Raw genomic sequence first — 99,159 nt, forward strand, 5'->3', positions numbered from 1 at the left:
CATTTGGGTTAAAACGTACCAGTTGGCGCACGTCAACAGTATCAATAACTGTACTATCTTTTAACTGTCTGCTTGGTTGATCATAACGGCGAGACAGATAATACTTGAAGTTTCCCGATGCTATAATCTTATTATTAAATGCATATATTTCTGTAATAGCTGCATCCGTTCCACCATTAAATGTTGGAACATATATCAGTTTTTTTGTATAAGTCTCAACCAACATGGTGTCAACAGTTCCCTGGTTACTTACCCTGGTTATGTTATTAATGCCCCCTCTCTGTGCATAGCCGCTAAAAGCACCCCCAAGATACCATTGGCTATTTACAACGGCCATGCCGTAAAGGTCACCATTTGCAGCGCCTCCGCTCAGCAATGAACGATCCCAGGTTCCATCCGGAAAAATCCTTACAATACGGTTAATTGGCTTCACTATCCCCTTATTATCATAGTTCGTAAAACCACCCAACAACAATAAATTACCTCCCGCTACCTGATAAAACTTACTAATAAAACCATTTGTACCGGCTACTACTTTAAAGGTAGGGTCCTTTTTAACAAATCCGGTAACTGTAAAGTTCGGTCCAAAAACCAGCTGTCCATCAATAACAAAAGACGTAACTCCCGAACTGGCTCTTCCAGGCACTTTCGCTTTGATTCCGGTTTCAGTGATCTCCGTAATCTCTGCCTTTTCACCATTAAACAGAAACTGAATCTTATCTTTATGAGGCACTAAACCTGTCGCTTTAAAGGTAATTACAGTTCCTGCCATTCCAACTGCGGGAACAGGTATTTGCTGGCGATCAATCTTAATTCCCAAAGGTGCTATACCACCCTGATACGGATCTTCAAATGAAGTTTCCTTTTCTTTACAGCCACTTAACAATGCTGTTACAAGGATCATTGACAGACTTATATATTTAAAAAATTTCATATGCTTATCTTAAATTATTTCTATTAATATTTTAACTATTATAAATCTATCTGCTAAACATTACGTCATTATAAAAGTCAGCATTAAACCCAAATATATTTGCAGTAAAGTCATTCGGAGCTTCTCCTATTGGAGTACCTACACTAACAGCCAGTACATGTACAACACCATTACTTGGTTGTATATCCGATGATGCAACTGCCGCAGTCGCAAAATTATTAGGGTTTGATGGATCCCATAAATAAGAAATAGTTAATTGGCGGTATCCAACATACTTAACTCCATTTACGGAATTATATACAACACCGATGTTTGCAATATCTCTATCGTATGTGTAATAGTATGATCCCGGAAACAATTCCCTCAAATTAAAATCAACCTGAGGATAATCTTTTAACCTATATGAACCTTTAAAAATGTATCTTCCTAAAAATTTCCTCCATATTTCAGGCTGTACATCAGAAAGGGTTTTCAAAGTATCTCTTCCCGTATCGAACAACAATTGATTTAATCCACCCTGCAATTCGCGAATGGGGGTATTTACCAAACCAATAGTGCGTCTGATCACCTCATCTGTTGGAGCAAAGAAAGTGATGTTTTCATTTTTGAAAACATCTTCCATACCTGCCAGCTTAACAATTTGAGCGATAGTGTCAAATTTGTTGTTCGACTCCAAATACTGCATTATATTCCCATTAAAAACCGGGTTGGCTTTACCACCATCATTATAATAGTCGTCTTTTTTACAGGAACTTATTACCATTGCCAGCAAAATCAATAATATTGCCGTCGGTTTAAAGTATCGTTTAATAATATTTTTCATGTATTTATCTATTATTTAAAATTAAAGACCTGAACCAATCCAATAGTTATTTAAACTCATCTTAGGATTATTGAACAATGCGTTTGGATGAATTGGCCAGGTCCAACCACCCCTGTTAAACTTATCTGAAGTCAATGGATTATCTGTCCACTCTTTACTTAATACTCTTTTAGTTCTTACCAGGTCAAAATAACGACTTCCTTCTCCCATCAGTTCTTTAGATCTTTCCAGAAAAATTGCATCTTTCAAATTTGTATCTTTACTTCCGGTTGGGTACGGCGGAGCCACGGCCCTTCCCCTTACAATATTTAAACACTCTATTGCTATCGGATCTTCAGGATTAAGATTAGCCAACGCCTCTGCACGTAACAAAATAGCATCGCTATAGCGCATAATTAAATATGTATTGTCTGGATTCAAATCCAAATTAGGATTGTTTGCATCTGCGAATGTATTTAATGCAAATTTCCTTAACTGAAAGGTTGAAGCATTTTGATCAAATGGAGCAACAAACCAGATTGTTAATCTTAAATCTGATTCATCCGGATAAAGTTTTCTCATATATTCTGTTGAAAATACAGAGTAGCTATATCTGTGAGTATACTCAGGTTGCTTGTATGGGAAATGGATAAATGCATCTCCAAAGGGCGAATATGCATTAGCCTGCGCAAATGGGTCATTCAAATCCTGATTGTAATTCAGTGTTCTGAACAATTCAAAAAGACTTTCCTCAGAACGGCCCTTTACAACTTTAGCCCATTCACCTAGAGGAAGCAGACGAAAAGCTTTACTGTCCATAATCTCTTTTCCCAATGCAGCTGTTTCCTGATAATATGAAGTTCTATTAGCAATATCAAACCCTGCATTCCACATATTCATATTCATCAATAAACCTATTGCTGCACCTCTGTTTGCCCTCACACCCCTCAAAGATGGATCAGTAAAAGTTAACGGTAAATCATTTCTAAAATCTTTAAGATCAGCAATGCAATTATTTATAACAGTTACCATATTTTCTCTTGGCAAAGGATCTTTTTGAAAGGCATCAGTATAATAAACTACATCCCCAAATAAGCGAACCATCTGAAAATAACAAAAACAACGAATAAATTTGGCTTCAGCTTTATAGCGCTTAGACTCTTCAGCCGTTAGTGCAGCAATACCATCGTCGATTTTACTAATCATCAGATTAGCCGATTGTATCACTCTGTAATATTCATCCCATTTGGTTAAATCGCTAAAATTATAACCAGACCAAGCTGGTGGTGGTGGTCCGGTAGATATCGCGGCCAGCAGGTACCTGTCATTAACAGTAGTTAAAGGAACATTCTGCTTATCGGTACTTCCCTGAGGGTTTGGCGTTTGCCTGGTGTGCCCCCCGATTAATCCAGATGCAGAACGACCGGCGCCACCTTCTGCCGCAGGAATTACCTCTCCCGAGCGAAATTCACCTGTTGCTCCAGCAAAAGCTGTTCGTGTATATTTATCAAATAACTCACCATACATATCGGTGATATTTGCTTCCATATCCTCCCTGGTCTTGTAAAAATTATTTCCTGTAAGTTTATCTATGGGAGTAATATCCAAAAATTTCTTACAGCCATATTGTGAAGCGCTTACAACAATAAATAAGCAAATAATATATTTTTTCATGTCTTATTAGTTTTGTGACTTCAATTAAAATTCTACGTTAAAACCAAGATTATATACTCGGGGAACCGGGTAACCATTTGAACCATCTCTACCAATTGCAGTAACCCCCTCCGGATTTGGACCGGTGTAAGGAGAAAAAGTAACAATATTACTTGCCGAAAGGAAGGTACGTATATTGTTCAAACCAATACGTCTGGCCATTTTTTTAGCAAATGAATAAGAAAGTGTAATCTGGTTAATTTTGAAGTAACTTCCGGTTTCCATCCAAAGCGTTTGTTCATATCTGTAATTATTCGCAAAAGCGTTGTGTGCATAGTCGTAAGCATTGGCAAATCTGGCGTTGGTATAACCAGGGCCTGTCCACATATTTAAGTCATTAACAGGAACAACAGTAAGTGGATTTTTGCCATAAACACCATCTTTGATACCAAACGGATTGTTCAGCAACCTTAACCTGTCTGCAAGGGCATTATTCAAAATAGAACGTTTTGCAGTATAAGTAGCATAAATATTAAGGGAAAGGGTAGAACCCGATGGCATAGTATAACTCAAAGTATTAGATAAACCACCTGTCAACACGGGCTGTGTATTACCAACAACTTGTAAATCTCTTGAATCCAATACATAATCACCATTGGCATCATAGAAACGTGCATCGCCACCCTGGAAGGAATTAAGAAAATCTCCGGAATCATTATTCCTGTATCTTAAACCTGTAACAGGATCAATTGGTACATCGTTTGTTGAATCGTATACACCCTGATTTACATATAAGTAGTTAGCCAATGAATTTCTTCCAATTCTTTTTGCTAAATGCTGTGAATAACCAGAATTAAAATCAAACTCAATAAACTGTCCGTTATACTCTTCAGGAAGTTTTGTTAAAACGTCATTATTCCAGGCTCCGTTTACGGATATAGTCCAGTTAAATTTGCTGTCTTTAGCTAAAGGCCTGCTTGTAAACGATAGCTCATATCCATAATTTGCAAGTGCTGCATCATTACTTGTATATTTACTAAAAGCAAGGGTATTAGATAATTGACTAACAAACAGTTCATTATCAACCTTTTTATAATAAGTATCAAAAATAACATCAAGTTTTCCGTTGAATAGACCTAAGTCAAAACCAAGGTTAAATTGGGTTACTTTTTTTGGCCTAAGCAAAGGGTTAGGTACATATTCATAATCTATTCCTACCCGTGGATTATTGTTATAGAAACCACGTGGGATGTACTTTCCATAAATATCGATCAAATTTCCAACCGGAAAAATGTTTCTACCCGCCGTTACCCGAATATCTCCATAATTTAGCCATTTAAGATCTTTAAGCCAATTTTCTTTATTAAAGTTCCATTTCAAACCCACTGAAGGATTCTTAGAATATGGTTCTTTATTTCCGTTATTGGAAGTACCGTCAATACGATAAGTTAAATCAAAAATGTATTTCTTCTCAAAATCATAAGTAAAAGCCGCCGCAAATGAAATTTGATTCTGATCGTAAAAAGAAGTTAAAATACCACCGCCCCTAGAGTAATAACCATCATATCCTAATGGTCCTTGAAATTGATCATTTGGCGATCTTTCTAATCTTGTAATACTTGATTGTCCCTTTTTAATATACATCTCACTAAAAAGGTTAAGAAAAAAGTTATGCTTCTCATTTAAAGATCTGGTATAAGAAACGTTATTTCTATTATATAGCTGCGAGGTATATCCATAGAAAGAGTATATCTTAGCAAATTGATCGTTAGCAGCAGCAGGCGTAAAAGTATCTTCAGTATCTACATTATAATCATAACTAGCCGCAGAAGTTAAATTTAATCCCGGGATTAGCTCATAACGTCCCTCAATATAAGTATTTAGGTTCTTAGGTCCTGCATCTGTATTTGTTTGCAGGGCTGATAATACACTACTGGTTGCCTGAAAGAATGAAGGCCCGGGCAGTAATGACGATTTTTGTCCGTCGGCTGCAACACCCGTTTGTAATAACCCTACTCCATTTGCCTTTTTGATCTTACCTACGTTACCTCTTATGGATCCAAAAAAACTAATTCTTTCAGTAGGTTTATAGTCCATATTCATATTCAAACTATACCTGTCAAAACCAGTATTTTTGATAATACCCTTATCAGAAAAGTAACTCAGGTTCGTCTTATAACTAAACTTGGTATCACCACCATCAAGCTGAACGTTATGTGTTTGATTATAGGTATTTTGATAGAAAACGCCCTGCCAATCGGTTGAATTGTTGTAATAAGGATTCAAACTATCAGCTAAGAAAGGTGTATTTGAAACCATATACTGATCTCTGAATCTACCATAGGTATTGATCTGATATAATTTTAGCTCACGTTCAGCATTCCCACCCAAAATACTGCGGAGTTTAGGAATTGCATTCATGTAAAAGTTACCGGTATAACGGATACGCGGAACAGCTGAATTTCCTCGTACAGTTTGTATTAAAATTACACCATATGCACCCCTTGAACCGTACAATGCCGTAGCTGTTGCATCTTTCAATACCTCAATACTTGCAATATCTTCCTGAGGGATCAATGAGATTGGACTCACCCCAGGGCCTTGTTGTTGAAATCCATACTCAGAAGCTTTATCTGCATCCATGGGAACGCCGTCAATAACATATAGTGGCGAAGTAGGTTGAAGAAATGTTTCATTTCCCGATCCAGTTGTACTGATAGTTGATAAACCGCGAATGTTAATTGTACCACGTAAACCAGGAGCACCAGTATTTAACTGGATATTTAAACCCGCCACTTTACCTTGTAACAATTGCTCCACATTTGATACCGGAACATCCTGAACTTCTTTACCGGAAACGATAAAAGATGAACCGGTTGTTACCTCTCTTGTTCTTTTTTGGTAACCACGAATTACTACCTCCTCCATCGTTTTATTATCCTCTTTAAGAGTTACGTTCAATGTGGTTTGCCCGGCATTTAATTTTATAGTTTTTGTTCCATAACTTACATATGTAAATACTAAAGTTGCACCATCATCAACACTTACTGAATAATGGCCTTTACTGTCAGTTTGAGTAAGTACTTTAAGTGGCTTACCGGTGGCAACACTAACACCTACCATTGTATCGTTAGATCCGCCATCTTTTACTGTACCACTAACAGTTACCTTCTTTGTTTGCGCCACCAAATCCTTGCATAGAAAAATGCAGCTGAAAAAAATCGATAGCAGAATTACTTGTTTTCTCATTGTATTAATTTTTATCATTAACATTTCTATTCGTCTTCAAATTTTGGATTCACAGTTTTAAAGTGAAATACAATTTCCCAATCACCTTTTTCATAAATGGCAAACTGCTGTGAAATCACACCTTGCTCTCTGGCACCGCCAAATCCTCTTCGCGAATAAACAAACTCAACATATGCTGTAGATCCGCCAAATGTGTTTGTTATGCCACCCGCTGTAAACCTTGTCGGAATTCTGGCAACAGGGATTGGGTATGCAACATCAAACTTTACGTATTCGCTTGTTCTTTCCATATTAAAACCATGCACCAGTTGATCCCATTTAGTTTCATTAAACTTGGCCGGATTTATCGCTACTGAATCTTTATTCAAAAACTTAAATCTTAATGAATTGCCAGTTCCACCAGGTACTTTTCTGATATATGTATATACAACTCCTTTTAACCCGCCTCCATTCGCAAACAAATCATCATTGGTTCCCTCACCTTTCATCCCGGAAATATTGGGATAATTGTGTTGTAAAGTAGTTCCATTTGCTGTGGTGGTATTAGGCTTACCGGTAAATTTGTTAATATCTTCTGCAGGAAAATATGGTATCTCTCTGTATGGAATTATAGAAAGGTTTTTAATAATTCTCGTTCCTCCTGAATTCTTAACCTTCACATCGAAATATCTGATATCCTGAGGATAAGTTACAGAATCCCGGGGCTTAAAGACTTCACTTGTAGCAGAAGGCCAAAGAATAATATCACCAGAAGGTCTTACCTCAAGCATCGGGCGCTCTTCAATTTTCCTTTTTGCGTCAATTTCGGCTACACTCTTTTCATTTCCGGTATACTCCTGAGTCCACACCAGTACCGGTTTTTTGGCCAGCATATCTTCAGCCGACCTTCCATCTCCAAACCTTGCATTTACAATTTCAAAGGTCATAGGGGCTGAGGAATTATCGGGATTAAAAATGCCCTGATATAAATTTAGCCTACCCAAAGTCGGAGGAAATTCTGTCATGGCATAAGTCATTTTAGTGCTTAAATAATCCTTTTCTTCAGGCAGATCAAAAATCTTCCTGCATCCCGAAAAAGCAATTATCATGGCCAAAAATAGAACTACTCTATATTTTAATATGTTGTACATAACATTTATTAATTTAAATTTATCTGTCCTCATCATTTGTAAATTGTCCTAAAGTTCATAGTCCATTCAGACAACTGGAATAAATCATCACCGGTATTACTCAAGAATACTATACGGTAGTGTTGCCAGGCAATCTCATTATTAAAATCATAAACCTTATTCTGGAAGTTAGATTCAAATACCATATCCTGTCTGGTATCTAATACAGTCCAGTCTGTTCCATTTTGAGATCCTTCAACTCTCCAGCTCTTCGGATTACGAGAATATTCTTTCGAGTCATTTGCAGATGTCAATGTGTAAACATTGGATACTACAGGTAAGCTAGGGTGCCAAATGAAGTAAACTGGTTTAACATTCTGAACATTAAAGTGACAGATAAACTTAGTTAACACATTATCATCAAACAACTTAATGAATTTCTCTCCCGGATTTACCGTTCCATCCTTGTAGTCAGGGTTATTAAATTTAACCTCCATTGTACCAGTAACCGTTTTAAATAAGTTTGTTGGCGGTGGAATAAACGTAAGTCGTCTTGCAAATTCATCGTATCCAAACACATGATCTGGCTGTATTAAATGTACAATTCCATTTTTCGCCTGAATGTTAACTGAACTTGTATAAGCAAATGCCCAGTTCGGAGTAAATACACTTCTTTTAGTATTGGCAAACTCAATCACTTCGGGACCGCCATTTTGCATACCTTGAGCATCAGCGTATTGGCGTTTTCCATGCATTGGATAATTTCCACGTACACTAAAAAGCTCACGGCCATCTCCCAAAGAAAAATCTGTCGATTTAAAAAGTCCCTTTACAATATACCTGGATACCATCGTATCCAAATGAGCACTATCATTTTTTGCTTTTTCCAGATCAGCCAAAGCAGGTGCAAACCCAGACGCTAATTCGGTTAAAAAGATAGCTCTTTTGCCATTAGCCCTTCTTGCATCATTTAAATTTCTAATTGCCAGCTGAAAACTTGGGTTAGAAACCGCAAATACAGACACGCTACTATCGGTAAGAATACTTTTCATTTTAAGTTTATCAATTACCAGCAACAATGAATCATAAACTCCTGGTTTACTTTTCAGGTAATCATAAATATTTAAGGAAGTACCTGGATTGATATCCTGAGTAGAATAATAGCCTTTTTCTTTCTTACAGGCCACTTGAAATATTATGGCACTAAACAAGAATGCTATTAAATATCTACTATATAAATTTGATTTTTTCATATCTATTAATGTTTAGTTATTTCCAATAAGAGTTTTGTACCAACTCAGGATTTTGGTCAATAAGAGATTGAGCAATAGGCCAGTAAATTCCACCAGAATTAATTAAAGCAATAAACTTCGGATCTCTTTGCACAATTTTATGATACCTAACCAAATCGAACCATCTGTAACCTTCACCCATAAATTCCTTATTACGCTCATTAAAAATCGCTTCAATAAGATTCCCACTGCGCTCGGGCGAGTACGGCACATAACTACTATTAGTAGCTCCCACATTATCAACGTTATACCTAAATGCTCTTACTATATTTAGCGCATCGATCGCTCCTTGTCTTTCCCCTAATACAGCCAAAGCCTCAGCTCTCAACAGTGTAACATCTTCCAGCCTTGTAAAGAGTATAGCACTTGAAAATATTCTGAAAGTTGGGTCTGATGATCCATCCTGCATACATTTTATCTTACTAAAAATTGGATACTTACCTAGGAAATTTGTAAAATAAAGCTGAGAGTGAGTAACACCATTACTATCGATATTAAACCTGCCATCATTAGCTTCTTTAAATATGGATAAGATTGAATCCTTTGGTACAAAAATATCCGGTAGATTTTTATTTACAATTGGCTCTGCAAGTGTAAGTGATTCAATATTACCTACGAATGTGGCATCCTGATGTCCAAAGATAAAACCAAATCCCAACAGCTGATTATTATTCTTATCAAAGAAAAGTCCTCTGCGACCTGTAAGATAATCGGTTGGATTATAAGCCATTGCCGCTTTACCAAAATTATCAAGCACAATTTTGGTATAAACAGTTACGTCAGCATATTTCCCTTGCCATGCAGCCGCCTGAGCAGCAACAGCATAGGCACTTAATTTTCTAACCAGGGTTCCATTCCATCTTCCTTCTCCTTCATTATAGTACATCCCCGGTTGCTGAATATCGTTTACACTGTATCTATATGGTAACTGTTCAGCAGCTGCCACCATTTCGGCCTGAACAAACTCCATAATCGCGTTACGATCTGATCTTTTAACATTTTCAAATTGTCCGTCACGAGATGAGGTAATAAAAGGTACATCACCCCATATTCTCACCATGTAGAAGTAAGCAAATGCGCGCAAAAATCTTATTTGCGCTATATCTACAGTCATATTGTTATCCGTATACCTGGCATCTTTCGCTTTAACTTCTTGGATACGCTCAAGGAAAATATTTGCAGCATTTACAATTGCATAAAATCTTCTCCAATTAGAAAGTTCTTGAACCACTGGATAAGCAGCCTTCAGGTCATTTCTTATAATGGCTTTCAGATCCTGACGTAAAGGGCTATCAAAATTTCCCATACGCACATCACCATAAATCCAATGGCCATTGTTATCTGCTAATGCTGCCCTGGTTAACCCATATACCCCAAGCAGTTTAGCTCTGGAATCTTCCATATTGTTCCAGGAGTTCTGTTCATTTACCACACGGGTTGAGTTTATATCTAATGCTTTTTTACAGCCACCTGCTACCAGAGCAAAAAAGATAAGACTCAGCAAAACTATTTTTTTCATTTCGTCTATTTTAAATGGTACTTAATGTTATTTGTCTATGTGTGATATTAATTAAAAATCCATTTTTACACCTAGCATATACGTTCTAGGAATTTGCATTCCGTAACCTGTATCGTAACCAGTATAGTTTACGAGCTCTGGATCTTGTCCTGTATATTTAGTAAGGGTGAAAATATTATGCACACTACCATAAACATAAAATCTTTCAAGTCTTGGCATTTTCTTTTTCATCAATTTCGTTAAATCATAACCTAACGACACAGTTCTCAATTTTAAGAATGAAGCATCTTCAAGGAATAAATCCTGATTGGCCTGATAAGGAGCCGACGAACTCCATGGGTTATACAAAGGGTATTTTGAATAATCTCCCCTTTTTTCCCAGTAAGTAACCTCTCTAACAGAGTTGATATTATTTAACCCTTCGCGATTAACAAAATCAAAACGGTTTGCCATTTCCTGATTTATTAGATCTCGTCCTAAATTGAAATACATATTTACACTGAGGGTCCAGTTTTTATAACCGAAATCGTTATTAAAGCCTCCGGAAACAAGCGGAAGGGCATGTCCGGTCAAGGTTCTGTCGCTATTATTGATAGTATTATCTCCGTTAAGGTCTTTCCAAATCGGATCTCCAGCCTTTAATGTAATGGCATTATAGCTMATTTTTTGACCGTTTGCTCCCACCGGAACTTCCGCATCGGTATTAAAAATACCTTCATTCTTTAATAACCAATAGCTATCTATCGATTCGCCGACTTTTAAAAGTCTGTCACCAACAATCAATTCAGATAAACCACCCGGCAAAGCTTTCAATTTATTTTTATTGAAATTTAAGTTAAGTGAAGAAGTCCATGAAACCTTTTTTGTTGACGGTAAGATATCAGCACTAATTGCAGCATCAATACCAGTATTTGCAATAGACATACCATTTCTAATAACGGTAGTGTATCCGTATTCAGCAGCGCCAGGTACACCTAGCAATTGATTTTTATCTTCTTTAGTATATACATCAACTGAAGCTCTGATCCTGTTTTTCAAGAAAGCAACGTCAACTCCAACATTTAACTGATCCTGATAAGCCCATTCCAGGCCATAAGGAATAGCACCGGCATTATATGGTCTGGTTAGTGTTCCGAAACCGTTATATCCAGGTGCAATTAAATTACCGGTAAAACCAATAAAGGCGGTATACTGAGGGCCCTGAGCATAATTATCAAATAGCTCGGCCCTACCCATACGACCTACGCTGGCACGTAAATTCAAATCTGAAACAAAATCGTTCGTTCCAAGAAAATCTTTCTTCATATTCCAGCTTCCAGAAAAGATCGGTGAATAGAACCATCTATTAGTCGGTTGCTGATTCGAAGATGCATCAGCACGTAACATAGCAGAAAAAGTATAAATTTCTTTATAATTGTAGCTTGCTTTTCCTGTAAATGAAACCTGATTGTTTCTGGTTTTATCTAAAAATTTCCAAACAAGTTCTCTCCTGAACACAAATGGCTCTAAATAATCACCTCTATTCGGATCAGATTGCAACAAATTAAGTTTTACGAAATCGTTAGCTCCTTTATAAGCATATGCATAATTGTATTTATAAGTATCATACTGAAATGAAGAACCTACAACGAAGTTAAATGTATGTACATCATTAATCTTCAGATCATACGTTGCCGTATTATCAAAAAACACTCTTCTACTGTACCCATAATAATTTGAGGCATAGTTTGTTGTTTGCAGCAACGTTCTTGGATAGAATATATCTCTGTAGCCCTCATTATGATCCAATCCGAAAGTAGAATTGAATTTAAATCTGCCCAGATCTATACCCAGACTAACCAATCCTTCTACAATATTAGACCTGTTGTCATCAAATCCTTTGTCAAATTGATCCAGATATTCACCATATTTTAACTTATTAGGGGCAATTGGCGAACTTAAATCAGGTATGTAGTTCACTTGTGACAACCTATCTCTAACATTCTTATTTCGTTGACGGTCAACACGGTTCGCGTTAATAATAGCCGTAAACGCCATCCATTCAGTTGGCCTCATGTTAATCTGAAAACGAGTATTATAGCGATCTGCACCAGTATTGTCTGCAACGCCCCCGCTGGTAGTTGTACCCACCCCAAAACGGAAGTTAGCTCTATCACTACCACCCGAAATTCCGGCGTTCACAGAATAAGCAAGTGCATTACCATAATAACTGTCGTTCCAGTTAGATGGTCCATAAAAGTCATTGTTTAACGAGTCACTTAAATAAAGAGGATAAGAGTCGTTATCAGAGTAACTACCATTGGCAGTATACTTATTGTAAAATTGTCTTCTAAAGTCGTTCTCGAACTTACCGTTTATAGTAGTTACCGCACTAGGCTGTGCTAAACCTATATACGATTCGAAGTTTATTTTTCTAATTGTCGAGTTCCTTTTACTCGTTAGCAAAATTACTCCGTTAACTCCTTTTGGTCCGTAAACAGATGTAGCACCAAGATCCTTCAATATCTGCACAGATTCTATATTATCCATGTTGATATTGGCAAGTGTATTTGTTGCCGGACCTATTCTGTCAAATTTAAATTGTTGGATGTCGTAAGCAAAAGGATGCTCACCAACTAACGGTATCCCATCAAGAACAACTAGCGGCTGCGTAGCAAATTGTTCACGTGGCGATACAAGCGGCTGTGATGTTCCGCGGATAAACATGTTCTGAACTGTACCTGGCTCACCAGACGATTCCTGAACATAAAGGCCAGCGGCCTCACCTTTTAAATACTGCTGTAATGTAATCGCAGGAAAAATAGCGAGCTTTTTAGGATCGATATCATTTCCTTTAGATTCTAAAGCCGAAAAAACGGTCCTCTTGGACTTAGGCTGGAAGCGTGTAGTGTCTACTTTAAGTTTGGCAGAATCCTCTTCAGCAGAATCAGTCTGTTGTTGGAAACTCATCTTAAAAGAAGAAATATCCGACACACAGGCAGACCTAGCGGCATTGCCAAAAGAACATGTTGATGAACACAACAAACCCAGGAAAGTTATATTTGCAATAAAGCGCATAACAGATAATTAAGTATTAACTGATTGAAAACCTTTTTTAATTTGATTTTATAGAAACTAATAGATTAAATTTTAGATACACGTACGCCAGATCGCCTGCCAATCGAGCAGATTGAACAGCAACAAGTAAAAAATTTAAAATATTTTTAAAACGATTTAGCTAGGTATCTCCGCAACCAATAGATTGCATAGCCCAGCTTCAGCATTTAAAATTGGCATGTTATGCCCAAGAAAAAATTTGTGATTATGTCGTGAGGATTCACTACATAGCTTTTTAGTAAAAGTTTGATTCATAGTTTGGCTTATTAGGTTAGTATTTGGTTTCCCGACAATGACTTATGGTGCTAAATCGATTATCTATAACAATAATACGAAAGAAAATTTAAATTCCAAATCTTTTACATCATTTTTTTTACACAAAATCACATAAGTGCATTCGATTGCCAAATAAGCCCTATTTAACCCATACGCCCATACTATAACGTTATCGTAACAATCGTTTACGTAACAGCATATAGCCATCATCCTCAGGCATATGAAACCGCAAACTTTATACATATATATTACATGTATGCTGCAATTATCACGTTGTAGTAATTATTAAAATATAAATACATAAACATGTCCTTTTTAATGAATGAAAATTTGTTATTTTGAATTATATTAAAAACAGGCCCCTTACACAAAACAGATATGCCAGTTAAGCAAAAAAAAGAAAGCGGAAACAACATTTTATCGATAGATATAGGTGGCACCAGCATCAAAGCCTGTATATTAAGTTCAAAAGGAGATCTGCTCTCTGAATTTAAAAAACTTCCTACCCCAAAAAACTCAACACCGGAAGAAGTTATTAAAACCATTAAAGAATTGGTATCATCGCTCGAAGACACCTTCGACAGGATATCAATCGGCTTTCCCGGATATGTTAAATGCGGTAAAGTAGAAACAGCTCCAAACCTGGCCAAAAACAAATGGACCAATGTTAATCTTGCCCAACAGGTAAGTAATTTATTTAACAGACCTGTAAGGCTTATTAATGATGCCGACCAACAAGCACTTGGAATTGTAAGTGGCATAGGCTTCGAAATCGTATTTACAGTAGGTACCGGTTTTGGTACTGCGCTGGTATTTGACGGCGAACTACTCCCCCATTTTGAGCTTGCTCATTTACCGGTAACAAAAACAAAGGACTATGATGATTACATAGGAACCAAAGCTTTTGAAAAAATTGGAAAAAAAGACTGGAACGAACGTTTAGAACGTATCATACAGATCTATAAAACAGTATTCAATTACGACACATTATATATAGGTGGTGGAAATTCAAAGCACATTACCTTTGAGCTTGATCATAACATTCATCTGGTAACTAATAAAGATGGCATCAAAGGCGGTGCTAAACTTTGGGAAGTTGCCGAAAAATATCACGTATACACAACTCGTCCTAACGACAAATAAAATAATGAAGAATAAATACACTTTAGGAATGATCGGTCTTGGAACCATGGGCCGAAATTTATTGCTTAATATGGCCGATAATGGCTTTCAGGTTACAGGTTATGATAAGGATGCCCGCATGCTTAAAAAGCTTGAAGAAGATGGTAAGGCCCATAACTTAAAAGGATTTGAATCATTAGAGGATTTTATACAAAGCCTTGAACTTCCAAGAAGGATTATGCTTTTAGTACCTGCTGGTAAAATTGTTGACAGCGTAATTCAGGAACTTGTTCCTTTACTTGATAAAGGCGATATGATCATCGACAGTGGAAACTCTCACTTTACTGACACAAGCAGAAGAGCGATTGAGCTTTCAGACCAGGGCATCCACTTCTTTGGAATGGGTATATCTGGTGGCGAAGAAGGTGCCCGTTTCGGACCAAGCATGATGCCTGGTGGAGATAAAGCTGCTTACAACGCAGTAAAACCTATTCTAGAGGCTGTTTCTGCAAAAGTTAACGGCGATCCTTGCGTAGCATATATTGGCCCCGGTGCTTCTGGTCACTTTGTGAAAATGGTTCACAATGGTATTGAATATTCAATGATGCAAATTCTTGCCGAGACTTACGACCTTTTAAAGAACGTACTTGGCTATAACAATGAGCAGATATACAACACATTTGAAAAATGGAACAATGGCAGGTTAAAATCTTTCCTACTGGAAGTAACCCGCGATATTTTTAAAGTTAAAGATAAAAAAACCGGAGGCTACCTGATTGATGTCATCAAAGATCAGGCGAAATCTAAAGGCACAGGAAAATGGACTTCGCAAGTTTCTATGGACTTGCAATTACCTATTCCAACTATAAATGAATCGGTAAGCGCACGCGATCTGTCAAAATTCAAAGAACTCCGTGTTGCACTGTCACAAGCATTACCGCATCAGCAAATTAAAGTTGAAAATGCAGCAGCGTTTGAAGTACAGTTAGAGCAAGCGCTTTATTTTGCTATGATAACCTCTTATGCTCAGGGACTTCATTTATTGGAACAGGCCTCAGCAGAATTCAAATATGAGCTTAACCTGAAAGAAATTTCTCAAATCTGGCGTGGCGGATGTATTATCCGTGCGGTGCTACTTGAAGATATTTATCAGGCCTACAAAAAACAACCGGAGTTACCACATCTATATTCAGATGAGAGCATCCAAAATCAGTTAAAAGAAATTATTCCGGGCACAAGAAATGTTGTGATCACAGCATTAAAAAATGGCATTGCAATTCCTTGCTTCGCCTCTGCACTTACCTATTACGATTCCCTTAGAACTGATAAATCACCATTAAATCTAACCCAGGCACAGAGAGATTTCTTTGGCGCACACACTTTTGAGCGCATTGATGAAGAAGGTATTTTCCATGCCGATTGGAACGAGAACAATTAATTAAATCACAACCCACACTGGATATAATAACATTCTAATGAAAACTAGCCTCAACGTTAACCCAACCATTGTAGTAATTTTTGGCGGTACCGGTGACTTAAATTTGCGCAAACTTGCGCCCGCTCTTTACAACTTATACACAGACGGCTACATGCCTGAAAAGTATGCCATCATTGGAACTGCCCGCAGGCCGCTTACTGATGACAAATTCAGAGAGAACCTAATGGACGGCGTAAACAAATTCTCAAGATCAGGAAAAGTAAAGCAGGAAAAGTGGAACAAATTTGCAGAAAATGTTATTTATAATTCTGTTGATGTAGAGACTCCAGAAAGCTTTGGTTTGCTTAAAAAGAGCATAGAGAAACTTCAGAAAGAGTTTGGTCCTAAAACACAGGTTATCTATTACCTTGCTGTAGCACCAAACCTGTTCCCACTTATTGCTAAGTGCTTGTCAGATTATGGATTAGCAGGAACTGAAGACAACTGCCGTATTGTAATCGAAAAACCTTTTGGAAGAGATCTTGAAACAGCTAAAGAACTAAATTGTATTCTTACCGGCATATTTACCGAGAAACAGATCTATCGTATAGATCATTATCTAGGTAAAGAAACCGTGCAGAACATAATGGCCTTTCGTTTTGCAAACTCATTTTTGGAGCCGCTTTGGAACCGCACTTATATAGATCACGTTCAAATTTCTGTAACAGAGCAACTTGGTGTTGGCGATAGAGGGGGCTATTACGAAGGTGCTGGTGCGTTAAGAGACATGATTCAGAACCACTTGCTTCAATTACTTTGTTTAATTGGTATGGAAACACCAGTAAACTTTGATGCAGATGAGATCAGAAACAAAAAGGTGGATGTATTAAAAGCAATGCGTCCGTTTAGTTCTGAAGACATTCGTTTCAGCACAGTTAGAGGTCAGTATACTAAAGGTTGGGTAGAAGGTAAAGAAGTACCTGGATACAGACATGAAACTGGGGTAGATGCCAATTCAAATACTGAAACCTTTGCTGCAATTAAGTTTTTTGTAGACAACTGGAGATGGCAGGGAATTCCTTTTTACGTACGTACAGGAAAACGTTTGTTCCAGACCTCTTCATTAATTACCATTCAGTTTAAAGATGTACCTCATCATATTTTCCCTTCCGGAGTAACCGAGCACTGGCAACAAAACAGGTTGATCATCAGTATTCAGCCTGAGATGAGTATCCGTTTACAGGTACAAGGTAAAAGACCAGGATTAGACATGGTATTGAATCCAGTTGACATGGTATTTGACTACAAAGGAACCTATAGCTCAGAAACACCCGAGGCTTATGAAACCCTTTTATTAGATGTTATGACAGGCGATCAGACCCAGTTTATGCGTGCCGATCAGGTAGAAGCTGCATGGGAGTTGTTAATGCCGGTTGTTAACGCATGGGAAAGCAAAAAATCTTTAAGCTTCCCTAATTACACTGCAGATTCATGGGGACCAGAAGACGCCGAAGCGCTGATTGCCAGAGACGGTTTCCACTGGTTTGCATTACCACTAAATAAAGAATAATGAATTTATTAATTTATAAAACTCAAAGCGAATTATTTGAGGATCTGATAGACTATATAGTAACTATTGCCAATCAGTCAATTGCAGAAAACGATTGCTTTAATTTTGTACTTACAGGTGGTAACTCACCTAAAGCCTTATATGAATTACTAGCTACCACATACCGCGATAAAATTGACTGGTCTAAAGTATATTTCTTCTTTGGCGATGAGCGCAATGTATTGCCAAATCACGAAAGTTATAACGGTTTAATGGCTAAAAGAGCAATACTAGATCCTTTAAATATTGCCGCTGATCATATATTTTATGTAGATACCACCCTTGCTCCCGAAAAGGCCGCAATTGAGTATAACAAAGCTATATCTGCACATTTTAATGGTGCTGACATCATTTTTGACCTGATCCTGCTAGGAATGGGCGATGATGCACATACTGCTTCATTATTCCCTGGAACATCTATTCTTGACAACAAGGAAGTAGAGGTAGATTCAGTATTCGTAGAAAAACTTTCTACCTACAGAATCAGTTTTACTGCACCGCTAATTAACAAAGCTAAAAACATTGCTTTCCTTGTTTTTGGTGAGACCAAAGCACAAGCTGTAAAACACGTTATCGAAGCGCCAAAAAAGAATACAAAATTGTATCCTTCACAATTAGTCAATCCTGTTGATGGTAGTGTAACCTGGTTTCTTGATGATGCTGCAGCAAGCCTGTTAGATAGTTAATAAGATTCTAAGAAAAAAAAAGGTGTATCATGATTTATGATACACCTTTTTTTGTAAAAAATACAAGTATGTTACAAAACAGAAATATTCCAATTTAGTATCTTGCCATCAAATACTCCCTATTTGTTATGGAAAAAGAAATCAATGCATTACCCCGTCGTCAGTTTCTGGGCAATGTATCAAAAGCAGGAATACTAGGATCATTAGCTGCCTTTTTACCAGGCAGCAGTTCTGCCGAAGTACTTAAATCCTTTACCGCCATCCCAGAAGACGGGCATGTCTTTTTAACAAAACCCTATTTGCAATTACCTTCGGCAGACGGCATGACTATAAGGTGGGTTACCAATAAACTTTGCTACAGCTGGATTGAATATGGCGAAGGGAACAATCTAAACCTAAAAGCCCACAATGTAACCGACGGTCTGGTTGACGCCCACAACAGAATAAACTTTGTTAAATTAAAAGACCTTAAACCAGGCACAAAATACAGCTACCGTGTATTATCTAAAGAAATCACAGACTTTCAGCCCTATTCCTTAAAATATGGAGAAACCATCTCTAGTGAAACCTATTCCTTTAGCACACCAAAAGCAAATCCTGAGGCAGTTTCATGGCTTATACTAAACGATATTCATGATCGCCCGGCATCAATCCCGCATCTGCTAAAATTAAACAACGAGGATTACGATTACGTATTTTTCAACGGCGATATTTTTGATTTTCAGAAAGACGAACAGCAGATCATAGACCACATGCTTAATCCATCTACAGATGTATTTGCAAGCACAAAACCGTTTATGTTCGTCCGCGGCAATCACGAAACCAGAGGCAAGTTTTCTCGTGAACTGAAAGATTATTTTTCTACTAAAAACGACAAAGGATATTTCGCTTACCAATGGGGCCCGGTTTTCAATATCGTATTAGATACTGGCGAAGACAAGCCTGATGATCACCCCGTTTATGCCGGAATAGTAGACTTTGATGGCTACCGCAAAGAACAGGCGAAATGGCTGGAAGAAATCATGAAATCAAGCGCTTACAAGAAGGCAAAATTCCGTGTGGTTATGATGCATATTCCCCTATATCATTCCGGTGATTGGCATGGACCAATGCATTGCAGAGAACTCTTTGCGCCGCTGTTTAAAAAGTATAAGGCAGACATTGTAATTTCCGGACATACACATACCTACGGCGTTTGGCCACCATCTGCAGAACACCCCTACCCTGTTATCATAGGCGGCGGGCCACAGGAAGGAAAGCGTACGCTTATTAAAGTAAAAGCCGACAGTAAAACACTGGATTTAGTAATGCTTAAAGACGATGGATCGGAAGTAGGAAAGTACAGTTTAAAGAGCAGCTAAACTTTAATTCTTTCTAAAACCGCAGCATTATTTTCTGTATTTATGCCTTTTAATTCCACATATTTAACATTTGGCAACCAAAAAGAACCACCTTCAATCCTCACAAAAATCCTGTCGAGCTGAATCTTTTTGTTATTAACCGTTACATAAACGTGGAACTTCTTGTCGTTCTCAGATTTAAGCAAATACATCGGCAGTTTTTTATGCGAAACAAACCTTAGTTCATAGTGGTCTTTACCTATCTCTTTGGCCTGAATACCATATGCAAATTTCTTTTGGATGTAGCTTAAATCCTTTTTCTCGCCCTCATCCCCATAACGAATCCAGTACACTAGAATAGGTTCTTTTCTGTCTACCTCTCCATTTTTATCTGCATTTAACTCACAGATGATTGTGTTGGTGTTAGGATCTCTCTGTAAATAAAAAAGCAGATTGGCAATTCCTTTTGGAGTTGGAAATTTTAAAGGTGAAGGATCACTTTTATCAACTACCTGAGCATATGCAGGTACAGGATTTACTATTGCTGTGATTAATAAACTAAAAAGCAACAGTATATTGAGGGTTAGTAATTTAGCGGTTCTCATTGGTAAAGTATTAGGGTTCAAAGATAAAAAGAGAATTCTAAACTCTTGATATTCAATTGTCAAATTGCCGACATTATCTTTCACAATAACACCTATAGTATAATTCTGAACCAGAACTGGTATATTGCAACAATTATGGGTTACGCGAAAGAAAGAGGAAAGCTTGAAAAGCTATCAACAAAAATAGTCGGCATAAGCATTTATGACGAGAAGAATTTAGGAATTCTAATCGATATTCATGAGCAGTACTCGCATACTGTAAGGATTCTAAAAAATAAAGAGCCGGAAACATTTAGTGATCTATACACCAATGAATTACAGGAAGTAAAAGCTGGCAAAAGGTCTCTTAGAGAGAGCGATTCAGACGAAACTCGCCAGGCTAATTTCATTGCATACAAAGAATCAATACAGCGTGCTTTAGAGAAAACGATTAAAGCTACAATAGAATCTTTATAATAATAGACTCTTTATAAGAAGAATTGAAAGTATAAAAAGACCCGATTGAAAATTCGAGGGCACTGAAAAAGTCCTTTACAAAAATGGGGCAGTTCATAAATCATGAATTGCCCCATTTTCATTAAGTTGTAAGAAGTTTTTCTAGTTAAAATTTTCTGTAGCCGACCCTGAGAGGGTCAAATTCAATTATTTCATAATTTTATTTGACCATAACCTTCGGCAGATAAACGCTTGGCATCTACACCTAGTTTAATCAACGCCTGCATTGCAGTATTCGCTCTTTCATTAGATATCTTCTGATTTACAGCGGCATCGCCTATATTATCAGTATAACCACCCATTTTTAGCTGCACATTTGGATAAGCTTTTAAAATGGCAGCTATATTTTTCAATTGCTCCTGAGATTCTGCTTTTAGCGTACTCTTTCCAGTCTCAAAATACAACCTATCAAATGTAAACCAGGTTGTTTTATCAACAGGTTTATTCTTATCCTCAATAAATGAAATAAGGCTATTCTCTACAGAATTCTCAGCAATGCTAAGTTCAGTACCATCTGGCAATTTCTTGCTAATTTTAGCACCCAGATCCTTAACAAAATCTCCTGCCTCGTTCAATTTACCTGCAACAGTAGATACCGCGGCATCCGCGCCCGCTTTCACCGCTCCGGCAGCAGAATCCATTGTGGCACCTGCCGAATCAATATTGGCCGATAAAGAATCTGTAACAGTGGTCATTTCTGTTTTGTTGCATCCAGATTTACCCATAATCCACCAGGCACCTAGCAAAATAACAAGCAACGGTATTAACCATTTTAAAAAGCTACCACCCGCTTTAGGCTGTTCCATAGGAGTAACATAGTTTGTTTTTGGTATTTTTACATCAGCAGGAATCTCAACCTTTGGAATATCAACTTTTGGGATATTAATACTAGCCAAACCTAAAGAATCACTTAAACCACTTGGTAGTGCAGCAGCGATAGCCGATTTGCTTTCAAAGATCTTACCTAATAAATCGGAGATATTCCATCCTTTACTGGCCATTAACTTAGAAATATAACCTGTAATTAATGGAACAATCATGGCCAGCAAACCTGTAGCTTTTGCACCACTTAAACCACTTGAAGAGGAAACCGCATCCGTTACTGCTCCTGTATCGCCACCAAATAAGCCACCAAGCAAAGATTTGCCTTTCTCCAATAAAGAATCCTGATCATCATTTAATAAATCTGCAGGGTTACTGCCGGAACCGGTAACACCGGATAAGATATTGCCTAGAAAGCCTGTATCACCGCTGGCTCCATTTTTCAGGATGCCCGCTAGAATAGCTGGGATACCTGCTGAAAACCCTGTTTGAACCTGATCTTCGGTTACGCCAGCTTTCTGACTTAAAGAAGAAATCGCATCACTGCCTATTTCATTCTTTATCATTTCAATTAAATTCATGTTTATAGTTTTAAGTTAGTATTCTAAAATAAAAACAAACACCCGCTCCTTTAATCTCCAATGGTACATAAAAAAACAGAACGTACCTACACGTTTATTAAATCTAAGATTAAGCTGTTATAAATACAAATCTAATAGCCTAATAGAAAACCACTTAGGTGTAGTTCATAACATCTTGTCTCCTACAACAATTATTCATGATAGAAGTTTAGATTTGTAGAATAATAAATTTATTTTGGAGGAGCACACTACGTCAAAAATTTTTCATGAAGAGTTTTATGAAACAGGAAAAGAACTGTATGCCAAATATGGTGCTGAACTTAGGACAATCAGTTCAAGAGAAAGTGCAGACTACGGGGCACGCAATTTTAAACTACCAGGAAAAACTATTGAATTTAGAGTCTCTAAAGTTACCCCTAAAAAAGTAGGTCAATTTGTTGCTATTTGGAGAAGAAATGAACAAGGTTTAACCCAGCCTTTTGAAGAAACAGACGAGATAGATTTTATGGTAATCAGCTCAAAAACTGAGCATAATTTTGGACTATTTGTTTTTCCAAAATCCATTCTTATTGGGCAGGGAATTATCACAAGCAAGAATAAAAACGGGAAACGAGGAATCAGAGTTTATCCGCCCTGGGACAAACCAACAAATAAACAGGCTCAAAAAACTCAAAGCTGGCAAATAAAGTATTTCGTCCAAAACTTGACGTAAATAGATCAGAGTCCTAGTAGGCGACATAGTTTTAAAATGATTATCTCATGGTTTACTACATCCCCAAAGTTCCATACATAATAATCATACACAGTGGTCTGAACTCATTACCCTCACGTTGTCAAAGATCGACAAGCTGATAAACACTGGTTTTAAGGCTTTTGTAAAAAACAACACACCTGTAAATGCGGCTTATAAATACAACTCAGACCATCCTTTTATTAAGCAAGGCGAGCATTTTTTGCTCAACTAACCTAAGTTGGTATATAGCAGAGGGCATGTAGTTACTCCCGATGGTATACAGATCTCATCAGCCGAAGGGAAGATTACTTTTACCTGGCTGCCACAAAAACAGTCAACATATTGCCAATTTACCGATCTGGCGAGTTTTCTGGTGTACAATCCAGAAAAGGAAAGGGCAGTTATTTCGCAGGGCAAAGTGAATAGGTATGCGCAAAACTTTGTAATGCAAATGCCTGCAGATCATCTGGGCGATACGGTGCATTGCTATATCAGCTTTGCCTCGGCCAATGGAAAGTTGCAGGGCGATAGTTTGTATGTAGGCGAGATAACGGTGGGGTAACGCTCTCTATTTCGCTATATATGATGGGCGCAAAAAGCATTAAAAGTTGCTGTAGTTACATAGCAACAAGGCATCCATATCGCATAAACCATTTATCAGCAAGTAAATTTGTGGATTTTTTTGACAAAGAGATACTAAAGTTTTGGAGAGCCCTTGAGGAGTATTGCTGGACAGATTGCCACTACGTCTAGTAAAACACACAATCCACTCCTCACATTAACTGTCGATTAAGAAAAAGACAGTTTTCGTTGTTATTCAAGAATCGTAATAAAGCCCCCTATTTGTGTTGATATGCGGATTTGGGTTTTTGAACGAAAACTCACTTCCCCTAGTATACTTTAGGAAGAAAATTCCTCAACAGAATATGCAAGTGCATAGCACTTTGTTTATGCTCGAATATTGAATAAAATGAACAAAATCAAAACTTATTCAAAACAAACTGTATTACAATAATTTAAGAACAAAAACCTCTCACTGACTTCCATTTCCCTCCGTTAAATAGTAACCTAAACGAAACTAAAACTGAATATAATGAACAAAAATCATTGAAAGAACTGTAATAAGTTTGCTATACCATACATCAAGGTAATTTTTTGTCCTAAAAATTATTCACTGATAGTATAGATTAAACTAATTTACCGCTCATAACCTTGAAAGCTTGTCGCTCATATGTTCAACTTTTGGGATTACTGTTAACAGTGATGTTGATGGTTTTTGGGGGCGAGGTGAAGGGGCAGACTTCGAACATTTATGCAACTTATGTAGGTCCCCCACCAACCAATACAGGTGGAAGTGCAGGGGCAGGGGGAAACGGTGGCTTCGGGGGGAGTAATGGAGTTATCGGCTCTTTCACCATAACTGGCCACAGCAATATTAACGATGCCGACCTGACCAATTTTGCTACACTAGCTCCCATAAGTGGTCAGGGAGGGGGACTGTTGGGAAGCACCGGGGGAACATCCTCTGCATACATCAATTTAAATTTCTCAGGGGCCATTTTACCAAAAACCGGCACGTCCATAATAATTAAACTAACAGCTGGAACTTTAAGCGGAGTTCAGGTACAGGCTTATAATGGTATTACTGCCCTTGGCAGTGCACAGTCATTTTCATCCCTACCGCTAAAAGGTACAAATGAATATGTATTTATTACTCCAGCAGATTGTAACAGCATAAGAATTACATCCACCACTTCTGCTGGTGCTCTACTAGGTGGGATCTCCACAAATTCAACAAATATTTACTACGCTTATATCCTTGATCCAAATTGCAATCCACCCGTTTATACAGCTATCAGAAAAACTACAATACTTGATCTGGGCTCTGCAATTAGCAACGAAACAAATGCCATTGATGGAAACCTGAATACCTTCTCCTTGTTTTCAAATGGTTTAGGTGTGGGAACAACATTGTACCAGACTGTTTATTTTTCCCAACCCTCACCTACGGGCAGCGTAGCCACATTAACCCTTTCCATTCCTCCGGCTGTCATATCTGCTGGTGTACTGGGCTACATAAATATCAACACCTACAACGGAGCAACGCTGGTCAGTAATACTTCATTCAGTGKATTATTGCTTGGAACCGATCTATTAACATTATTGAATTCAGGTGGAAAAACCACAATTTCCATTGCCCCTCCATCAGCATTTGACCGTGTAGAGCTCTCAGCAAGTTCCCTCTTAAACCTAGCAACAAGTCTAAACCTATATGAGGTACAGATAACCCCTCCAAAACCAACTTTTACAGCCCCCGGTTCAACCCCTGCTGTAATAATTTGTTCAGGAACATCCGTAACGCTTAAACCTGATGCGCCAGATTCAGGAAATGAATTGCGGTGGTATGATTCTTTAACTTCAACAACATTATTAGCCAACACCAATACTTATACGCCTACTCCATCACTTACAGCAACCAAAACCTACTATGTGGCAACCGCAAGAACAAATTGTAATGCTGAATCAGAAAGAGTTCCAATAATCGTTACCGTAAATCCTCTCCCAACTGTTTCTGCAATTATTGGTAACGCAAATATTTGCGTGGGTGTTGGTTATACATTTACCAATACGAGTGAAGATCCAGGTGTTTGGAGTACTAATAACTCTTCAGTAGCCACTGTTGATGGTACTGGATTTGTAAAAGGTGTTTCTGTTGGAACAGCTAGCATCACATATACTATTACCAATACAACTACACATTGTAGCAATTCAACTTCTTTCACTGTTGATGTATCTCCACTCCCAACAATATCTTTAGGAAATATTCCAGCCATATGTAAAGGGACTACAGCAGCCACCTTACCTTATACTGCTGTTTCTTCCGGTAGTCTTAAATATGACATCATTTGGAATACAACAAGTTTAACCAATGTTAGCGGAGCTGATCTTCCTACGAGTCCAATTCAATTGAGTATCCCTTCAAATGCACCTGTTGGTACATATACAGGAACTTTTAGTATCCGGAATACAACAAGCAATTGTACTAATTCATATCCAATAAGTTTAATGATCAACCAATCACCAGTCATTATTGTAATCACAAATCCAACTGCTTGTAAAGGAATAACAAACGCAACATTAACTTACACATCTACATATAGTCCAACCAGCTACAGCATCAATTGGGATTCCGCAGCAATAACAGATGGTTTTGTGAATRTATCATCTGATACTCCCTTACCAGCTTCTAATATAAGCATTATTGTTCCCACAACAGCAAATGTAACTACTTATGCTGGGACAATAAGTGTTAAAAATGCGAATGGTTGTATAAGCCCCCCTGTAACTTTTAACATGATCATACACCCTAAACCACCTCTTCCACAAGTAAACATAACTTCTAATTAATAAACAATTAACGTAAAACTTAAAATCAAAAAGACATGAAAACAAAAATTACATTTTTAAAAATGAGCTTCTTATTAGCTTCATTTTTAATCACTTCAACATCTGCAATGGCAGCGACATTTTATACTTGCTCTGGAACAACCCTAAATTTAGGTGTAACAAATTTACCAGCAGGAACTTCAGCTTTGTGGGATGTCAAGAAAGATGGAACTCAATTCGCTGGTTATCCCTCTGCCACCGCACCAACTTCGTTTACAGATCCAGGAAGTTACGAAGTGATACTAGTTTCGCAGACAGATGCAGCCTCAGGGCAATGTTCTTCCGATCCTGTAAGCAACACAATAATCATACTCCCTCCATTGGCATTTTCATTAAACGCACCTTCTGTTCCTGCCTATTGCCAATCCAACAACACGGTTAATTCTTCTGATATCACTCAAACAGGAGCTGCATTATCTCCAGTAAGCGGATCAGATCTAGTTTTAGAATATACTTATAGCGTTAATAATGGAACCACAACTGTAGATGGGAGTACCGTTGGTACTATTGACCAAGCTACTGGAAAGTTTACACTAACAACAACTACTCCAGGTGTCTATGTAATTACAGGAAAGGTAAAATATAAACAAGCAACAACGTTTACGAATACACTTCTAGGTACAGGTTGCGAGGTTACAGCTACAACAACTCAAACAGTCACAGTAACTCAAACTCCTGGTCAACCTACAGTTACTATTACAGCACCATAATTTAAATATTAAGGTCAGAGCTTTATGTCTAACAGAAAAATAAGTTTTGTGTCAAGTATGCTGTTGCTCAGTGCAACGGCATGCTTTGCGCAATCTTCTGGTCCGCAAACGGTGAATCTCCCGCAGGGGGCTTCTTTAAAGTTGCGGGCAAATTCTGTTAACGCATCAACCTATCAATGGCTTAAAGACAATCAAATTGTAAGTGGCGCTATTGGCCAGGAATTTACAGTATTTGTTTCTGGAACATACACTGTAATATCTTATAACACCGAAGGCTGTGCTTCCGATATTTCAGAGGCTGTCATCGTTGTAGGCGGAACAACTCCTCCTATTATTCTCAAAGCTGATATGATGGTTACCAAAACATCAGAAAACAGGGCTTTAACACTTAACGACTCATTCGATTACACCATTAATGTAAAAAACAATGGGACCGATAAGGCAACCAACATTAAGGTTACAGATGAGCTACCTCCCGAGGTCGAATTTCAGCAACTAACCCCTACTGCCGGTAGTAATGCAAGGTATAGCTTTGCAACCAGGACTGTGCTTTGGGAAATTGATAGCCTGCAAAATGGCGAATCTGCAGATTTAAGGATAAAAACTAAAGCTCTTAAAGCCGGTGTTATTTACAACACGGCAAAGGTCTCGGCTGATCAGTCAGATCCAAATATGGCTAATAACGTTTCCACTGCCAGTACTTCGGTAGCAGGTATTATTATACCAAACGTGTTTACGCCAAACGGAGATAATAAAAATGAAACCTTTGAAATACCAGGTGTACAAGCGTTTGAAAATGAAATCACCATCCTAAACAGATGGGGAGGAACTGTATACTTCAAAAAAGGCTACAATAATGAATGGACCGGACGAGGGCTTAATGAAGGTACTTATTTCTATGTACTAAGACTAAAAATAGGCACCAAATGGGAAATCTATAAAGGCTATATCACTTTATTAAGGGGCAAACAATGATGAAAAGAATCATACTTCTGTTTTTAGCATCTATTGGAATTGTGTGTAGCTCAAGTGCACAGCAAGACAGTCAGTTTACACAGTACATTTTCAATACAATCCATATTAATCCTGCTTATACAGGATATAAAAAAGAACTATACATACAGGCTTTTTATCGTGCACAATGGGTAGGCGTAAGAGGTGCACCAACAACAGTTTCAGTAGCTGTAGATGGTGCTATTGACGACGGAAATGTTGGTCTTGGATTCATCGCTTCAAACGATAAGATCGGTGCGCAAAAAAACCTTTCTGCATATGCAAACTATGCCTATAAAATTCAACTGGGTTATGATGAAAATTCCAGACTCTCTTTTGGTTTGGCAGCAGGTGTAATGCAACTTGGCCTTGATGGAGATAAATTAACCAGCATAGATCCCGATGATGAGGTTATCCCTACTGGAATGCAAACCAGATTTTTCCCTGATGCAAGGGCTGGTATTTACTACTCTAATGAAAAATATTTCGCCGGACTTTCGGCAAGTAACCTGATAGCAAGCTGGGCTGCAAAAAACTATAGCAACAATCTTCTTGTTCCTGTTCCGCAGCCGCACATATTTTTAACTGCAGGCGCTTTAATACCCATTACTTACGGATGGGCGTTAAAACCTGTTATTTTATTAAAAGACGACATAAAGGGTCCTACTTCTTTGGATGTTAACGCCTTCCTCCTACTCAATGAAAAGGTATGGATAGGTGGTTTTTATAGAACCACGGTTCCTTTGTACAACAAAAAATTCCTGCAAAAAGACCTCACTAAAAAGAATGCGCTGGGCATGATGTTCGAACTCTTTGCTACAGACAACCTAAGAGTCGGCTATTCTTACGACTATTCTCTAAACAAACTTCAGTACTACAACTATGGCAGTCATGAGTTTTCAGTAGGCATTTATTTAGGCCCCAGAAATATGCGAAAAATCAGATCATCCAGATGTTATGATTTTTAAAAGGACTATTCAGGTATTATTTTGTCCGTTTGAGCACTAAACATCTTTAATTCAAATGCCAAACCCTTCATTTTTGTAAGCACATAATTTCATGTGAACTTTGCGAGCTTTGTGATAAAATAAAAGTTCTTCGTTAATCATGAATATATTTGTACTAAATGAAAACGAAACTTCCTCTTAAAAATTTAATAAAAATAAGCTGCTGTTTTACTACAGCCGTCAGTTTGTTTTTATTTCTTTCTTCTTTTATTCAAGAAGGGGAACTGTATGGCTCTCTGGTAAAATGTTTATTTTTCCAACTGCTGCTCACGTTAATGTGCTTATCTAACATTCGTCTGTTAGTGGTTTTTGGCGATGAGAAATCGCCTCCGATAAGCAAAAGCACCAAAAAGTTTTACCTGGCAAGTTTTGTGATGAGTGCGGTAATAATTATATGTATTTACTGGCTTGGGCAATACCTTACTTTTCGCGGTATTATAGAACAACACGAACCATTTAGGGTTAGAGGTAATGTAATTTATCTGTACCTCAGTTTACAGGGATTCTTTATCAATGGTATTGTTTTGCTACTCCAAAACTTCATTATTGTACAAGATTCTAATAACCAGGTACAATTGGAGAACTCACGTTTAATTGCAGCAAGGTCTCAGGCGGCTAATGAATTATTACTTCAGCAAATACATCCGCATTTTCTGTTTAATGCCCTCAACATATTAAAATCTCTAATTAAAAGAAGTCCCGATAAAGCTGAGGATTATTTACTCCGTTTGTCTGACTTCTTACGTGTCTCCATATCGGGCAACAAAAGCGGAATAGCATCACTGAATGATGAGCTGAAATTATGTGCAGATTACCTGGAGATGCAAAAAGTAAGGTTTGGTGAGGCCCTGAGTTTTAATTTAGACATACAAGAGAAAGAAAGCTCAGGATTAGTACTTCCGGTTTTTTCGCTTCAACCGCTTCTGGAGAATGTGATTAAGCATAATGAACTAACGGATGCTGCTCCGCTGAATATAAATATCAAACAAAATGGCAACTGGATCAGTGTAACTAATAACATCCAGCTTAAGTCGAACCTGGAACATTCTACCGGTAGTGGTTTGGCTAATCTTGCAGAAAGATATAACCTGTTATCTGGTGATGAGATTGATATCAGAGATGATGGACTTACCTTTTCTGTTAGCTTAAAAATATTAAAACATGAAGATTGTAATTATAGAAGATGAACAAATAACAGCTGAGGATCTTGCTGATCTAATCATCAGATTACAACCTAATGCTCAAATTGTTGCAAGCCTAAGATCGGTAAAGGAATCACTGCATTATTTTAGAACGCATGGCATGCCTGATCTTATCTTTAGTGACATTCAACTTGGTGATGGATTAAGTTTCGACATATTTAAAGCTGTTGAGGTTACAGCTCCTATCATTTTTTGTACCGCTTATGATGAATATGCATTCAACGCTTTTCGCACAACAGGTATAGATTATATATTGAAACCAATCGTTTCATCAACAGTTGAACAGGCGCTAAAAAAATATCAAACCTTACGCAAGGAATTTACCACTTCGGCGGTTTCTTATGATTCTATTTTAGATCTGTTTGCAAACAAACCTGTGCAGAAAACATTTTCTATTTTAGTTACCCATAAAGACAAGATCATTCCTGTAAAAATGGAACACATTGCTCTGTTTTATATTAAACATGAAGAAACCTGCTTGTTTACTTTTGACGACAAAACGTATGCGGTTAGCAAGAAAATGGAAGAGCTGGAACGTATTTGTGGTGACGATTTTTTTAGGGTAAACCGACAGTGCCTGTTAAACAGAACAGCGGTTAAAGATGCCGCTCATTTTTTCTCTCGTAAGCTGATTATAAACCTCTTAGTTCCATTTAAGGAAACCATCACCATAAGCAAAGAAAAAACTCCTCAATTTTTAGACTGGCTTGCCAGAAAATAAATACGTTTACAATTCAGCTTCAATTTTGTCCGTTTCGGTGTAAATTCTCTTTTCTTAAATTCACAAATCAACCATCTTTATATGTGTTAGGTTGAGGCAATAAGGATTGCAACCTGATAATTGTTAGACACAATCAATGAAGAGTGATGAACATAATTATTTTTAAAACCTCGGTACGGGACAAAAATGATCTTAGTACCATTAGGCGTAAGATGGACAATCTGCTTGGCACAAAAAACTGGACTTTTGCATTAGAGGATGAAGATAAAATCCTTAGGGTAGTTAGCGCCAGTTCCTATGTACCTGCCATCAGAAAAATTTTAATGAAATATGGCTTTATTTGCGAGKAATTGCCCTATTCTTTAGATGAGTTTAAAGTTTAGGTCATAATGCACACTACGCCCACTTCCGGCGGCTATTAAAATTTCTAAATCACTTAGTTCCTGCAAATCGCGTGTGGCTGTGGCTTTTGATGTTTTTGTAATTGAGATGTATTTTTTTGCTGTCATCCCTCCTTTAAATCCTTCGGTACCTGCATCTAACATTTTGATGATCGCTTTCTGCTGACGACTATTTAATTGTTCTTTATATTTATCAAAGAATCTGGTTTTCTGCAACGTAAAATTTACTAACGTTTTAGCTTTCCGTTGAGCAGTTAATGTTACTGAAACAAAATAGTTTATCCATTCAGAAATGTCATTACTTTGCTGGGCTTTTTTAAGAGCTTCATAATAGGCAGCTCGATCTATCTCAATCGCTTCAGAGAGACTAAGTAAAACCGGCCTTCCAAGAGTTTGAGAAAGTGCTTTCTCGGCAATTGCTCTTCCTATTCTCCCATTTCCATCTTCAAGTGGGTGTATTGATTCAAAATACAAATGGGCAATTGCAGATCTAACGGGCGCACTGTTAATTTCCCGAGATCCTCCGGGAGCTGTTTGATTAAACCATTCTATAAAATGCTCCATTTCTGCTGGCACCCGACTTGAAGGCGGAGCTTCAAAATGAACCGTTTCACTTCCAATTCTACCAGATATAACCTGCATTGGTTCGTCACCTTTTCTCCATGCTCCAATTCTTATTCTATTTGATGAACCCAAAAGGGCTTTATGCCACTCCCATATTTTTTTTTGAGTAAGTGGTTCTTTAAATGAATTTCGAACATCAATCATAAGTTCGCCAATCCCTGATGCTCTTCTGTCGTGCACAACATCAGATGGAATATTAAGTCCAAGATTATTACGAATGGAGGACATAATTTCCTGTCGGCTTAAAAACTCGCCTTCAATTTCAGAAGTCTTCACCGCTTCTGATATCATAATCTGCAACAATGCTTCTTGCTGAATGTCTGGTGGCAAAGTTTGTAATATGCCGTTCACTTCACCTGTTTCCAGTGTAAAGGCGTATAACATAGCCTCGCTTTTATTAAGCTGAATCTTAAAATCTGGCCACTCCGGTAGTTCCCAATTATATTTCATGAGCCAATTATTTTTACTAATCGGCTCAAATATAGTGAATTTATGAGCCGATTAGTAAAAATAATCGGCTCATAAATTCACTATGACTTTTAACGAACAATAACGAGTTTTATACTGTTATGTAATCACTAAGTTCGTTACCTGCTGTGAAATCAGAAAAAAATGACATAATTATAGTTGGTGGTGGCTTAGCTGGATTAACCTGTGCAATACATTTACTAAAGTCCGGATTTGGCGTTACCCTAGTAGAAAAAAACCATTACCCGCAGCATAGGGTTTGCGGCGAATACATTTCAAATGAGGTTATTCCGTATTTGAAATGGCTTGATGCTGACCCGGCCGGGCTAAATCCAACAGAAATTACCCGATTGTCTATTTCTTCTGCCAATGGCAAAACAATAAACACAGAATTGCCGCTCGGCGGTTTTGGAATTAGCCGCTTTGCACTTGATCATTTTCTTTACCAAAAGGCGTTGCAAAATGGATGCACTTTCATAAATGATACTGTAACCGCTATTGATTTCAAGGATGATGTATTTAGCATTAGCACAGCCAAAACTGGTTTGCTTAACGCAAAAATTGCAATTGGCGCTTTTGGAAAAAGATCATCATTAGATCAAAAAATGGAACGGGGATTTATTCAAAAAAAATCGCCGTGGCTCGCAGTAAAAGCACACTACAAGGGCGATTTTCCGGATGATCTGGTTGCACTTCATAATTTTAAAGGAGGGTATTGTGGCGTTTCTAAAGTTGAAAACGACCGCATTAACATCTGTTACCTAACAGATTACCAAAGCTTTAAAGCGCATAAAAACATTACAGATTTTCAAAAACAAGTACTTTACAAAAACCCTCATTTAAAAGAAGTATTTGAAAACTGCATTCCATTATTTGATCAACCGCTAACCATAAGTCAGATTTCTTTCGAGAAAAAAGAGTCTGTTTATAACCATATTTTAATGGTTGGAGATACCGCAGGTTTAATCCATCCTTTGTGTGGAAACGGAATGGCGATGGCCATCCACAGCGCCAAACTTTGTGCAGAATTAACCATTCAATTTTTGAATGGCAATATCTCATCAAGAAATCTATTAGAAGAAAAATATGAAAAAGTATGGAACCTGAATTTCAAAAATAGACTGACCGTGGGGAAACTTCTGTCGGGGATTATAAGAAAAGGAAAACTCTTCGCTCCATTGTTAAATCTATTGATTAAATTCCCTTCTATATTACCTCAAATTATTAAAAAGACTCACGGAAAACCAATTATTTAAATGCTTGTAAACACCAGTCGAAGAAGCGAAGCACCTGAAATAATGGATAATTTCTCYATGGAAGGAGAAATACTAAGAGACGCTTTAGACAAAATTGCAAGCATAAACAGGTTGCTGGGCGGAAACAAAGTAACCTTGCAGGGCGTAACAACCTTAATAAAAAACACCGGGACTTTTAGCAATAATACCGCAAAAGAGATTAGCATTTTAGATGTAGGTTGTGGGAATGGTGATATGCTGAGAACCCTTGCAGATTATGCTGCTAAAAATAATTTAAAGTTTAAACTAATTGGAATTGATGCCAACAATTATACCATTGGCTATGCGCAGCAGTTATCCAAAAACTACCCAAACATTAGCTACGTATGTACAGATATTTTCAATGAAATTGAACAACAAAGCTCTTACGATGTTATCCTTTGTACATTAACCCTTCACCATTTCAAAGATTCGGAAATACTGAAACTGATGAACGGTTTTAGAAATCAGGCAGAGATGGGTATTGTGGTTAACGATTTACATAGAAGTGCTATTGCTTATTACCTGTTTTTGGCGATATGCTTTGTTTTCAGGCTCAATAAAATGTCTAAAGATGATGGATTGGTTTCGATACTTAGGGGTTTTAAAAAGGCCGACCTCCAATCTTATTCCAGGGAACTGGACTTTAAAAAATATACGGTAAAATGGAAATGGGCATTTCGTTATCAATGGATAATTCCAACTTCCAATTAACAAAAACCATTTATGAGCGTAAAGATCAAAACCATTGCTAAGCTGCTGCCCCGGTATTCAAGAAAAACTGAAGAAATTATACCTTTTTTAGATTCTTGGTTAAGCGGACAAGATGAACGTTTCATTAGAAAAGTAAAAAAGATATTTGAAAACGCAGGCGTTKACCAGCGCTATTCAATCATGTCGCCTGAAGAAGTATTCAGCAACCTGACTTTTGAAGAAAGGAATAACATTTATGTAAGAGAGGGCATAAACCTTGCTACCGAATGCTTAAAAAAAGCTTTGAAAAAAGCGACATGGTTACCTGAAGATCTGGATTATATAATTACAGTGAGCTGCACGGGTATCATGATTCCTTCGTTAGATGCATACCTCATCAATACCTTAAATCTGAAACAAGATATCGTTCGCTTACCGGTTACGGAAATGGGATGTGCGGCTGGTGTTTCGGGCATGATATACGCCAATAATTTTCTGAAAGCCAATCCTGGGAAACGGGCTGCTGTTGTGGCATACGAATCGCCTACAGCAACATTTCAGGTAAATGATTTTTCTATGGCCAACATTGTTAGCGCGGCAATTTTTGGTGATGGCGTGGCTTGTGCGTTACTGTCATCTCATTCTGATGATGAGGGTCCGGAAATTATTGCGGATGAAATGTATCACTTCTACAATGCAGAACAGATGATGGGTTTTAAACTGGTAAACAGTGGTTTGCAAATGGTTTTGGATGTTGCAGTGCCTGATACGATAGAAAGTCATTTCCCTGATATAATCCATCCGTTTTTAGCGAAACACGAGTTAACGATAGATGATATCGATCATCTGATCTTTCATCCGGGGGGAAAAAAAATTGTTCAGCTTGTTGATGACTTATTTGGTAAATTAGATAAGAATATAGAAGATACTAAAGCGGTTTTAAGATTGTTTGGAAATATGTCGAGCGCCACGGTTATGTACGTTTTAGAACGCTTTATAGAGGGTGAGCAAAAGGCCGGAGATTTGGGGCTGATGTTAAGCTTTGGCCCGGGGTTTTCTGCGCAAAGAATATTGTTGAAATGGTGATTTAAAGTTAGTTTTGCGTCATCTCGAACGCAGAGAGATCTCTCTTGAAATCGCAATCATAAACAAGAGATCTCTCTGCGTTCGAGATGACAAGACGAAAATAAAAAAGATATAAACATAACATGAATAAAGAAGAAATTTTGGCCCACTTGCCTTACTCCAAACCGTTTTTATTTGTAGATGAAATACTTCATATTGATGAAAACGGATCAAGCGGAACTTTCACATTTGATAAAGATCTTGACTTTTACAAAGGTCACTTTAAAGATCATCCGGTTACACCCGGTGTAATTTTAACTGAAACAATGGCTCAAATTGGTTTGGTTTGTTTGGGGATATACCTTACAGGAAGTGCTGAAGGTGGTGTACCGGGACATGTAATGCTAACTTCTACTGCTATTGATTTTATGAAACCGGTATTCCCGGGAGAAAAAGTAAAGGTTGTTGCAGAAAAGGTGTATTTCCGCTTTAAAAAACTAAACTGTACTGTACAAATGCTAAATGATCAGCATGAAGTGGTATGCAAAGGCACAATAGCCGGAATGGTAACCAATAAAATGAATGGATAACAGAGTTGTTGTAACAGGATTAGGTGTTGTTGCCCCAAATGGAGTTGGCTTAACTGCATTTACCGATGCCATAAAAAACGGTACTTCGGGTATTAAACACGATCCTCAGTTAGAACAACTGCAGTTTTCTTGTCAGATAGCTGGTAAACCTGAACTGTCTGATGATTTTATTGCGCAATATTTTACAGCCTTAGAACTAAGGAATTTTAACAGTACAGGCATCCTGTATGGCGTTATTGCCGGTATGGATGCCTGGAAAGATGCAGGCTTAACCATTACTGAAGGTGATGAACCTGATTGGGACTGCGGAACAATATTTGGAACCGGCACTTCGGGTATTGATAAATTCAGAGAGTCTATCTATAAAGTTGATGACCTGCAACTCAGGAAACTTGGCAGCACTGTAGTGGTGCAAACGATGGCTAGCGGAATCAGCGCTTACCTGGGCGGCAAGCTTGGATTGGGAAATCAGACAACCACAAACTCATCGGCCTGCATTACCGGCGCAGAAAGCATTTTAATGGCTTATGAGCGAATTAAAACCGGGCAGGCGACAAAGATGCTCGCTGGCAGCACAAGCGACAGCGGGCCTTATATATGGGCCGGATTTGATGCAATGAAAGTTTGCACTTACAAACACAACTCGTCTCCAGAACAAGGATCGCGACCAATGAGTGCCAGTGCAAGCGGCTTTGTGCCTGGAAGCGGTGCAGGAGCGATGGTTTTGGAATCGCTGGATAGTGCCCTAAAGCGAAATGCAACAATTTATGGGGAAATAATAGGAGGCCATATCAATTCAGGCGGACAAAGAGGCACCGGAACAATGACAGCTCCAAATAGCATTGCTGTTCAACGCTGCATAAAAGGAGCCTTGCAAAATGCAGGCATTAAAGCCAGCGAAGTAGATGCCATTAACGGGCATCTTACAGCAACCTCTAAAGACGCCACAGAAATCCAGAACTGGAGTATCGCCTTGAATAGAAAAGGTTCAGATTTCCCCTATATCAACTCTTTAAAATCTACAATCGGCCATTGCCTAAGTGCCGCCGGAAGCATTGAATGTGTCGCTTCAATTTTACAATTGCATCATGATTTTATATTCCCGAATATCAATTGTGAAGATCTAAATCCAGAGATTAGCGACGCGATAGATTTCAATAGAATTCCGCAACAATTGTTGAACACAAATGTTAATATTGTGGCTAAAGCAAGCTTTGGATTTGGAGATGTAAATGCTTGTATTATCTTAAAAAAATACGTTAAATAATATGGACAGAGCAGAATTAATAGCGAGGCTTACGCCTATTATTGCTACCTATGCACAAGATAAAGATGCAGTAGCCTCAATAAATGAAACCACTGATTTCATTAAAGACCTGAAGATCAATTCTGCAAACCTGGTTGATGTAATTTTAGATGTTGAAGAGGAGTTTGATATCGAGATTGACAACCTATCGATGGAACGAATGCTAAATGTAAGTGCTGCAATGGAAATCATTGAGGATAAACTGAAAACAAAATGATAGGCAACGATATAGTAGATCTTGTACAGGCCGCGATAGATAGTAACTGGAAACGGAAGGGTTATCTGGATAAGATCTTTAACTCTGAGGAGCAATTTATGATCACCTCCGGCATTCATCCTTCTATGATCATATGGTTGCTATGGAGTATGAAAGAATCGGCCTATAAAATATATTCAAGGGAGGCTAAACTCCGTGAGTTTGCCCCGCTTAAACTTCAATGCAGCAACCTGATCATTCACAACGATACAGCCACCGGAAATGTTTCTTATGAGAATGAGCTATACTATACTGAAAGCTATTTTGATGAGCATTACATTCACACTATAGCCTCAACAAAACTGGAAGAACTGGGAAAGGTTGAAATTAAGATAACCGACCATGCACTGTTTGATTACAAAAAAACTAAACCGGCATCGGTAAGTCACCATGGTGCATACCTTGCCTTAGTTTATTTATAAATTCTCTTCTATCAGCAGGTTAATTATTCCATCTACCAATCCAACTTTAGGTACGTAGATCTGTTTAATGCCTGTCCACTTCATTAAAGTAATGTAGATTTCACAGGCTGGAATAATTACGTCGGCCCTATCCGGATTAAGACCAAACACGCTAATCCTTTCCTTTAAAGAATGTCCGTTCAGTTGGTTGTACAATCCTTTTAATTTCAGGAATGATAGTGGCATCCCGTCCTTTTCGTCCGACATTCTGAACAACTTATTGATGTTTCCACCAGTTCCAATACCTGCCACATTTTTAAGGTTTTTTGTATTCTCTTTGACCCACAGCCGCATATCTTCCCAGGTCTCGTCCTTGTCCTGGTTGTCGAGGATTCGGATAGTACCTATATCGAAAGATTTAGACGCTACCGGCTCTTTGTTTACAAAAACCGAAAGTTCAGTACTACCTCCACCTACGTCTATATACAGATAGCTCTTTTTAGCATCCAGGTTTTCTTCGATATGGTTAGCGTAAATGATGTTTGCTTCTCGCTGGCCTTCAATAATTTCCAGATCAAGATCGGCAACTTCTTTAATCCTTTTTATCACCTCAGCTCCGTTCTCCGCTTCGCGCATTGCAGATGTAGCACAAGCAAGATATTCTGAAACGTGATAAACATCCATCAGATTTTTAAAAGCACTCATTGTTTTAACAAGGTCTTCTACTTTACGATCTGATAACCTGTGATCTAGAAACGCATCATCTCCCAGCCTTAATGGTACCCTTACCAGGGTATTCTTTTTATAACTATAGCCTTTTTCTGTTTTTGAGATATCAGCTATCAGTAACCTTACAGCGTTTGACCCTATATCTATTGCAGCGTATCTTAACATTGCTCTATTGGTGTTTATTTTTTAAGTAATTATAGGTTTGCACCTGCGCCCTAACTTTTGTTGTGAGTCTGTTTTTATGGTATTTGTTGTTGTTTAAGCGAGTAATATCCCGGGCCTTTACATTATCTTGTAGTTGAAACTCAATGATATCTCTTATTTCCTGTCGCACTTCTTCATCTAAAACCGGGAAGCCCACTTCTACCCTATGTTCAAAGTTCCTGCTCATCAGATCTGCAGACGAAAGAAACATTTCCTCTTTATTATTATTGCCAAATATGAATACCCTGGCATGCTCCAGAAACTTATCGATGATGCTTATAACAGTGATGTTTTCACTAAAGCCTTCTATGCCCGGAACAAGCGTGCAAATGCCGCGAACAATAAGTTTAACAATTACCCCTGCATTACTCGCCTCGTAAAGTTTCTCTACGATCCCTTCGTCCGCAAGGCTATTTACCTTTAAGATTAGGTAGGCTGTTTTGCCTTGCTTTGCAAACTTAATCTCTCTATCTATCAAACCATATATCTTGGTTCTGGATTCGAGTGGCGATACGATCAGGTGCTTAAATCCTTTTATGACCATCCTCTTGTTCAAGGCATTAAAAAGCTTAAGCAAATCCTGTGTAATTTCTTTTTTAGCGGTAAAAATACTGTGATCGCAATAGAGCTTAGCTGTTTTCTCGTTAAAATTACCGGTAGCAAGATTGGCGTAGTAAACGGCTCGCCCCTTCTCCATTCTTTTAACCAGACAGATTTTTGAGTGCACTTTATAATCCGTTAAKCCGTAATTAACATGTACACCTTCCTCTTCTAATTTGCTTGTCCAGAATATGTTTGCCTGCTCATCAAACCTGGCTTTTAATTCAACCAGGCAATGAACCTTTTTACCATTTTTAGCTGCATTTATCAGGGCATTTACAACTCTGGAGTTTTCTGCCAATCGGTACAGTGTAATATTGATTTCTGTTACCTTAGGATCAATTGCGGCCTCACGTAAAAACAGAATGATATAATCGTAGGACTGATAAGGTAAATTGATCAGATAATCACGTTCGCTTAGTTTATTAAAGATGCTTTCGGTACGGTGTAGACCCGCTACTTTCAAAGGTGCATTTTTTGCATATTCCAGGTCTTTAGAACCTACGTTTGGAAAGGCAATAAAATCTCCGAATTTATGATATCTGTTTCCGGGAATTAAACTTTCGGCCTCTATCTTAAGTTTAGAAATCAAAACCGTAAGCATCTCAAACGGCATCTCAGTATCGTAAAGAAGGCGCATTGGTTTACCCTTTTTACGTTTATCCAGACTGGTTTTCAGGTCTTCAACAAATTTATCATTGATGTTTTTATCTATATCCAGCTCCGCATCTCTGGTGAGCTGAATAGAATATGCATCTATAACATCATAATTAAAAACATAGAAGATATCATCTAAACAGTACTTAATTATATCCTCGGCCAGGATGATAAATTTAAGTCCATTTGTTTCAGGCAGAACAAGGAACCTTGGCAAATCCGGAGGCAGCTCTATTAGTGCATACTTCTCGCTTTTCTTTGATGTTTTTTTTGAAAGCCGAACAAAGAAATATAAATATCKATCTTTAAGTTCCGGAAAGGGCTTATCCAGATCAATCATAATAGGAACAAGAGTTGAAAGTATTCTGTCTCTGAAATGGTTGCGAACAAATTCTCCACGTGCAACGTTAAGTTGCGTTTCGTTTAAAATAAAGATCCTGTTCTGTGCTAATTCATTTATTAGTGTTGCCTGAAAAAGCTGCTCAAACTTACGCTCCTGCTTTACAACAATGTTCTTTATCTCGTTTAAAATCTTTTTAGGGTTAAAGCCCAATAATGCTTTGGCCTTATCATTTAGGTTAGATAACCGGCTTAATGTGGMTACCCTTACCCGATAAAATTCCTCAAGGTTCGACGAGAAGATAGATAAAAACTTGATCCGTTCTATGAGCGGTACGGTTTCATCGGCAGCTTCTTGCAAAACCCGTTCGTTAAAATACAACCAACTGATCTCTCTGTTTAGAAACGGCGCCTTTTTTTTCATTAAATATTATTGGTCCTCAAAACTGCAAATTCTATTGTTAAGTAATTGTTAATTATTACTCAATTAATAGGTTTAAACTTAACTCTTAATCTAACCGGCCTTATTTAGTCTTTTGGGGCGGTGTTTTTGGTGCAGCAGGCTTTGTGGCTTTTTTAACAGGAGTCTTACTTGCAGCAGGTTTTGCGGGTGCCGCCTTAGTTACGGGTTTAGCTGCAGTTTTAGCTACTGCTTTAGCAACAGGTTTTGGTACAGTTTTTTCCGCTACTTTAGCAACAGTACCTTCTACTGATTTAGAGATTGCTTTAGCTGCTTTTTCTTCTGTTGCAATTGCAGCTACTTTAACACTTTGGKCCACTGGCCTTGCTTTTGCAACCGCTTTTTTGACTACTTTTTTTGCAGTTTTAGCTCCTTTAACTGTACTTTTCTTTACTTCTTCAACCTTTTTGCCTATAGGTTCTTTTGATGAAGTTGCTTCGTCAATTTTATTTTCTACAACTGTTTTTACATCCTTAAATTTCTTCGATAATTTTTTGGCAACAAACTTACTGGCAATCTCAATATCCTTACCTATTCTTTCTGCATCATGTCCCAGATGTTTTACCGCTTCCAGAAATTTCTCTCTTAAACTTTTTTCTAATTCTTTTTTAACCGCCTTTTTTGAGTCTTTTTTTTGCACCTTTGAGTTATTGGTTTTCATATGTTATAAGTTTTAGTTTAACAGCTTATGAATGGTTCATAATAATTTCGTTTTTTTGTACAGAGAAATCAATATTTACTTAAATCTAATATATTTTTTACTATAAAGCTATAATCATGCCCACTTTCGATATTGTAAGCAAAGTAGATGCTCAAACATTTGATAATGCGATGAACAACGCAAAAAAGGAAATCCTTAACCGTTATGATTTCAGCACTTCAAAAAGCACCATTGACCACGATAAAAAAACCAATGTAATTACCATAGTTACGGAGGATGATATGCGCTTAAAAGCAATTGAAGATGCTATTATTTCCAGGATGGTAAAGCAGAATCTTGATGCTAAGAGTCTGGATTTTGGTAAAGAACAATATGCATCAGGCAACATGATCCGTAAAGAAATTACGGTTAAGGAAGGCATAGACAAAGAGACTGCAAAGAAGATAGTCGCAAAAATAAAAGCAAGCGGACTAAAGGTACAGCCATCTATGATGGATGATCAGGTTCGTGTACAAAGCAAAAGCATTGATGACCTGCAAGCTGTGATTTCACTTTGCAGAAAAGAGGATTTCGGACAACCTTTGCAATTCATAAACATGAGGAACTAATGGAAATTGAAGATCATGGTTTTATCTTTTCAGATGATAAGAATAAAATAGATCCTATTGCTATTCATCATTATCTGAGCACCCAATCTTACTGGGCAGAGAATATTCCGTTAGACATTGTTGAAAGATCCATAGAAAACTCATTGTGCTTTGGAATTTACAAAGACACTAAACAAATTGGCTTTGCCAGATGGATCACAGACAAGGCTACTTTTGCATACCTTGCTGATGTTTATGTTGAAGAAATATATAGAGGACAAGGCTTATCAAAAAAGCTGATGTCGCTAATGCTTTTCCATAAAGACCTTCAGGGATTAAGAAGATATATGCTGGCAACCCAGGATGCCCATGGCTTATATGCTCAATTCGGTTTTAAACCCATTGAACATCCCGACAGGCTAATGGGAATAGCAATTAAAAACCCTTATAAAGACTTGTAATATTTTGTAAAAACAATTTTTAAACTGTTTTTACATCATCGTCGCTATAATCCTGAATATCTGTAATATATCCATTTAGGATCAGAAAATCGAACAAAGGTTTGGCATCGGGAGTTACCGGCATATTTGCCGAAGTAACTACTTCATTTGTTTTCTTATCAAGGAATGGATAGGCAAAAAGTTTTACATTTTTGCTAAACATATCGCTCACATAACTTAGCAACAGGCTGCTGTAATCTTCGCCAAAGTTATTTGAGTTAAATACAAATTTCAGGTTATTGATATTGGTAGATATACCTACACTTTTTGGCCTGCATCGATCCAGGTATTTAGCTAGTTTATTGTGTCTGGAAAAGTTTGATACGATTACCTTATTTCCGGTTTTACACATCTCTTCTGCTCTTTTTGCAACGGCCCTCAAATCTACTTCATGCAAGTCATCGCCGGTCGACAATAAGTTAGACATCAATACCTCTATAAGAACACTCAGGTTGTCTTCCTTTACATTTTCTGTCTTTACAAACTGATCAACAGCTTTGTTGAGCATGCTAAAATTTGGATGAGATTTTTGCGCATACTTTGTACGCAGAATCATGATATCTTTTTTATACAGCAAATCTTTAGGCAAACAAGGCTGACCCTGAGCGTCAAAAATAGCTGCATCGGAGAAGTCCTTAACGATCAGATATAGATTTAACAAGATGTTATCCGCACCTTTAAATACTGGCCCGTTCACAGAAATAAGATCTATTTCGACTGATCCAACAGTTAAATTATCTGCCAATGACTCTATCATTGCCCTGCGGTCCTGATTGTAATAAAATGCTGCGTAAACAAGGTTAACACCAATTATACCCAAAACGTTTTGCTGTAAAGCGGCATCAGTATCAAGCAAACGAACATGAAAAAATATTTCGTTGGGCTCCCCTCCTGGCTCTGATTGAAAGCGAAGTCCTATCCAACCATGCGGGTCATTAGATTTGTTGTAGTTAAGTGTAGTTACTGTATCTGCAAAAGCGAAAAAAGTTCTGTCATCATACTTTTCGCCGCTCAATCTTTCAGTTAATAAACCAAATTCATGGTTTAACATTTTCAATAGTCTGGATTTGCTCACATATCTGCCAGACTCTTCAACACCATAAATTGCATCACTAAATGTCATGTCGTATGCCGACATTGTTTTTGCAACCGTACCCGACGCGGCACCTGCGGTGAAGAAATTACGGGCCACTTCCTGTCCAGCACCTATCTCTGCAAATGTTCCGTAAATTTTAGGGTTTAAGTTAATCTTTAAAGCTTTACGCTTAGTATCAAGGATTTCTCTTTCCATTTTGCAAAAATAACACAATCAGATGGATTTAGACGATAAAATCCCTATATTGATGCCAATTATTTTCATACAGAAAATTTGTTCCGTAAAATCGATGCTGAACGTTAAAAACCTCGACATACAATTCCTAAACAAAGAGGATAAATCCTGGCTTAAAGCAGTTAACAATGTGAGTTTCTCCATTGACAAGGGTAAAGTACTTGGTATTGTTGGAGAGTCCGGATCAGGAAAATCTGTAACTTCCTTCTCTATTATGAGACTCCATGATCCGCAAAGCACAATGATTGGAGGTGAAGTGGAATTTGACAACATTGATCTGCTAAATTTAACACCCGAAGAAATCAGAGACTACAGAGGCAATAAAATTGCCATGATTTTTCAGGAGCCCATGACTTCTTTAAATCCGGTTTTTACTTGCGGAGCCCAGGTCGAAGAAGCGATTATACTACATCAAAAGCTTGATAAGTATACGGCAAAAAACAAAACCATAGCTCTTTTTAAGGAAGTTCAGCTTCCGCGTCCGGAACATATATTTGACAGTTATCCCCATCAACTTTCCGGAGGACAAAAGCAAAGAGTTATGATTGCCATGGCGCTTAGCTGTAATCCGGAACTTTTAATAGCAGACGAACCTACAACCGCTCTTGATGTAACGGTTCAAAAAACGATCCTGGAGTTATTACTAAAGCTTAAACAGGAACGTGATATGGCMATGATATTCATATCTCATGACCTGGCCGTAATTAGCGAAATCGCAGATGAAGTGGCCGTTATGTATAAGGGTGAAATTGTTGAACAGGGATCGGCAGATCAGATTTTTCATCACCCACAACATCCGTATACTAAAGGTTTGCTTGCCTGCAGACCTGCACCGAATAGGTTACTAAAAAAGTTACCCGTTGTGGCCGACTTTTTAAATGAAGACTCGGATCAGGCGATTGCACATCTAATGGCACAAAATAGTTATACTGATTCTGAAATCGAACAGAGAAGGGCTCAGCTATATGGTCAAAAACCGCTATTGGAGGTTAAAGACCTGTGTACCTGGTATCCCATAAGGAATGGTTTGTTTGGCAAAACCACTGATTATGTAAAGGCAGTTGACCATATTAACTTCGATGTTTTTCCTGGTGAAACGCTTGGACTTGTAGGTGAATCGGGCTGTGGAAAAACTACCTTAGGCCGTAGTATCTTAAGGCTGGTTGAGCCTACCTCAGGACAGATCATTTTTGATGGCAACAACATCACCTCTCTTAACAGAAGAGACCTGCGTGGATTGAGAAAAGATGTACAAATAATTTTTCAGGATCCATACTCTTCTTTAAATCCAAGACTTACCATAGGCAATGCTTTAATGGAACCTTTACAGGTACATGAGGTATTAGATAATGACACCAAAAGAAAGGCTCATATATTAAATCTACTTGAACGTGTTGATCTGAAAGCCGAACATTTCAACAGATATCCACATGAGTTTTCGGGCGGTCAGCGCCAACGTATTGTAATTGCCAGAGCACTTGCCTTACAACCGCGATTTATTATTTGCGATGAATCGGTATCTGCACTGGATGTTTCTGTACAGGCCCAGGTATTGAATCTGTTGCGCCAGTTGCAGCAGGAATTTGGACTTACCTATATTTTTATCTCTCACGATCTTGCAGTTGTAAAACACATTTCTGATCGGATGATTGTGATGAATAAAGGAAAAATTGAGGAACAAGGATATCCTGATGATATCTATAACAATCCACAAGCTGAATACACACGCAAATTAATAACAGCAATTCCGGGTGCTAAATCCTTAATTTGATTGTTTAATTAGAGGGTTGTAGGCGTTGTTTGTTTATCGGTTTTCAGAACGGCCGATAATCTGATCAACGTAGTATTTATTGCTCTCCTGATCTCCCTTTCTTTAACCTTATCGTATCTTTTCAATAAGATCATTGCTTTAAAGATAACAACGTCTTTATTGATGGCTATGGTTTTAACGGTGAGGCCTCCGGGCATCACATTGTCKGCATAATTTTCAATAACCTTATTTAATTGATTTTCTATAAATTCAGGAGTATAACCATTTGCCAGTGACATTTCGAACTCGATACTTAGCTTTTTGGTATTTTGTTTGGACTGATTTACAATAACAGAGCTAAAAGCCAGCGAATTGGGGATAATTACCATATCACTATCTTCGTTTTGCAAAATCATATTGATGAGTGTAATATCCAATATTTTACCCTCATGATCCCCTACCTTAATATGATCTCCTAATGAAAGCCTGTCGGAAAACATGATAATTAAACCATTGATCATATTGGCAACATAGTCTTTGAATGTAACTGCCAATGCTGCTGCAACAATAGAAATACTAAATACCAGATCCTGTAATTTCACATCCCAGAATGAGGTTAATGCCAGCATAAAAAACACTGTGTTCAATATCGACTCAATCCGGTTAATACCCAGAATGAAATTATCCTTAATGTTGCTCTTAAACTTATGTTTTTTGATGTACCAATAAATAACCACCCATCTGATGATAGAGATTGCCAGACTTGGTCCCAGAAAGATCATAAAGCCACTCGTTATTCTTGCCAAACGTGGGTACTCAACATAGATTTGCGGCTTGTTGATATAAAAATAAACCAACAGCGAATAAATCAATGCCTTTATCAGGATCATCAGCAATTCCTTGCCGGTTTTTCTTTCTCTGTCTTCTATCATTTTATACTTTAAATAACAATAAGTTTAAAATTACTCTGCCTAAGCAAAGGTACAAAATACAACAATCTATCGCTTCAAATTGTTACCTTCGGGTGATTCATATTTTTATTATGGCAAAAAAGAAAACATCGCACTTAGAACTTGTTTTAATACAATTGATTAGTGATGTATTGGAAAAAAACAGCAATGAGGCACTGAACTACAAACAGGTTTCAGCTAAATTAAATATAACAGATCCTGAAGCAAGAGAAACAATTCTTGAGGTACTTAAAGAACAATCGAGAAAGGGTGTTTTTTTAGAACCAGAAAAGGGGAAATTCCGCTTAAAGGATTTGAAAACTTTCGTTATCGGTAAAGTAGACATGACCGCTGATGGCTCTGCATTTGTAGTTCCGGAAGATGAGTTTGAAAAAGACATTTTTGTATCAGCACGCAAACTTCATAATGCACTAAATGGTGATACCGTAAAAGTCTACATCTACGCTAAAAAAAGTGGCCGTAAAAATGAAGGCGAAGTAGTTGAGATCATTACCCGTGCAAAAACTGATTTCATTGGAGTGATAAAGATCTCTGATCGTTTTGCTTTTGTAAATATTGACGATCGTAAAATGCTCCATGATATATTTGTTCCTTTAAGCGACCTAAACGGAGCTAAAAATGGACAAAAAGTACAGGTTAGCATTACTGATTGGCCAGAAGGCGTTAAGAATCCAATTGGAAGAATAACAACTATACTTGGCGAGCAGGGCGAGAATAACACTGAAATGAACGCCATCCTGGCTCAGTTTGGATTTCCTTTGGTATTTCCGCCTGAGGTTGAAAATGAAGCAAATGCGATACCTGAAGAAATTACTGCTGCCGACTTAAAAGGACGCAAGGACTTTAGAGAAACAGTTACATTTACCATTGACCCGGCCGATGCCAAGGATTTTGATGACGCCATATCTTTTAAAACATTACCAAATGGAAATTATGAGATAGGTGTACACATTGCTGATGTGTCTCATTATGTTATCCCTAATAGTCATCTCGATAAAGAAGCTTATTCAAGAGCTACCTCAGTTTACCTGGTAGATCGGGTGATTCCTATGCTTCCAGAACGTTTAAGTAATGGTGTATGCTCCCTACGTCCAAACGAAGACAAGCTGTGCTTTGCAGCAGTGTTTGAACTTGATGATAAAGCAAATATCATTACAGAATGGTTCGGCCGTACGGTTATCCATTCGAACAGACGCTTTAGTTATGAAGAGGCTCAGGAAGTTATTGAAAATAAAGAAGGTGATTACGCTGATGAAATTCTGAAACTTAATGAGCTGGCTTATATCTTGCGCGACAGGAAGTTTAAAAATGGTGCCATCAGTTTTGAAAGTACTGAGGTTAAATTTAAACTTGATGAAACAGGCAAACCAATTGGCGTGTATGTTAAAGAACGTAAAGATGCCCATAAGCTTATAGAAGACTTTATGTTACTTGCCAATAAAAAAGTAGCTGAGTTCATTGCTAAAAAAGGAAAAGGAAAGCAGAAATATACTTTTGTGTATCGTTCTCACGACTCCCCTAATCTCGAAAACCTGGGTAATTTTGCACTTTTTGCAGCCCGTTTTGGTTATAAGATAAATATGAAATCGGATAAGGAGATTGCAAAATCACTGAACTACCTGATGGAAGATGTTGAGGGGAAAAAGGAACAGAATGTATTAACACAACTTGCCATCCGCTCTATGGCAAAAGCTGTTTACACCACAAAAAAGACTAGTCATTACGGATTGGCTTTTGACCACTATACCCATTTCACCTCTCCTATCAGACGATATCCCGATGTTATGGTGCACAGACTTCTGGCTGCTTACTTAAACAACGAAAAGTCTGCAAATGAAGAAGAATATGAAATAGCATCTTCTCATTCCTCAACAATGGAAAAACGTGCTGCTGATGCAGAGCGTGCTTCTATTAAATATAAGCAGGCTGAATATCTGGAAGAAAACATAGGAAATACTTTCCTTGGCATCATCTCCGGAGTTACAGAATGGGGAATGTATGTTGAGATCATTGAAAACAAATGTGAAGGCATGATAAGGCTTCGTGATATATCTGATGATTTCTATGTACTCGATGAAAAAAACTACTGCATAGTGGGCCAGCGTAAAAAGAAAAAATACCAATTGGGCGACGAGGTAAAGGTAAAAGTAAAGAAAGTAGATCTGGCTAAACGTCAAATAGATTTTATTTTAGTACAGGATTAGACAACAACAATCAAAAGAATGCATTCTCCTTCAGAATTATTAAAGCACGTAGAACAAGCAATAAGCGAAATCCAATACCCAACATATCCTGGCAACTTATATGAGCCCATAAGCTATATTATGAGCTTAGGCGGCAAAAGAGTAAGACCTACTATGCTATTAATGGCAGTAGATTTATTTAGTGGCGATATTTTTAAGGCTTTGCCCGCGGCAATGGCAATTGAAACATTCCACAACTTTACGCTTATTCATGATGACATTATGGACAATGCCCCACTTAGAAGAGGAAAGCAAACTGTACATGAAAAGTGGGGTACAAATACTGCTATACTAAGTGGCGACGTGATGATGGTTGAAGCAAACAAACACATTACAAATGTTGATGTAAGTATTTTAAAACCCGCTCTTGATACGTTTAATACCACTGCACAAGGGGTTTGTGAAGGTCAGCAACTCGATATGGAATTTGAAAACCGTAGCGACGTAAGCATTCCCGAATACATAGATATGATACGCCTTAAAACAGCTGTTTTATTAGGTGGCGCAATGAAACTGGGTGCAATTGTTGCAAAGGCAAAACCAGAAGAAGCGGAACTTATTTACGTGTTTGGAGAAAATCTGGGCATTGCTTTCCAACTGCAAGACGATATTCTGGATGTGTTTGGCGACCCGGAGAAATTTGGAAAACAAATAGCCGGTGACATCATAGCAAACAAAAAAACTTTTCTTTTGCTAAAATTACAGGAATTAGTGAGCAAAGAAGATCATACTAAACTTACCGATCAATTTACCAACAAGAACACAGAAGATAAAATCAAACACATTACCGACCTATACCATAGTTATAAGATCAGGGAGTTGGCCACACAGGAAATGAAAAGCTATCTTGACAAGGCATTTACAGCCTTAAACAAGATTACAATAGCTGAATCCAGGAAATCTGAAATTATTAAATTAGCTGAGGAGCTGATGAGCAGAGAACATTAGTGATCAAATATTGATTTTACTTTTTCGTCGGTAAGTGGCTTAGCAATAAAATCTTTCACAAAGGAAAATGATTTTGCAATTGTTCTATCCATTGGATCAACTGATGAGGAGACAATAACAACATCAATAGAAATCTTGCTTTCGTCCAGCATCTTCAGAAATCTAAGACCATCAATATTAGGCATATGTAAATCCAAGAGAATAAGATCGGGCTTATTCTGCTTGATGTAATCCAGTGCATTTCCAGGATTATTGAACAAAACAACCTGCTTTTCTCTATGTTGATTTCTTATCAAAGCCTGATGCACTTTAATGGTCATCAGGTCATCATCAACAAGTACCACATGTTTTTTCTCTGGTTCTAAGCCCTCATTTTCTGGCTGATTATCAGTTCCGGGCTTGCTAAGGGAAATGCAGAGTTCCTTAATTACACTATCCAGTTTTTTGGCCTGGTAATTAACATCGCTTAGTAGCTGATTTATCTTTGAAACATCATAACCTCCCAATCGACTATAGCTTGTAACGTTAAATAAGCTCGATACATTAGCCGTTAGTGAGCGTAGTTGATGAGAAGTAAGATGAGAATAATCATTAAGTTTCCTTAAATGATCCAGGCGCTCGTGATTCTTTATAATGGTGCAAACAACCTGTTCAATCTTATCTTTCATTAAAGGAGTAAACACGATCTGAAAAGATGAGTCTATCCCTTCATTAGCAGAAGGGATTCTTACCTCTATGCTGAAACATTTATTGTTAAAACATTTTTCAAGTAGTTTTAGGAATTTATATTTATAAATTTGCGTAATTATTTCCTCAACATTGTCCCCAATTTTAGGCGAGCCAGTAATAAATTCCCGTAAATTATTATCAGGAACAATTTTGAAAAATAATAATTCATTTTTTCTATCAATTAGAAAAAATGAACAAGATGAATGCTCCCACACACTACTAACCAGCATTGTTAATCTTATCTAAACTATTATATTGCCCACAATTCATTTTTTACACGGATTTTTTAATTTTTTTATAAGTTTTGGCTTAATACTCATAAGGTCTATGGTGCAATTCTACACTAATAATTATCCTAATTTATTTATGGTTTAGAATTTGCAACCAGGTAATGGGTTTCTAATTTGACCGTATACAAATCAACACAATATAAATCAATTATGCAAGAAATACTGTCAAAAGTAAGTATCGGAGAAAGGATCAAAAACTTGCGATTAGACCACAATTTATCCCAAGCGGCTATAGCTAACACATTGAATATATCCAGAAGTAATTATTCACAAATAGAGTTAGGAAATCAGTTTCCTTCTTTTGACACACTACACTTAATCGCCAGATATTATAGCAAAAGTTATGAATGGATTTTGCATGGGGAGCCGCAAAATTCCGAAGACAATGAATCGGTTAATAAGATCCAATCTTTAATCAATAATCTTGAGAAATCCCTTGCAGGCTTTAAAAAGGCAATAGAGAACTTTGAACAGGAGCTAATTGAAATCAAAACTGAAAAATTCAAAGGCAACCACCCGAATGGGCATTAGAATTTGGCATTACTTTATAAAAAAAGGGTTTCAACATATGCTGAAACCCTTTTTTTATAAAGTAAATATCTTACTATTCTGCAGATTCTGCTTTAGTTTCTACTTCAGCTTTAACCGCTTTTTTAGCAGGTGCTTTTTTTGCAGGTGCTTTTTCAGCAACAACTTCCTTTGCAGGAGCAGCAGCTTTCTTAGCAGGTGCTTTTTTAACAACAGGTGCTTTTTCTACAACTTCTTTAGCTACAGTAGGTAATACAGAAACATATGATTTGTTATCTTGTTTCTTTTTGAAGATTACAGTACCATCAACCAAAGCGAATAAAGTATGGTCTTTACCAATACCTACTCCTTTATCTGGATGATGTTTTGTACCACGCTGACGTACTAAAATGTTTCCAGCGATAGCTTCCTGACCACCAAATATTTTGATACCTAAACGTTTGCTATGCGACTCGCGTCCGTTTCTCGAACTACCGGCTCCTTTTTTATGTGCCATCTTGTTTTATATTTTATTAATTACCTGATTAACCTGGTAATCTTTGTTTAACAACTAATTATAAACTGATACCAGAAATCTGGATTTTGGTGAAATACTGACGGTGACCGTTTTTCTTTTTGTAACCTTTTCTACGTTTCTTTTTGAAAACGATTACCTTATCACCTTTTAAATGAGACACGATTTTAGCTGAAACTGAAGCACCTTTCAATGTAGGAGCTCCTACAGAGATTTTACCACCATCTTCAACCAACAATACATTGTCAAATTCAATACTAGCGCCTTCATCTCCTTGTAAACGGTGTACAAAAAGGTGCTGGTCTTTTGCAACTTTGAATTGCTGTCCTGCTATATTTACTATTGCGTACATTGTTAAATATTTATTATTTTAAATTGTTTATTTTTATCGAGGTGCAAATATAGAATTAATTTTTCTAAATCCACAACAGAATTACTTTTTATTCCCGTAACGTTCTTCAGCGTCATTTATACTTTGTCCAATAAGCTTTTGCATTTGAGCTGCAACATCTCTCAGCTTAGGTATTTCGTTATAATCAGTCAAATAAATCACTTTCTTTGACTTTGTTTTGTAATTGAACTGGATCTCATAACGCAGTATCTTAGGCGAATTTAAGTCAGACCCGTTATTTGCAATCACACCTGGAAAATTCCACAAACCCAATTCATTTGCTTTGCTGTGCAAATAGATCATGTCATTTTTTCTAAGCTTCACATGGGTCTTAACCAGCGAGTCTTTATCATCAAGGTATTGATAATCGCCTGTAGCAGAATTATAACTATTGGCAAGGGTTTTCCCTACTCCCCATTTGTATTCAAATGAAACAAAGTCTGCCGACCTGAAAGGGGCATTCTTTATCATTGGGGTATAATATACAATGCAATAAATCAAGAACGGCACCACAATACTTAGTGCTAAAAAAATCTTTTTTCCTTTGTTAGTCATAAATTAAGCTTCTATTGGCGCTTCATAGTCAGGATTATATTCACCCTCCCATTTTGCAATTACTACTGTTGCTAAACAGTTTCCTATTACGTTTAATGATGTTCTACCCATATCCATCAACTCATCTATCCCTAAAATTGCGGCTATAATAAATGTTGGAAGACCAAACTGATCTGCAGTAGCTATCAAAATAATTAGAGATGCTCTTGGTATTGCAGCCACTCCTTTACTGGTAATCATAAGCGTGAAAACAATCAATAACTGATCGCCAAATGACAAATGCATTCCTGCAGCCTGGGCCACAAAGATAGCAGCTAATGAAAGGTATAATGTTGTTCCATCTAAGTTAAAACTGTAACCAGTTGGAATTACAAATGATACAATTTTACGCGGAACTCCAAATTTTTCCATTGCACTCATTGCTTTAGGCAACGCTGCATCAGAACTGGTTGTAGCAAAAGCAATAGATACCGGTTCTTTTATTGCATTGATAAACTTCCGTATAGGTAATTTAATATATAAAGCTATAGGCAGTAATACAATAAGAATGAAAGCCAGCAATGCCGCATACAAGGTTGCCACCAGCATAAATAAATGCTTTAAGATATCTACTCCCATATGTCCAACTGTGTAAGCCATAGCCGCCCCTACTCCAATTGGGGCAAAATACATGATCACATTTGTGAACTTAAACATGGTTTCAGATAAGCTTTCACAAAAATCAACCATAGGCTTTCGCTTCTTTTCGTCTACCATAGCTAAACCGATACCGAAGATCACAGAAAAGATCACGATCTGTAAGATCTGAGCGTCATAGATAGATTTCGCTATATTCTCAGGGAAAACGTTTCTAAAAAAGGCAAGTGTTTTATACAACCAATGTATGCTGTGTGGTAAACTCTGCAGAATGCTTTCATCGGTCAAATCCTTCACGGGTTTCGGCAATTCGTTATGAGGCATATTTTCAATATTAACCCCTACTCCAGCCTGCGAAATATTAATTGCTGCCAATCCAATAAATAATGCCATTGTGGTGGCGCAATAGAAGTACAGCATAGATTTCCAGGCCATTCGGCCCACTTGTTTCAAGTCAGAATGACCAGCAATACCATAAACCAGGGTTGCAAATAATATTGGACCAACTATAGTTTTTACGAGTTTAATAAAACCTTTGCTTAGTGGTTGTAATGCTATAGCTACATGCGGATAATCTATCCCAATAAAAACTCCTAAAATCATACAGACCAATATCCAGGTAGTTAGATTCTTTTTAATAACGGCATAAACAAACAGCTCCGCTGCAAGAATCCAACGCACTGCCATCATTATGTTATCTGGAACGGCAACAATGTCAAAATCTTTCAAAACTCCGAGCAAAGTAGCAATTGTAATAAATATCAACGTAATTAGCCCGATGCGGTTTTGTTTCATAAATTAGTTTTTAGTGGCAACAAAAGTAATTAATTGTGGTAAGCCCGCAAACATTTATTATTTTTGATACCGCAACCTGTTGTAACAATTAAAGATTACAACGATCAAACTACCATCAGCCGTTAATTAATGGAACAAAAGGATCAGTTATTTAAGCAAATTTTCGACACAAACTCCAAGAAAATCTTCCATTTATGTTATGGTTATACTGGCGACGAAGACTCGGCAAATGATCTTCTTCAGGAAACATTTTTAAAAGTTTGGCAGAATTTAGATAAGTTCCGTAATAAATCTTTGATTTCGACATGGATCTACCGTATCGCAGTCAATACTTGCTTAACCTATTTAAGATCAGAAAAAAGACAGGCAAAAGATGAGCTTACAGACAATATTATCGAAAACAGGCCAGAGGAATTGTCGGAAAAAAACGAACAGGTTGCACTACTTTACAAGTCAATATCAAAATTAGAAGAAAACGATCGCCTCATAATTACAATGGTACTCGACGAACTACCTTACAATGAAATAGCCGATATATCTGGCATCAGTGAAGGGAATCTAAGAGTAAAAATTCATCGCATTAAACAAAAACTTACAGAACTATACAATCAACATGCAAGAATTTGATCATATACAATCGCTTTGGCAATCACATTCAGTGGAGGTAAAAATCTCTTCTGAGGAAATGCTTTCGCAGGCAAAAAAAGAAGTATCAGGCATCAAAACAAGGTCACTATTGAACATTGCCGGAATGTTGATTTCTTTTGCATCTCTTGTTGCTCTTTTAATATTTTATCCATTCACATCCTGGACAACACCTGCCGGTTTAGGCATCATTATTATAGCAATAGCTGTATCTACCTTTATTCTATATAAGGATTACAAAATAATATCGAGGAATGATTTCACCCAACATCCCAATGAATTTTTATCGCAATTAAAGATCTATCAGTTAAATAAATTCTCTATATACAACAAGCTATATTGGTTTTATGCTGCAGCAATATGCCTTGGTTTTGTCCTTTATTTCTACGAAATGCTCGACAACCTGGAATTATGGTTTCAGATCGGAATAACCTCCTTCTCTGTTTTCTGGATGGCATTATGTGCAACCTTTTTGCGCAAAGCTTATTTAAAAAGAGAGAAAGAGCGCTTGGATCTTTTAATAGAGAAGTTTGAACGTATTAGCAGCCAGTTCAAAGAGCAGCCATAAAAAAAGTCATCCTACCTATCGGATGACTTCTATTATTAACTAACCCAAATTTAAATTTATCCAAACTTATTGCCGGGCTTCCTGGTTCAAATATAGGTTTAGGACTTAATGGTGAATAAGCGAAACTCACCAATTCTTTTTTAGCCATTAAATCTGTGGATCTGACTTATTTTCCAAATCCCGTTTTGGTCTTTTACAACAGTTACATAGTTCTCTTGCGTAAACAATGGATATTTAAAATCTACCCTTACCATCACTACGCAATCACTAGTTGATAAAATCTCGAAATTGGAGGTACAGTTTAATGTAATGTCGCCTCTTCTTTTATAAAAGTCTACCAGGTCCCTTTTGTTTTGTTCTACAATTTTGCCCTGCCTGGTTATTTTTAGCACAGCCTCGTTATCCATCACCTGATTAAGTAATGCCGCGTTACAATGAACATTCGCGTCAATGTAAGCTTCTATTACAGAGCTTGATTTTAAATTCACACTTGCCACTGGTTTATCAGTATCAGCAGATGCAAAAGTGAAGGAGATACTCAGTATCGCCATACACAATAGAATTTTTCTTTTCATAACCATTTTTTAAAAAAAATTAAACTAAACACATATCGTACTCTAAAAGCATCGTATACGGTACAGATTACCTGTACTGGCCGGGAGTAACGTTAAATGAACTTCTAAATAACCTGATAAAGGAACTTGGGCATTCAAAGCCCACCATATCTACAATCTCACTAACCGGATAATCCGTATTTCTTAAGTAGTATTTGGCTTGCTGAAGTCTGAATGTTGTTAAAAACTGGTGTGGCGACTGCTGATAAGCTTGTTTAAAAGTTCTAAGTAAATGGTTTATCGACAAACAAGCCATCTGTGCGATATCATCCAGTCGGATGTTCTTATTGTAATTGCTAATGATATAATCCTTAGCCATAGACAGGCGTCTTAATATTTCAGATTTGGTAACATGACTAAGGAACTTTAATGATGCAGTTCGGTTTACCACTTCAGTGTTGTATATGCTGTAATAATTTAACAAACAATCATGCAAACAATCATTCAAAAGTAATTGGTTGGTTGTGTTGCGATTGATAAGCCCTGCAAGATTTAGCAGGTTATCTTTTAATGCGCCCTGCAAAGGATAAATAGACTCTACAAAAACCGGGTTCTCATATTTATAATCAAATGGGTTATCCAGTAAAACAGCGCCACTTTTTCTGGAATATTCGAAATCCTGAACGAAACGCGGATCAAAGAAAACAGATAGTGCATTTACCGGTATTGCTGAATCAATTCTGCTGGAATAATTTGTATAATTATTTAAAAATATAAAGTTTTCCGGATGCAATCGCAACTCCCTTTTGTTTACTTTATAGTCCGCAGCGCCATTAAATACCATATTAATGGAATACTTTCCTGTTAAACCAGTAAAGCTGCTGGTACAAGAATTTTGACTTATAATTTCATTATCACCAACAAGTATTCTACTATTACTACTACTACTACTACTCATCACAATTAAATTAGCGTGTTTAACTCAAATCAGTCAACTTGAATGCTCAAAGTTTCTAATCAAAATTAAACCGGGATATCGTGTTTCTTTTCACMCCTGAAGGGGTATTTTGAGGTAAATGAAAAAAATACCCCTTCAGGGGTGATTTTTTAATTGTATATTGATAAATATATTTACAATCGGATTAACCTTGTATTTCCGTATCAAGTGGGCAAAAAGATATTGTTACTTTTTCTCATCCTTTTCAGCTATTGTCTCGATGGTTTTTCCCAGCGGTATAACTTTGAACAATATGACATAGAGGATGGGCTAACGCAATCGCAGGTAACTGCTATTACGCAGGACAGCAAGCGTCGCTTGTGGATTTCGACTCTTGGAGGGCTCAGCTGTTTTAATGGCAAACAGTTTACCGATTACACCAAAATACGTGGTCTAAGCAGTAACTTCATTCTTGCACTGGCATCAGGAAAAAAGGATGAAATATGGATAGGATCTGCCAAAGGTTTATCAAAATACGATGGCAAGGGTTTCAGCAATTCGGCTGATACGAAAAAATGGGTTGGTGCACTTGCCACCGATAAAAATGGGACTACCTACTGTATAAAAGCCAAACGCTTATACAACGCCAACAAAGATCAACTAATAACCATTTCAAATGATACTACCGAAATAGTTACGGCTCTTAAAACAGACTATTCTGGTAACATATGGGTAGCCGTTCATGGGAAGGGATTGTATCAACTTGAAAAGGGTAAATGGACATTATGGCCATTAGATGAAAAAATAAAGACCCTAATAGTTACCAATATTTTAGTAGACAAGCTTAATAAAGGAAAAGTATGGTTTTTAACTCCCCAAGGGATCTATGTTGCCCAGAACAATAACATTAATAAAGTCTATAACGAAATTACGAGTAAATGCAATGCCATAGCACAGGATGGGAAAGGATCAATATGGATAGGTACAAACAAGGGTGCCTACTACATTACTCCTGCCAGCGTTATCCATTTCAATTCCCAGAATGGGTTCACAGACAATGTTGTTAATGAGATATTTAAAGACGTCGAGAATAACATCTGGCTTGGCACAGATGGCTCTGGCCTATTCAGGTTTACCAATAACAGCTATGTAACATTCGACGAAACACAAGGAATAGAAAGTCGAATTGTAATGGCCATTGCCAACGGCCCTACTCCAGGATCAATATGGTTGGGCTCATATGGTGGCTTATATGAGTACAAACAGAATCAAAAGATAACAAACGTTAAAATACCATCTCAAAATCCGGATTCCTATCGCATTAATTTCTTATATAACGACCATAAAAACAACCTTTGGGTAGGCACTCCCGGTGGTGGCCTCTGGAAACACAACGGCAAGCGCCTGGAACGTATGGATACGGATAATTTGCATATAGCGTACAATGCAATGATTGAGGATAGCGGTGGCACCATATGGTTATCAACCAATCATGGATGCTTAACCTTTGATGTTAACAGCAAAAAATTTACCAGAATTACCCAACAGTTTGGTGGTGGATTAATGGAATTGGCGCGCGACTCAATAATTTTAGGCACTCAGGATGGCGCATGGTTAGTTGCCAACAAGAAAATGCTCACCCCTTTAAAGATTAAAGGCTTATCGGGTTCTAACATACTCTGCATGCTTAAATACAAGGACTATGTGCTTTTCGGAACTGCAGATTACGGCTTAGTGATCTGGAACATTAAAACCGGGGCAACAAAATCTTTAAATACCAAGTCGGGTCTTGCATCTGATCACATCTATAGCTTGTTAGAAGATAAAAAGGGCATAATATGGGTTGGAACCGGAAGAGGCATTGATAGAATTGATCCTAAAAACTTTACAATTATACCACCGCAAAGCGAGGATGAACTGCTGGTAGAATGCAATCAGAATGCCATACTTCAACACAACAACAATGTATGGATCGGCACTACCAAAGGAGTTATTGTTTATGGAGTAAATCCTAATCCAGAGAAAAAAGTAAGTCCATATATCTACATCAATTCAGTAAATGTAACCCCAAATTACAAACCAAAATATGTTGAAGGTGTGCTTACGCTACCCTATAACCACAACCGCATTAATATCAGTTATACTGGAATTTATCTGAAAAATCCCGATGCTGTAATGTACCAATATCGACTTATAGGATTAGATAACAAATTCAGTCAGCCAAGTAGTAATTCATCTATGAATTTCACGGCTATCCCTCCCGGAAAATACACTTTCCAAGTAAAAGTGATTACCAAAGACGGGCTTTTTTCAGTTAATACGGCTTCAGTTGCATTTGAAATACTGCCTGCATACTATCAAACGTCTCTTTTTAAGTTCTTTATTGTGATACTTATTATCCTGCTGATATTATTTATAGTATACATCATCTTGATGCTCAATGAACGTAGACGCAAATTAAGACTAAAAATAAAGCTGGAGGAACAATTTAAGATCAGAAAACAAACTGCCGAAGATTTTCATGATGACCTGGGCAACAAGCTAACCAGAATAACAGTTCTTTCGGAAGTATTGGGTAGCATGATCGATAAAGATGATACCGAAAAAAGGAATATCTTAAAAAAGATCCGTTGCAATGTTGACGAACTGTATAATGGAACCAAAGATATATTATGGTCTTTAAATCCAAAAAATGATTCCTTAGAACAGGTATTAAACCACATTAAAGATTTCGGTCAGGAAATGGTTAATGAAACTCCTATTCTCTTTAAATTTGATATAGATCTCAATAACAAATACACCAAATTATCATTAGATATGAGCCGAAACATATTGATGATTTTTAAGGAGTCTATACATAACTCACTGAAACATGCCAAAGCCAGGGTGATAAATTTTGAGGCCAAATTAAACAACGGCATGCTGTTGATCACCCTTCAGGACGATGGAATCGGCTTTGATGTAGCACACGCTAAAGATGGGCATGGCATGAACAATATGTATGTTAGGGCAAAAAGAATAAATGCCGATTTAAAGATCATTTCTAATGACAATGGTACCAGTGTATTGTTACTTGTTAATTTTTCGACCCTAAAACATTTTAAAGATGCCTAATCAGGAAGCCGCAAGAATTGTAATTATTGAAGATGATAAAACCATCAGAGAAGGCTACCACTACCTGATAGACAATACCTCTCCATATACCGTGGTAAATGCTTATCCTTCATTTGATGTTGCAAAGCTTAAAATTGCAAAAGACAACCCGGATGTGATCATATTGGATATACAGCTGCCCGGTACAAGCGGCATTGACGCTTTACCGCAACTAAAAAAGATGCTGCCTGATGTTTACATCATTATGCTTACTGTTTATGAAACCGAAAAAATAATACTGGATGCATTGGCAAATGGTGCTTCAGGATACTTTACCAAGAATACGCCTTCATCAAAAATAATCGACGCAATTAAAGAGGTAATGCATGGCGGCGGCCCCATGAGCCCAGATGTTTCAAAGAAAGTAATTATGTCTCTTCAAAAAAACCAGCATTCGCCGCTTACCAAAAGAGAAACACAGATACTGGAATTAATAGCCGAAGGTAAAGATCGTGGCCAGATCGCCAATCAGTTATTTATAGATGTAGAAACGGTTAAAACCCATGTAAAGAACATTTACATTAAGTTAGACGTCAACTCGAAAGCTGACGCCATAAATGTGGCAAGAACCAATAAGCTGATATAAACCTATTCACTCTCTATTTCAGATATAGAGAAGCTATTACCGCTAAGTCTATATTGTAATGTTTTTAAAGTGCCATCCTTTTCAGTAGTATCTTTTGAATTTACGATAGGAAAAGTGCGGAACAAGTCGCCATTCTTGATAACGAATTTATCATTACCTGCGTAGGTCTTTTTAGCTCTATCACTTAATGCCGGGAAGGTGATCTTGTTAAAATTACCATCAGAATATTCGAAAACGTTAAGATCCAGAACATTCTTCTTGCTTAACAGCTCGATGTAAATTTCCGGGTTACCATCATTATCTAAATCCATATTCCAGGCATCAGTTATAATGCCACTACGTTCATTAGAAAACGATTTGTAATTGCTTTTAAGCGAATCGGACATCAGTATCAGATAACCACCAACGCTATCAACCCCTTTACCCCAGCTTACTACCTCAAAATTGATACCTGGTCTTATCGCTATATCCTTGTAAAAAACAAACTGACCTTTTTGCTTAGCTGCAACAGGTTCACTCTGTTTTACAGCTTCATCTTTCTTAGAAGAGTCGCTGCAAGAAGCCAATAAAAGCAGCCCCGCAAATAGAAGAGGCTGCTTTATTAAGTATTTCATCAATTTCATCATTTACTTTTTAATGTAAATACAATTTATACAATGCAAACTACTATTTAGTTTTTACATCCGAAGCACCATTGTTCAAAATTGTTTCTGTAACAACGCTGCGTTTACCACTTGGCGCGATTACAATAGTTTTTAAAACACGTTTTTCGCCTTTAGGAACAATCACTTTAACAGGGCTGTTAACTAAGTTAGCAGTTTCAGACGGACGTGTAAGATCTAAAGTATAAAATACTTTTGAACCTGGTATTGGTGCTTTCAGATCAAGATTAAATTCTTCACCGTTTATTACTTTTTCTGCTGTTAATCCAAGCGGAGTTGGAACCCAATAGTTTGTGTTGGTTTTATCTAATCTGGCCAAATGCACAGGAATACGCTCTTCAGAGAAGTTTTTAAAGTCCTTACGGTCAAGCTTGCTCCATGCAATCTCTGCCAATGAGAACATTCTTGGTAAGATCATATACTCCACTTTTTCTGGAGTTTGAATATACTCAGTCCACAGGTTAGCCTGTACACCCACAACATGTTTCTGCTGATCTGCAGTTAATTCTTTTGGCATTGGATCGTAAGCATATGCTAAAGAATAAGGTGCTAAACCACCAATATTTGTTGGTTCGTCAACAGAATTAGATTGTTTATGATCAAAGTAAAGTCCAATAGGTCCGCCCGGAGTCATGATCACATCATGGTTTTGTTTTGCCGCTGCAATACCACCTTCTGTACCTCTCCACGACATTACAGTAGCGTTAGGCGCTAAACCACCTTCAAGAATCTCATCCCATCCAATAATTGAACGGCCTTTTGCATTGATGTGTTTTTCGATTCTCTGGATAAAATAGCTTTGTAACTCATGCTCATCTTTTAACCCAAGTTTTTTAATTAAGTTCTGGCAAAACTCACTTTCTTTCCAGTATTCTTTAGGGCTCTCATCACCACCGATATGAATATATTTAGAAGGGAAAATCGCGATTACCTCGTCCAACACATCTTCTAAAAATTTAAAGGTATTGTCGCTAGGCACAAATACATCATCAAATACACCCCATTGCTGTTGCACTTGCTTTCCTTTTCTGGAACCAGACCAAGGTGTTTTAACATCAACAAAAGTATCTCTGTTAGGGAAACAGCTTAATTCAGGATATGCCGCAATTGCTGCTGATGCATGGCCAGGAAGCTCAATCTCAGGAATTACGTTAATATATCTTGCTGCTGCATAAGCAACAACCTCTTTAGCCTCTTGCTGGGTATAAAAACMTTTGTACTCTTTATTATCTGTACCTACTCCAGGGTGGTGACCAATAATGGTGCCGCTTCTGGTTGCACCAACTGTTGTTAGTTTAGGATATTTCTTGATTTCAATTCTCCATCCCTGGTCTTCAGTTAAATGCCAGTGGAAATTATTTAATTTATATTGAGACATCAAATCGATGTACTTCTTGATAAAAGCTACCGGGAACATATGGCGTCCAACGTCGAGGTGCATTCCTCTGTATTTAAAACGAGGATAATCGTTAATTTCTGCTGCACTTATGGTTAGCTCATTATTTTTCTTTTCAGGCATTAGCTGAATCATAGACTGAACTGCATAGAACAATCCTGCATCTTTACCTGTTACAGTGATTTTTTTATCAGTAATATCAATAGTATAACCTTCTGCAGGTAATTTATCAGCCCCTGCCGAGGTTAATACAATTGCTCTTTCATTGGCTTTTATAGCCTTTGTTTCTCTAAGTGCAAATCCTGCCTTCGTGGTAATAGAAGCGTTTAGCAAATCTGCCATCTTTGCATTGGCTGCATCTGCAGACATCAATACAACAGTTTTGTCCAATTTAAAGGCTCCGCTTTTCTTTACTACCGAAACGGGGGCAGGAATAATGCCCATATTGGCATCTGTTTGCGCAAATGCACCCACAGACATAAATGCCACGAGAGCAACTGATAATAATCTTTTCATGTGTTAGGTTAAATAATTTATTTTAAATCAAGCCCCAAGATAAAAAAATCTTAGAGAAAGGCGGGCAAAAAAAAGGCAGAATCATACGATTCTGCCCATATTTCTATTAAAATGATACTTACAACACTTCTTTTACTTCGTGTTCTTTTGCCGCCAGATAACGCTCTGCATCTAAAGCCGCCATACAACCAGAACCAGCGGCTGTAACTGCCTGGCGATAATAATGATCCTGAACATCTCCACTGGCAAAAACACCTTCTATGTTGGTTTTAGAAGTTCCAGGGATTGTTTTTAAATAACCAGTTTCATCCATATCCAACCATCCTTTAAAGATATCGGTATTAGGTTTATGGCCAATGGCCACAAAGAAACCTTCAACTGGCAAATCAGTTTCTGCACCAGATTGGTTATTTACTATTCTTACCGCAGTAACATTTTTACCGTTACCCAGAATTTCTTTAGTTTCAGAGTTATAAATTACTTCAATATTTGGCGTATTTAATACCCTGTGTACCATAGCTTTTGAAGCTCTGAACTCATCTCTGCGCACAATCATGTATACTTTTTTACAAAGCTTTGCAAGGTAAGTAGCCTCTTCGGCAGCAGTATCACCAGCACCAACTATCGCTACGTCCTGTCCTTTAAAGAAAAATCCGTCGCATACCGCACATGCCGATACACCAAAACCATTATATTGTTGTTCACTAGGCAAACCAAGCCACTTAGCTGTGGCACCTGTCGAGATAATTACAGTATCAGCTGTGATGGTTTTAATTTCATCAACAACTACTTTGTGAGGCAAAGATGAAAAGTCTACAGAACTTACATATCCAAAACGGATATCAGTTCCAAAACGTTCTGCTTGTTTACGGAAATCTTCCATCATCTCAGGGCCCATAATGCCACCCGGGTATCCTGGGAAATTATCAACATCAGTAGTCTGCGTTAATTGACCACCAGGTTCCATACCAGTATACATAACTGGCTTAAGATCAGCACGGGCTGCATAAATTGCAGCAGTATATCCTGCCGGACCTGAACCTATAATTAAACATTGAACGTGTTCTATTTCTTCTGACATATATGTTTCTTTCTTATTAAAGTACAAAATTACGCTTTATCCCGCTATCCGTCAAACGCTAGCGCACAACAAACGCAACATTGTGATTTCCAGATTATAATTCCGCCTAAGTCTGGATAACACCTACGTTAAACTGCTTCTTTATAGGCGATTGATTGGCCGCTTCTATACCCATAGAAATTACTTTTCTGGTTTCTGAAGGGTCAATAACGCCATCAACCCATAACCTTGCCGCAGCATAATAAGGAGTAGTTTGACTGTCATACCTATCGGTAATTTCTTTTAACAGTTCTTCTTCTTTTTCCGGTGTAATCACCTCTCCTTTTGCTTTTAGTGATGCTTCCTGAATCTGCAACAACACTTTAGCGGCCTGCGAGCCACCCATAACTGCAATTTTAGCACTTGGCCAGGCATAAATCAATCGCGGATCATATGCTTTACCACACATGGCATAATTACCGGCACCATAAGAGTTTCCTATTACAATGGTAAACTTAGGCACAACGGAGTTTGCAACCGCGTTTACCATTTTTGCACCATCTTTAATGATGCCTCCATGCTCAGATCTGCTGCCTACCATAAAGCCGGTAACATCCTGTAAAAACACCAAAGGGATTTTTTTCTGGTTGCAATTCATGATAAACCGTGTTGCCTTATCAGCACTATCAGAATAAATTACTCCCCCGAACTGCATCTCCCCTTTTTTGGATTTAACAACTTTACGCTGATTGGCAACTATACCAACCGCCCAGCCATCAATACGACCTAATCCGCAGATGATGCTCTGTCCATACAATTTCTTGTATTCTTCAAATTCAGAGTTATCTACCAAGCGTTGAACTACCTCGAGCATATCATAAGGCTTTTCTCTGTTTTCCGGCAGTATTCCATAAATTTGTTCAGGATCGAGCTTAGGTAAAGCTGGCTTAATTCTATCAAATCCGGCTACTTGTGGTGCACCCAGCATGCTCATGATGTTACGAATGCTATCTAAACAAGCCTGATCATTAGGATGCTTATAATCGGTTACACCAGATATTTCACAATGGGTAGTGGCTCCACCCAGGGTTTCATTATCCACATCTTCGCCAATTGCCGATTTAACAAGATATGACCCTGCCAGGAACACAGAACCTGTGCCATCAACAATCATTGCTTCGTCGCTCATGATCGGTAAATAAGCACCACCAGCCACACATGAGCCCATTATTGCAGCAATTTGAACAATCCCATCGGCCGACATGATCGCGTTGTTTCTAAACATTCGTCCGAAATGTTCCTTATCAGGAAAAATCTCATCCTGCATAGGCAAATAAACACCGGCGCTATCAACCAGATAGATTACCGGCAGTCTGTTTTCCATTGCAATTTCCTGCGCCCTAAGATTTTTCTTAGCAGTCATAGGAAACCAGGCACCTGCTTTTACGGTAGCGTCGTTCGCAACAATCATACATTGCCTGCCCGATACATATCCGATACCGCAAACCACACCGGCCGATGGACAACCACCCTGCTCAGCATACATTTCATCTGCCGCAAAAGCACCAATTTCTAAAAACTGACTTTCTTTATCTATCAGGTAAGAGATGCGTTCTCTTGCCAATAATTTACCCTTGTCCTTTTGTTTAGCAGCGTTCTTCTCTCCCCCACCTTTATATATCTTTTTGAGCCGGGTTTTTAAGTCATAAACTGACTGTTTATTAACGTCTTCATTCTTATTGAATTCTATGTTCATACAGGCAAGTTAAATCTTTATTATTAGGAGAACAAAAGTCCAATTCGGGCTTTGGTATAGAGGTAAAACTATAACATCCATTTCCAAGCTGGCATTATTAGAATATGTACACCATCTATGGTTAATTCTTCTTCTTCGAGCGTGATAACCCATGCTTCCTTAGCCTTACAATAACCGGCAGCTTTAAGTAGTCCTTTTAAAAAGATACGATTGTTCAGCCATATTCATCGCTCCATAGACAAAATCGTCTTTCTTGTAAAGACAATTTACACAATAATCGTCTTTACAAGAAAGACGATTATTGCAAAGTTAGAAATACCACCCTACGTAAAAAACAATTAATTATTTACTATGCTTCATACTTTTTAAACACAGAAGTTGCAGTGTGACCACCGAAACCAAATGTGTTGTTCAGCACGTAATTAACAGGCTGGTGAATAGATTTACCTAATACAATATTTAAGCCTTCGGGAATTGCAGGATCAAGATTTCTAGTGTTGATAGTTCCCGGAATAATTCCATCTCTGATGGCAAGAATACTGATTATACTTTCTATAGCACCAGCACCACCAAGTAAATGACCGGTCATAGATTTGGTTGCACTAATTTTAACAGGCAAATCGCCAAATATTTTTTTAATTCCGTTTAATTCTCCAGCGTCTCCTAAACCTGTAGAAGTTGCGTGAGCATTGATATAATCAATTTTATCAGGAGTTATCCCTGCATCAGCAAGTGCTTTAGAAATACCTAAAGATGCCCCTAAACCATCCGGTGGCGTACCAGTAAGGTGATAAGCATCAGCTGCCATACCACCACCAACAATTTCTGCATAGATATGTGCACCTCTTTTTTGGGCATGCTCGAGTTCTTCCAAAATCAAAGCACCAGCGCCTTCACCAATTACAAAGCCATCTCTGTCTACATCAAACGGACGCGAAGCAGTTTCAGGATCATCATTTCTTTTTGATAAAGCATGTGCTGAGTTAAAACCACCTACTGAAGATTCAGTAATACCGGCCTCGGAACCACCCGCTACCATAATGTTGGCCTTGCCTAAACGGATAGAATCAAAAGCGCTGATAATTGCAGTGTTAGAAGATGCACATGCCGAAACAGTAGCATAATTAGGACCATGGAGTTTATTGCGTATTGAAATTACACCAGCGGCAATATCAACAATCATTTTAGGGATAAAATAAGGGCTAAATCTAGGAGTTCCATCACCAAGATGATACTCTTTCAATTGCTCTTCAAAAGTACCGATACCACCATTTCCAGATCCCCAAATCACACCCACTTCATAGCGTTCAATTTCAGGCATTGTTGTAAAGTCTAATCCTGAGTCTTTGATGGCCTGATCGCTGGCTGCAATAGCGAACTGAGTATACAAATCATATTTTTTGATTTCTTTTTTATCAATATAGGCTTCGGCATCAAAGTTTTTCACTTCAGCAGCAAAGTTGGTTTTGAATTTTGAGGTATCAAATTTTGTTATTTTAGCTGCGCCACTTTTACCGGCAACTATATTGTCCCAAAATTCTTTTACTGTATTTCCCACCGGGGTTACAGCACCTAAACCTGTTACTACTACTCTTTTCATATTCACTTCTATTTTATATTTAGCGGTGCGTTTGTTTAAACTCACCGAGTTATTTCTTTTGCAAAATTACCATAAATACTTAAATCTGGTGGGCATTTATTTGTTACAATGTGTCATATTGTTCAATATTTCCATTATCCCCTCATTTTCAATTATCCACATGCCCATGCGTTCATCAGTTATACCCTCTTTCAGCTCATGAGTAAACATGGGTTTCCCATCTATTATCCTGGTTTCCAAAAAGCGGAAATTAATATTACTGTTATCATTTAGCTCTTTAGCCACTTCAACAATATGTGTTGAAATAACAAAAAAGCTCCCTCTGATCTGGCTAAATGCTGTTATGATTGAAAGTGAAGCATCGTAGGCATCTTTTACATTCGTTCCTCTAAACAGCTCATCAAATATAACCACCATATTGTTAGATGTGGTTACTTTTTGTGCAACTTGCTTTACTCTTAATACCTCGTTATAAAAATGGCTATATCCCTGATTCAAATTATCTGAAAGATTGATCGTAGTAATGAGGCCATCAAAAATGCTGGTCTCCATACTTTCTGCAGGAACAGGAAAGCCCAAATGGGCTAGATATATGGATATTGCAATAGATTTTAGCAAGGTCGATTTCCCTGCCATATTCACTCCCGTAATAAAACAAACATTTTTATCAGTACTGAAATCGATGTTATTGGGTATTGGGTGCTTCACAAATAAATGAAATACCCCTTTAATTACAATTGATCTCTCCTTTGAAGAATTGAATACAGGAAATGACAAGCCGTAAGTTCTTGCAGATTTTGCAACTGATAAATAGGCATCTAACGAATAACAAATTCCCAGAAGTTCCTTAATTTCTGTGACCTCTGAATTTCTGATTATAAAATCGTATTTCTCTAAATCAAAGAGTTTAAAAGTGTGAGGTCTTATTTGATTATGGTGCTTAATGTCTGCTTGCCTCTCTATCATTCCATGAACTTTATTGTGGAGTGATTTTAGTAGTTCAGGAGCGTTCTCAATAATTAATTCGCTGCAAAAGTCATACAACAAATGGATCAGCTTTAATACTTCCTGAGCCCCGCGTTGTCTTAAATACTGTTGCTGATTGTTCTTAAAGAAAAATCTGGAAGTAACCCCTATAATATCTATAGCAGCCGGCTGGTTGGGCTTATCATTTTGACGTAAGTAGAACTCAATAAAATCAAGCGATTCCTTATCGAAGGCTATAGTTTTATTATACTTCAACAGATATTGGATAAGATTTTTTCTCTCTTCAATTATCTGAATATCAGTTTGAGGATGATTAAAAAGGCTCCTTAACTTCTCTTTCCCTCCTATGGTTGAGCTGAAGTCGAAAAAAGAGAAAATGCACTTTTCACTAGCGGCACTTTCAAATATCTCGAGATCGTTTAAAGTTTGATTATCTATATCAAATGGAACCATTCACAAAACATGTTGATTTTCATCAATGAACTTACAACATTTTATGCTTTTTAAGTGCATTTATTTTATGATCAACTATGGGGCTTCTATGAAGCTTGGTATGGCCTGCGTTAACGCTGGTTCGAGACTGGTTCGGGACTGGTTCGGGAAAAGATGCATGTTTTCCGACGCAATCTGCTCCCAGTCCTTAATCTGCCTTGATTAAGCCCAATAAGAGGTAGCTTAAAGGTCGTCATCTCCACGATAGGAGAGATCTCTGACCTTTAAATAGCTACAAAGCAAATTGGCATAATCAAGAGATCTCTCCTATCGTCGAGATGACGACCGCATTAAAGAACCAAGACCGTCGTAAACAACAACGGCCTAGGTAACTGAATTTTAATAAACGCTTACTGCTTTCCGGTAAGCATTTTTATAGAATCAACTTCTGCTTTTTTATACGGGCTACCGTCTTTTCTGAAAATATCATGAAACCATAGTTTAGGTTCTTTTCCATCAGGCATTGGGCTATCCCATGCGTAAATAGTATTGGTTTTTCCTGCCACCAAGCCCCAGTTGTAAGCACCAATATTTTCTTTTTTAAGGATAGGCATGATGTTGCTGAATAAGCTGTTTCTTGATCTTGCCATATATTCAGTACAGATAAGCGGGCGTTTAGAAACACTTCTAAGGGTATCAATCCATTTTTGGTGATCCTTTACATCGCCATAATTATGATAAGTGGTTACATCAGAATTCTGAATCTGATAATCTGAAAGTTCTTTCAAATCTAATTTCCATACCCCTACAGAAAGCGGCTGACTAGGGTTAACTGTACGGCCCCATTCAAATACTTTTTTAAGCAGATCCATGCTTTTGTTGCCGTAGTTTGAATTTCCAGGTTCGTTGTAAAGATCCCAAAGTACAATGCGTTTGTCATCTTTAAACGTTGTTAGTACATCTTTAACATAAGTTTCAAGCGTATCTACAAGCGTAGAGTCCTGATAATACAGATCTCCCGGGTCTCTTACCCAGCCGGAATTGTGAATACCAATTTTTGGTTCCGGTTGTTTTCCGGTTTTAAAAGTTGGATTCCAGCAATCATCAAATAGCACAAACAAGGTAGAGATATGGTGCTTATCGGCGATATCTAAATATTGTTTTACCCTTCCTTTGAAGCCATCTTTATCTTGTTGCCAGGCAGCATGATGCAGGTAAACGCGCATTGAGTTCATGCCAATTCCTTCAGCATAACCCAGTTCCTTATCAATAGTTGTCGGGTCAAAAGTTTCCTTTTGCCACATTTCTAATTGATTGATTGCAGTACTTGGTATAAAGTCGCTACCTCTTAACCAGCCCCATTGCTCATACCATTTATTGGCCTGTTCTACAGTCCATATTTCTCTTGGCTTTTGTTCTGTTTGTGAAGTTTGATCTGCTGGTTTTTGTACGCACGACTGAAACGCGAGCCCAAGCAAGCATAGTGCTAGATAATAGGTTTTTAGATTTCTCATTTTAAAAGGTTCTAGTTATAATTTAGTGATTTGTTCATTCTGTATGTTTATTAAATGTGGTGTTTTTATTTGGTTTCGGCACCAGTAAAAAGAAGTTTAAATGTCGATTCATCGGCTTGCAGCACATCAGCTTCATCGCCTTTAGCAAACTTTACATCTATAATTCCGGTTGACCGTGGTGATACTTTTGTAGCAGAATGATGAGTATGCATTACATATTTGTAATTTCCGGCTTTATCGGTAAACAAATCGCCATGCCCCGTTCCATTTTGCTTTAGTTTCTCTCTGCTTATGATCGGACTGCCTGCATATTTTTTCCATGGCCCCATAGGCGAAGTTGAAGTGGCATAACCTACTGCGTAATCCTTATTGCGAAAGTCATTTGCAGAATAGATCAGGTAATACAAATTCTTATGTTTTATTACTGTTGGCCCTTCGGTAACCGGCCAATCTGTTTTCTCAGTGTTTTCCCATGGAAGCACTCCGCTAATACACTCTTTGGTGGTTTCCTGCAATACATCAGAAAGATCAGATTTCATCTCTGAAACAAAAATCCTGTTGCCTTCTTTAAGCTTTACATGGTACATATAGGTTTTACCGTCGGTATCGAAGTACACAAAGGGATCAATCTGTTTGCCAATACCAGACAGCGACTTTATCTGCTCTTGCTTGAAGGGCCCTAGTGGACTATCGCTTTTCGCTATTGCAATCTGTTCATCAGCGGTGTAAGCCATGTAATAGGCATTTTTGTGTTTAAAAACCTGTGGTGCCCAAAAGCCTTTACTCCCAAAAGATTCTCCTTTTACAAGGGCGAAACCGTTGCTTTTACCTACAGGGCCTTTCCAGTTCTTTAAATCTGACGACTCATATACTTCAAAGCCCTTATCACTACTAGTGCCATACAAGTAATACTTGTCGTTATCCAGGAATATGGTAGGATCGGCAAGTGCTATAGGATCTTGCACCAAACGTCCTTTTATCATCCAGATTTCGGAATGGTTAGAATAGGCATTTGTGCTGGTTACCGCAACAATGGTGTTGTCGTTTAAAACAGCTACACTACTCCACAAGCACGACTTGTTTGCCGGGATAATGAATGGTGTAGATTTTCTATTGAAATTACGTGCTTCATCATCTCCGATAACCACCTTCATATCTGCAAATTCCATTTTATTGATACGCCCTTCGGTACCTTGATAAGAAAGTATGGTTTCGCCGGTTTTCAATTGCCTTAAATAAGGTGCGCCTGCATAGATATTATCGGCAATTTTATCTGCCAGGGCGTAGCTTCGGTTGGCGCTGCCAGCATCTACAGTGCTTGCCCAATTGTCTTTTAAAGTATTTCTGATGATGTAAGGTTTAAATGCGTCAAAGCCATTGTCTTCTATAGCAAAAGCGATCTCTTTTCCATTGCTAAGCAATAGAGGCACCGGCATACCATCTCGTTTCCCTGCTCTGAAACTTACAATTTGAGGTTTTTCAGTCCATGTTTGTCCGTTATCGCTGGAACGTAGCATGGAAATATTCTGCTCATCGGAATTTAGGTAGTCTCCCTCATTAGCAAAGTACAATTGAATTTCCCCATTGGGCAATTGCACTGCTGATGGCTCCCAACATCCATTTTTAAATTCATACCCTGCCTCATAAAGCAGTTTCTCGTCTTTCCAGGTGAGTCCGCCATCATAGCTTTTCTTGGTGCGGATACCAAATTTTCTGGAAGGAGAAATGTCGTACGGTCTTGGGTTATAACAAGCCAGTAAGGAATGATCCTTTAATTCCAATATATCTGGTACAGACATATTTGTGCCATTGGCGCGTTGTGCAACTGAAACAGGTGCCGACCAGGTCGCTCCCAGATCGGCACTTTTGACACTAACAATATTTCCATCGGCCTCATATATGGCTAAGAGCGATTGATCGTGCAATTGAATCATCCTGGCATATCCGCAATACCTTTCGCCTGCGGCAGATGAGGAGACCTTTTTTAAGGTATTATAATCCCATTCGATATGGCTTTTAACGGATGGTTTTTGTGGAACACTAACCGTTTCGTTCTTTTTACCGCAGCCAAAAGACAGCAGTGCGCAGAATTGTACTATAGTACAGATTTGGATAACTACTCTCATTCACCTGAAGGTTTTAGGATTGGCGTATCGATCTTTACAGGTTCACCAAAATTTGGTGTTCCATCGGCATTCCAGGTAAACTTCTGCATCCGTGGGCTACGGTCGTTAGAACATGCTAACCCCGCTCTGGGATTAGCATGATAAAGAATCCAATCTTCCGTTCCGTCTGGTGATTTAAAAAAGCTGTTATGGCCTGGGCCATAAGCTCCGCTTTCCGGTTTCTTAGTAAACACCGGTTTATCTGTTTTGGTCCAATCTGCCGGCTTCAGTGGATCGCCGTTCTCTTTTAAACTAATCATACCCAAAGAATAATCATCTGTCCAGCAACCACTGGCCGAAAAGATCAGAAAGGTTCTTCCATTCTTGTTGGTTAGGATTTCGGGCCCTTCATTTACATGAGGTAAACCTATCTTTTCCCAGTCGTATGTTGGAGTAGAAATCTCTGCTCTTGGTGTAGCCATTTTCCATGGTTCATCGGCTAACTGGGCAATATATAATCGCTGTGTATTATCAGTTGCTGAAATATGTCCGCTCCAGATAATGTAATTTTTACCATTGCTGGAGTACACCGTAGCATCTATGGCAAAGAAATCAGCATTGTTATCCTTTATCTGTCCTTTTACAACCCAGCTACCTTTTGTAGGATCGACATTACTGTTTTCCAGCACAAACATGCGCTGGGTAGATAAATCTCCAGAAGATCCGGCAGTATAATAGATGTACCATTTGTTGTTCAGAAAATGTAGTTCGGGTGCCCATATATTCTTTGAATCTGCACCTGATACAGGTGCTTTATAAGCCACGGTAACTTCAGCCCTGCTTAACTGTGAAAGGGCTTTTGTTTTACGTATAGAAACCTGAGTTCCCTGGGTATTCATGTAATAATAATACCCATCCTTTCTGATAACCCATGGATCTGGTCCGCTGCTGAGCAGGGGATTTGTGAAAGTGGTTATAGCAGGCGCAGGCTTGTCTTTATCAGGTTCAGACTTTTTCTGGCTCTTGCTACAACCAACTACGGCTTGCAATAGCAGAATAATGGTTACACTTCTTAAAAAMATAGTTTCTGAATTAATAATTAGGGTTCTGTGAAAGGTTAGTGTTATTGTCTACTTCGACCTGTGGCAATGGCAATCTGATGTGTTTTCCTACAACGAAATTCTTAAAGTCGGGGTCGCGTAATGCAACTTTATCTACATTCGCTTTGTTGTCAAGGTCACCCCATCTTTTTAAATCGGCCCATCTAACACTTTCACCACAAAGTTCTAAGCTTCGCTCTACTTTCAATCGCTCTCTGAAGAGGTCTTTATTGTTACCAATTGCAGGATATGCAGTAGCCAGGCCAGCCATGTTTACCCTGGTACGTACACGGTTTACGTATTGATAAGCATCCGCAGTTTGCCCAAGCTCATTCAATGCTTCTGCATACATCAGTAAAACATCGGCAAAGCGAATTACCCTGTTGTTAACCTGATTAAAATAATCTTCATTACTGCGCATATAGTCACGTGAGTATTTTTTGAACCAGGCTTCATCAGCACCCCACTCCCAGCTTCTGCCATAAGTCTTATCGCCAAAATCAGCTTCAAGACCAGGGTAGAACAAGGTATATCTTAACCTTGGATCAATTTTATTATCAGTAGTTTTCTCTTTTTTAAACTCATTAACCAACCAGAATCTGGCTTGTCCATCTGACCACCCTATACTTCTAGGTGCAAAAAATTGAGCACGATTACTACCCACATTTGCACTTGGCCCGTCACCTTCTGCAGATTTATTGACATCAGAAAATTGAATTTCAAATACAGACTCCTTGTTATTTTCGTTTTCTGCTCTGAAGTTATCTTTATAATCAACAAGATCATAATAATTTTTTCCTGCACCAGTTACAAGATAGTCAAAAGCGGTTTTAGCATCGGCCCATTTATGTTGTTGCATCAGTGCTTTACCTAGCAATGCTTGTGCTGCGCCTTTTGTAGCACGCCCAATCTCACCTCCGGTCCATTGTTCTGGCAGGTCAGCGCTTGCCTCTGTAAGGTCTTTTTCTACCTGTGCCCAAACCTGAGCTAAAGAGCTTTGTGCAGGCAAATCTGTTGGTGTTTGAATGGTGGTTACAATAGGAAAGTTCTCCCACAATATAGCGGCGTAATAGTAATAAAACCCTCTCAGGAACTTAGCTTGTGCAAGTATTTCTGCTTTCTTTTTGGCATCTGCAAAAGGAATTTCCGGCACATAGGTCAATACCTGATTACACCTGAAAATTGCCTTATAAGTATCTCTGTAAGTGTTCACATTACCTTCCCAGAAATTGTAATTGATATACTGGAAACGGGTCCAATCGCCAAGCTCAGTCCACGGACTGTTGCTCCATCCTTCATCAGAAGTTAAATCCAGTCTGAAATAAATCCACCTGTTCCACCCACCATTTTGGTAAAACATGGCATATGCTGCATTTACACCCTTTTGGGCATCGCTTTCAGTTTTCCAGAACTGGTCAACTGTTAATGTATTTGGGTTGTCCTGATCTAACAATGACTTTTTACAGGAGAACATCAGGACGAGTGCACTAAGCACTAATATTTTTGAAATTATCTTTTTCATGTTTCTAATATTAAAATCCGAAGTTTAAACCAAGAGATACTGTTCTTAAGTTAGGAAATGCACCAAAGTCAAATCCTTTTTCAAAAACACTTCCGTTACTAAATTYAGGATCCAGTCCTGTATACTTAGTGATAGTGATCAGATTTTGTCCGGAGAGAATCACCTTAGCATTATTAAATCCTATTCTTTTTAATAGTGTATTTGGGATATTATAAGAGATACCAATGTATTTCATACGTGCGAAACTTCCATTTTCCAACCAACGATCGGTATCGCCCCTGGCATTGATGGTACTGCTATAAAAAGCGCGAGGTACACTTGTGTTAGGATTTTCAGGAGTCCATGGTTGAACACCGGCGCGATAGTTAGAATTGTCTGAGAAGTTATCCATTACACTTCTTGGTCCGTTAAACACTTTTGAGCCAAAAGAACCAAACCAGTCCATAGAAAATTCAAACCCTTTATATGCGGCCCCGATGTTTAAACCCAACTCATAATCGGCCCATGGACTCCCTACAACTACTTTATCTTTATTTGTGATTTCACCGTCACCATCGTTATCCTTATAACGAATATCACCAGGCTGAGCAGCAGGCTGAATAACTTTACCATTTGCATTTTTATAACTAGCGACTTCGTTTGCATTCTGGAACAGACCATCTGTTTGCAGTACATACCACATACCAATTGGCTGACCAACTTCGGTAACCGTATTGCCGACAAAAGTTTTGTTCTTGTTATAGCCCAAACCCAGTACTTTATTATTTAACGTGGTTAAGTTTGCAGTAACATTGTATTTAAATTCACTTGAGTTTTCGACATATGATGCAGTAAACTCAAACCCTCTGTTACCTAATATACCACCGTTTACAAAAGGATTTCCTCCATCATTACCAGTAGAAATAAGCAATGGGTAGCGGATTAATACTCCGTCTGTTTTTGAAATAAAGTATTCAGCACTGATTGAAAGTTTGTTGTGAAGAAAAGCAGCATCAATACCATAATTTTGCTGAGTTACTTCTTCCCAGTGCAAATCCCTGTTTGCAAGCTGTACCTGAGTTGAACCTGACTGAAGATTTTGGTTTGGCCCCATTGGAATTGCAGAGAAGGTATTAACAAAGGCCATATATTCATATGCACCAATATCACTGCTTCCTAAAGTTCCATAGTTAGCTCTTATTTTCAGATCATCAATCCAGGAAGACTTGAAAAAATCTTCCTTACTGATACGCCATGCACCCGACACAGATGGGAAGCTACCAAATTTATAATCAGGCCCAAATCTKGAAACACCATCAGTTCTGATAACTGCATTTAGTAAATACTTATCGGCATAATTGTATTCTAACCTGCCGAAGTAAGAAATGAGATCTGCGCGATTCCTGTAACCGCCAGTTTGTGCTTCATTTCCCTGATCTAAAACATCATAATAGTGACCTGTGGTAGAGTTCTGTAAGATATTACGCTTAGTTCCCCACATTAAAGCATAATTATCTTTTTGATAAGACTGTCCACCGATAACTGTTAATGAATGTCTGCCAAATTCTTTATTGAAAGTAAGTGTGTTTTCTATAAGGACTGTGGATGACTCTCCTCTATTCTCATTTAGTATTGCAGGGTCATAAGCTTGGTTAAGTGTCCAGAATCCATCCTTTTTCAAATAAGTATAATGATCTCTGCTGGTTTCGTAACCAAGACTAGTTCTGAACTTTAATGGCTTAAGTAATTGCAATTCAGCGAATAAATTACCTCTGATTCTTAAATTTTGATTTATACGATCTTCAAGGTTCGCTATAGCAAGCGGATTAGTTCCAAATGTTCTGGCTTTGGCTTCGTCTCCGTAACCATACCCTCCCGGATGGCCGGCATCATAAACTGGTATAGTAGGCAACATACGAACAACATCAAGTATTGGGTTACCCGACATCTCGTTGTTTTTGGAACTGCTTATTGCCAGATTTTCACCAATGGTAAATATGCCTTTGGTCCCTTTTGTATTAACTCTAAAACTAAGTCGATCAAAATCAGTACTGATTACCGTACCTTTGTTTCCAAAATAACCACCTGAAACAAAATAGGTAGCATCCTTACTTCCACCAGAGAAACTTAGGTTATAATCCTGTACATTTCCTGTTCTAAATGCTACATCCTGCCAATCTGTATTTGTATTTAGATCCAGCTGTTGGCGGTTTATTTTGGCATTATCATAAGCCATAAAATTTAATCTCGAAAACTCTTCTGTTTCGGCAAGATCATACCTGGGAATAGTTTGCAAGCTACTTTTTCCTGAAAATTCTATTTTCATAGGACCATCAAGACCTCTTTTGGTAGTAATGATAATTACGCCATTCGCTGCTCTCGACCCGTAGATGGCTGCTGCAGATGCATCTTTAAGAATTTGTATGGATTCAATATCGGCCGGATTAAAGTCGCGGTTGGCACTGGTAACCAAACCATCAATTACATACAGCGGATTGTTAGCCCCAAAGTTCTTTAATCCTCTGATCTGGATCTGCGCTTCCGAACCGGGTTGTCCACCGCCCCTTACTCTGATACCGGTAGCTAAACCCTGTAATGATTCTGCAACAGTAGTTCCTTGTCTTTTCTGAACATCTGATGCCTTTACAATAGAGATAGCACCTGTGAGGTCCTTCTTTTTCTGCGTTCCGTAACCTACTACTACTACTTCACTTAAATCGGAAGCTGATTCAACTAGGGATACATTAACGGTTGATCGGCCGTTAACTGCAACCTCCTGAGTAGTGTAACCGATATAAGAAAACACAAGAACTGCATTTCCGGCATTAGGCACTGAAATGGTATAAGCACCATTCTGACTTGTTGTGGTAGATGCAGATGTTCCCTTGACCTGCACCCCAACTCCTATTAATGGTCCCGATTTATCTGATACGGTTCCAGTTATGTTGCTCTGTGCAAATACTGCCTGGCAACAGAGGATAAATAATGAACTAAGAATAAAGCAGAGCTTTAACTCTTTGCTAAAGTGTAATTTTTTTTTCATGCTCATTTACAATTTATATTTGGTTGGTTCAACTCATTCCGTAACGGCATGAATTGTTATGCTAATTGAGGAATTAACATTTGATCTTACTGATCAAACGTTGTTCAATTTGTCTCAATTCCTCCAATAATGGCAGAAATAAGGAATTCATGTTCCTTTTTGGGGGTTTTCAACCTATCTTTATAATAACCAATATAAAATAGCATTGAACAAGTTTTTATTGATATTATCCATACTCATTGGTGTGGTCGTTTCAACATTCGCACAGTCATATACCTTCAGACATTATCAGGTTGAAAACGGCTTATCTTATAATTCTGTAATCTGCAGTTTGCAGGACAGAAAAGGATTTTTATGGTTTGGAACTAAAGATGGTCTGAACAGATTTGACGGTTATACCTTTAAAATTTTCAGGAATGACCCCGACAATCCTAAAAGCATAGGCAATAACTTTATACACAGCCTTTATGAAGATAAGAATGAGAACATTTGGGTTGGCACACTGATCGGGCTATACAAATACAATCCATTAAATGAAAGTTTTGATCTTGTTGAATCTACGAAAAACAGAGATATAAGGGATATTAAGCTAGATCGTAAAGGTAACATCTGGTATATAGCAGGTTTAACGCTTTGCAGATATAACGAGAAATCTAAAAAGCTAAACACATTTGAACAAAGGGTATACTCAGGAGCTACATCTTTAACTATTACTGCAAATGATGAGGTTTGGGTTTCAACAACGGATGGGTTTATTCAGAAATACAACGACAAAAAAAATACGTTTGAAAATTATAATGTATTTATTAATTCTAAGCCAACGATTTCGTCCTGGATAGAAAAACTGCATGATACGGGAAAAGGATTCTTTTTTATTGGGACATCGAACCAGGGTATTAAAACATTTGACCTCAACACCCTCACTTACAAAGATATTTTAGTTGCAAACCCAGATCAAACACCCATCTATGCAAGGGATTTTATTACTAAAGATAACACTGAATACTGGATAGCTACAGAATCTGGTCTGTTCATTTACAACATAAAAACAGGTAAATACAGTAACCTGCGGAATAAGTTTAACGATCCATATTCAATTTCTGACAACGCGGTATATACATTAGCCCGGGATAAAGAAGGAGGAATATGGGCAGGAACATATTTTGGAGGGGTAAACTACTACCCTAATCAATATACTTCGTTCGACAAATTCTTCCCCCAGGGCGGAGGCAACAGTTTAAGCGGCTACGCGGTTAGAGAGATTTGTAACGACAAAGAGGGTAATATCTGGATTGGTACCGAAGATGGCGGGCTAAATAAATTGGACCATAAAACAGGTGTTTTTGAGCATTTTAAGCCTACCGGAGATAAAACAAGTATATCACATACAAACATTCACGGGTTACTTGTTGTGGATGATGAGCTATGGATTGGAACTTTTGAGCGTGGACTGGATGTAATGGATATAAAAACGTCGAAAGTGATCAGACATTATCGTGCCGGACAAGCCCCAAATGAATTGAAAAGCAATTTTATTGAAAGTCTGCTTAAAACCCGGTCGGGCGAAATTCTGGTGGGTACATCATTTGGCTTGTACCGCTACAATAGAGCGGGCAACGACTTCACCTTGCTAAACGAAGTGCCCGGGAACCTGCATTATTCAAATCTGATTGAAGATAGCCATGGTACTATTTGGGCAAGTTCTTTACGAGATGGACTTTATTTTTATAATCCGACCAATAGAACATCCGGTTATTACAAATACGAAGAAAATAATAGAAAAAGTTTAAGTTCCAATGCCATAAACAGCACGTTTGAAGATGCAAACGGAGGTTTGTGGGTGGCCACAGAAAATGGTTTAAATCAGTTTAATGAGAAGGAACGAAACTTTAGGAGGTATAACAGCAAAAGCGGCTTTCTGAGTAACGTATTCTATAAAATTCTCGAAGACAGGAATGGTAATCTATGGATAAGTACCTCGAGAGGCCTGGTATGCTTTAACCCTGCTACCAATCGAATTAAATCATACACTAAGGCGAATGGGCTTCTTAGTGATCAATTCAATTATAGCTCCGCATTTAAAGATGCTAATGGAAGGATGTATTTTGGCAGCGTAAAAGGGTTGATTAGTTACTTTCCCGATCAGTTCAGACAGAATAAATTTGTCTCACCGGTTTACATCACCGGTTTTCAGGTTTATAATAAAGAGATAGAAATTAATAAGAAGAATTCTCCTTTAAGCCGCTCCATTAACTTTACAGACGAGATTGAGCTGGCCCATGACCAATCGACTTTTAGTATAGACTTTGCCGCTTTGGGGTATACAGCGCCGGAAATGACTGAATATACCTTTAAAATGGAAGGATTGGATAAAAGCTGGACTTATTTAAAAACCAACAGGAAGGTATATTTCACAAACTTATTTCCTGGCACATACGTATTCAAGTTAAAGGCAGCAAACAGCAGTGGTATGTGGAGCAACAAAATCACTGAGCTAAAGATCATTATAAAACCACCTATATGGGCCAGTCCGCTTGCCTTTTTATTTTATGCCTTAGTAATTGCAGTGGCTATATACTATGCTATCCGTTATTATCATCAACGCATCAGCAACAAAAATAAGCGCAAAATTGAATTGTGGGAATCGAAAAAAGAGAAAGAACTGTATCATGCTAAGATTGAGTTTTTCACTTATGTTACCCATGAGATTCGTACTCCGCTAACTTTAATTAAAGGACCACTAGAGGAGGTAATGAAAAAGACCGAAGAGATACCTGCTATTACGGATAACCTGGTGATCATGAAGAAGAATACCAATCGGTTAATTGAGTTAACAGATCAGTTGCTGGACTTTAGAAAAACTGAAATTAAAGGGTTTAACCTCAACTTTGTAAACATTAACGTGAGCAAGTTACTGGAAGAAAATTGCTTAAGGTATAAATCAGCGATGGAACAAAAGGAGCTTAGGTTAACTGTTAATTCACCAGAGAAACCACTTTATGCATATGCAGACCCCGAAGCTTTAAATAAGATACTCAGTAATTTGATTGACAATGCGGTTAAATATGCCTCTGAACAGATTGCTATTACTTTAAATTCAGATCCGAATAATTTTGATATCGAAGTAAAAAGCGATGGGGATCTTATTCCGTTTAACATGCATAAAAAAATCTTTGAGCCATTTTATAGAATGGAAAGCAATAAAAATCAAAGAGGTACAGGAATAGGTTTACCCTTAGCCCGTTCATTGGCAGAACTACATGAGGGAACATTGCAACTTAGGACTAATGATGGCATTTGGAATGTATTCTCTCTTGTTTTACCTAAGCATCATGAAAGAGAATTTAAAATAAATGACGACCTGCCAGATGAATTACCAGTAGTTAGGGAGGTTACACAAGAAAATAAAAACATAGAATCTCCTGTTATTTTACTGGTTGAAGACAACATTGAGATCAGGGAATTTATAACAGATAAATTGATTAAAGATTTTCAGGTAATCCAGACCGGTAACGGAGAGGAAGCTTTGGATGTTTTAAAACAAAAAAGTATTCATTTAATTATCAGCGACATTATGATGCCTGTAATGGATGGTTATGAATTGTGTAAGGCCGTTAAAGACAATCTGGAATACACGCATATTCCGATTATCCTGTTAACAGCAAAAAACACGTTGCAGTCTAAAATTGAAGGTCTGGAAGTTGGTGCTGATGCTTACCTGGAAAAACCATTTTCTCCGGATCATTTGCTTACCCAGATTTCAAATCTGCTTGCCAGTCGTGATAAGATTAAGAATTACTTTGCCAGCTCTCCTTTGGTGCACATTAAAAGCATGGCATACAATAAAGCCGATGAAGCATTTCTTGAAAAGCTAAATGAAATTATAAATAAAAACATTGATAATAAATCACTAGATGTAGATCTGCTGGCAGATGCAATGAACATGAGCAGACCAACATTATACAGAAAGATAAAGGCGATCTCTAATCTTTCGCCACATGAACTGATTAATATAACAAGGCTTAAAAAAGCAGCAGAATTGTTAGTTGAAGGAAACTACAAAATATTAAAAATTGCTTCTATGACGGGGTTTAGCTCGCAAGCGCAATTTGGAAGATGTTTTGTTAAACAGTTTGGAATGACCCCGTCTGAATATGCAGGATCAAAACATTTAGTTATTACTGAGGGTGTATCATAAAATTATGATGCACCCTCAATACAATATCTTTTTCTACTACCTAAAAAGTATAAATGCTATGATTAAAGTGATGATAATATTGAAGCCTTGTGCAATTAAAAAGGCATAGAAAGGTTTCTTACTGTTCTTACCAAACAGGTCCGCAAAATTGGTTTCTAATCCGATACTGGTAAAGGCAAGTACAAACCAAAGTCCCTGTAAGTTCTTTAAGCTACCTTTAACTTCGGCATTTACTTCTGGAGTAATGAAGAAAGAAAATAATAATGAGGCCGCAATAAAGCCGATTACAAATTTAGGGAAACGCTCCCAAATCACTTTAAGCGTTGGTTTACTTTCTTTATCTTTTCCGGCAGGATGTTGTGTGTATGTCCAGTATACTGAAATCGCAAATGCTGCAATACCTAACAATACATTTTGAGAAAATTTAACAATGGTACTGATTTTTAACGCTTCCTCTCCTACCAAAGAACCTGACGCGACTACTGCCCCAGTTGTATCTATACTACCGCCTAACCATGCGCCTGTAACTGCTTGCGGAAAATGAAAGTAGGCCGCAATATAAGGCATAAAGATCATCATAGGTATTGCCGTAATAAGTACCATGGATATCACATAGGATAGTTTTTTTGAATCGCCTTTAATGGCCCCTGATGTAGCTATTGCTGCTGATACACCACAAATAGAAACTGCACTGGAAATCATCATGGTTAACTCATCATCTATCTTCATTTTTTTACACAGCCAAAATGCAAAGTACCATACAGAAAGCACTACAACCAAGGCTTGGATTAGGCCCAGAGAGCCCGCCTTTAATACATCAGAAAAGATTACACTTGTACCTAACAACACCAACCCTATTTTAACAAACAGCTCGGTAGATAAAGCTGATTTAAACCATTCTGGTAACTTAAAAAAGTTACTGATTGCCAAACCAATAGCCAGACTAAAAATTACTGCTTCCAAATTCAATGCTTTAACCTGGCTATTGCCTGCAAGCACAAGCGCTATCATGGTTAAAACGTAAACAGATGGAAAGGTTAGCACTGCGCTTTTAACAGATTTCCCTGTTAAAAAAGAACCCAATGCAGCTATGATGATTACCAATATAAATTGCAATCCAATATACCCAAGGTTGGATGCTGTAAGTACTGATGAGGTGAGATCAGCTATGCTGGACCAGTTAAATACTGGAACGGGCAATAGCAGTCCTGAAAGCGTTAAAATGATTGTTAATGCTCCAAGGATAACTACTACCCAATCTTCATGAATGTTTAGTTTTTTAGTTTCTGACATTTGAATTTAGTTTGATTTGTGTATTGTGTTTGTTTTGTTTTAAATTGTGATAGAGAAAACGTCTTTTAAGGCGCGTTTTGCGGCGTGATAACCACACATTCCATGTACTCCCCCTCCCGGAGGAGTTGATGAGGAACACAGATATAGACCCTTTGCAGAAGTTCGATAAGGTGAACTGCGTAAAGCTGGTCTTGTAAAAATCTGTCCAAGGTCAATTACACCACCGTTAATATCTCCTCCTATATAATTTGGATTGTAAGCCTCCACCTGTGCGGTATTCATGGTGTGCTTTGCCAATATCCTATCTCTGAAACCGGGAGCAAAGCGCTCTATTTGTTTTTCAATAGTTTCAGTCATATCTGTTACCGATCCATTTGGCACATGACAATAAGCCCATGCCGTATGCTTTCCTTCCGGAGCCCTCGATGTATCAAATAAACTTTGCTGCGCAAGTAATACAAAAGGTTTGTCGGCATGTTTACCCTGCCAGCTAAGCTTTTCAGATAAGGTAATTTCTTCCAGCGTATTGCCAATATGTACCGTTCCAGCGTGACGTGCTTCTTTTGCAGTAAAGGGAATGGCTTCATCCAATGCCCAATCAACTTTAAAAACGCCCATTCCGTAGCGATATCTTTCCAATTGCCATTTATAAATGGAAGAAAACTTATGACCAGCTATTTGCAACAATTGCTTTGGTGTTACATCAAATAATACCGTTCGGGAAGAAGGCAATTCATCTAAAGATTTTATATAACGTCCCGTTTCAATTTTACCTCCTAACGCAATAAAATAAGATGACAATGCATTTGCAATTTCTTTTGATCCGCCCACGGGAATAGGCCATCCTTTTAGATGTGCCGCAGCCATTAATACTAACCCTATTGCCGATGTTGTTAAGTTAGACAGTGGTTGAATAGAGTGTGCTGCCATTCCGGCCCATAATCCTCTTGCGGCTTTAGTTTTAAATCTTTTAGCTAAGAAAGTTGCCGATGTAAGTGCATTTAATCCAAATTTAGCCATAGCAATGGGGTGTTTAGGAAAATGCAAAGGACCAAGAACATCGACTGCTATATCTGGCCAGTCTTTAACAAGCGGCTTTAATAATTTAAGATAGGCTTGTTCATCGTCGCCAAGCAATCTTGCAGTTTCTTCTATAGAACTTCCCAGGACAGCCGCCGTACCGTCATCAAATGGATGAGCAGCAGCAAGATCTGGAAATGTATAAAACAATCCATAATCCTGAAGCGGAAGTGTATTAAAAAATGGCGAGCCAATTGCAAGCGGATGAATAGCAGAACAAACATCATGCACAAAGCCAGGTAAGGTAAATTCGGCAGACCTTAATCCGCCACCAATCTCATTCTTTCCCTCAATAATCAGTACCGACAGGCCTTCCTGTTGTAATGCTATGGCAGCTGCTAAACCATTTGGCCCTGAACCAACCACTACTGCATCAAAATCTGGTTTTCCCACTATAATTTATTTCTTACTTAATGATAATTTATTTTCGTTTAACAACCTTGTTACTGCATCGTGAAGGTAGGGATATTTGAATTTAAATCCATTCTTTTCCAAAACTGACGATACCACTCTTCTTCCTGAAAGGACAAGTTCTGCCTCTGTACCAATAAAAACAGCACCTATTTTAATAAATATAGCAGGGTTTGGTAACCCAAAGGGAATGTTAACAGACTGTCTGATCGTTTTCATAAATTCTTTATTAGTTACCGGAAAAGGGCTGGCTGCATGAACAATTCCTTTAAAATCAGCATCTAAGATTGTATATCTAATCAGATCCGTAAAATCCTGCTCATGTATCCAGGTCATGTATTGGTTACCTGTGCCTATTTTGCCGCCTAGTCCAAACTTAGCCATATTCAGGAATGGTTTTAAAATGCCACCATTTTGTTGCAAAACCATCCCTATTCTTAAAAACACTTTTCGCGTTTTCGGAGTATCATATCTAGCGAAAGCTTTCTCCCAGGCCTTACAAACTTCCGGAGAAAAACCACTTCCTGTAAGTGAATCTTCAACTTTCACTTCATCACCAGAATTCCCAAAAATAGCTGCAGATCCCGCATTAACCCATACTTCAGGCGGTTTGTTCAATTCTCCTATTGCCTTTCCAATAATTAGTGTTGCATCCACTCTCGAGTCAATGATTTCCTGTTTATTAGCATCTGTGTAACGGCAGTTTACAGATCTCCCTACCAGATTAATTATAGCCTTGCTGCCTTCCAGTTCCTTAGTCCAATTGCCTATGTTTTTGGCATCCCAAAGTACATATCTGATATCCTGTTCATTCTTCCTTATCGTTCTGGTCAGCACCACAATTTCATAATCAGGAAAGGCTTTTATTATTGCAGATCCTAAAAAACCCGTTCCTCCGGCTATAATTATTTTATTACTCATTGAATTTAAGGTTTAATATTCCTTTACTGAACTATATCGGCCTTCAACCAAAGGATACTTTTTATCAGATCTGTCTAAGACTACATAAATAGAATCTCTAAATTCATTAATTCCGTTAAGAATAATTCTATTTGCCGTGGGCCTGCTGTAGTGCAACACTTGCGTTTCTTCTTTGTGATTCTTGTTTTTGTTCTGCAAATAAAGGATATGGTTTACTGTATCTGCTTTATAGAAAAAGTACCTGCGTTCACCGGCCATACCACCAACCTCCCATCTGGTTACCCCCAGGTCACGGTTTTTCTTTAGCTTGTCTAACTGATCAGAATCTTGAGTATTTACCTGATTAAGTCTATTATTCTTTTTATCATTCTTTACACGGAGCGGAGAATAACCAATCATGCGGTCGGCAATGGCCCCACGATTGGTTTTATAGCTTAATGACGACCAACCTTCAAATGTTGCATCTTGCCAGCGTATGGAGTCTTGAGGGGTATAAGGAACTACCTTGTTATTTAACCTGTATTCTGTTACGTTATAATAGCCTTTTGCTCCCGCTAATCCGGGAGTACTCGGGATGTTATAATTGTTTCCGTTAAAAAAACCATATGCCCACAAACCAGCCGCAACCGGAACAAACAAGAAATTAAAAGTCCATTTTACACCTGCGGCGAGATTGCGCTGCCATTTTTCGGAGATAACCGGCTGATAACGGTAAGGTAAGATGTCTTTTTCATTTACCAGCAGATTCCAGATTTTAGGTAAATCGTACCACACTATAAATATACCAATAATGGCAAAATAAGCCGCAGGAACTGCTACACCAGCATCATAAGCATGGTTGGCAATACAGATGTTAAATGTTACCACAGCCGCTAGTGCCGCTCCCAAAGGAGAAGTTTTTCTATTTAACAACAACAGTCCGGGAAGGATTTCGGCGAATCCAAGAAATACAGTATACCAGAAAGAAACACCAACGTGCGACCAATATAACTTCTTCTCCGCCATATCGATAAATGGCGTATTTAGCATCCCAACTGTAGGGAAAACCATTTGCATCGGAAAAGCTTTCTTTAATCCCCATCCAATCATCCCATATGCCAGGCGATAACGAGCAAGTACCCGGATCCAATAATAAAGCTTACTATATTCTGTGGATTTCTTATCAAAAGCTGTCCAGATCAATCCTCCAACAATAGATCCTGCAAATAGCAGAATCAAATTAATATAATTTAATAACCCAAACACCCCTTCTTCTGATTCTATGGTTACAATCTGTGGGGGCCAGAACGCTACTATGGCTTGAAAATCATGATAAGTGATCTTCGAAAACTTTAAAGCGAAAAGCTCTTCATAAAACTTTGGATAAGTGGGAATACACAAAAAAAGCATATACAAAAAGCCTATCCGAAATGCTATTTTCTGATAGTTCTTCCATTTGCCGGTTTTAGGCGATTCTTTAACTACTTCCTGCTCTTGTTTGTCTGCTGCTGCTGTTTCTGCAGGAGCATCCAGGTTTATCTCTAATGTGGACATTTTAATTTCTTTTAAGTGACAACTAGATTTTTACAGGTTTACGGCGACCCTCGAACATCATATACTTCTTATTTATTTTGGCAAGAACCACATGTATCGAATCTCTGTTTTCGTTAATACCCGACAGTACTATTGTGGAATCATTTGGCCGCTCATACTTGAGCTGAAGCTTTTCATTCCGTTGATTTTTATTCTTATTCTGTAATGAAAGCGTATGGTTTACAGTATCGGCATCATAGTAGAAATAGTGGCGACCGGCATATCCTGCCAGTTCATAGTTTCTATCAATATCTTTTTCATGAACTTCTTCGCCGCTCGACAAGTCTATTTTAACGGGGCGATTCACTTTAATCGTTAGTGTCGACCATTTTTCGAAAACCACATCCTGCCATCTGTTCGGATCAGTTTTGGAGTATGGTATAGTATCTTTATTTAATACAAACTCCTTTACATTATAATACCCAAATGCTTTACTTAAACCTGGTGTATGAGGTATTTTATAAGGATCATTTGTGTAATTATCATAAGCCTTATATGCAAAGAGTACAACAAAGGCCAGAAATGCTATTTTTAATCCTTTCCGCGCATTTCTTAAACGACTATCCGTAAATTTTGGAATAAATTTATTGGCATAAGCCGGTGTTTCTTTAATGAGCAGATCATATAATCTGGGGATATCGTATACAAATAAGAAAGTTGCTAAGAGCACAATAAAAGTACTTAGCGCTTGCTCACCTATATCATAAAATCCATTTGCTACCGCTACATTCCCTAAAAAACCGAATATTAGTCCTACACCAAACGTGACTGTCTTCCTGTTAAAAAGCAAGAAGGCAGCAAGTATTTCAACAAAACCTAAAAAAGATTCGTACTTAGGTGCTATGCCTACCGTTTGGAAATATATTTTCCAGGCAAAATAATCTCCATAATTAGTCAGCAGATTACTTAACGAAGGATATGGCATCTGCAACGGAAAAAATTTAATAAAGCCATAAGTAACCAGTACAAACGCAAGGCGATATCTCACCAATACCCTTAACCAGTAATATAACTTGGTATATTCCTTTCTTTGGGCATCTGCTTTACCCCAAATGACAGCACCTACGGCTGCAATACCGATAAATACTACCCAGTTTGCAAAACCTCCAATACCCCATTCAGCAATTTGATTGTCAGAAAAAAACTGAGGTTGGTACTTAGTTAACTTAAACAGATCGTGAAAATGGAGGTGAAGCCAATTGATAGAGAATAGCTCTTTGTAGAACTTCCAGTCTATAGGAATAATCTGTATCACGAGAAAGATAAAGAAGAACCGGAACAAATTCTTTTCCMAGGGTTTCCACTCCCGTGATTCATTGTTTGTGTTGGTTGTTATTTTGCTCATAACAAATATATTTTAATGATGTTAAAATTTTAATTTCTGCCGTAACCCGGGTTCTGAACAAGTGATGGATCGGCAATGATCTCTCCTGCCGGTATTGGAAAAATGTATTTATTAGGATCGTTCAGGTTCAGGACTGCAGGGGCTCTACCTGTTCTGACCAAATCAAACCACCTGAAAGGTTCCAGGGCAAACTCTACACGCCTCTCATTTTCTATAGCTAACAATACTTCATCCTTATTCAGACTTGCGCTTATTTCAGGCACGCTCGACCTAACCCTTACCGCATTTATATCTGCAATTGCACCGCTTAAATCAGGTACCGTTTTAAGTACACGTGCTTCGGCCCTGTTAAGAAATAATTCTGCCGTTCTGATAATGTATCCAGCAGAAGTGTTAGTGGGATAAATACCACCAATAAATTGTCCTGCAGCATTTTTCACAGAAAGGATTTTACGATCACCACCAATAGCAGGATCATTCAAAAGATTGTGAATTACTGCTTTTGGTTCAAGTGCCCTGTTACTGGTATTCCATTGAGCGTAACCCGCATTAACATCATTTACACTGTAAGAAAGTTCTAATACAGACTCTGATGTTCCCGCAGCAAGATTAAAAGGTTTAATCAATTTATACCCGGGATTTGCCAAAACAGTATTGATATCGGCTTCGGCCTCAGTATATTTTTTCTGATATAGATAAAGTCTGGCTCTCAATGCAATTGCTGTAGACCTGGTTATCCTGTTCCTCACAATAGTAGTAGGCAGCAAGGGTTCTGCCTTGTTTAAATCTTCGAGTACCTGAGCAAACACTTCCGCCTGTGTACTTTGCTTAACGCCTAGTTTATCAGCCACCACATTAGTTGGTGTTAAAAATATCTGCACATTGCCAAACACCCGGGCAAGATCAAAATAAGATAAGGCCCTAATGGCATAAGCCTCACCTAACAGCTGATTTTTAAGATCATTACCAAGCTTATTATCTGTTACCAGAGGCACCTTTTCAATAATATGATTGGTGCGGTTAATGGTGTTGTAGAAGTTCCCCCAGTAGGTAGATAAGAATGCAATATCTGACCGCAGATCATAATTGATTACATTCAAATCCGTTTGGGCATTGTTTAGTGATTTAATGTCTCCACCCGATTGAAGTATTGTATTCTGGAAAGCACTTCCATAATTAAGACTTGCCAATCCGCGGTAAGCGCCTCTTACTGCAGCTTCTGCTGATGATCTATCGTAGATCGTAGTTTCATCGGGTATGGTATCGTATGGTGAAACTTCTAAATATTTTTTGCAGGAGAACAGTGATGAACTGATCAGCAATAAAAATAGGAGTGTTTTATTTTTAGTATTCATGATTCTAGTATTAAAATGAAATGTTGGCTCCAAACTGAATTCCTCTTGGTTGTGGTGGTGTGGCTGTATCCAAACCGTCGAGATTCTGACCTGCACTACCCGAACTTTCCGGATCAGCACCTGAATATTTTGTTTTAAGCCAAAGATTAGTTCCCAAAACATACAGCCTTACTTTGCCCAACCTTACTTTAGAAGTTACTGATGCAGGCAAAGTATAACCTAAAGAGGCAGCTTTAAGTCTGATAAAAGATCCATCCTCCAGATATCTGCTGTTCTGTTCGATGTTGTAATTATTACCCACACTGGTAACTCGAGGAGTATTGGTTATATCTCCTTCTTTTTGCCACCTGTTCAGTTGGCTCTTTAAAATCGATCTGGAGGCATCTCTTGTGCCCCCACCTTCCAAAATGTATTTGTTAAAATTGAATACTTTATTGCCATATTGGTAAGTAAACAATACGTTAAAATCAAATCCTTTATAGCTGATATTATTAGAAAAACCTCCAAAGAAATCAGGAATGAGATTACCCATCAGCTGACGATCTGCCGTGGTCACAGTAGTTCCTGTGGTTCCATCGGCATGTTGAAATATAGCATCTCCGGTTGTAGGGTCAACATATAGCTGTTTGTATAACCAGAAACTTCCTAGTGCAGCCCCTTCCTGTGTTCTTCTATACTCTCTGGCTTCAAAGGTGATGGGGCTAACCAGTTTCTCCGCGCGGTTTACATTTCTTGAAATGTTAAAATTTGCTGACCATTCAAAGTCCTTAGATTTAATAATTGTTCCGGTTATTGCCAGCTCAATTCCCTTATTACTTACTTCACCGGCATTAGCTAATGTGCTTGAATACCCTGTTGACTGTGGCACAGGCAAATAAAGCAAAGCATCTGTGGTGTATTTGTAGTAAGCATCAAAATTCAGAAACAACCTATCCTTAAATAAACCCAAATCAATTCCTGCGTTGTAGGTAGTGGTTTTTTCCCATTTCAAGTCAGGATTTTTTAATTGAGCAGGTGCTACGCCAGGTTTAGGTCCGCTTGTCAGGTTATCAGGATACGCCGCCGAGCCAGACCATAAACCCAATGCGGCATAGTCATTAATACCATTTTGATTCCCGGCAGAACCGGCACTTAGCCTAAGCTTGAATTCAGATATAGTTTCTGAATTTTGTAGAAAGGCTTCCTGTTTGATCCTCCATGAAGCGCCTATACCTGGAAAGAATCCCCAGCGATTATTGGCACCAAATTTAGATGAACCATCAGCTCTGATTACGCCTTCAAGAAAATATTTGTTATCGAGACTGTAGTTCAGCCTACCAAAAAATGAAGCAAGTGTAGACTTCGACCTTCTCTGATCTGCTGTTCTTACAGAAGCAGCAGAGATTTGCTGAAAGAAATTATTTGGGAAACCCTGCCCTACTTCCTGAGCTACTTTAACATCGGTACTCTGAATACTATTTCCAATTAAAACAGTAATATTTTGTCTCGAATTAAGTGCCTTTACATAGGATAATGTTTGTTCATTCTGAATAATTGTGCTGGTAGTAAACACCTCTTTTCTATAACCCAATGGATTGGGGCTGCCACCAATAATTGTTTGATCGTTAAAGAACTCACGTTCATTATAGTTATCGTAATCTAAACCAATTGAAGATTTAAACTTAAGACCGGGTAAAATATTAACTTCTATAAACTGATTACCTATATACCGAATGCTTGTGGTTGAGATATTGGTAATATCAGTATTTACAAGGTTATCAATATTTTCATAAATAGAACCTCTGGCTGGCGTTCCATCTGCATTGTATAAAGGTAAATAAGTCGGGTGATGCAATGCGGCAAGTAAATGTCCGGCCTGCTGACCGGCGCCACCTCTAACTTGCTGTCTGAATGTTCTGTAAACACCATTACTTGAACTAAGGGTTACTTTATCATTCAGCTTGCTATCAAGATTTAGCTTAAAACTTCCACGCTGAAAATCAGCTGGCTTTAATATCCCTTCCTGATCGGTATAGCCTGCACCTATATTATAACGGATCTTCTCACTTCCACCTTGAATACTGAGGTCATAATTCTTAACCTGCGCAGTCCTGAAAACCCTGCTTAATCGATCATAAGTTTGCTGATCTTCTGGGTTACCCCTTCCTGGAACACCATTAATAACATCTGTTACTGGTCTGAATGGACGATTCTCGTAGGTTTGATTTAGGCTAGGCTTGTCTTTACCTGAATTTATCCACTGTTCATTAACCAACATGGCGTGCTCCGGACCGGTAGTGAGTTCCCATAATCGATCAGGATCTGCCTTTTGCCAGCCATGTGATATCTCTAAATTGTATTTTGTTTTACCTAAAAGGTACTCTCCTCTTTTAGTGGTTACTAAAATAACTCCATTGGCTCCACGAGAACCATAAATTGCAATAGCACTCGCATCTTTCAGTACTTCAATGCTTTCAATATCCGCGGGATTGATATCCGCCAGGGGCGATGTTTTTTTCCCACCCAGATCAAGAGTCGACAAAGAGTTGTTATTCACAAATACACCATCAATAACATATAATGGCTCGTTACTCGCGTTAATAGAAGCGGTACCTCGCACCTGTACTTTTACACCTTCTCCCGGAGAACCTGAGTAAGTTCCCACCTGGACACCTGCCGCCCTACCTTGTAACTGGGCATCAAAACTGGCTACAGGAATCTGCTTCGTTTCGGCAGCATTTACCTTAACAATAGCGCCTACAACACTTTTACGCGTTTGGGCACCATACCCAACTACTACAACGTCATTTAGCTGACTTGCACTCTCTTTTAATTCTACCAGGATTGGGCTTCCATTGGCCACAACCTGTTTTTTTTCGTAGCCTACATAAGTAATTTCTAAAGTATAAGGGAATTTCTGACCGGTAACAAAATCGAACTTTCCATTTTTGTCTGTCTGGACAACATGTGTAGTACCGGTAATGTGGATACTTACCCCAGGGATTCCAAGCTTTGTTACAGCGTCAATAATTTGACCTTTAAGAGTAGAATTAATAAGAGGTTGAGTTTGGGAGAAGGAAATGAGCGGTAATAAGATCATTACCACGATACTGCTCTTCAATAGCAGTGTCTTTTTTAACAAGGAATAAGCACTATACAAATGCTTACCCTTTTTAAAATTTTGCATAACTTTAAAAAGTTTTAATTAATAAAATTCTATTGGTTGAAACGAGTTGGCATTTCAGTAAGTGATTGGCGTTGCGTACTGAATGCTTTGATAAAGGCAGGATTCTAATCCTGTCTTTATTATTTCTTTATAGCTTGAAATGCTATTGCATGGAACAGCAACAACAGTGAGAAGAAAATCTCAATCGATTTAGACTGCAGAGCGCAATTTCTTTTTTTAAGTGTAAAATTCTTTTCATTGTTTGGTTTTGTTTCTTATCAATTCAACGCAAATGTAATTGCATTTTTGTTAAAAACAAATAAAATCTATGGATTTAATAGAGTATTAGTGAAAAAAGATATAAAACGATACCTTAGGCTTTAATTAAGTTTAAACACATTATACGATCCAAACACATTAAAAATGAAGAAGTATCAACTTTTGCTCTGCCTTTCGTTCATAGCACTTTCCCTATCCGCACAAAAAAAATCAAAAGAGACTTCTGGAAATCCAATATTTCCAGGTTGGTATGCCGATCCTGAGGGAGCTATATTCGGCAAAGAATATTGGGTTTACCCAACCTTTTCTGCCAAATATGAAGAACAGACATTTATGGACGCCTATAGTTCCAAAGATCTTGTTACCTGGAAAAAACATCCGCACATTCTTGATACAAGCAATGTTAAATGGGCTAAAAAAGCTGTATGGGCACCGTCAATTACTAAAAAAGGAAATAAATATTATCTCTTTTTTGGTGCTAATGACATTCAAAATGATAATGAAATTGGTGGTATAGGTGTTGCCGTTTCAGATAAACCGAACGGCCCATTTAAAGATCTTATAGGAAAACCACTGATCGATAAATTTCATAATGGTGCACAACCAATTGATCAATATGTTTTTAAAGATAAAGACGGACAATACTATCTATTTTATGGTGGCTGGTCTCATTGCAACGTTGTAAAATTAAGTGATGATTTTAAAAGCATTGTGCCGTTCCCTGATGGAACAACTTATAAAGAGGTAACGCCTAAGGGATATGTTGAGGGAGCTTTTATGTTTATCAAAGATGGAAAGTATTATTTCATGTGGTCTGAAGGTGGATGGACCGGTCCGGATTATTCAGTAGCTTACGCCATATCAGATTCACCTTTGGGTCCATTTAAACGTATAGATAAGATCTTAAAGCAAGATCCATCTATCGCTACCGGCGCAGGTCATCATTCTGTAATCAAGAATCCAAAAACTGGTGATTATTACATTATATACCACCGTCGTCCATTAGGAGAAACCAATGGTAATCATAGGGTTACCTGCATAGATAAAATGGAATTCGATGAAAACGGACTGATCAAACCTATCAAAATCACTTTCGAAGGTGTAAGTTCTAATCCCCTGTAGGGCGGTTAGCATCCCCCCAGTCGGACAATAACCGGAGAACCGGCTCAAGCCGCAATCCTAACTCTGTAAGCTTATATTCTACCCTGGGCGGAACCTCAGGGTAGATCATTCTACTTACCAAACCATCATTTTCCAGTTCTCTAAGCTGTAAAATCAATATCCTCTCGGAAATATTAGGCATTGATTTACGAAGTTTACTATACCTTAAACTTCCACAATTTAACAGACGCCACAATATAGTGGGCTTCCAACGACCGCCAATTAAGTCTAAAGTATAGGCCATACCACAACTAGCATTTATCTGCACCTCGTTTTCAAGGTTTGTAGAGCTCTCTTTTCTCATTACTTACATTTATGTTAGTACTATACAATTTTATCAGTACATACAATTGTAAAAGTACAAATATACCTTTGCAATAAGTATTTAAACTAATATTTATTACAGAAAACAGATATGGAACATTTGAAAAACAAAGTAGCAGTAGTAACAGGTGGAAGTCGTGGTATAGGAGCTGCAATTGTAAAAAGACTTGCAAAAGAAGGTGCAACTGTCGCTTTCACATATGTAAATGGGAAAGAAAAAGCAGACGCATTAGTTAATGAGCTAACAGAAATAGGTTCAAAAGTTTTGGCAGTTAAAGCAGATAACGCTATTGAAGGAGAAATAACAGCCGCAATACAAGAGGCAATTACAACTTTTGGGAAATTAGATATTTTAGTTAACAGCGCAGGTGTTTACATTGGGAAACCATTTGAAGAACATACCCTCGCTGATTATGACATCACTATGGCAGTAAACGTAAAAGCTGTAGTGGAGGCCTGTCTAATTGCTGCGAAAAAGATGGAAAACTCGGGTAGGATCATAACCATAGGAAGTAATATGGCTGATAAAGTACCTGCTGCCCAGGGCACATTATATGCAATGAGCAAATCTGCCCTAAGTGGACTTACAAAAGGCCTGTCGCGTGATTTGGGCCCGAGAGAAATTACTGTTAATCTGATACAACCGGGTCCTATAAATACAGATATGAACCCTGAGACCTCAGAACATGCAGACTTTCAGCGAAGCTTAATGGCAATAAAAAAATATGGCAAACCAGAGCATATAGCAGATGTGGTAGCTTATTTAGCAAACCCCGACAGTGGCTACACCACAGGCTCAATAATTACAATTGATGCTGGAACTACCAGCTAATGGCTAACATACAGCGCAACCATTTTAGTTTGCGCTGTATCCTTGTTATTCCCAAATATTATTTACGGCAGTAAGGATAACCGGCTTACCATCTGTAACCATTATAGTATGTTCATGTTGCGCGACATAGCCACCTTTATTACCAACCAATGTCCATCCATCCTTTTCCTGATCAGCATAAGTTGAAGCGGTGGCAATAAATGTTTCAATAGCTACAATAGAATTCTTTCTGAAGCGTGTAGTATTAAATCTATCATAACAGTTCAAGATCTCATGCGGTTCTTCGTGTAAACTTCTACCTACTCCATGTCCGGCAAGGTTTTTTATCACCTTATATCCAAATTTACGGGCCTCTGTTTCAATCAATCTACCGATATCTGCAATCTTTACTCCTCCTTTTATCTGATCTATGGCTTTACGCAATATTTGTTTTGATGCATCTACAAGCGGCTGAAGCTCATTTATATCTTCCCCTAAAATAAAAGAACCGCCATTGTCAGCCCAAAAGCCATTTAACTCGGCAGATACATCAATATTAATGATATCGCCTTCTTTAAAAACTTTATTTTCTGTAGGAATACCATGAGCAATCTCATTATTCACGCTTATGCACGTCCATCCAGGGAAGTCATAAGTCAGCTTAGGTGCCGATTTTGCGCCTAAGGCGCTTAAAATTGCTCCTCCAAAATCATCCAATTCTTTAGCTGTCATACCTGGAGCAGCATGTTCCCTCATTTGTTTAAGGGTTTCTGCTATCGCATTACTGATCTGTTGCATTCCTGAAAGTTCTTCGTCTGATGTAATTGACATGGTCTTTTTTTATACAAAGATAGAAATATTCAACAATCTGTAGAGGAACTCCACAGCTTTCCGAAACCGCCAATAAAATAAACCACTGAAAATCAGACTGGTGCCAAAAAACATATACTTAGGCACTATTATGTAGCATAGTCTAAACATAATTAACAAGAATATTAATTGAAATTTAAAATAAGTATTATGAGAAAGATCATTTTATCAGCAGCATTTTTAGCAGTAGCCGGATTAACAACAGTAAAAGCAAGCGACATTAAAAACTCAGTAGAAGTTGCTGTAAGACAAGATAGTACTACAAAAACTCCAGTTGAATTAAAAGACCTACCTGAGCCGGTTCAAAAAACTTTACAAGCTGAACCAGCAAAAGAATGGACTCCAACTGCAGCATTCCTTGTTGTTAACGCAGACAAATCTGAGTATTACTTGATCAATGTTAAAAAAGGAGAAGAAACAGGATCTCTTAAGATCGACAAAGACGGTAAAGTGGTTCAATAAATCACGATACATATATAGCTAATACACACAAAAGCCGGAGGATTCCGGCTTTTGTGCTTTTTATTAAACCGATATTTAGAATAAATCATCATATTTAATCGTTGTATATAAATATGAGAATAGGACTAATTACGCTTTTATTATTTTGCGGCTATGCTACTACGTATGCTCAATCTTTCAAGTATCCGGTGCTTAACCCTCAAGGAAAAACCATAAAATCACTTATACCAGCTCAATGGAAGGTTATAGATTCTGTGTACGGAGATTTGAATAATGATAAAGTTGAAGATCTGGCCTTGATTTATGAGTTTTACGCTGCTGTTAAAGAAAACAGGGCGTATGGAGATAATACAACAGAACTTATCACCGAAATCCAAAGACCCAGGATGCTGGCAGTCTATTTTAAATCGGGCAGAAATTACAAATTAGTTACCCAAAACAACAATTTTATTTTAAGATCAGAAGAAGGTGGCTCAATGGGTGATCCCCTCCGTCCTTTGGTTATCGCAGATAATGTACTCAACCTCGCTTTTGAAGGAGGCGCAAATTGGAGATGGAAACTTAATTACAGCTTTAAATATCAGGATAAAGATTGGCAGCTTACCAAGGCAAGCAATTACTCTTATCATAGCGGATCTGGTGATATGAATAGTAAAAAGTATGATTTTGTAAACAAGAAACGCATTATTACTATTGGTAAAATCAATAATAAGGATTCAGGAAACGAGATTATTGAACAGAATTTAACATTTAAAACGCTGCGTACTTTTTCGAGCTTTAAAAAACCCTGGACCTGGGAATTGGGCCCAGATGAGTTTCTATAACTCCTACCACATATCATACTCAACTTAGACTCTGGTAAAGTAGTCTGTTTTAACGCAAAAAAGGGCCTGAATCACCAC

General features: G+C 37.9%; 80 protein-coding genes (1 of these 80 running past the window's edge). 37 read left to right on the forward strand and 43 right to left on the reverse strand.

The genetic code is table 11. The annotated features are described in order from the left end of the window. The 8 genes in view from AC1DDK_RS00440 to AC1DDK_RS00475 are tightly spaced (at most 51 nt apart) and all read right to left on the reverse strand, a layout consistent with a single transcriptional unit that may run on beyond the window. A protein-coding gene (locus AC1DDK_RS00440; protein ID WP_337715088.1) for a DUF5008 domain-containing protein crosses the window boundary here: on the reverse strand, positions 1–934 show its 5' portion. The gene continues 674 nt to the left of window position 1, outside the view; 934 of the gene's 1,608 nt are visible here — the first part of the coding sequence; its start codon is at positions 932–934; the stop codon falls past the left edge of the window. A gap of 46 nt (positions 935–980) precedes the next feature. Continuing rightward, positions 981–1,757, reverse strand: a complete 777-nt coding sequence (locus AC1DDK_RS00445) for a fasciclin domain-containing protein (RefSeq protein WP_337715090.1) — start codon at positions 1,755–1,757, stop codon at positions 981–983. Between the two features lie 21 nt (positions 1,758–1,778). Further along, positions 1,779–3,410 carry a RagB/SusD family nutrient uptake outer membrane protein gene (locus AC1DDK_RS00450; RefSeq protein ID WP_337715092.1) on the reverse strand — a complete coding sequence of 544 codons (1,632 nt, stop codon included), beginning with the start codon at positions 3,408–3,410 and terminating at the stop codon, positions 1,779–1,781. A gap of 24 nt (positions 3,411–3,434) precedes the next feature. Continuing rightward, on the reverse strand, positions 3,435–6,638 hold the full coding sequence (locus tag AC1DDK_RS00455; protein WP_337715094.1) for a SusC/RagA family TonB-linked outer membrane protein: 3,204 nt from the start codon (positions 6,636–6,638) through the stop codon (positions 3,435–3,437). A gap of 26 nt (positions 6,639–6,664) precedes the next feature. Further along, entirely contained in the window at positions 6,665–7,768 is a 1,104-nt protein-coding gene (locus AC1DDK_RS00460) for a DUF5007 domain-containing protein (RefSeq protein WP_337715096.1), read from the reverse strand. 32 nt (positions 7,769–7,800) lie between these two features. Beyond that, a complete protein-coding gene (locus AC1DDK_RS00465) occupies positions 7,801–9,000 on the reverse strand; it encodes a discoidin/SUN/FTP domain-containing protein (protein WP_172663724.1) in 1,200 nt (399 codons plus the stop codon). A 16-nt stretch (positions 9,001–9,016) separates the two neighbouring features. Beyond that, positions 9,017–10,558 carry a RagB/SusD family nutrient uptake outer membrane protein gene (locus tag AC1DDK_RS00470; RefSeq protein ID WP_337715098.1) on the reverse strand — a complete coding sequence of 514 codons (1,542 nt, stop codon included), beginning with the start codon at positions 10,556–10,558 and terminating at the stop codon, positions 9,017–9,019. A gap of 51 nt (positions 10,559–10,609) precedes the next feature. Further along, a complete protein-coding gene (locus tag AC1DDK_RS00475) occupies positions 10,610–13,507 on the reverse strand; it encodes a SusC/RagA family TonB-linked outer membrane protein (RefSeq protein WP_477633742.1) in 2,898 nt (965 codons plus the stop codon). Positions 13,508–14,308: 801 nt separating this feature from the next. Between AC1DDK_RS00475 and AC1DDK_RS00480 the strand changes: the two genes are divergently transcribed. The 5 genes from AC1DDK_RS00480 (at position 14,309) to AC1DDK_RS00500 (ending at position 20,125) form a co-directional block, all read left to right on the forward strand. Continuing rightward, positions 14,309–15,073, forward strand: a complete 765-nt coding sequence (locus AC1DDK_RS00480; RefSeq protein WP_172663727.1) for an ROK family protein — start codon at positions 14,309–14,311, stop codon at positions 15,071–15,073. Between the two features lie 4 nt (positions 15,074–15,077). Then, the gene (gene gndA / locus AC1DDK_RS00485; protein ID WP_337715100.1) at positions 15,078–16,490 is read left to right on the forward strand and encodes an NADP-dependent phosphogluconate dehydrogenase; all 1,413 of its coding nucleotides are present in this window, start codon (positions 15,078–15,080) and stop codon (positions 16,488–16,490) included. 37 nt (positions 16,491–16,527) lie between these two features. Then, on the forward strand, positions 16,528–18,039 hold the full coding sequence (gene zwf, locus AC1DDK_RS00490) for a glucose-6-phosphate dehydrogenase (RefSeq protein WP_288880460.1): 1,512 nt from the start codon (positions 16,528–16,530) through the stop codon (positions 18,037–18,039). Further along, positions 18,039–18,764: a 6-phosphogluconolactonase gene (pgl, locus tag AC1DDK_RS00495; protein WP_172663729.1), complete on the forward strand. Its 726-nt coding sequence runs from the start codon at positions 18,039–18,041 to the stop codon at positions 18,762–18,764. The genes zwf and pgl overlap by 1 nt, the downstream gene beginning before the upstream one ends. 128 nt (positions 18,765–18,892) lie before the next feature. Continuing rightward, a complete protein-coding gene (locus AC1DDK_RS00500; RefSeq protein ID WP_337715103.1) occupies positions 18,893–20,125 on the forward strand; it encodes a purple acid phosphatase family protein in 1,233 nt (410 codons plus the stop codon). On the opposite strand, the gene AC1DDK_RS00505 is transcribed toward AC1DDK_RS00500, so the two are convergent. Further along, entirely contained in the window at positions 20,122–20,709 is a 588-nt protein-coding gene (locus tag AC1DDK_RS00505) for a DUF4833 domain-containing protein (RefSeq protein ID WP_172663731.1), read from the reverse strand. The two genes, AC1DDK_RS00500 and AC1DDK_RS00505, sit on opposite strands and share 4 nt — an antisense overlap. A gap of 45 nt (positions 20,710–20,754) precedes the next feature. On the opposite strand from AC1DDK_RS00505, the gene AC1DDK_RS00510 reads away from it, so the two are divergent. Next, positions 20,755–21,165: a hypothetical protein gene (locus AC1DDK_RS00510; protein ID WP_246269740.1), complete on the forward strand. Its 411-nt coding sequence runs from the start codon at positions 20,755–20,757 to the stop codon at positions 21,163–21,165. A 191-nt stretch (positions 21,166–21,356) separates the two neighbouring features. On the opposite strand, the gene AC1DDK_RS00515 is transcribed toward AC1DDK_RS00510, so the two are convergent. Further along, complete coding sequence (locus tag AC1DDK_RS00515; RefSeq protein ID WP_477633743.1) at positions 21,357–22,607, reverse strand: OmpA family protein; 1,251 nt, start codon at positions 22,605–22,607, stop codon at positions 21,357–21,359. Between the two features lie 235 nt (positions 22,608–22,842). Between AC1DDK_RS00515 and AC1DDK_RS00520 the strand changes: the two genes are divergently transcribed. The 9 genes from AC1DDK_RS00520 (at position 22,843) to AC1DDK_RS00560 (ending at position 31,803) form a co-directional block, all read left to right on the forward strand. Then, entirely contained in the window at positions 22,843–23,319 is a 477-nt protein-coding gene (locus AC1DDK_RS00520) for a MepB family protein (RefSeq protein ID WP_216854517.1), read from the forward strand. 259 nt (positions 23,320–23,578) lie between these two features. Continuing rightward, on the forward strand, positions 23,579–23,902 hold the full coding sequence (locus AC1DDK_RS00525; RefSeq protein WP_337715105.1) for a DUF6266 family protein: 324 nt from the start codon (positions 23,579–23,581) through the stop codon (positions 23,900–23,902). A 680-nt stretch (positions 23,903–24,582) separates the two neighbouring features. Then, positions 24,583–26,748: an Ig-like domain-containing protein gene (locus tag AC1DDK_RS00530; RefSeq protein ID WP_477633744.1), complete on the forward strand. Its 2,166-nt coding sequence runs from the start codon at positions 24,583–24,585 to the stop codon at positions 26,746–26,748. 35 nt (positions 26,749–26,783) lie between these two features. Then, on the forward strand, positions 26,784–27,497 hold the full coding sequence (locus AC1DDK_RS00535) for a hypothetical protein (protein WP_216854518.1): 714 nt from the start codon (positions 26,784–26,786) through the stop codon (positions 27,495–27,497). 24 nt (positions 27,498–27,521) lie between these two features. After that, positions 27,522–28,472: a T9SS type B sorting domain-containing protein gene (locus AC1DDK_RS00540; protein WP_172663736.1), complete on the forward strand. Its 951-nt coding sequence runs from the start codon at positions 27,522–27,524 to the stop codon at positions 28,470–28,472. After that, positions 28,469–29,458, forward strand: coding sequence for a PorP/SprF family type IX secretion system membrane protein (locus AC1DDK_RS00545; RefSeq protein WP_216854519.1), 990 nt, complete (start codon positions 28,469–28,471; stop codon positions 29,456–29,458). The genes AC1DDK_RS00540 and AC1DDK_RS00545 overlap by 4 nt, the downstream gene beginning before the upstream one ends. A 314-nt stretch (positions 29,459–29,772) precedes the next feature. Further along, the gene (locus AC1DDK_RS00550) at positions 29,773–30,684 is read left to right on the forward strand and encodes a sensor histidine kinase (RefSeq protein WP_172663737.1); all 912 of its coding nucleotides are present in this window, start codon (positions 29,773–29,775) and stop codon (positions 30,682–30,684) included. Then, complete coding sequence (locus AC1DDK_RS00555; RefSeq protein WP_172663738.1) at positions 30,659–31,420, forward strand: LytR/AlgR family response regulator transcription factor; 762 nt, start codon at positions 30,659–30,661, stop codon at positions 31,418–31,420. Before AC1DDK_RS00550 ends, AC1DDK_RS00555 begins: the two co-directional genes overlap by 26 nt. Before the next feature lie 146 nt (positions 31,421–31,566). Next, positions 31,567–31,803: a hypothetical protein gene (locus AC1DDK_RS00560; protein ID WP_477633745.1), complete on the forward strand. Its 237-nt coding sequence runs from the start codon at positions 31,567–31,569 to the stop codon at positions 31,801–31,803. Here AC1DDK_RS00560 and AC1DDK_RS00565 read toward each other — a convergent pair. Then, entirely contained in the window at positions 31,783–32,895 is a 1,113-nt protein-coding gene (locus AC1DDK_RS00565) for a Fic family protein (RefSeq protein ID WP_288880485.1), read from the reverse strand. The two genes, AC1DDK_RS00560 and AC1DDK_RS00565, sit on opposite strands and share 21 nt — an antisense overlap. Before the next feature lie 146 nt (positions 32,896–33,041). Here AC1DDK_RS00565 and AC1DDK_RS00570 point away from each other — a divergent pair, with 146 nt between their 5' ends. From AC1DDK_RS00570 to AC1DDK_RS00600, 7 genes are all read left to right on the forward strand, one after another. Then, a complete protein-coding gene (locus tag AC1DDK_RS00570) occupies positions 33,042–34,169 on the forward strand; it encodes an NAD(P)/FAD-dependent oxidoreductase (protein WP_337715108.1) in 1,128 nt (375 codons plus the stop codon). A 42-nt stretch (positions 34,170–34,211) separates the two neighbouring features. Next, a complete protein-coding gene (locus tag AC1DDK_RS00575) occupies positions 34,212–34,901 on the forward strand; it encodes a methyltransferase domain-containing protein (protein WP_477633746.1) in 690 nt (229 codons plus the stop codon). A 12-nt stretch (positions 34,902–34,913) separates the two neighbouring features. Then, the gene (locus AC1DDK_RS00580) at positions 34,914–35,966 is read left to right on the forward strand and encodes a type III polyketide synthase (protein WP_477633747.1); all 1,053 of its coding nucleotides are present in this window, start codon (positions 34,914–34,916) and stop codon (positions 35,964–35,966) included. A 122-nt stretch (positions 35,967–36,088) separates the two neighbouring features. Continuing rightward, complete coding sequence (locus tag AC1DDK_RS00585; RefSeq protein ID WP_172663744.1) at positions 36,089–36,535, forward strand: 3-hydroxyacyl-ACP dehydratase FabZ family protein; 447 nt, start codon at positions 36,089–36,091, stop codon at positions 36,533–36,535. Then, complete coding sequence (locus tag AC1DDK_RS00590; RefSeq protein ID WP_337715112.1) at positions 36,528–37,802, forward strand: beta-ketoacyl-[acyl-carrier-protein] synthase family protein; 1,275 nt, start codon at positions 36,528–36,530, stop codon at positions 37,800–37,802. Before AC1DDK_RS00585 ends, AC1DDK_RS00590 begins: the two co-directional genes overlap by 8 nt. Position 37,803: 1 nt before the next feature. Beyond that, the gene (locus AC1DDK_RS00595; RefSeq protein ID WP_172663746.1) at positions 37,804–38,058 is read left to right on the forward strand and encodes an acyl carrier protein; all 255 of its coding nucleotides are present in this window, start codon (positions 37,804–37,806) and stop codon (positions 38,056–38,058) included. Beyond that, on the forward strand, positions 38,055–38,519 hold the full coding sequence (locus tag AC1DDK_RS00600) for a 4'-phosphopantetheinyl transferase family protein (RefSeq protein ID WP_288880498.1): 465 nt from the start codon (positions 38,055–38,057) through the stop codon (positions 38,517–38,519). The genes AC1DDK_RS00595 and AC1DDK_RS00600 overlap by 4 nt, the downstream gene beginning before the upstream one ends. On the opposite strand, the gene AC1DDK_RS00605 is transcribed toward AC1DDK_RS00600, so the two are convergent. The 3 genes from AC1DDK_RS00605 to AC1DDK_RS00615 form a co-directional block, all read right to left on the reverse strand. After that, the gene (locus AC1DDK_RS00605) at positions 38,514–39,392 is read right to left on the reverse strand and encodes a Ppx/GppA phosphatase family protein (protein ID WP_048904584.1); all 879 of its coding nucleotides are present in this window, start codon (positions 39,390–39,392) and stop codon (positions 38,514–38,516) included. The two genes, AC1DDK_RS00600 and AC1DDK_RS00605, sit on opposite strands and share 6 nt — an antisense overlap. Before the next feature lie 4 nt (positions 39,393–39,396). After that, positions 39,397–41,451, reverse strand: coding sequence for a polyphosphate kinase 1 (gene ppk1 / locus AC1DDK_RS00610; RefSeq protein ID WP_477633748.1), 2,055 nt, complete (start codon positions 41,449–41,451; stop codon positions 39,397–39,399). Positions 41,452–41,551: 100 nt separating this feature from the next. Further along, positions 41,552–42,148 carry a hypothetical protein gene (locus AC1DDK_RS00615; RefSeq protein WP_477633749.1) on the reverse strand — a complete coding sequence of 199 codons (597 nt, stop codon included), beginning with the start codon at positions 42,146–42,148 and terminating at the stop codon, positions 41,552–41,554. A 116-nt stretch (positions 42,149–42,264) separates the two neighbouring features. On the opposite strand from AC1DDK_RS00615, the gene AC1DDK_RS00620 reads away from it, so the two are divergent. Both AC1DDK_RS00620 and AC1DDK_RS00625 read left to right on the forward strand, forming a co-directional pair. Beyond that, positions 42,265–42,756, forward strand: a complete 492-nt coding sequence (locus tag AC1DDK_RS00620; RefSeq protein ID WP_172663750.1) for a YajQ family cyclic di-GMP-binding protein — start codon at positions 42,265–42,267, stop codon at positions 42,754–42,756. After that, on the forward strand, positions 42,756–43,196 hold the full coding sequence (locus AC1DDK_RS00625; protein ID WP_172663751.1) for a GNAT family N-acetyltransferase: 441 nt from the start codon (positions 42,756–42,758) through the stop codon (positions 43,194–43,196). The genes AC1DDK_RS00620 and AC1DDK_RS00625 overlap by 1 nt, the downstream gene beginning before the upstream one ends. A gap of 19 nt (positions 43,197–43,215) precedes the next feature. Here the strand turns inward: AC1DDK_RS00625 and AC1DDK_RS00630 are convergent, their stop codons facing one another. After that, on the reverse strand, positions 43,216–44,526 hold the full coding sequence (locus tag AC1DDK_RS00630) for a nicotinamide mononucleotide adenylyltransferase (protein ID WP_172663752.1): 1,311 nt from the start codon (positions 44,524–44,526) through the stop codon (positions 43,216–43,218). Between the two features lie 94 nt (positions 44,527–44,620). Between AC1DDK_RS00630 and AC1DDK_RS00635 the strand changes: the two genes are divergently transcribed. After that, complete coding sequence (locus AC1DDK_RS00635; protein WP_172663753.1) at positions 44,621–46,336, forward strand: dipeptide ABC transporter ATP-binding protein; 1,716 nt, start codon at positions 44,621–44,623, stop codon at positions 46,334–46,336. Positions 46,337–46,344: 8 nt separating this feature from the next. Here the strand turns inward: AC1DDK_RS00635 and AC1DDK_RS00640 are convergent, their stop codons facing one another. After that, on the reverse strand, positions 46,345–47,247 hold the full coding sequence (locus AC1DDK_RS00640; RefSeq protein ID WP_337715116.1) for a mechanosensitive ion channel family protein: 903 nt from the start codon (positions 47,245–47,247) through the stop codon (positions 46,345–46,347). A gap of 110 nt (positions 47,248–47,357) precedes the next feature. Between AC1DDK_RS00640 and rnr the strand changes: the two genes are divergently transcribed. Both rnr and AC1DDK_RS00650 read left to right on the forward strand, forming a co-directional pair. Beyond that, complete coding sequence (rnr, locus tag AC1DDK_RS00645) at positions 47,358–49,490, forward strand: ribonuclease R (RefSeq protein ID WP_172663755.1); 2,133 nt, start codon at positions 47,358–47,360, stop codon at positions 49,488–49,490. Positions 49,491–49,508: 18 nt separating this feature from the next. After that, complete coding sequence (locus AC1DDK_RS00650) at positions 49,509–50,477, forward strand: polyprenyl synthetase family protein (protein WP_337715118.1); 969 nt, start codon at positions 49,509–49,511, stop codon at positions 50,475–50,477. Here the strand turns inward: AC1DDK_RS00650 and AC1DDK_RS00655 are convergent. Beyond that, positions 50,474–51,436: a response regulator gene (locus AC1DDK_RS00655; RefSeq protein ID WP_337715119.1), complete on the reverse strand. Its 963-nt coding sequence runs from the start codon at positions 51,434–51,436 to the stop codon at positions 50,474–50,476. The genes AC1DDK_RS00650 and AC1DDK_RS00655 overlap by 4 nt on opposite strands. A 210-nt stretch (positions 51,437–51,646) precedes the next feature. On the opposite strand from AC1DDK_RS00655, the gene AC1DDK_RS00660 reads away from it, so the two are divergent. Continuing rightward, positions 51,647–52,027, forward strand: a complete 381-nt coding sequence (locus AC1DDK_RS00660) for a helix-turn-helix domain-containing protein (RefSeq protein ID WP_172663758.1) — start codon at positions 51,647–51,649, stop codon at positions 52,025–52,027. A 73-nt stretch (positions 52,028–52,100) separates the two neighbouring features. On the opposite strand, the gene rpmA is transcribed toward AC1DDK_RS00660, so the two are convergent. The 4 genes from rpmA to AC1DDK_RS00680 all read right to left on the reverse strand — a co-directional run bounded on the left by rpmA (position 52,101) and on the right by AC1DDK_RS00680 (position 54,915). Then, the gene (gene rpmA, locus AC1DDK_RS00665) at positions 52,101–52,520 is read right to left on the reverse strand and encodes a 50S ribosomal protein L27 (protein WP_172663759.1); all 420 of its coding nucleotides are present in this window, start codon (positions 52,518–52,520) and stop codon (positions 52,101–52,103) included. A gap of 58 nt (positions 52,521–52,578) precedes the next feature. Continuing rightward, positions 52,579–52,890, reverse strand: coding sequence for a 50S ribosomal protein L21 (gene rplU / locus AC1DDK_RS00670; protein ID WP_048904572.1), 312 nt, complete (start codon positions 52,888–52,890; stop codon positions 52,579–52,581). Between the two features lie 81 nt (positions 52,891–52,971). After that, positions 52,972–53,484, reverse strand: a complete 513-nt coding sequence (locus AC1DDK_RS00675) for a hypothetical protein (RefSeq protein WP_172663760.1) — start codon at positions 53,482–53,484, stop codon at positions 52,972–52,974. Between the two features lie 3 nt (positions 53,485–53,487). After that, positions 53,488–54,915, reverse strand: a complete 1,428-nt coding sequence (locus AC1DDK_RS00680; RefSeq protein WP_172663761.1) for a dicarboxylate/amino acid:cation symporter — start codon at positions 54,913–54,915, stop codon at positions 53,488–53,490. 129 nt (positions 54,916–55,044) lie between these two features. Here AC1DDK_RS00680 and AC1DDK_RS00685 point away from each other — a divergent pair, with 129 nt between their 5' ends. Both AC1DDK_RS00685 and AC1DDK_RS00690 read left to right on the forward strand, forming a co-directional pair. Further along, the gene (locus AC1DDK_RS00685; protein ID WP_048904569.1) at positions 55,045–55,542 is read left to right on the forward strand and encodes an RNA polymerase sigma factor; all 498 of its coding nucleotides are present in this window, start codon (positions 55,045–55,047) and stop codon (positions 55,540–55,542) included. Beyond that, positions 55,529–56,128, forward strand: a complete 600-nt coding sequence (locus AC1DDK_RS00690) for a hypothetical protein (RefSeq protein ID WP_172663762.1) — start codon at positions 55,529–55,531, stop codon at positions 56,126–56,128. The genes AC1DDK_RS00685 and AC1DDK_RS00690 overlap by 14 nt, the downstream gene beginning before the upstream one ends. Positions 56,129–56,268: 140 nt before the next feature. Here AC1DDK_RS00690 and AC1DDK_RS00695 read toward each other — a convergent pair whose 3' ends face one another. Then, entirely contained in the window at positions 56,269–56,703 is a 435-nt protein-coding gene (locus AC1DDK_RS00695; RefSeq protein ID WP_172663763.1) for a nuclear transport factor 2 family protein, read from the reverse strand. 67 nt (positions 56,704–56,770) lie between these two features. Beyond that, on the reverse strand, positions 56,771–57,640 hold the full coding sequence (locus tag AC1DDK_RS00700; protein WP_337715121.1) for a helix-turn-helix transcriptional regulator: 870 nt from the start codon (positions 57,638–57,640) through the stop codon (positions 56,771–56,773). A 207-nt stretch (positions 57,641–57,847) separates the two neighbouring features. Here AC1DDK_RS00700 and AC1DDK_RS00705 point away from each other — a divergent pair, with 207 nt between their 5' ends. Both AC1DDK_RS00705 and AC1DDK_RS00710 read left to right on the forward strand, forming a co-directional pair. After that, positions 57,848–60,733 carry a ligand-binding sensor domain-containing protein gene (locus tag AC1DDK_RS00705; protein ID WP_337715122.1) on the forward strand — a complete coding sequence of 962 codons (2,886 nt, stop codon included), beginning with the start codon at positions 57,848–57,850 and terminating at the stop codon, positions 60,731–60,733. Further along, positions 60,726–61,358, forward strand: coding sequence for a response regulator (locus tag AC1DDK_RS00710; protein ID WP_172663765.1), 633 nt, complete (start codon positions 60,726–60,728; stop codon positions 61,356–61,358). The genes AC1DDK_RS00705 and AC1DDK_RS00710 overlap by 8 nt, the downstream gene beginning before the upstream one ends. A gap of 2 nt (positions 61,359–61,360) precedes the next feature. On the opposite strand, the gene AC1DDK_RS00715 is transcribed toward AC1DDK_RS00710, so the two are convergent. The 11 genes from AC1DDK_RS00715 to AC1DDK_RS00765 form a co-directional block, all read right to left on the reverse strand. Then, complete coding sequence (locus AC1DDK_RS00715; RefSeq protein WP_288880528.1) at positions 61,361–61,972, reverse strand: hypothetical protein; 612 nt, start codon at positions 61,970–61,972, stop codon at positions 61,361–61,363. 52 nt (positions 61,973–62,024) lie between these two features. Further along, positions 62,025–63,932 carry a beta-N-acetylhexosaminidase gene (locus AC1DDK_RS00720; RefSeq protein WP_477633750.1) on the reverse strand — a complete coding sequence of 636 codons (1,908 nt, stop codon included), beginning with the start codon at positions 63,930–63,932 and terminating at the stop codon, positions 62,025–62,027. A 118-nt stretch (positions 63,933–64,050) separates the two neighbouring features. Continuing rightward, on the reverse strand, positions 64,051–65,013 hold the full coding sequence (gene trxB / locus AC1DDK_RS00725) for a thioredoxin-disulfide reductase (RefSeq protein ID WP_048904563.1): 963 nt from the start codon (positions 65,011–65,013) through the stop codon (positions 64,051–64,053). Positions 65,014–65,119: 106 nt separating this feature from the next. Then, positions 65,120–66,748, reverse strand: a complete 1,629-nt coding sequence (locus tag AC1DDK_RS00730; protein WP_288880533.1) for an acyl-CoA carboxylase subunit beta — start codon at positions 66,746–66,748, stop codon at positions 65,120–65,122. Positions 66,749–67,097: 349 nt separating this feature from the next. Continuing rightward, on the reverse strand, positions 67,098–68,348 hold the full coding sequence (fabF, locus tag AC1DDK_RS00735) for a beta-ketoacyl-ACP synthase II (protein WP_337715124.1): 1,251 nt from the start codon (positions 68,346–68,348) through the stop codon (positions 67,098–67,100). 96 nt (positions 68,349–68,444) lie between these two features. Further along, positions 68,445–69,788: a MutS-related protein gene (locus tag AC1DDK_RS00740; protein ID WP_337715127.1), complete on the reverse strand. Its 1,344-nt coding sequence runs from the start codon at positions 69,786–69,788 to the stop codon at positions 68,445–68,447. A gap of 389 nt (positions 69,789–70,177) precedes the next feature. Then, positions 70,178–71,281: a cellulase family glycosylhydrolase gene (locus tag AC1DDK_RS00745; RefSeq protein WP_172663771.1), complete on the reverse strand. Its 1,104-nt coding sequence runs from the start codon at positions 71,279–71,281 to the stop codon at positions 70,178–70,180. 65 nt (positions 71,282–71,346) lie between these two features. After that, positions 71,347–73,407, reverse strand: a complete 2,061-nt coding sequence (locus tag AC1DDK_RS00750) for a family 43 glycosylhydrolase (RefSeq protein ID WP_337715129.1) — start codon at positions 73,405–73,407, stop codon at positions 71,347–71,349. After that, the gene (locus AC1DDK_RS00755; protein ID WP_477633751.1) at positions 73,404–74,435 is read right to left on the reverse strand and encodes a glycoside hydrolase family 43 protein; all 1,032 of its coding nucleotides are present in this window, start codon (positions 74,433–74,435) and stop codon (positions 73,404–73,406) included. The genes AC1DDK_RS00750 and AC1DDK_RS00755 overlap by 4 nt, the downstream gene beginning before the upstream one ends. A 43-nt stretch (positions 74,436–74,478) precedes the next feature. Further along, positions 74,479–76,008, reverse strand: coding sequence for a RagB/SusD family nutrient uptake outer membrane protein (locus AC1DDK_RS00760; protein ID WP_288882388.1), 1,530 nt, complete (start codon positions 76,006–76,008; stop codon positions 74,479–74,481). Positions 76,009–76,018: 10 nt separating this feature from the next. Beyond that, positions 76,019–79,030, reverse strand: a complete 3,012-nt coding sequence (locus AC1DDK_RS00765) for a SusC/RagA family TonB-linked outer membrane protein (RefSeq protein ID WP_477633752.1) — start codon at positions 79,028–79,030, stop codon at positions 76,019–76,021. A gap of 205 nt (positions 79,031–79,235) precedes the next feature. Between AC1DDK_RS00765 and AC1DDK_RS00770 the strand changes: the two genes are divergently transcribed. Then, positions 79,236–83,228 carry a hybrid sensor histidine kinase/response regulator gene (locus AC1DDK_RS00770; RefSeq protein WP_337715133.1) on the forward strand — a complete coding sequence of 1,331 codons (3,993 nt, stop codon included), beginning with the start codon at positions 79,236–79,238 and terminating at the stop codon, positions 83,226–83,228. A 36-nt stretch (positions 83,229–83,264) separates the two neighbouring features. On the opposite strand, the gene AC1DDK_RS00775 is transcribed toward AC1DDK_RS00770, so the two are convergent. From AC1DDK_RS00775 to AC1DDK_RS00805, 7 genes are read right to left on the reverse strand one after another with little or no spacing between them, the layout of a single operon-like run. Beyond that, positions 83,265–84,521, reverse strand: a complete 1,257-nt coding sequence (locus AC1DDK_RS00775) for a YeiH family protein (protein ID WP_048904555.1) — start codon at positions 84,519–84,521, stop codon at positions 83,265–83,267. 39 nt (positions 84,522–84,560) lie between these two features. After that, positions 84,561–85,994, reverse strand: coding sequence for a phytoene desaturase family protein (locus AC1DDK_RS00780; RefSeq protein WP_337715134.1), 1,434 nt, complete (start codon positions 85,992–85,994; stop codon positions 84,561–84,563). A 6-nt stretch (positions 85,995–86,000) separates the two neighbouring features. Further along, positions 86,001–86,933 carry a TIGR01777 family oxidoreductase gene (locus AC1DDK_RS00785; RefSeq protein WP_337715136.1) on the reverse strand — a complete coding sequence of 311 codons (933 nt, stop codon included), beginning with the start codon at positions 86,931–86,933 and terminating at the stop codon, positions 86,001–86,003. A gap of 12 nt (positions 86,934–86,945) precedes the next feature. Further along, positions 86,946–88,466, reverse strand: a complete 1,521-nt coding sequence (locus AC1DDK_RS00790; RefSeq protein ID WP_337715138.1) for a DoxX family protein — start codon at positions 88,464–88,466, stop codon at positions 86,946–86,948. Positions 88,467–88,488: 22 nt separating this feature from the next. Further along, positions 88,489–89,850 (reverse strand): DoxX family protein, encoded by a 1,362-nt coding sequence (locus AC1DDK_RS00795; protein WP_477633753.1) that lies wholly within the window; start codon positions 89,848–89,850, stop codon positions 88,489–88,491. A 29-nt stretch (positions 89,851–89,879) separates the two neighbouring features. Continuing rightward, positions 89,880–91,205: a RagB/SusD family nutrient uptake outer membrane protein gene (locus AC1DDK_RS00800; protein WP_337715143.1), complete on the reverse strand. Its 1,326-nt coding sequence runs from the start codon at positions 91,203–91,205 to the stop codon at positions 89,880–89,882. 10 nt (positions 91,206–91,215) lie between these two features. Further along, positions 91,216–94,371, reverse strand: a complete 3,156-nt coding sequence (locus AC1DDK_RS00805; protein ID WP_337715145.1) for a SusC/RagA family TonB-linked outer membrane protein — start codon at positions 94,369–94,371, stop codon at positions 91,216–91,218. Positions 94,372–94,773: 402 nt separating this feature from the next. Here AC1DDK_RS00805 and AC1DDK_RS00810 point away from each other — a divergent pair, with 402 nt between their 5' ends. Then, positions 94,774–95,751 (forward strand): glycoside hydrolase family 43 protein, encoded by a 978-nt coding sequence (locus AC1DDK_RS00810; protein ID WP_172663782.1) that lies wholly within the window; start codon positions 94,774–94,776, stop codon positions 95,749–95,751. Here the strand turns inward: AC1DDK_RS00810 and AC1DDK_RS00815 are convergent. Continuing rightward, complete coding sequence (locus tag AC1DDK_RS00815) at positions 95,738–96,094, reverse strand: winged helix-turn-helix transcriptional regulator (RefSeq protein WP_288882372.1); 357 nt, start codon at positions 96,092–96,094, stop codon at positions 95,738–95,740. The two genes, AC1DDK_RS00810 and AC1DDK_RS00815, sit on opposite strands and share 14 nt — an antisense overlap. A gap of 111 nt (positions 96,095–96,205) precedes the next feature. Here AC1DDK_RS00815 and AC1DDK_RS00820 point away from each other — a divergent pair, with 111 nt between their 5' ends. Continuing rightward, a complete protein-coding gene (locus tag AC1DDK_RS00820; protein ID WP_337715147.1) occupies positions 96,206–96,946 on the forward strand; it encodes an SDR family NAD(P)-dependent oxidoreductase in 741 nt (246 codons plus the stop codon). Between the two features lie 45 nt (positions 96,947–96,991). Here the strand turns inward: AC1DDK_RS00820 and map are convergent, their stop codons facing one another. Beyond that, positions 96,992–97,756 (reverse strand): type I methionyl aminopeptidase, encoded by a 765-nt coding sequence (map, locus tag AC1DDK_RS00825; protein WP_337715149.1) that lies wholly within the window; start codon positions 97,754–97,756, stop codon positions 96,992–96,994. 189 nt (positions 97,757–97,945) lie between these two features. Here map and AC1DDK_RS00830 point away from each other — a divergent pair, with 189 nt between their 5' ends. Further along, a complete protein-coding gene (locus AC1DDK_RS00830) occupies positions 97,946–98,257 on the forward strand; it encodes a hypothetical protein (RefSeq protein ID WP_337715151.1) in 312 nt (103 codons plus the stop codon). Between the two features lie 113 nt (positions 98,258–98,370). Next, the gene (locus tag AC1DDK_RS00835; protein WP_288882367.1) at positions 98,371–99,081 is read left to right on the forward strand and encodes a hypothetical protein; all 711 of its coding nucleotides are present in this window, start codon (positions 98,371–98,373) and stop codon (positions 99,079–99,081) included. Positions 99,082–99,159 lie beyond the last annotated feature (78 nt).

It is taken from the genome of Pedobacter sp. 05T44 (genome assembly GCF_056395985.1).

Coding starts and splice junctions, on each gene's coding strand:
- AC1DDK_RS00445 (WP_337715090.1), bottom strand. CDS start 1,757: ATGAAAAATATTATTAAACGATACTTTAAACCGACGGCAATATTATTG.
- AC1DDK_RS00450 (WP_337715092.1), bottom strand. CDS start 3,410: ATGAAAAAATATATTATTTGCTTATTTATTGTTGTAAGCGCTTCACAA.
- AC1DDK_RS00455 (WP_337715094.1), bottom strand. CDS start 6,638: ATGAGAAAACAAGTAATTCTGCTATCGATTTTTTTCAGCTGCATTTTT.
- AC1DDK_RS00460 (WP_337715096.1), bottom strand. CDS start 7,768: ATGTACAACATATTAAAATATAGAGTAGTTCTATTTTTGGCCATGATA.
- AC1DDK_RS00465 (WP_172663724.1), bottom strand. CDS start 9,000: ATGAAAAAATCAAATTTATATAGTAGATATTTAATAGCATTCTTGTTT.
- AC1DDK_RS00470 (WP_337715098.1), bottom strand. CDS start 10,558: ATGAAAAAAATAGTTTTGCTGAGTCTTATCTTTTTTGCTCTGGTAGCA.
- AC1DDK_RS00480 (WP_172663727.1), top strand. CDS start 14,309: ATGCCAGTTAAGCAAAAAAAAGAAAGCGGAAACAACATTTTATCGATA.
- gndA (WP_337715100.1), top strand. CDS start 15,078: ATGAAGAATAAATACACTTTAGGAATGATCGGTCTTGGAACCATGGGC.
- zwf (WP_288880460.1), top strand. CDS start 16,528: ATGAAAACTAGCCTCAACGTTAACCCAACCATTGTAGTAATTTTTGGC.
- pgl (WP_172663729.1), top strand. CDS start 18,039: ATGAATTTATTAATTTATAAAACTCAAAGCGAATTATTTGAGGATCTG.
- AC1DDK_RS00500 (WP_337715103.1), top strand. CDS start 18,893: ATGGAAAAAGAAATCAATGCATTACCCCGTCGTCAGTTTCTGGGCAAT.
- AC1DDK_RS00505 (WP_172663731.1), bottom strand. CDS start 20,709: ATGAGAACCGCTAAATTACTAACCCTCAATATACTGTTGCTTTTTAGT.
- AC1DDK_RS00515 (WP_477633743.1), bottom strand. CDS start 22,607: ATGAATTTAATTGAAATGATAAAGAATGAAATAGGCAGTGATGCGATT.
- AC1DDK_RS00535 (WP_216854518.1), top strand. CDS start 26,784: ATGAAAACAAAAATTACATTTTTAAAAATGAGCTTCTTATTAGCTTCA.
- AC1DDK_RS00540 (WP_172663736.1), top strand. CDS start 27,522: ATGTCTAACAGAAAAATAAGTTTTGTGTCAAGTATGCTGTTGCTCAGT.
- AC1DDK_RS00545 (WP_216854519.1), top strand. CDS start 28,469: ATGATGAAAAGAATCATACTTCTGTTTTTAGCATCTATTGGAATTGTG.
- AC1DDK_RS00550 (WP_172663737.1), top strand. CDS start 29,773: ATGTGCTTATCTAACATTCGTCTGTTAGTGGTTTTTGGCGATGAGAAA.
- AC1DDK_RS00555 (WP_172663738.1), top strand. CDS start 30,659: ATGAAGATTGTAATTATAGAAGATGAACAAATAACAGCTGAGGATCTT.
- AC1DDK_RS00565 (WP_288880485.1), bottom strand. CDS start 32,895: ATGAAATATAATTGGGAACTACCGGAGTGGCCAGATTTTAAGATTCAG.
- AC1DDK_RS00585 (WP_172663744.1), top strand. CDS start 36,089: ATGAATAAAGAAGAAATTTTGGCCCACTTGCCTTACTCCAAACCGTTT.
- AC1DDK_RS00590 (WP_337715112.1), top strand. CDS start 36,528: ATGGATAACAGAGTTGTTGTAACAGGATTAGGTGTTGTTGCCCCAAAT.
- AC1DDK_RS00595 (WP_172663746.1), top strand. CDS start 37,804: ATGGACAGAGCAGAATTAATAGCGAGGCTTACGCCTATTATTGCTACC.
- AC1DDK_RS00600 (WP_288880498.1), top strand. CDS start 38,055: ATGATAGGCAACGATATAGTAGATCTTGTACAGGCCGCGATAGATAGT.
- AC1DDK_RS00605 (WP_048904584.1), bottom strand. CDS start 39,392: ATGTTAAGATACGCTGCAATAGATATAGGGTCAAACGCTGTAAGGTTA.
- AC1DDK_RS00620 (WP_172663750.1), top strand. CDS start 42,265: ATGCCCACTTTCGATATTGTAAGCAAAGTAGATGCTCAAACATTTGAT.
- AC1DDK_RS00625 (WP_172663751.1), top strand. CDS start 42,756: ATGGAAATTGAAGATCATGGTTTTATCTTTTCAGATGATAAGAATAAA.
- AC1DDK_RS00630 (WP_172663752.1), bottom strand. CDS start 44,526: ATGGAAAGAGAAATCCTTGATACTAAGCGTAAAGCTTTAAAGATTAAC.
- rnr (WP_172663755.1), top strand. CDS start 47,358: ATGGCAAAAAAGAAAACATCGCACTTAGAACTTGTTTTAATACAATTG.
- AC1DDK_RS00650 (WP_337715118.1), top strand. CDS start 49,509: ATGCATTCTCCTTCAGAATTATTAAAGCACGTAGAACAAGCAATAAGC.
- AC1DDK_RS00655 (WP_337715119.1), bottom strand. CDS start 51,436: ATGCTGGTTAGTAGTGTGTGGGAGCATTCATCTTGTTCATTTTTTCTA.
- AC1DDK_RS00660 (WP_172663758.1), top strand. CDS start 51,647: ATGCAAGAAATACTGTCAAAAGTAAGTATCGGAGAAAGGATCAAAAAC.
- rpmA (WP_172663759.1), bottom strand. CDS start 52,520: ATGGCACATAAAAAAGGAGCCGGTAGTTCGAGAAACGGACGCGAGTCG.
- rplU (WP_048904572.1), bottom strand. CDS start 52,890: ATGTACGCAATAGTAAATATAGCAGGACAGCAATTCAAAGTTGCAAAA.
- AC1DDK_RS00675 (WP_172663760.1), bottom strand. CDS start 53,484: ATGACTAACAAAGGAAAAAAGATTTTTTTAGCACTAAGTATTGTGGTG.
- AC1DDK_RS00680 (WP_172663761.1), bottom strand. CDS start 54,915: ATGAAACAAAACCGCATCGGGCTAATTACGTTGATATTTATTACAATT.
- AC1DDK_RS00685 (WP_048904569.1), top strand. CDS start 55,045: ATGGAACAAAAGGATCAGTTATTTAAGCAAATTTTCGACACAAACTCC.
- AC1DDK_RS00690 (WP_172663762.1), top strand. CDS start 55,529: ATGCAAGAATTTGATCATATACAATCGCTTTGGCAATCACATTCAGTG.
- AC1DDK_RS00695 (WP_172663763.1), bottom strand. CDS start 56,703: ATGAAAAGAAAAATTCTATTGTGTATGGCGATACTGAGTATCTCCTTC.
- AC1DDK_RS00700 (WP_337715121.1), bottom strand. CDS start 57,640: ATGAGTAGTAGTAGTAGTAGTAATAGTAGAATACTTGTTGGTGATAAT.
- AC1DDK_RS00710 (WP_172663765.1), top strand. CDS start 60,726: ATGCCTAATCAGGAAGCCGCAAGAATTGTAATTATTGAAGATGATAAA.
- AC1DDK_RS00715 (WP_288880528.1), bottom strand. CDS start 61,972: ATGAAATACTTAATAAAGCAGCCTCTTCTATTTGCGGGGCTGCTTTTA.
- trxB (WP_048904563.1), bottom strand. CDS start 65,013: ATGTCAGAAGAAATAGAACACGTTCAATGTTTAATTATAGGTTCAGGT.
- AC1DDK_RS00730 (WP_288880533.1), bottom strand. CDS start 66,748: ATGAACATAGAATTCAATAAGAATGAAGACGTTAATAAACAGTCAGTT.
- fabF (WP_337715124.1), bottom strand. CDS start 68,348: ATGAAAAGAGTAGTAGTAACAGGTTTAGGTGCTGTAACCCCGGTGGGA.
- AC1DDK_RS00740 (WP_337715127.1), bottom strand. CDS start 69,788: ATGGTTCCATTTGATATAGATAATCAAACTTTAAACGATCTCGAGATA.
- AC1DDK_RS00745 (WP_172663771.1), bottom strand. CDS start 71,281: ATGAGAAATCTAAAAACCTATTATCTAGCACTATGCTTGCTTGGGCTC.
- AC1DDK_RS00750 (WP_337715129.1), bottom strand. CDS start 73,407: ATGAGAGTAGTTATCCAAATCTGTACTATAGTACAATTCTGCGCACTG.
- AC1DDK_RS00760 (WP_288882388.1), bottom strand. CDS start 76,008: ATGAAAAAGATAATTTCAAAAATATTAGTGCTTAGTGCACTCGTCCTG.
- AC1DDK_RS00775 (WP_048904555.1), bottom strand. CDS start 84,521: ATGTCAGAAACTAAAAAACTAAACATTCATGAAGATTGGGTAGTAGTT.
- AC1DDK_RS00785 (WP_337715136.1), bottom strand. CDS start 86,933: ATGAGTAATAAAATAATTATAGCCGGAGGAACGGGTTTTTTAGGATCT.
- AC1DDK_RS00790 (WP_337715138.1), bottom strand. CDS start 88,466: ATGTCCACATTAGAGATAAACCTGGATGCTCCTGCAGAAACAGCAGCA.
- AC1DDK_RS00800 (WP_337715143.1), bottom strand. CDS start 91,205: ATGAATACTAAAAATAAAACACTCCTATTTTTATTGCTGATCAGTTCA.
- AC1DDK_RS00805 (WP_337715145.1), bottom strand. CDS start 94,371: ATGCAAAATTTTAAAAAGGGTAAGCATTTGTATAGTGCTTATTCCTTG.
- AC1DDK_RS00810 (WP_172663782.1), top strand. CDS start 94,774: ATGAAGAAGTATCAACTTTTGCTCTGCCTTTCGTTCATAGCACTTTCC.
- AC1DDK_RS00815 (WP_288882372.1), bottom strand. CDS start 96,094: ATGAGAAAAGAGAGCTCTACAAACCTTGAAAACGAGGTGCAGATAAAT.
- AC1DDK_RS00820 (WP_337715147.1), top strand. CDS start 96,206: ATGGAACATTTGAAAAACAAAGTAGCAGTAGTAACAGGTGGAAGTCGT.
- map (WP_337715149.1), bottom strand. CDS start 97,756: ATGTCAATTACATCAGACGAAGAACTTTCAGGAATGCAACAGATCAGT.
- AC1DDK_RS00830 (WP_337715151.1), top strand. CDS start 97,946: ATGAGAAAGATCATTTTATCAGCAGCATTTTTAGCAGTAGCCGGATTA.
- AC1DDK_RS00835 (WP_288882367.1), top strand. CDS start 98,371: ATGAGAATAGGACTAATTACGCTTTTATTATTTTGCGGCTATGCTACT.